At 59.0% G+C, this 113,328-nt stretch carries 113 protein-coding genes, 1 tRNA gene and 3 pseudogenes (1 of these 117 only partly in view); 71 read left to right on the top strand and 46 right to left on the bottom strand.

Annotated features, from left to right (window positions below; all coding sequences use genetic code 11):
* From KW840_RS21000 to KW840_RS28650, 4 genes and pseudogenes are all read right to left on the bottom strand, one after another.
* Positions 1–481, bottom strand: partial view of an alpha/beta fold hydrolase gene (locus tag KW840_RS21000; RefSeq protein WP_218497519.1) — the beginning only. Its footprint begins 590 nt before the window's first position; only the first 481 of its 1,071 coding nucleotides appear in the window; the start codon lies at positions 479–481; its stop codon lies beyond the left edge, outside the window.
* Between the two features lie 2 nt (positions 482–483).
* Complete coding sequence (locus KW840_RS20995) at positions 484–1,269, bottom strand: carboxymuconolactone decarboxylase family protein (protein ID WP_218497518.1); 786 nt, start codon at positions 1,267–1,269, stop codon at positions 484–486.
* 73 nt (positions 1,270–1,342) lie between these two features.
* Entirely contained in the window at positions 1,343–1,834 is a 492-nt protein-coding gene (locus KW840_RS20990) for a cupin domain-containing protein (protein WP_218497517.1), read from the bottom strand.
* Positions 1,835–1,874: 40 nt separating this feature from the next.
* Positions 1,875–1,970, bottom strand: a pseudogene (locus tag KW840_RS28650) (flavodoxin); the annotation flags it as partial.
* A gap of 518 nt (positions 1,971–2,488) precedes the next feature.
* Between KW840_RS28650 and KW840_RS20985 the strand changes: the two are divergent.
* Complete coding sequence (locus KW840_RS20985) at positions 2,489–2,833, top strand: DUF6124 family protein (protein WP_218497516.1); 345 nt, start codon at positions 2,489–2,491, stop codon at positions 2,831–2,833.
* Positions 2,834–2,994: 161 nt separating this feature from the next.
* Here the strand turns inward: KW840_RS20985 and KW840_RS20980 are convergent, their stop codons facing one another.
* The 5 genes from KW840_RS20980 to KW840_RS20960 all read right to left on the bottom strand — a co-directional run bounded on the left by KW840_RS20980 (position 2,995) and on the right by KW840_RS20960 (position 8,843).
* Complete coding sequence (locus KW840_RS20980; RefSeq protein ID WP_218497515.1) at positions 2,995–4,734, bottom strand: dipeptidase; 1,740 nt, start codon at positions 4,732–4,734, stop codon at positions 2,995–2,997.
* 160 nt (positions 4,735–4,894) lie between these two features.
* A complete protein-coding gene (locus KW840_RS20975) occupies positions 4,895–5,194 on the bottom strand; it encodes a hypothetical protein (protein ID WP_090456009.1) in 300 nt (99 codons plus the stop codon).
* Positions 5,195–5,360: 166 nt separating this feature from the next.
* Positions 5,361–6,575, bottom strand: a complete 1,215-nt coding sequence (gene gltS, locus KW840_RS20970) for a sodium/glutamate symporter (protein ID WP_150813964.1) — start codon at positions 6,573–6,575, stop codon at positions 5,361–5,363.
* Between the two features lie 223 nt (positions 6,576–6,798).
* Positions 6,799–7,359 carry a YSC84-related protein gene (locus KW840_RS20965; RefSeq protein WP_150723586.1) on the bottom strand — a complete coding sequence of 187 codons (561 nt, stop codon included), beginning with the start codon at positions 7,357–7,359 and terminating at the stop codon, positions 6,799–6,801.
* Positions 7,360–7,736: 377 nt separating this feature from the next.
* Positions 7,737–8,843: an acyltransferase gene (locus KW840_RS20960; protein ID WP_218497514.1), complete on the bottom strand. Its 1,107-nt coding sequence runs from the start codon at positions 8,841–8,843 to the stop codon at positions 7,737–7,739.
* Between the two features lie 667 nt (positions 8,844–9,510).
* Here KW840_RS20960 and nirB point away from each other — a divergent pair.
* From nirB to KW840_RS20940, 4 genes are all read left to right on the top strand, one after another.
* Positions 9,511–12,072, top strand: a complete 2,562-nt coding sequence (gene nirB, locus KW840_RS20955; protein ID WP_218497512.1) for a nitrite reductase large subunit NirB — start codon at positions 9,511–9,513, stop codon at positions 12,070–12,072.
* Entirely contained in the window at positions 12,072–12,458 is a 387-nt protein-coding gene (nirD, locus tag KW840_RS20950) for a nitrite reductase small subunit NirD (RefSeq protein WP_218497510.1), read from the top strand. The genes nirB and nirD overlap by 1 nt, the downstream gene beginning before the upstream one ends.
* Positions 12,459–12,559: 101 nt before the next feature.
* The gene (locus KW840_RS20945; RefSeq protein WP_218497508.1) at positions 12,560–13,000 is read left to right on the top strand and encodes a CBS domain-containing protein; all 441 of its coding nucleotides are present in this window, start codon (positions 12,560–12,562) and stop codon (positions 12,998–13,000) included.
* A gap of 94 nt (positions 13,001–13,094) precedes the next feature.
* Positions 13,095–14,714 (top strand): methyl-accepting chemotaxis protein, encoded by a 1,620-nt coding sequence (locus KW840_RS20940; protein ID WP_218497506.1) that lies wholly within the window; start codon positions 13,095–13,097, stop codon positions 14,712–14,714.
* Between the two features lie 66 nt (positions 14,715–14,780).
* Here KW840_RS20940 and KW840_RS20935 read toward each other — a convergent pair whose 3' ends face one another.
* Positions 14,781–18,167 (bottom strand): Ig-like domain-containing protein, encoded by a 3,387-nt coding sequence (locus tag KW840_RS20935; RefSeq protein WP_218497504.1) that lies wholly within the window; start codon positions 18,165–18,167, stop codon positions 14,781–14,783.
* A 230-nt stretch (positions 18,168–18,397) separates the two neighbouring features.
* On the opposite strand from KW840_RS20935, the pseudogene KW840_RS28645 reads away from it, so the two are divergent.
* Positions 18,398–18,607, top strand: a pseudogene (locus KW840_RS28645) (oxidoreductase); the annotation flags it as partial.
* A 17-nt stretch (positions 18,608–18,624) separates the two neighbouring features.
* Positions 18,625–19,167 carry a histidine phosphatase family protein gene (locus KW840_RS20930; RefSeq protein WP_218497494.1) on the top strand — a complete coding sequence of 181 codons (543 nt, stop codon included), beginning with the start codon at positions 18,625–18,627 and terminating at the stop codon, positions 19,165–19,167.
* Between the two features lie 93 nt (positions 19,168–19,260).
* On the opposite strand, the gene KW840_RS20925 is transcribed toward KW840_RS20930, so the two are convergent.
* On the bottom strand, positions 19,261–20,046 hold the full coding sequence (locus tag KW840_RS20925; protein WP_057716590.1) for a hypothetical protein: 786 nt from the start codon (positions 20,044–20,046) through the stop codon (positions 19,261–19,263).
* Positions 20,047–20,570: 524 nt separating this feature from the next.
* Here KW840_RS20925 and KW840_RS20920 point away from each other — a divergent pair.
* Both KW840_RS20920 and KW840_RS20915 read left to right on the top strand, forming a co-directional pair.
* The gene (locus tag KW840_RS20920) at positions 20,571–22,229 is read left to right on the top strand and encodes an arylsulfatase (protein WP_057714255.1); all 1,659 of its coding nucleotides are present in this window, start codon (positions 20,571–20,573) and stop codon (positions 22,227–22,229) included.
* Positions 22,230–22,858: 629 nt separating this feature from the next.
* Positions 22,859–23,962 carry a GlxA family transcriptional regulator gene (locus KW840_RS20915; RefSeq protein WP_218497491.1) on the top strand — a complete coding sequence of 368 codons (1,104 nt, stop codon included), beginning with the start codon at positions 22,859–22,861 and terminating at the stop codon, positions 23,960–23,962.
* Positions 23,963–24,039: 77 nt separating this feature from the next.
* Here the strand turns inward: KW840_RS20915 and KW840_RS20910 are convergent, their stop codons facing one another.
* The 8 genes from KW840_RS20910 to KW840_RS20875 all read right to left on the bottom strand — a co-directional run bounded on the left by KW840_RS20910 (position 24,040) and on the right by KW840_RS20875 (position 32,664).
* Positions 24,040–25,491 carry an NAD(P)(+) transhydrogenase (Re/Si-specific) subunit beta gene (locus KW840_RS20910; RefSeq protein WP_218497488.1) on the bottom strand — a complete coding sequence of 484 codons (1,452 nt, stop codon included), beginning with the start codon at positions 25,489–25,491 and terminating at the stop codon, positions 24,040–24,042.
* Positions 25,488–25,841, bottom strand: coding sequence for an NAD(P) transhydrogenase subunit alpha (locus KW840_RS20905; RefSeq protein ID WP_057712569.1), 354 nt, complete (start codon positions 25,839–25,841; stop codon positions 25,488–25,490). The genes KW840_RS20910 and KW840_RS20905 overlap by 4 nt, the downstream gene beginning before the upstream one ends.
* 11 nt (positions 25,842–25,852) lie before the next feature.
* Entirely contained in the window at positions 25,853–26,974 is a 1,122-nt protein-coding gene (locus KW840_RS20900; protein ID WP_102685615.1) for a Re/Si-specific NAD(P)(+) transhydrogenase subunit alpha, read from the bottom strand.
* 72 nt (positions 26,975–27,046) lie between these two features.
* Positions 27,047–28,159, bottom strand: a complete 1,113-nt coding sequence (locus tag KW840_RS20895) for a GlxA family transcriptional regulator (RefSeq protein WP_371318482.1) — start codon at positions 28,157–28,159, stop codon at positions 27,047–27,049.
* 106 nt (positions 28,160–28,265) lie between these two features.
* Positions 28,266–29,666: a GABA permease gene (gene gabP / locus KW840_RS20890; RefSeq protein ID WP_218497485.1), complete on the bottom strand. Its 1,401-nt coding sequence runs from the start codon at positions 29,664–29,666 to the stop codon at positions 28,266–28,268.
* A 795-nt stretch (positions 29,667–30,461) separates the two neighbouring features.
* Positions 30,462–31,511, bottom strand: coding sequence for a tyrosine-type recombinase/integrase (locus tag KW840_RS20885; protein WP_218497482.1), 1,050 nt, complete (start codon positions 31,509–31,511; stop codon positions 30,462–30,464).
* 1 nt (position 31,512) lies between these two features.
* Positions 31,513–31,755, bottom strand: coding sequence for a DUF4224 domain-containing protein (locus tag KW840_RS20880; RefSeq protein ID WP_150756586.1), 243 nt, complete (start codon positions 31,753–31,755; stop codon positions 31,513–31,515).
* A 129-nt stretch (positions 31,756–31,884) separates the two neighbouring features.
* Positions 31,885–32,664 carry a DUF2786 domain-containing protein gene (locus tag KW840_RS20875; RefSeq protein WP_218497480.1) on the bottom strand — a complete coding sequence of 260 codons (780 nt, stop codon included), beginning with the start codon at positions 32,662–32,664 and terminating at the stop codon, positions 31,885–31,887.
* Between the two features lie 86 nt (positions 32,665–32,750).
* Between KW840_RS20875 and KW840_RS20870 the strand changes: the two genes are divergently transcribed.
* Positions 32,751–33,011, top strand: a complete 261-nt coding sequence (locus KW840_RS20870) for a hypothetical protein (RefSeq protein ID WP_218497478.1) — start codon at positions 32,751–32,753, stop codon at positions 33,009–33,011.
* Between the two features lie 11 nt (positions 33,012–33,022).
* Here the strand turns inward: KW840_RS20870 and KW840_RS28640 are convergent.
* From KW840_RS28640 to KW840_RS20835, 7 genes and pseudogenes are all read right to left on the bottom strand, one after another.
* A pseudogene (locus KW840_RS28640) lies at positions 33,023–33,228 on the bottom strand (hypothetical protein); the annotation flags it as partial.
* 81 nt (positions 33,229–33,309) lie between these two features.
* Complete coding sequence (locus KW840_RS20860) at positions 33,310–33,771, bottom strand: hypothetical protein (RefSeq protein WP_218497473.1); 462 nt, start codon at positions 33,769–33,771, stop codon at positions 33,310–33,312.
* On the bottom strand, positions 33,768–34,040 hold the full coding sequence (locus KW840_RS20855) for a hypothetical protein (RefSeq protein WP_218497471.1): 273 nt from the start codon (positions 34,038–34,040) through the stop codon (positions 33,768–33,770). The genes KW840_RS20860 and KW840_RS20855 overlap by 4 nt, the downstream gene beginning before the upstream one ends.
* A 150-nt stretch (positions 34,041–34,190) precedes the next feature.
* Positions 34,191–34,391, bottom strand: coding sequence for a carbon storage regulator CsrA (csrA, locus tag KW840_RS20850; RefSeq protein WP_218497469.1), 201 nt, complete (start codon positions 34,389–34,391; stop codon positions 34,191–34,193).
* Between the two features lie 265 nt (positions 34,392–34,656).
* A complete protein-coding gene (locus tag KW840_RS20845) occupies positions 34,657–35,106 on the bottom strand; it encodes a tellurite resistance TerB family protein (protein ID WP_218497466.1) in 450 nt (149 codons plus the stop codon).
* Between the two features lie 407 nt (positions 35,107–35,513).
* A complete protein-coding gene (locus KW840_RS20840) occupies positions 35,514–35,762 on the bottom strand; it encodes a DUF1654 domain-containing protein (protein ID WP_218497464.1) in 249 nt (82 codons plus the stop codon).
* 322 nt (positions 35,763–36,084) lie between these two features.
* Entirely contained in the window at positions 36,085–36,741 is a 657-nt protein-coding gene (locus KW840_RS20835; protein ID WP_218497781.1) for a LexA family transcriptional regulator, read from the bottom strand.
* 88 nt (positions 36,742–36,829) lie between these two features.
* Here KW840_RS20835 and KW840_RS20830 point away from each other — a divergent pair, with 88 nt between their 5' ends.
* The 10 genes from KW840_RS20830 (at position 36,830) to KW840_RS20790 (ending at position 43,903) form a co-directional block, all read left to right on the top strand.
* Entirely contained in the window at positions 36,830–37,081 is a 252-nt protein-coding gene (locus tag KW840_RS20830) for a Cro/CI family transcriptional regulator (protein ID WP_218497454.1), read from the top strand.
* A gap of 15 nt (positions 37,082–37,096) precedes the next feature.
* Positions 37,097–37,717, top strand: a complete 621-nt coding sequence (locus KW840_RS20825; RefSeq protein WP_218497452.1) for a hypothetical protein — start codon at positions 37,097–37,099, stop codon at positions 37,715–37,717.
* Positions 37,718–37,781: 64 nt separating this feature from the next.
* The gene (locus KW840_RS20820) at positions 37,782–38,114 is read left to right on the top strand and encodes a phage antirepressor KilAC domain-containing protein (RefSeq protein ID WP_371318480.1); all 333 of its coding nucleotides are present in this window, start codon (positions 37,782–37,784) and stop codon (positions 38,112–38,114) included.
* Between the two features lie 11 nt (positions 38,115–38,125).
* Positions 38,126–38,902: a helix-turn-helix domain-containing protein gene (locus tag KW840_RS20815; protein ID WP_218497780.1), complete on the top strand. Its 777-nt coding sequence runs from the start codon at positions 38,126–38,128 to the stop codon at positions 38,900–38,902.
* Positions 38,902–39,663 carry a replication protein P gene (locus KW840_RS20810; protein WP_218497442.1) on the top strand — a complete coding sequence of 254 codons (762 nt, stop codon included), beginning with the start codon at positions 38,902–38,904 and terminating at the stop codon, positions 39,661–39,663. Before KW840_RS20815 ends, KW840_RS20810 begins: the two co-directional genes overlap by 1 nt.
* Positions 39,656–39,862, top strand: coding sequence for a hypothetical protein (locus tag KW840_RS28635; RefSeq protein WP_256353519.1), 207 nt, complete (start codon positions 39,656–39,658; stop codon positions 39,860–39,862). Before KW840_RS20810 ends, KW840_RS28635 begins: the two co-directional genes overlap by 8 nt.
* On the top strand, positions 39,862–41,139 hold the full coding sequence (locus KW840_RS20805; RefSeq protein WP_218497431.1) for a site-specific integrase: 1,278 nt from the start codon (positions 39,862–39,864) through the stop codon (positions 41,137–41,139). Before KW840_RS28635 ends, KW840_RS20805 begins: the two co-directional genes overlap by 1 nt.
* 39 nt (positions 41,140–41,178) lie before the next feature.
* Positions 41,179–41,499 carry a hypothetical protein gene (locus KW840_RS20800; RefSeq protein WP_218497429.1) on the top strand — a complete coding sequence of 107 codons (321 nt, stop codon included), beginning with the start codon at positions 41,179–41,181 and terminating at the stop codon, positions 41,497–41,499.
* Between the two features lie 4 nt (positions 41,500–41,503).
* A complete protein-coding gene (locus tag KW840_RS20795) occupies positions 41,504–41,893 on the top strand; it encodes an antiterminator Q family protein (RefSeq protein WP_218497427.1) in 390 nt (129 codons plus the stop codon).
* A 558-nt stretch (positions 41,894–42,451) separates the two neighbouring features.
* Positions 42,452–43,903, top strand: a complete 1,452-nt coding sequence (locus KW840_RS20790; protein ID WP_218497425.1) for a DUF1254 domain-containing protein — start codon at positions 42,452–42,454, stop codon at positions 43,901–43,903.
* A 193-nt stretch (positions 43,904–44,096) separates the two neighbouring features.
* Here the strand turns inward: KW840_RS20790 and KW840_RS20785 are convergent, their stop codons facing one another.
* The 4 genes from KW840_RS20785 to KW840_RS20770 all read right to left on the bottom strand — a co-directional run bounded on the left by KW840_RS20785 (position 44,097) and on the right by KW840_RS20770 (position 46,460).
* Complete coding sequence (locus KW840_RS20785) at positions 44,097–44,390, bottom strand: hypothetical protein (RefSeq protein WP_218497416.1); 294 nt, start codon at positions 44,388–44,390, stop codon at positions 44,097–44,099.
* Between the two features lie 66 nt (positions 44,391–44,456).
* Entirely contained in the window at positions 44,457–44,921 is a 465-nt protein-coding gene (locus KW840_RS20780) for a hypothetical protein (protein WP_218497415.1), read from the bottom strand.
* A 57-nt stretch (positions 44,922–44,978) separates the two neighbouring features.
* Positions 44,979–45,566: a hypothetical protein gene (locus tag KW840_RS20775; RefSeq protein WP_218497414.1), complete on the bottom strand. Its 588-nt coding sequence runs from the start codon at positions 45,564–45,566 to the stop codon at positions 44,979–44,981.
* Between the two features lie 207 nt (positions 45,567–45,773).
* Complete coding sequence (locus KW840_RS20770) at positions 45,774–46,460, bottom strand: hypothetical protein (RefSeq protein WP_218497413.1); 687 nt, start codon at positions 46,458–46,460, stop codon at positions 45,774–45,776.
* Between the two features lie 768 nt (positions 46,461–47,228).
* Here KW840_RS20770 and KW840_RS20765 point away from each other — a divergent pair.
* From KW840_RS20765 to KW840_RS20635, 27 genes are all read left to right on the top strand, one after another.
* On the top strand, positions 47,229–47,552 hold the full coding sequence (locus KW840_RS20765) for a phage holin family protein (protein ID WP_150755794.1): 324 nt from the start codon (positions 47,229–47,231) through the stop codon (positions 47,550–47,552).
* Between the two features lie 81 nt (positions 47,553–47,633).
* Entirely contained in the window at positions 47,634–48,374 is a 741-nt protein-coding gene (locus tag KW840_RS20760) for a hypothetical protein (protein ID WP_218497405.1), read from the top strand.
* A gap of 162 nt (positions 48,375–48,536) precedes the next feature.
* Positions 48,537–49,091 carry a terminase small subunit gene (locus KW840_RS20755; RefSeq protein ID WP_218497403.1) on the top strand — a complete coding sequence of 185 codons (555 nt, stop codon included), beginning with the start codon at positions 48,537–48,539 and terminating at the stop codon, positions 49,089–49,091.
* Positions 49,054–51,135 carry a phage terminase large subunit family protein gene (locus KW840_RS20750; protein ID WP_218497401.1) on the top strand — a complete coding sequence of 694 codons (2,082 nt, stop codon included), beginning with the start codon at positions 49,054–49,056 and terminating at the stop codon, positions 51,133–51,135. The genes KW840_RS20755 and KW840_RS20750 overlap by 38 nt, the downstream gene beginning before the upstream one ends.
* A complete protein-coding gene (locus KW840_RS20745) occupies positions 51,126–51,338 on the top strand; it encodes a primosomal replication protein PriB/PriC domain protein (protein ID WP_218497398.1) in 213 nt (70 codons plus the stop codon). The genes KW840_RS20750 and KW840_RS20745 overlap by 10 nt, the downstream gene beginning before the upstream one ends.
* Positions 51,335–52,879, top strand: a complete 1,545-nt coding sequence (locus KW840_RS20740; RefSeq protein ID WP_218497396.1) for a phage portal protein — start codon at positions 51,335–51,337, stop codon at positions 52,877–52,879. The genes KW840_RS20745 and KW840_RS20740 overlap by 4 nt, the downstream gene beginning before the upstream one ends.
* The gene (locus KW840_RS20735; protein ID WP_218497394.1) at positions 52,818–54,908 is read left to right on the top strand and encodes a ClpP-like prohead protease/major capsid protein fusion protein; all 2,091 of its coding nucleotides are present in this window, start codon (positions 52,818–52,820) and stop codon (positions 54,906–54,908) included. The genes KW840_RS20740 and KW840_RS20735 overlap by 62 nt, the downstream gene beginning before the upstream one ends.
* A gap of 68 nt (positions 54,909–54,976) precedes the next feature.
* A complete protein-coding gene (locus KW840_RS20730) occupies positions 54,977–55,297 on the top strand; it encodes a capsid cement protein (protein ID WP_218497392.1) in 321 nt (106 codons plus the stop codon).
* Positions 55,298–55,332: 35 nt separating this feature from the next.
* Complete coding sequence (locus KW840_RS20725; protein WP_256353549.1) at positions 55,333–55,659, top strand: hypothetical protein; 327 nt, start codon at positions 55,333–55,335, stop codon at positions 55,657–55,659.
* Positions 55,652–56,203: a hypothetical protein gene (locus KW840_RS20720; RefSeq protein ID WP_218497388.1), complete on the top strand. Its 552-nt coding sequence runs from the start codon at positions 55,652–55,654 to the stop codon at positions 56,201–56,203. The genes KW840_RS20725 and KW840_RS20720 overlap by 8 nt, the downstream gene beginning before the upstream one ends.
* Positions 56,170–56,730, top strand: a complete 561-nt coding sequence (locus KW840_RS20715; RefSeq protein ID WP_218497386.1) for a phage baseplate assembly protein V — start codon at positions 56,170–56,172, stop codon at positions 56,728–56,730. The genes KW840_RS20720 and KW840_RS20715 overlap by 34 nt, the downstream gene beginning before the upstream one ends.
* A gap of 58 nt (positions 56,731–56,788) precedes the next feature.
* Positions 56,789–57,010 (top strand): hypothetical protein, encoded by a 222-nt coding sequence (locus KW840_RS20710; protein ID WP_218497384.1) that lies wholly within the window; start codon positions 56,789–56,791, stop codon positions 57,008–57,010.
* A 13-nt stretch (positions 57,011–57,023) separates the two neighbouring features.
* On the top strand, positions 57,024–57,350 hold the full coding sequence (locus KW840_RS20705; RefSeq protein WP_043302559.1) for a GPW/gp25 family protein: 327 nt from the start codon (positions 57,024–57,026) through the stop codon (positions 57,348–57,350).
* Positions 57,347–58,225 (top strand): baseplate J/gp47 family protein, encoded by an 879-nt coding sequence (locus tag KW840_RS20700; RefSeq protein WP_218497382.1) that lies wholly within the window; start codon positions 57,347–57,349, stop codon positions 58,223–58,225. Before KW840_RS20705 ends, KW840_RS20700 begins: the two co-directional genes overlap by 4 nt.
* Before the next feature lies 1 nt (position 58,226).
* The gene (locus tag KW840_RS20695; protein WP_218497380.1) at positions 58,227–58,838 is read left to right on the top strand and encodes a phage tail protein I; all 612 of its coding nucleotides are present in this window, start codon (positions 58,227–58,229) and stop codon (positions 58,836–58,838) included.
* Complete coding sequence (locus KW840_RS29045) at positions 58,831–61,140, top strand: phage tail protein (protein ID WP_218497371.1); 2,310 nt, start codon at positions 58,831–58,833, stop codon at positions 61,138–61,140. Before KW840_RS20695 ends, KW840_RS29045 begins: the two co-directional genes overlap by 8 nt.
* Positions 61,140–61,727 (top strand): hypothetical protein, encoded by a 588-nt coding sequence (locus KW840_RS20685; RefSeq protein ID WP_218497370.1) that lies wholly within the window; start codon positions 61,140–61,142, stop codon positions 61,725–61,727. Before KW840_RS29045 ends, KW840_RS20685 begins: the two co-directional genes overlap by 1 nt.
* A gap of 102 nt (positions 61,728–61,829) precedes the next feature.
* Positions 61,830–62,993, top strand: a complete 1,164-nt coding sequence (locus KW840_RS20680; protein WP_218497367.1) for a phage tail sheath family protein — start codon at positions 61,830–61,832, stop codon at positions 62,991–62,993.
* A 12-nt stretch (positions 62,994–63,005) separates the two neighbouring features.
* Positions 63,006–63,509 carry a phage major tail tube protein gene (locus tag KW840_RS20675; RefSeq protein WP_085725766.1) on the top strand — a complete coding sequence of 168 codons (504 nt, stop codon included), beginning with the start codon at positions 63,006–63,008 and terminating at the stop codon, positions 63,507–63,509.
* Between the two features lie 11 nt (positions 63,510–63,520).
* Positions 63,521–63,829: a phage tail assembly protein gene (locus KW840_RS20670; protein WP_090455557.1), complete on the top strand. Its 309-nt coding sequence runs from the start codon at positions 63,521–63,523 to the stop codon at positions 63,827–63,829.
* Positions 63,830–63,971: 142 nt separating this feature from the next.
* Positions 63,972–66,320 (top strand): phage tail tape measure protein, encoded by a 2,349-nt coding sequence (locus KW840_RS20665; RefSeq protein ID WP_218497364.1) that lies wholly within the window; start codon positions 63,972–63,974, stop codon positions 66,318–66,320.
* A gap of 9 nt (positions 66,321–66,329) precedes the next feature.
* Entirely contained in the window at positions 66,330–67,187 is an 858-nt protein-coding gene (locus KW840_RS20660; protein WP_218497354.1) for a phage tail protein, read from the top strand.
* Positions 67,162–67,368, top strand: coding sequence for a tail protein X (locus KW840_RS20655; RefSeq protein ID WP_218497352.1), 207 nt, complete (start codon positions 67,162–67,164; stop codon positions 67,366–67,368). The genes KW840_RS20660 and KW840_RS20655 overlap by 26 nt, the downstream gene beginning before the upstream one ends.
* Positions 67,369–67,420: 52 nt before the next feature.
* On the top strand, positions 67,421–68,455 hold the full coding sequence (locus KW840_RS20650) for a phage late control D family protein (protein ID WP_218497343.1): 1,035 nt from the start codon (positions 67,421–67,423) through the stop codon (positions 68,453–68,455).
* A gap of 201 nt (positions 68,456–68,656) precedes the next feature.
* Positions 68,657–69,451, top strand: coding sequence for a DNA adenine methylase (locus tag KW840_RS20645; RefSeq protein WP_218497341.1), 795 nt, complete (start codon positions 68,657–68,659; stop codon positions 69,449–69,451).
* Between the two features lie 249 nt (positions 69,452–69,700).
* Complete coding sequence (locus KW840_RS20640) at positions 69,701–70,153, top strand: hypothetical protein (RefSeq protein WP_218497332.1); 453 nt, start codon at positions 69,701–69,703, stop codon at positions 70,151–70,153.
* Between the two features lie 294 nt (positions 70,154–70,447).
* On the top strand, positions 70,448–72,043 hold the full coding sequence (locus tag KW840_RS20635; protein ID WP_218497330.1) for a hypothetical protein: 1,596 nt from the start codon (positions 70,448–70,450) through the stop codon (positions 72,041–72,043).
* A gap of 621 nt (positions 72,044–72,664) precedes the next feature.
* Here KW840_RS20635 and KW840_RS20630 read toward each other — a convergent pair.
* The 4 genes from KW840_RS20630 to KW840_RS20615 form a co-directional block, all read right to left on the bottom strand.
* Entirely contained in the window at positions 72,665–73,519 is an 855-nt protein-coding gene (locus KW840_RS20630; RefSeq protein WP_218497328.1) for a DUF3037 domain-containing protein, read from the bottom strand.
* Complete coding sequence (locus KW840_RS20625; RefSeq protein WP_218497326.1) at positions 73,516–74,313, bottom strand: HipA family kinase; 798 nt, start codon at positions 74,311–74,313, stop codon at positions 73,516–73,518. The genes KW840_RS20630 and KW840_RS20625 overlap by 4 nt, the downstream gene beginning before the upstream one ends.
* 206 nt (positions 74,314–74,519) lie before the next feature.
* Positions 74,520–74,729 carry a hypothetical protein gene (locus KW840_RS20620; RefSeq protein WP_218497324.1) on the bottom strand — a complete coding sequence of 70 codons (210 nt, stop codon included), beginning with the start codon at positions 74,727–74,729 and terminating at the stop codon, positions 74,520–74,522.
* Between the two features lie 203 nt (positions 74,730–74,932).
* Positions 74,933–75,020, bottom strand: a tRNA-Ser gene (locus KW840_RS20615).
* A gap of 123 nt (positions 75,021–75,143) precedes the next feature.
* On the opposite strand from KW840_RS20615, the gene KW840_RS20610 reads away from it, so the two are divergent.
* On the top strand, positions 75,144–75,815 hold the full coding sequence (locus KW840_RS20610) for a Bax inhibitor-1/YccA family protein (RefSeq protein WP_218497321.1): 672 nt from the start codon (positions 75,144–75,146) through the stop codon (positions 75,813–75,815).
* 60 nt (positions 75,816–75,875) lie between these two features.
* Here the strand turns inward: KW840_RS20610 and KW840_RS20605 are convergent, their stop codons facing one another.
* Positions 75,876–76,205 (bottom strand): YceK/YidQ family lipoprotein, encoded by a 330-nt coding sequence (locus KW840_RS20605; RefSeq protein WP_218497319.1) that lies wholly within the window; start codon positions 76,203–76,205, stop codon positions 75,876–75,878.
* Positions 76,206–76,261: 56 nt separating this feature from the next.
* Positions 76,262–76,699: an Lrp/AsnC family transcriptional regulator gene (locus KW840_RS20600; RefSeq protein WP_046038550.1), complete on the bottom strand. Its 438-nt coding sequence runs from the start codon at positions 76,697–76,699 to the stop codon at positions 76,262–76,264.
* Positions 76,700–76,835: 136 nt separating this feature from the next.
* Here KW840_RS20600 and KW840_RS20595 point away from each other — a divergent pair, with 136 nt between their 5' ends.
* Positions 76,836–77,729, top strand: a complete 894-nt coding sequence (locus tag KW840_RS20595) for a DMT family transporter (protein WP_218497317.1) — start codon at positions 76,836–76,838, stop codon at positions 77,727–77,729.
* Between the two features lie 16 nt (positions 77,730–77,745).
* Here KW840_RS20595 and KW840_RS20590 read toward each other — a convergent pair whose 3' ends face one another.
* Positions 77,746–78,795, bottom strand: a complete 1,050-nt coding sequence (locus KW840_RS20590) for an FUSC family protein (RefSeq protein ID WP_256353513.1) — start codon at positions 78,793–78,795, stop codon at positions 77,746–77,748.
* Positions 78,796–78,830: 35 nt separating this feature from the next.
* On the bottom strand, positions 78,831–80,456 hold the full coding sequence (locus tag KW840_RS20585; protein ID WP_218497306.1) for an NADP-dependent glyceraldehyde-3-phosphate dehydrogenase: 1,626 nt from the start codon (positions 80,454–80,456) through the stop codon (positions 78,831–78,833).
* A gap of 262 nt (positions 80,457–80,718) precedes the next feature.
* On the opposite strand from KW840_RS20585, the gene KW840_RS20580 reads away from it, so the two are divergent.
* The 3 genes from KW840_RS20580 to KW840_RS20570 all read left to right on the top strand — a co-directional run bounded on the left by KW840_RS20580 (position 80,719) and on the right by KW840_RS20570 (position 83,805).
* Entirely contained in the window at positions 80,719–81,105 is a 387-nt protein-coding gene (locus KW840_RS20580) for a cytochrome c5 family protein (protein ID WP_218497778.1), read from the top strand.
* Positions 81,106–81,127: 22 nt separating this feature from the next.
* Complete coding sequence (locus KW840_RS20575; protein WP_371318479.1) at positions 81,128–82,522, top strand: D-arabinono-1,4-lactone oxidase; 1,395 nt, start codon at positions 81,128–81,130, stop codon at positions 82,520–82,522.
* Positions 82,523–82,596: 74 nt separating this feature from the next.
* On the top strand, positions 82,597–83,805 hold the full coding sequence (locus tag KW840_RS20570; protein ID WP_218497776.1) for a DSD1 family PLP-dependent enzyme: 1,209 nt from the start codon (positions 82,597–82,599) through the stop codon (positions 83,803–83,805).
* A gap of 125 nt (positions 83,806–83,930) precedes the next feature.
* Here the strand turns inward: KW840_RS20570 and KW840_RS20565 are convergent, their stop codons facing one another.
* Positions 83,931–84,845, bottom strand: a complete 915-nt coding sequence (locus KW840_RS20565; protein ID WP_371318481.1) for a transporter — start codon at positions 84,843–84,845, stop codon at positions 83,931–83,933.
* Positions 84,846–85,083: 238 nt separating this feature from the next.
* Between KW840_RS20565 and KW840_RS20560 the strand changes: the two genes are divergently transcribed.
* The 15 genes from KW840_RS20560 to KW840_RS20490 all read left to right on the top strand — a co-directional run bounded on the left by KW840_RS20560 (position 85,084) and on the right by KW840_RS20490 (position 101,739).
* On the top strand, positions 85,084–86,124 hold the full coding sequence (locus KW840_RS20560; RefSeq protein ID WP_154909274.1) for an AraC family transcriptional regulator: 1,041 nt from the start codon (positions 85,084–85,086) through the stop codon (positions 86,122–86,124).
* Positions 86,125–86,357: 233 nt separating this feature from the next.
* Entirely contained in the window at positions 86,358–87,245 is an 888-nt protein-coding gene (locus tag KW840_RS20555) for a Dyp-type peroxidase (protein ID WP_090455703.1), read from the top strand.
* Between the two features lie 16 nt (positions 87,246–87,261).
* Positions 87,262–88,245 (top strand): Gfo/Idh/MocA family protein, encoded by a 984-nt coding sequence (locus KW840_RS20550; protein ID WP_057714327.1) that lies wholly within the window; start codon positions 87,262–87,264, stop codon positions 88,243–88,245.
* A gap of 215 nt (positions 88,246–88,460) precedes the next feature.
* On the top strand, positions 88,461–89,213 hold the full coding sequence (locus KW840_RS20545) for a GntR family transcriptional regulator (RefSeq protein ID WP_090455699.1): 753 nt from the start codon (positions 88,461–88,463) through the stop codon (positions 89,211–89,213).
* Positions 89,210–90,940: a fumarate reductase/succinate dehydrogenase flavoprotein subunit gene (locus KW840_RS20540; protein WP_218497300.1), complete on the top strand. Its 1,731-nt coding sequence runs from the start codon at positions 89,210–89,212 to the stop codon at positions 90,938–90,940. Before KW840_RS20545 ends, KW840_RS20540 begins: the two co-directional genes overlap by 4 nt.
* A 25-nt stretch (positions 90,941–90,965) precedes the next feature.
* Positions 90,966–91,211, top strand: a complete 246-nt coding sequence (locus tag KW840_RS20535) for a ferredoxin family protein (protein WP_008050632.1) — start codon at positions 90,966–90,968, stop codon at positions 91,209–91,211.
* Between the two features lie 213 nt (positions 91,212–91,424).
* Positions 91,425–92,831 carry an ABC transporter substrate-binding protein gene (locus tag KW840_RS20530; protein ID WP_218497298.1) on the top strand — a complete coding sequence of 469 codons (1,407 nt, stop codon included), beginning with the start codon at positions 91,425–91,427 and terminating at the stop codon, positions 92,829–92,831.
* A gap of 146 nt (positions 92,832–92,977) precedes the next feature.
* The gene (locus KW840_RS20525; RefSeq protein WP_218497297.1) at positions 92,978–93,760 is read left to right on the top strand and encodes an ABC transporter permease; all 783 of its coding nucleotides are present in this window, start codon (positions 92,978–92,980) and stop codon (positions 93,758–93,760) included.
* A complete protein-coding gene (locus tag KW840_RS20520; protein ID WP_057714336.1) occupies positions 93,760–94,608 on the top strand; it encodes an ABC transporter ATP-binding protein in 849 nt (282 codons plus the stop codon). The genes KW840_RS20525 and KW840_RS20520 overlap by 1 nt, the downstream gene beginning before the upstream one ends.
* Complete coding sequence (locus tag KW840_RS20515; protein ID WP_218497295.1) at positions 94,605–95,567, top strand: HEAT repeat domain-containing protein; 963 nt, start codon at positions 94,605–94,607, stop codon at positions 95,565–95,567. Before KW840_RS20520 ends, KW840_RS20515 begins: the two co-directional genes overlap by 4 nt.
* The gene (locus tag KW840_RS20510; protein ID WP_218497292.1) at positions 95,564–95,842 is read left to right on the top strand and encodes a DUF971 domain-containing protein; all 279 of its coding nucleotides are present in this window, start codon (positions 95,564–95,566) and stop codon (positions 95,840–95,842) included. Before KW840_RS20515 ends, KW840_RS20510 begins: the two co-directional genes overlap by 4 nt.
* Before the next feature lie 165 nt (positions 95,843–96,007).
* Positions 96,008–96,625, top strand: a complete 618-nt coding sequence (gene lexA, locus KW840_RS20505; RefSeq protein ID WP_008016176.1) for a transcriptional repressor LexA — start codon at positions 96,008–96,010, stop codon at positions 96,623–96,625.
* On the top strand, positions 96,625–97,242 hold the full coding sequence (gene imuA, locus KW840_RS20500; RefSeq protein ID WP_218497289.1) for a translesion DNA synthesis-associated protein ImuA: 618 nt from the start codon (positions 96,625–96,627) through the stop codon (positions 97,240–97,242). The genes lexA and imuA overlap by 1 nt, the downstream gene beginning before the upstream one ends.
* Positions 97,243–97,249: 7 nt before the next feature.
* The gene (locus KW840_RS20495; protein WP_218497280.1) at positions 97,250–98,665 is read left to right on the top strand and encodes a DNA polymerase Y family protein; all 1,416 of its coding nucleotides are present in this window, start codon (positions 97,250–97,252) and stop codon (positions 98,663–98,665) included.
* Positions 98,641–101,739 carry an error-prone DNA polymerase gene (locus KW840_RS20490; protein WP_218497279.1) on the top strand — a complete coding sequence of 1,033 codons (3,099 nt, stop codon included), beginning with the start codon at positions 98,641–98,643 and terminating at the stop codon, positions 101,737–101,739. The genes KW840_RS20495 and KW840_RS20490 overlap by 25 nt, the downstream gene beginning before the upstream one ends.
* Before the next feature lie 186 nt (positions 101,740–101,925).
* Here the strand turns inward: KW840_RS20490 and KW840_RS20485 are convergent, their stop codons facing one another.
* From KW840_RS20485 to KW840_RS20455, 7 genes are all read right to left on the bottom strand, one after another.
* Complete coding sequence (locus KW840_RS20485; protein ID WP_007973324.1) at positions 101,926–102,588, bottom strand: flavin reductase family protein; 663 nt, start codon at positions 102,586–102,588, stop codon at positions 101,926–101,928.
* Between the two features lie 12 nt (positions 102,589–102,600).
* Positions 102,601–104,088: an amidohydrolase family protein gene (locus tag KW840_RS20480; protein WP_218497277.1), complete on the bottom strand. Its 1,488-nt coding sequence runs from the start codon at positions 104,086–104,088 to the stop codon at positions 102,601–102,603.
* The gene (locus KW840_RS20475) at positions 104,085–105,281 is read right to left on the bottom strand and encodes an amidohydrolase family protein (protein ID WP_218497275.1); all 1,197 of its coding nucleotides are present in this window, start codon (positions 105,279–105,281) and stop codon (positions 104,085–104,087) included. The genes KW840_RS20480 and KW840_RS20475 overlap by 4 nt, the downstream gene beginning before the upstream one ends.
* Positions 105,282–105,417: 136 nt before the next feature.
* Positions 105,418–106,485: an extracellular solute-binding protein gene (locus KW840_RS20470; RefSeq protein WP_090455671.1), complete on the bottom strand. Its 1,068-nt coding sequence runs from the start codon at positions 106,483–106,485 to the stop codon at positions 105,418–105,420.
* A 16-nt stretch (positions 106,486–106,501) separates the two neighbouring features.
* On the bottom strand, positions 106,502–107,290 hold the full coding sequence (locus KW840_RS20465) for an ABC transporter permease (RefSeq protein ID WP_057714357.1): 789 nt from the start codon (positions 107,288–107,290) through the stop codon (positions 106,502–106,504).
* Positions 107,287–108,204, bottom strand: coding sequence for an ABC transporter permease (locus tag KW840_RS20460; RefSeq protein ID WP_090455669.1), 918 nt, complete (start codon positions 108,202–108,204; stop codon positions 107,287–107,289). The genes KW840_RS20465 and KW840_RS20460 overlap by 4 nt, the downstream gene beginning before the upstream one ends.
* Position 108,205: 1 nt before the next feature.
* On the bottom strand, positions 108,206–109,291 hold the full coding sequence (locus KW840_RS20455; RefSeq protein ID WP_154909259.1) for an ABC transporter ATP-binding protein: 1,086 nt from the start codon (positions 109,289–109,291) through the stop codon (positions 108,206–108,208).
* Between the two features lie 140 nt (positions 109,292–109,431).
* Here KW840_RS20455 and KW840_RS20450 point away from each other — a divergent pair, with 140 nt between their 5' ends.
* The 4 genes from KW840_RS20450 (at position 109,432) to KW840_RS20435 (ending at position 113,186) form a co-directional block, all read left to right on the top strand.
* Positions 109,432–110,121 carry a GntR family transcriptional regulator gene (locus tag KW840_RS20450; RefSeq protein ID WP_007973313.1) on the top strand — a complete coding sequence of 230 codons (690 nt, stop codon included), beginning with the start codon at positions 109,432–109,434 and terminating at the stop codon, positions 110,119–110,121.
* A 226-nt stretch (positions 110,122–110,347) separates the two neighbouring features.
* Entirely contained in the window at positions 110,348–112,459 is a 2,112-nt protein-coding gene (locus tag KW840_RS20445) for a PAS domain-containing sensor histidine kinase (protein WP_218497273.1), read from the top strand.
* 224 nt (positions 112,460–112,683) lie between these two features.
* Positions 112,684–112,917 (top strand): DUF465 domain-containing protein, encoded by a 234-nt coding sequence (locus KW840_RS20440; RefSeq protein WP_057714363.1) that lies wholly within the window; start codon positions 112,684–112,686, stop codon positions 112,915–112,917.
* A 107-nt stretch (positions 112,918–113,024) separates the two neighbouring features.
* The gene (locus KW840_RS20435) at positions 113,025–113,186 is read left to right on the top strand and encodes a hypothetical protein (protein ID WP_173677945.1); all 162 of its coding nucleotides are present in this window, start codon (positions 113,025–113,027) and stop codon (positions 113,184–113,186) included.
* Positions 113,187–113,328 lie beyond the last annotated feature (142 nt).

Below are 113,328 nucleotides of genomic sequence, written 5' to 3'. Positions count from 1 at the left end.
CTTCGAAATAGTTGGGCCACAGACCTATACGGAACTGGTTGAACCAGAGCTGCTCGTCCGGGACAGGCTTGACCGTTGCTTCGACCATGCTGCGGCCGGCATCGCCACGACGCGGCTGGTCGATCAAATACACGCCGAACTGGCGCCGCAGAAAAATATTCTGGAAGCCTTCGCGGCCATCCGCGGTGGTTTCCCAGGTCTTGGAAAACTGGCCTGCGCCGTGCCACATGACGATGGGCAGTTTTCGCGCATCGACCGGGATTTGGTAGAAGGTGTAGGCATGGTCGCCGTGGTAAGTCTGGCCATCAGGGGTCATGGGTTTGCGCGGATTGAACGAGCCCGGTGCGGTGATCATCGTCCCGCCAGCGGCGAAGCTGCCTTGCTCCTGAATCATCAAGGGGGCGGCGGCATTGGCATGGTTTGCATAGGCGGCAAGCACGCTCAGCAGGGTGATGTTCAGCAGGTTTTTTCCAGTCTTCATGTTCAACCTCCCGAGGCAGCAAGTGCCTGTGTCAGGGCTGTGCCTGCACGTTTGGCGGATTGTCCATCGCCGTGCTCGGCCAGTACCTCGATGACTTGGCGCAATTGCTCCACGCTCAACCCCACCCGCAGGCTCGCCCGCATGTGCGAGCGCAACTGCGACTCCACACCCGGCGTTGCGGCCAGAGCGCCGACGGTCGCCAGCTCGCGGCTTTGCCAGTCGAGGTTGTCGCGCTCGAAGATGTCGCCGAACAGGTGGGTTTGCAGAAACCGGTTGATGACCGGGGCGAAATCGAACACCGGCCCCTTGACCGGGCCACCGGAAATTCGGGTTTGATTGGCCGTTCCTGCCGCGAGCAATGCCTCACCGGTTGCAATGGCGCGGCTGGGTTCGCGTCCAGGCGCATCCTGGATGCCGCGTTGTTGGCGCGCTTGCACCACCGTCATCAGTTCATTCAACGCATTGAGGCTGCGGGGGAAGCCGACATAGGCGTAGAGCTGCACCAGGATTTCCTTGGTCTCGCTGACCGTCAGGCCGGCATCCAGGCCTTGGTTCAAGGCAGCGTTGAGCCTGGGCATGTCACTGGTCGCCATGAACGCTGCGATCAGTGGAATGGCCTGTTGCCTGGCCGACAGCGTTTGTGCCGCAGGTTGTGTGCTGGTCATGGGTTGCGATGCCTCGGCGTTCTGAGTGGCCACACCCGACATCAAGCCAAGGCCCAGACACAGGGCTATCAGCGCGGGGAGGGGACCGGTCTTGCGATGTGCAATCGGTGTGTCAGTGGTCATCGTGAAAGCTCCATCCATTGCTCATCACTGCCTGGCAGGCGGTGCTCGAGTGAGGTTGATTTACAACAAACAGCTACAAGCCCTGCGCGGGCGATTGACCTTCGTACTGCGCATCCGAGACTTTTTCCGCCCAAGTGACAGCCTTGCCGTCCTCGGCTTCGGCGATGGCGATGTGAGTCATTCCGTTGGTGGCCGTCGCGCCATGCCAGTGACGTGTTTGCGGCGGGATCCAGACAATGTCGCCCGGACGGATTTCCTGACGTGGGCCGCCCTCTTGCTGCACGTAGCCGACTCCGGCGGTGACGATCAGCGTTTGCCCCAGCGGATGGGTATGCCAGGCCGTGCGGGCGGCGGGTTCGAAGGTCACCGTGCCACCGCCGATGCGGGCAGGGGAGTCCCCCTTGAACAGGCCATCAACCCGAACCGTGCCGGTGAAGTTTTCCGCAGCGCCCTTGACGGAGGGCTGGGAGCCGGCGTGGGTGATGCGGATCTCGTTGGAGGACTGGGCGCAGGCTTCCCCGGCCATGAGCGATAAGGCCACCAATGGGGCGATCAAGGGATTCATCAATGTTGCTCCTAAAGGCGGGTCAGCCAACTGCGAGGCAGCCGCCGTGGGTGTTGAATGGGATGATGGTTTTCCCTCTCAGGTCGTGGGCCGTCAGGAACGAGCGCACAACGGGCGGGGTGGTTTCACCCCAAATTCCCGCTTTTGATGGTCAGGCTGCACGTCAGTGGTATCGGCTGGGTGCAGGACCGCTGGGGAAACAGTAAGCGAGCTAACGGATGAGCACTAGACGGGTAAATCGGCAAGGGTTCATGAGGTTTATTCATCAATCCGGGCAAGTGCACCATGTCACTCAACATCGCCGGAGAGTGTTTGTTTAAAGGTGTTTAAGGTTACTTCATGCAAGCTACAAGACCTTGCGCCGTTGCCTACGGTTACGCCAGAATCCGCCGGCTTGTGCGCCTTGGGGGCCATCGGTAACTTGATTCGCGTCACTGCCCATCAGTGATCGGGTTTAGTCGCCTGGTGGTTTCACGAAGCGTATTTCCATTCAGACAGTCAGGTCATTGCATGCCTGCACTTCATGGTAGCTGTGCGCAGGGCGCCTTCGGGCGCGCCGGTTTCGTGTCTCCCCGGTCGACTAACCTGCGTACAGCTGCCACCCCCTTGTTTAGTCGCAAGTCGGTGATGGCTCCATTTTTTGGAGACAGAAATATGTTCAAGGTAACGCCAAACCCACCGGAGGCCGATCCGGTCTCCCCAAATGAACCCGACTCAACCAGGCTCAACGAAGCCGCCCCCGATTTTCACATCCCCTCGATTGCCGATATCAAAGCCACACCGCGCACACCCGGTACCTTGTTCACCGTGGACCCACAGGCGAGTCCCGAAACCTTGATGGTTTATCTGGTCGAAACCCTCGCGTCGGTCGATGTGATGGTCCACCAGTTGGTGGATCACCTGGACGGTGGGGCGCGCAATGCGTTGCTGGGCATTTCCAACAGCGTGATGCTGGCGGAGATCACGGCGAACCGGGTGCTGGATCAAATCGACCCGTAGGAGCGAGCTTGCTCGCGATGGGGGGTAACGATGACGCGGGAAACCAGACGGACCGTGGCGCCCTTGGGTTTTTCGCGAGCAGGCTCGCTCCTACAGGGGGCAGCATGTGATTTGGAAGTGAAAGCAATGGACCCGCCAGGGTGGCGGGTCCGAAGGGGGGATCAAAGCTTCGGCAATTGCCCGATGCGGCCCATCATTTCGGTCACGATCTGCAAGTCCAGCAGGAACTGCTCGGTGGTCTTGAACTCGTTATCGTTGTGACCGGTGTATTTGACGTCCGGCATGGCCAGGCCGAATTGCACGCCGTTGGGCAGTTCATGCACGGAGGTGGCGCCGGCGGAGGTGCCGAACTTGTGTTCCATGCCGAGGTTTTCGCTGGTCACTGCGAGCAAGGCCTTGACCCATTCACCCTCGGGGTTGCGGTACATCGGTTCGGCGATCGACAGGTCGAAGGTTGGTGCGATGCTGGTCTTCTTGCTCCAGGCGTCCAGCTTTGCGGCGATTTCGGACTTGAGCACATCCGGCGTCTTGCCCTTCGGCACGCGCAGGTTGACCGCGAGTTTGAAGGCTTTGTCATCCATCCCGACATAGGTCAGGGAGGTGGTCAGCGGGCCCATGAATTCATCGGAAAAACCGACTCCCAACTTGCCACCCAGGTAGTCCAGCCCCCAGTTATCGGCAGCGTAGCGCGCGGCGTCGGTGATCTGGTTGTGCTTGAGCGCGACCTTGCCGTCGAGACCATTGATGAAGTCGAGCATCCTGGCCACCGGGTTGACGCCGGACTCGGGCTCGGAGGAGTGGGCGGACACACCGGTGACCGTCAGTTTGACGTCCTTGCCGTCGACCTTGGCGGCGACCGCGAAGTTGCCGCCGTTGCGCTTGGCATACTCGGTGCCGGCCTTTTGCAGGCTGGCGGCCAGTTCGGCGGGCTTGTCGGTCACCAGGGTCGCAACCGATGTCGATGGAATCTGGTTGGTGGCCAGGCCGCCGGTCATCGAGGTGATCTCTGCGCCCTTGCCTTGCGCGGTGCGCTTGGCGAAGCTGGCCATGACCGTGCCGTAGCCTTTCTCGGCGATCACCACCGGGTAGCCGCCATCCAGCGCCAGGTTGTAGTTGGGTGTGGGGTTGCGTTCGAAGTAGTAGGGGATGGCGTCGCCCGTGGTCTCTTCGGTGGTATCCACCAGCAGCTTGAAGTTGCGGGCCAGCGGCAGCTTCTCCTCCTTGATGATCTTCATGGCGTAGAGCGCCACCACGATGCCGTTCTTGTCATCCTCGGTGCCGCGGCCATACATGCGATCGCCGATCAGGGTGACCTTGAACGGATCAAGGCGGGTGCCGTCCTGCAGCACCCAGTTTTCCGGCGTCACCGGCACCACATCGGCATGGGCGTGAATGCCCACGACTTCATCGCCAGTGCCTTCCAGGGAGATCTCGTAGACGCGGTTGTCGATGTTGCGAAAGTTCAGGTTGAACGCCTGGGCCAGGCCCTTGATCTTCTCGGCAATCTTGAGGAATTCGGGATTGTCGTGCTGGTCGACACCGTCCACGCGCACGGTCGGAATGGCCACCAGTTCCTTCAGGGTTTCGGTGGCCGCGCTGCCGTATTTCACCCGGGCATAGAGGCCGAGCAAACGATGGATTTCGTTTTGTTGCCCGGCGGTAAGCGTCTTGTTGTCGAGGAAGGCACGGATGGCCGGGCCGAGGTCGTCGGTCTTGGCGATATCGCTCTTGGCCAGGCTTCCCAGGAACTGCCTGAAATCCTTGACCGATGCATCACTGAAGGTCTTGAGGATGATCGCGTTCTGTTGCGGGGTGATGTTGGCGTGGGCAGCGGTGGTGAACGACGAAAGGCTGGCGAGCATGAGGGTGGTCGCAGCCAGGTGCTTGAGGGAGAAATCCATTGCTGGGGGCATTCCTTTGCAGGCGGTTCGTAGGAAGTATCTGATCGACTGATCAGAAACATCTCAAAGCTAACACCGCGAGCGTGTGAAACGGGAGACCCTGAAGTGGGATCTGTCGCACAGAAATGCAAAAGCGGCGCAGAAATGAAAAACCGCTCTATCAATGCTTACATTCCGCCATCACCACTTTGCAGGTACTTGGCGTGCCGCCGGACCGGCCGGAATAGCGTATGCAATTACTCAGGGATTTCTGGCGAGCCATGTCCAGGGTGTCGCCCCAGGCGAGGCCTCCTTCGCCGACAGTGGGGAGGGCTTTTGCATAGCAGGTCGAGCCGACGCTGGGGGCTGAATATTGAGCCGTACTGGCTTTGCCTGAACAGCCGGCTATCAGCGCCAGATCGACGGCGAGCAGGGATAGCAGGATCCATGACGAGCATTGGCGCACAGTGTGTCCCGTCATCCCGGTTCCCCTGTAGCAAGAGGCGCATTTGAGATCGTACCTGGCCGGATCAGGGCTGGGGCACTCTCTTACTTGAGCCTATCCTTGCGGCATCGATCCTGCTGCTCCTTTCGTCCGCTTTCCCAAGTTCGGTGTGTCCGGCCGTCCGAGAGCCGGGCCGAGGTCGCTACAGACCACTGAACATGCTGATGATCACGGCATTGACCAGGTCAATGAAAAAACCACACACCAGCGGCACGATCAGGAAGGCCTGGTGCGCCGCGCCGTACTTTTGCGTCACGGTCGACATGTTGACGATGGCCGTTGCCGTGGAACCGAGGGCAATCCCGCCGAACCCGGAAGCGATCACGCTGGCTTCGTAATTGCGCCCCATAAAACGGAAGACCACAAAATACGTATAGGCGACCGTCAGCAGGATTTGCAGGGTCAATGCGCAAAGAATGAACATCAACGCGCCGCTGAGTTGCCATAGCTGAAGCCCCATCAGGGCCATGGTCAAAAACATGCCCAGACAGATATCGGAGATCAGCGACAGGCCCAGACTGGCACCGCTCCAGGTTTTCAGTCGCTGGTCACCGACAAAGGCCAGAACGAGGTGGTGAATGACGATGCCGGCGAACAGGCAGCTGACAAACTTGGGCAGGGTGATGCCGGCATCGACCAGCAACAGGTTGAGTCCATAGCCGAGCATCAGGGTCAGGTTGAGCCACATCCAGGCCCAGAGCACGTCGTAGTAGTCCAGCGCCTTGCTCGGTTGTTGCTCGAGAATGCCGACTTCCAGCTCCGCATCCCTGGACGGCGTCAGTTGATAACGGCGTATCAGCTGGTTGGCGATAGGGCCGCCGATGACGCAAGCAGCAATCAGGCCGACAGTGTTGCTGGCGATGCCCAGTTCGTGGGCGTTGCTGATGCCCAGTTTTTCGACGAAGAGCGGTGCCCAGGCCAGGGTCGTGCCCACCCCACCCGTGAGGGAAATGGAGCCCACCATCAAGCCCGCCTTGGGATCAAGCCCAAAAGCCTCGGCCACGCCCATGCCCAGCGAGTTCTGCAGCAGAATGAACACAGCGGCGAGTAACAGCAGGATCAGCAGCGGGCGCCCGCCCTTGAGCAGTTGGCGCATGTCCGACTTCAAGCCGATGCCGGCAAAGAAATAGAGCAGCAGGGTGTCGCGAATTTGCAGATCGAATTCGATCTGGATATTCAGGCCAAAGTAAAGCAAGGACGTAACCGCCGCACAGACGAAGCCGCCGACGACCGATTCGGGGATACAGTATTGACGGAGAAAGGCGTTGTGCTGGACGAGGGTTTTGCCAAGGAAAAGCAGGAGGATGGCAAGGGTAAAACTCACGAGGCCGTGAACCTGGAAGAGCTGTGAAGTCATTTAAGGCCTACCTAAAACTGAAAAGTCATTATCAGGATTCGGTCATTCAATGTTTAGACCTGGATCAATGAACGGTCGAAACAGCCTTGCTCGTCCAGATGGCTTCCCAATCATCAGGTGCGTCTGTGCGCCAGGAGTGAGGACAGCCTAGCCTAAAGGGGAACCCCCATCCGGGTTGGCATAGGCCGCCATCACGCTCCCGATGACCAGTCAGACGGTGACTTCAGCGCTTGATCAGAGAAATCTTCGTTCCCTCGATACTGACCCCCGCCATTAACCCTTGCTGGTCGAAGATAAACGCGTAGGCGTCGTCTTTGAGCGTCGAGCTGGACAGGTTCTTCGCAACTCCTTCATCCACAAACACAACTGTTGGCCCTACACCGATTTCCCAGCCCTTGGTTTTGGCTACATAGTCCACGGCTTTATCGGTCATCAGGAAAACCACATAGCCGTACGACTGGGCACCGGCCTGCAGTCCCCATGAACCGCTGACGGAGTTGTAGTAGTTCTCGACTTTCGTGCCCTTCATTAAAACGCCTTCGCCATAACTGCCGCCGAATACAAGTCCCGCCTTGATGATGTTCGGGAAGACCAGCACAGCCTTGGCTTGGTGCGAGATGGTTTCGGAGAATGGATTGGTCTTGTAGAGCGTCTGCAACGCTTGTCGAGCGTCGGCATTCAGATCCTCGGCGGTGGCCGCTGCGGCATTGTTCAGGAAACCGGCCGATGCCAATGTTGCAATCGCGAGGAAGAACGACAGGAAGAACCGCATTGATTGAGTCATTTGCGTACTCCGCTGAGGGAGCAGGGGGATGAGAGCAGCGGCAAGTGCCTGCGTCATGCAGGAACCGAATCCACTGAGGTTATCCGGCGCGCCCTGAAATGTGTGAATTGCAGGCCTCGCTCGTGAATGAAGCCGGCCCGGGGGCCACTGATCATTTGCGCTGCCATCAGCTGTTATGACCGTTGCGTATCGGCCGGGTTCGCTGTCAGTTCTGCTTCTGGCCGATTGTTTCCCGTTGCCAGGGTTTATCCAGGCCAGGGTGTGGGCTGAAGTTGGGGGGGGGAGGGTTTTCCAGACCCCGAAAACGACAAAGCCCCGAATAATCAGGGCTTTGTTGAATAAGGAAGGCCAATGCATCCTTGATGGGCCTTCTTCTACTACGCCAGCGTTGGGCGCTCTTTCTGCGGTTCCGGCTCCGATGCTGGAGTTGGCAATGCGAAGCTATCGGCGAAGTTTTTCTGGGGACGCTCGCGGTGACCACCTTCGGACACCATCCGGATAACTTTCCGCGCAGGCTCTTCAATGCAGTGGTACAGGAACATCGAGAAGGCCACGATGATGGGAATCTCAAACTTCAGATCCATCATGCCAAACAGCTTGCGCTCAACAAACAGCACCATGATGTGACACATGTAGAGGCTGAAACTGATCTTCCCGAAGTACACCGACACCGGGTTGGAATAAGCCCAAATCGGTCCTGCACGGAACAGACTTGCAATCATCACGACCACGAGGAACGGGAAAACCATGTTGAAGTAATACTGGATGCTGGTTGCCCAGAGCATCAGCAGGATCAGTGGGGCCATTGCGATTGCGATGACTCTCCAGAGTTTGGAGTCCGGCAGGTCATGGCATACCTGGTATGTGCAGTACCCGGCTACGAAGTAGACGATGCACTTGATGGTCCAAGTGCCATTGGCAAGCAACTTCGGTTGCAGGTAGGGCGCATAGAGTGCCAGACCGATCAATAGGAGTGAGAACGAAATCTTTCCCCACTTTCTTGTGAAGTAGGCGATGAATGGAAAGGTCAGGTATGCCGCCCACTCGCAACTGATTGACCATGAAGGCTGATTGAATGTCAGGTCGGGAGTTATGCCCCACGCATGCACCAGAAACAGGTTCGCGTAGAAGGTGTAGGCGCTATCGACTGGGGACCACTCATAGAGTCGGTGCATCGGCAGAATGAACGCGGTTATAACCAGCATAAACAAGTGCACAGGATAGATCCGTGCAAGCCTGGCCACCCAGAACTTGATAGCCCCACTTGGACGAACTCCGTCTGCAAAGTCTTTCCCGTGGACGTAGGCCAGAATGAATCCAGACAGGATAAAAAATATATCTACTCCGAGGCCTCTCGTCTGGAAGAGAAATGCCAGGCTACCGTAGGCATTGGCGAGATCACCGTATCGAATGTGAAGCAGCAGGACCGACAAGGCAGCGAATCCCCGTAGCCCAGTCAGGTTTTGTATGTGTGCGGCGCGCATCAAGCACTCCAATGCGATTGTCTGGCAGGTCGAGCCTGTCGGGAGGGCGGCGATTAAATCACAGCTTTGATACAAAGCATACAATTGGCCATCACTTTGATTTCCGCAGATTACTGAAAATCATCATGACGTTGGAGGGTGGTGAGGTCGGGTGGTGAAAAGTGAGGAGGTGCCCGTTTCCATTGGTTCTCGTGCTGTTTCTTATCTCTTTGAAATCGCGGTGTAATTCTGCCATGAAGGACTTTCACGGTTGGCAGACCACGTGGAGTGAGAAGCCAGTGCATGCACTTTTATAAAGCGCCATGCCTAACAACGTGCACCAGTCGGAAGCGCCGCAAAGCGCTATCGCCTGCGGTAGCTCCAGCGTCGTGACAATCCCCTCAGGCTCAAAAGTCAGTGTTTCCAGATAGTTGAAGTCTCTGTGTCGCTGGCTGGCACAAAGGCTGCAAGGCTGACTTCAGGTCCACCTGGAACGCATTCGTGTGGACAGCCCCCTCGGTCAACGACGATCGATTGGCCGAACAGGTCGTGGGCAGCATCGGTGGATCAGGCATAGATGCCTGGTTTGAACACCGCAAAAGAACAGGCAAAGACGCCTGGAACCGAAAGGTTTCAGGCGTTTTTTTTTGCTTTTAAAACCGTGATTGGCTCGGGCTGGGTGCTTTCTATGAATTCCAATGTTGCCACGTTGAACAAGATGCAAACGCTGATCGTGATCGGTAATGGCATGGTCGGACATCATTGTGTCGAACAGCTGATCGAGCGGGGAGCGCTTGACCATTACCGGCTGCACGTCTTCAGTGAGGAGCCGATGCGCGCCTATGACCGTGTGCATCTTTCCGAGTACTTCTCCGGTCGTGATGCCGAGTCGCTGGCGCTGTCCGATGCGTCGCTTTACCAGACGCCCGGCGTTACGCTGCATTTGGGTGTGCCGGTATTGGAAATCGACCGCGTCCGTCGCCAGGTGGTCACCTCGCAAGGTTGCGTCTCGTATGACAAATTGGTTCTGGCCACCGGTTCTTATCCGTTCGTTCCGCCAATCGAAGGCGCCGAAGGTGAATCGCGCCTGGTCTATCGCACCCTGGAAGACCTCGATGCCATTCGGGCTGCGGCGGCCAATGCCCGGCGCGGCGTGGTGGTCGGCGGTGGCTTGCTGGGGCTGGAAGCCGCGAACGCGTTGAAGAGCCTGGGCCTTGAAGCCCACGTGGTGGAATTCGCGCCGCGCTTGATGCCGGTACAGCTGGATGACCTCGGTGGCCAGGCGCTCAAGGCGCAGATCGAACGATTGGGCGTCGGTGTACACCTGTCCCGCGCCACGCAATCGATCAGTGCGGGCGAGCAGTACCGCTATCGCATGAATTTCGCCAATGACGAGTTCCTCGAAACCGACCTGATCGTGTTTTCCGCCGGTATCCGCGCTCAAGACGCGCTGGCTCGTCGATGCGCGCTGGAGATCGGTCCGCGCGGTGGTGTGGTGATCGACGACACGTGCCTAAGTTGCGACCCGAACATCTACGCCATCGGTGAATGCGCTTCATGGAACGGCAGCCTGTTCGGCCTGGTCGCACCGGGCTACCAGATGGCGCGCAGCGTCGCGGCCCGTCTGTGCAACGAAGTCGCCGAGTCGTTCACCGGTGCTGACATGTCGACCAAGCTCAAGCTGCTGGGGGTGGATGTCGGCTCCATCGGCGACGCCCACGGCAACACCCCGGGCGCGCGCAGCTATCAATTCATCGACGAAACCAGCGCCAGCTATCGCCGCCTGGTGGTGGATGCGAGTGGCAAACACGTCCTCGGTGCAGTGCTGGTCGGTGACAACAGCTATTACGACACCCTGCTGCAATACATGCAGAACGCCATCGCCTTGCCGTCGGAACCGGCCAGCCTGATTCTGCCGTCCTCCGAAGGCGCGCCGACCCTGGGCCCGGGTGCGCTGCCCGAGTCGGCCACGGTGTGCTCATGTCATAACGTCACCAAGGGCTCCATTTGTTCGGCCATCGACGGCGGCTGTACGGACCTGGGCCACCTCAAGTCGCAGACCAAGGCTTGCACCGGCTGCGGCGGTTGCGCCGGCCTGCTCAAGCAAGTGTTCGAGCATGAGCTGATTGCCCGCGGCGTCAGTGTCGACAAGAGCCTGTGCGAACACTTCGCCTATACCCGTCAGGAGCTTTATGCGCTGGTACGGGTAGAGGGAGTGATCACCTTCGAAGAACTGTTGGCCAAACATGGCCGTGGCCACACCGGTTGCGACGTCTGCAAACCGGCGGTGGGCTCGATCCTCGCCTCGTGCTGGAACCAGCCGATCATGGACACGTCGCTGGTGCCGTTGCAGGACACCAACGACACCTTCATGGCCAACATGCAGAAAAACGGTACGTACTCGGTGGTGCCGCGTATTCCCGGCGGCGAGATCACCGCCGACAAGCTGATAGCGATTGGCGTGGTGGCGAAGAAATACGACCTCTACACCAAAATCACCGGCGGGCAGCGCATCGATCTGTTCGGCGCTCAGTTGCATCAGTTGCCGGACATCTGGGCCGAGCTGATTGAAGCGGGTTTTGAGACCGGGCACGCCTATGGCAAATCGACCCGGACGGTGAAGTCCTGTGTCGGCAGTACCTGGTGCCGTTATGGCGTACAGGACAGCGTACAAATGGCCCTGACCATCGAAGACCGCTACAAGGGCCTGCGCTCGCCGCACAAGCTCAAGTTCGCCGTCTCCGGATGCACCCGTGAATGTGCCGAGGCGCAGAGCAAGGACGTGGGCGTAATCGCCACCGAGAAAGGCTGGAACCTCTACGTGGCCGGTAACGGCGGCATGCGTCCGCGCCACGCCGAGCTGTTTGCCACCGACCTCGATGACGCGACCCTGATTCGTTACATCGACCGCTTCCTGATGTTCTACATCCGCACCGCCGACAAGTTGCAGCGTACCTCGGTCTGGCGCGAGAGCCTGGAAGGCGGCCTCGACTACCTCAAGGACGTGATCATCAACGACAGCCTCGGGCTGGGTGAGGAGCTCGAGTCGCAGATGCAGCTGGTGGTCAACCGCTACGAGTGCGAATGGGCCAATGCCCTTAAAGACCCGGAAAAGCTCAAGCGCTTCCGCACCTTCGTCAACGATCAACGCCCGGACCCGGACATCCATTTTGTCCAGGAACGCGGTCAGCGCCGGCCGATCATGGCCGCTGAACTCCACCTTATCCCTGTCATTGAGGAGATTGTCTGATGAGCCAGTCCGATACCCAGCGAGCCTATTCCAGTTCCTCCCTGGTCCATCCCGATGTCTGGCAAGCGGTGTGCAGCCAGGATGATCTGGTGAGTAACTCCGGCGTCGTCGTCTGGCTGGACGGTGCACAAGTGGCGCTGTTCTACCTGCCGGCTGCCGAAGGCAAGACCCTCTATGCCATCGATAATCATGACCCGCAATCCGGGGCGAATGTCATCGGTCGCGGGCTGATCGGCAGCATCAAGGGCGATCTGGTAATTGCCTCGCCACTCTACAAACAGCATTTCCGCCTTGAGGACGGCAGTTGTCTGGAGTACCCGCAGCAGCGCTTGCGGGTCTGGCCTGTGCGCCTCAACGGAGGCCAGGTGGAGGTCGCGGTGGCCTGACCACATGGATTTCGACGCGGTCTGAACGCTCACTCAATTAATGATTCATGCCTGGCTCCGGCGGAGTCGATGATCAATGACAAACAGTATCGGAGGCTCGTATGAAAACAGCCGCACAACTGCTCAAGCTCAAGGCCGTGCAGAACCGACGGGTGCATAGCATCGCGCCAGACCAGACGGTGCTTGAAGCGTTGAAGATGATGGCCGAAAAAAATGTCGGTGCGTTACCTGTCATGGAGCAGGGGCAGGTGGTCGGCGTTATCAGCGAACGCGACTATGCGCGCAAGGTCGTTCTGCAGGGGCGCTCTTCGGTCGGTACGCCGGTCCGGGCCATCATGAGCGCGCCCGTGGTGACAGCAGACAGTCAGCAGAGTATTGAGCGTTGCATGGCGGTCATGACCGACAGTCACCTGCGCCATCTACCGGTGGTGGAGGGCGACCAACTGATTGGCCTGTTGTCGATTGGTGATCTGGTTAAAGAAGCCATCGTCGAGCAGGCCGAACTGATCCGGCAACTGGAACACTATATTCGCGGACATTAAAGCGACCGGGGCAGGGTGAATCGAAGGCTTGTGAGTACATGCTGTTTTCAGATGTGCCGGGGGTCGGGCGGGAATTAATCAGGGAGCATATGACATGGCCAGGTTGAGCACGGCACAACGTATCGTCATCGGCTTTGCAATTGCGCCGTTGGTACTGACAGGTTTGGTGTTGTATGCGTTGCACGATCTGGCAACGCTAAAGGAACAGGCCATGCTGATCGTCAAACGGGACTGGCCGAAAATCGATCCGATCATGGTCATTGCCACAGGTGTACGGGACAACGCCAGGAACACCCGGGACTTGCTGATCGACAAGGACAATCAGCAAGTGCAAGAGGCCATCGATGCCACCAAAAAGCGTATCAGCCTGGCACTGAAAACCCTCGAGCCGCTGTTCGATCTGCCGGAAGGCAAGACCGCCTATGCTGCCCTGAAAAAGAATCGCGAGGCTTACGTCGACGCATTCACCCAGGTGCAGGTGTTGATCCGGCAAGGCGCTTTTGATGCCGCGATGGCGCAGTTGAAACAGCACGTCGTTCCCGCCGAACAGCAGGTTTATAAAAGCCTGGACGCCTTGATGGCGCTGCAGGGGCAGATCTTCGCCGATCGTGAAAGATCGGCGCAGGCCCTGTACGAAGAAGCGTATCTGAACATGTTGGGGCTGCTTGTATTCTGCCTGGCCTCGGTCATCGCCGCGGCGGTCATCGTGACGCGCAGTGTCACCCGGCCCTTGGGTGGCGAGCCCGATGATGCCGCGCGGGTCTTGAGTCAAATCGCGCAGGGCGACCTGACGATTCAAGTGCCGGTGAATGCAAATGCCGACGGTAGCGTGATGATGAACATGCACCAGATGCAGCAAAGCTTGAACGCGATGGTCAAGCACATCGCCGTGTCGGTCGATCAGGTGGCCAGTTCGTCCGAAGAGCTGAGCACGGTCAGCAGTCAGACCAGCAGCAGTTTGCAACTTCAGGGCCTGGAGATCGAACAGGCTGCGGCGGCGGTCAATCAGATGACGGCGGCCGTCGACGAGGTCGCACGCAATGCCGTCAGCACCAGCGAGGCGTCCCGGGTTTGCGAGCAAACGGCACAACGCGGCCGTGAGCAAGTTCAGGAAACGGTGGCCTCGATAGGTGCGCTGGCGGACGGCATGATGGATACCTCCGAACGTGTTCAGCAATTGGCCGGACGTGTGCAAGACATTAGTGCGGTGCTGGACGTGATTCGCAGCATTGCCGAGCAAACCAATTTGCTGGCCCTCAACGCAGCGATTGAAGCGGCTCGTGCCGGTGATGCCGGGCGTGGTTTTGCGGTAGTCGCCGATGAGGTGCGGGCGCTGGCTCATCGCACTCATGTGTCGACCCAGGAAGTCGAGCAGATGATTGGCAATATTCGGCTCGATACCGGGCACGCGGTGACCGCAATGCAAAGCAGCGGTCACCTGGTGCAGACGACCCTGGAAGTCGCGCAACGCTCCGGCGAGGCACTGGAGGAGATCACCCGGTCGATTTCGCAGATCAATGAACGCAACCTGCTGATCGCCAGTGCCACGGAGGAGCAGGCCCTGGTGGCGCGTGAGGTGGACCGCAACCTGGTGGGCATTCGTGACTTGTCCGAGCAGATCGTACTGGGTGCCCGACATACCCACGCAGCCGGTCAGGAGCTGGCGCAGATGGCTGGAGCGCTGCACCAGACGGTGGCGCGCTTTAAAATCTAGGCAGATTCGTTTTGCTTGTAGCAAGAGGGCCTCAAGGAGGCCCTCATCGCTAAAGCCAGGTTGTACTCAGTTCGCTTTTATCGGCACCGTCACGGTTTTGCCGAAGGCCGATTTGATGGTCGCCGTCGGGCTAGGCGAGGGGCCACTGCCGGCGGTGGTCACCGCTATGTTCCAGCGCGCGCCTGTCGGTGTCTGCGTCAGGACGGCGGCGCCAAGGTTCACCGTACCGGTCGTGGTCGTGGCCGTTGCCGTGATGGTATTGCCCGTGCCACGGGAGGTGGTGCCGGACAGGACCCAATACCAGCGGCTGTTGCTGCGGGCGGTGACGGTCGCGCTGGTGACGATCAGGTTCTCGTTGATCGCTGCCGAGACCGCCACGGACACCATCGCCGGTTCCGACTCCGCGTTCCTGGCATCGCTGGCGCTATAGGAAAAGGTCGCGGTGAACGGCGCGGGGACCGTGGCCGGTGGTGTATAGGTCACACGCAGGCCATCGGTGCTGACCACGCCCTTGCCGGAGTCCGGTTGCTCCAGACCTACCACTTTAAGTGGCACGTTACCGTCAGGGTCGCTGTCGTTGGCCAGCACGTTGATGATCACCGGTTGGCCGGTGTTACTGATGGCGCTGTCGGGGTTGGCAATCGGTTTTTGGTTATCGCCGTCCTCTTCACGTCTATCGCCAGTGCGGAAGGTCGGCAGCGCGGCGGAATTGACGTAGGTGACGCCGTCCCAGCCGGGCAGGGGGGTTGGCATCAACTGGAACTGGCCGGGGTGCTCGACATCCCAGCGCAGCAGCATGGAGGTGTCCTCGTGCTGGGTGTTGTGGCAATGCTCCAGGTAGGTCCCGGCAAACTCGCGGAAGCGGATCGCAATGTCCACGTCCTGCGAGCTGTCGATGCCTTCGCCGATGTTATAGACGTCTTTGCGTGCCCATTTTTCCCATTCCGGCGGCGCCTTGCCGTCACGGTTGAGGACGATGCCTTCTTCGAAATGCACGTGCACCGGGTGGCTCCAGCCGTTGCCGCCGTTCCTGATTTTCCACACTTCCAGGGTGCCGTCGCCGGAGAACCCGGCAGGGGTCGGGCCGGTGGCCAGTTGCGGAGCGGCGCTGATGATTCGAGGGTCCATCTGGAAGCCGAAACCGCCGTCGGTCTTGATGGTCCAGGGTTCTTCGTCGGTGCCGTCGGAGCGGCCGAAGATGAACTCGCGATGCCGCGCCGCGTTGAGCTTGGCCTGCACCGCCGGGTCGTCACGGTTGAGGGGCAGCGTGATCATGCTTTTACCCACCGGCTTGCCCGGCTTGGCGGGTTCGAAGTCGGCGGGGTTCATGCTCACGTCCTGGCCGGCATAAGGCTGGACCACCATCTGCATGAACTTGCCCACCACCGGATCGCCGGCGTCCCACTCCAGCCCTTTGCTGCCCAGCTTGAGCACCGCCTTGTACCTGCCGGACAGGACATCGGCCAGACTCAGCGGTAATGCCTCCGGCCCCTTGCCGTCGTGGTGCTCCATCAGGTTGACGAAGTACAGCTTGTCGCCGGTCCTGATCCCGTGTTTCGAGAAATTGATGATGATGTCGAAACGTTCGGCGATGCCCATGCTGGGCAGGATGGCGTTGTGGTCCTGCACATCGCCGTCGGCGTCCAGGTCCATGCTGCCGTCGAATGGCACGGCGTGTTCCATTATGTTGCCGTCGTTGGCGATCAAGTGGAACGGCACGCGGGTATAGGACAGGCCGGAACCTGTCGGGCCGGGGAATTCGCCACCGGTGCCGACGATTTCACGCACCAGCGCGATCCTGAAGAAGCGCGACACCGAGCCGTTGAGGATGCGGAAACGATAGCTGCGCGCCCGCACGTTCAGGCGCGGTTGGTACTGCCAGTTGACCAGGATCTGGTCGCCGAGAAAACCATCGGTGTTGAACGGGTTGAACCACAGCTGGCCATTGGTATCCCAGGCCTTGTCGGCCACCGTCAGGTTCACATCGTAGTCGCGGTTGCCCCAGGGCAATGCCGAACCGCTGGGCAGGCGCAGGTTGACGCCGTCTACAAACGCTTCGTTACCGCGATCCAGGGCGCTGTAGTAGTTCATCATCGTCGCGTTGCCCTTGTAGACGTTCTGCGCGGTGAAATCGAGCATGTGGTCATGGAACCAGTGGGTGCTCATGGTTTCGCGCCAGTCGCCACGGATCTTGATGCTGCCGTTGTTGCAAGTCTTGAGGCCCGGCGTGGCATCGTTGACGAACAGGGTTTCACCCGGCGCGCAGGGGAACGCCGCGCGCGGATCCTGAGCGCTGGTGTTGATGCTGTCGTAACCGGCCAGCTGGATCGGCCAGCGATAGTCGTAGTACTGCCCCGGAAAGAAAAACGCATTGGCAAAGCCATCGCTTTCGGCCGGGGAGTGGCCATTGTGTTCGTGGGTGCTGAGGGTGTGCAGGCCGAACCCCATGTTGGCCGACGGATCGATCGGCAGGGCGTTGTAGTGGCGCATCAGCACGGGTTGGCCGTACCGCACCATCAGCAGTTTTGGTGGAAAGGTGCCGTCGAAAGTCCAGAGCGCCTTGTGGTTCTGAATCGGCATGTTGGGGTGAAAGCGGGTGTCGATGCCTTTGGTGGTGCCCGCGATGATCGGGTTGTCCGAGGTCTGGTTGTAGAGCCCGCCCGGCCCGAACTCACCGACGGCGTAGTTGTGCAACTGGCGGCGGTCGCGCATGCCGCCGTTGAGCTTGGCGCCGGCTTGAGCGGTCTTGAAGGCGACCTGTGGGTAGAACTCGTTCCAGCGCTGGTGCGACCAGCCTTTTCCTGGCGGACGACCTTCGGCCGGCGAGCCGACCGGATGGCGGTTGAGGAAGGCTTCGATCTGCGCTTTCCACGGGTTGCGGTCCAGCACGTTGGAAAACTGCGACGGAAACGGGTACAGCCCCGGCTGGCGCATGAAGGCTTCCAGCGCCGCGGCCGAAGGGCCGCTGCGGGCGATGTTGTTCGGGTCCTGCGTGGGCGCCGGGCCGACGATCGGAACCGGGAAGGTCAGGGGCGGTGCCGGCAGTGTCGGGTCGAGTTTTTCCGTGCCGAATTCTTCGAACAGCAGCAGTTGCTGAGTGTACGGTTGGGCCCCGAACAACGGGCTGGGCTTGCCGTTGGTGGGGATTTTGAAGGAAGTTTGCAAGTTTGGCGGCAGCACGTTGTCGACCGTTGGCGTGGTGCGAGTGCCGAACACGCCGTTGGGCAGGGCGTAGGCGCCCTTGTTGGCGGGTGGCATGGCCTCTATGGCATCCAGCGCAGCCTTGGGGTCGGCCGGCGGATTGGTAAACGCCGAGGGGTCCGTCGGTGGTGGCGGGCCGAAATCATCCAGCGGCGCGGCTTCTGCCGTGGCCAAGGTAAGGAACATCGCACAATGCAGGCTTGATTTGCGCAGCAAGCCGAAAGAGTCGCAAGATGGAGTAGTGCGTTTCATTTTTCACCCCACGCGTGATGCCCCGTCGTCTCCAAATCCGGGGCGACAGCTGTTACGGGTACCAAGGGGTGTGCAACTAATGAGCCACTACCACGAGACGAAGAAAAAGTTCAATCTAATTAACAAGCTGTTTCTGAGTGTTTTAAGCCAGAGAAGGGGGAAGTGGGGAATATTCCTCAAGTTTGGTGGTAAACACCCGGTTGAGTGGGTGTAGTCCCCCATTTATGGCGATAGTAGGGGAGAAGGACCGCACCTGCTTCAACCACAGCAAAAGTGAACAAGAGCTTGGCCTGAGATTCCGGGCGCTAAGGCTGGCAATCACCGACACGGTGGCGTGGTACCGCGATCACGATTGGTTCGAGAGTCAAACCTTAAGTTCCCGGAACCGCACTTCTTCCACATTGACCGCACACCTGAACAAGGACGTAAACATACTGTGAGTAGGGAAATAATCCTGATGCGTCACGGCCAGCCAAAGCTGGTCGCAACCGACAAGATGTCAGCGCTCGATATGAAAGACTGGATCGAGCAATACAACCAGTCCGAAATAACCGACCAACCCGTTCCGGATGCCAGCATGCAGCTCGCCGCAACCGCCACGGTGATTGTCTCAAGCAGCGCGCCTCGTGCGCTGACCTCCGTCCAGGCTCTTGGCCTGAAGCCCGCCCTTGTCGACGCGCTTTTCTGTGAAGCGCAACTGCCTTATGGTCACTGGAAACTGCCACGGCTATCGCCGTTTACATGGGCATTTATCCTTCGAGTCTTATGGTTGTGCGGTTACTCACGCAGAGTCGAATCCGCCGGCACTGCGAGGATGCGCGCCAGCACGGCAGCTCGACGACTTCAGTCCCTTGCCAGCGAAGGACCGGTTCTGCTGCTCGGTCATGGCTTTATGAATCGAATGATCGCCAAACAACTGGTGGCAGATGGATGGGTTCGCCAAAAACGTAACGGCAGCCAGTATTGGAGTGCGACGGTGTATCAATATGGCGGTGTGTAAAAGGTGCCTGGACAGATACCTGTTGCTGCGGGCGGCGACAGGCAGAAACCGGCCAAAAGCAGACGCTTAACATGCTCCATTGAGCTTTGGCACTCACTTGGGAAACAACAGTGTAAACGCCACCCGGAATCCCCAACCCTCGGCACCATCTTTCGGACTGTCTGCCCAATAGCGTGGTCCTGCTTGCAGGGTCATGGGTTGATGCCCCACTTTGAACAACTGGGTGACGAACAGGTTGATTGGCACTGACCATTCGCGGGTCTGCCAGTCATAGGTGGATTCGGTGTTGATGCCGAAGGTGGTGTAGGTGTGAGTGGTGTAGCTGAAGAAAGGTTGCAGGAAAGTCGCGTTGACCTTGTCCTTGTCATCGGGCGGGCTGTTTTCCAGCGACCAGATGTGATTGGCCAGAATGCCGCGGGTCCAACCATTGCTCTGTTTGAGGGCCACCACTGTGGGCCCCAACCCCCATTGCTCACTGCTCAAAAGCTCATCGCTGCCGGTCGGAACCAGAATGGCCGGTCCTGCCCCCCAAATCCAGCCACTGGAAGTCGGCTGCTTGGGTGAAAAAAAGAAGCTCTGGGTCACATCTCCCATACCGGATTTGTCCGCCTGCCCGCCAGGTACCAGACCATGCTGATCAATGATCGGCAGGATGGTTCGGGAGATCAGGTTCCACTCGTCATTAATACTGAATGGCAGCACTGGCTGGATGTTGGTGACACTTTGGTAGCCCTCACCGCTCGGGCCGAGTTTTTGGTTCCAGTTGTACTGAATAGGTACGCTGTAGAGTGCGGCGACGGGATTCAGCGTTTGCTTGGCCAGCTCGGCCTGACTATCGGCAGCGAGGCTAATTTCGGGCCATGCCACCGCAAAGGTAATGAAAGGAACAAGTCGAACGCCATTGTTCACTACCAACTCCTTTCTCGAAATTGAGAGCTTGGGTTGTTGTGTCGCGGTTACAAGGCTGAGGATGACCCTGCCGCCAATGAGCTTAGATCAGGTATCTGAACTATGTTCGACGGGGAAAAATACTGTCTCCGGCCAGTCGGATTAACTCGTATCAACTAATGTTCCCTTGAGCCATCGATCAGTCGTCCCCCTCTACAACGGGGCGAAACATTCTCCATTGAAAGGAGTGTCCCTAAACTTTATTAGACCGAAACAGAAGAAGGTTTCTTCAGAAAACTTCTATTGATACAGCCAGAGCACTCATCACGTACATCTGAAAAACCGCACTAAACTCTATCCTGCGCCTTAACTTGTGCATGGTCATGTAGCAAGGGGGAAATGATTCTGTACTCAATACCTAGGCTAATTACTCGGTGGTCAACGCACCAAGTGTCAATGTAGTTGTGCACTCATCACCAGGTTGCCAACACAATGAAACAACGAGGATTGCTGGTATGGACAAGCTATCGGATCGTTTCAAGCTGTCTGTCGTGTTTGCTGCACTATTGTCATTGAACGGGCTTGCTCACGCCGCTCAAACGGAAAAAACCAATATCCTGTTTATCGTCTCCGACGACACCGGCTATGGCGACTTGGGTCCCTACGGCGGTGGGGTTGGTCGCGGCATGCCTACGCCCAGTATTGATGAGCTGGCGGCAGAAGGTGTTACTTTTTACTCTTTTTATGCGCAACCAAGCTGCACGCCTGGTCGGGCGGCCATGCAAACCGGGCGCATCCCCAATCGTAGCGGCATGACCACCGTGGCCTTCCAGGGCCAGGGCGGTGGCTTGCCCGCCGCCGAATGGACGCTGGCATCGGTGCTGAAAACCGGTGGCTACGACACTTATTTCACTGGCAAATGGCATTTGGGTGAAGCCGACTATGCCCTTCCCAATGCTCAAGGTTATGACGTGATGAAATACGTCGGCCTGTATCACCTCAATGCCTACACCTACGCAGACCCGACATGGTTCCCCGACATGGATCCGGAAACCCGTGCGATGTTTGAAAAGGTCACCAAAGGCGCGTTGTCCGGCAAGGCAGGTGAAAAGCCGGTCGAAGAGTTCAAGGTCAATGGTCAGTACGTGGACACACCTGTGGTGGACGGCAAACCTGGCGTGGTCGGCATACCGTTCTTTGACAACTATGTCGAAAAAGCTGCGTTGGAGTTTCTAGACACCGCGGCCAAATCGGACAAGCCGTTTTTCATCAACGTCAACTTCATGAAAGTGCACCAGCCGAACATGCCAGCACCGGAGTTCATTCATAAGTCCATGTCCAAGTCCAAGTACGCCGACTCTGTCGTCGAACTCGATACTCACATCGGCCGCATCATGGACAAGCTCAAGGCACTCGGCCTGGATAAAAACACGCTGGTGGTTTACACCACTGACAACGGGGCCTGGCAGGATGTTTATCCGGATGCCGGCTACACCCCATTTCGCGGGACCAAGGGTACAGTGCGTGAGGGGGGTAATCGGGTACCAGCCATTGCCGTCTGGCCAGACAAGATCAAGCCGGACACGAAAAACCACGAGATTCTCGGTGGCCTGGATTTGATGGCGACGTTCGCCTCTGTGGCTGGCGTGAAGTTGCCCGAGAAAGATCGCGAGGGTCAGCCAATCCTCTTCGACAGCTATGATATGACGCCAGTACTCACTGGCAACGGCCCTTCACCGCGCAAGGAGTGGTTCTATTTCACTGAGAACGAATTGTCCCCGGGGGCGGCCCGTGTCGGAAACTATAAGGCCGTATTCAACCTGCGCGGCGATGATGGCGCGGCAACCGGTGGTCTGGCCGTGGACACTAATCTAGGATGGAAAGGCGCAATAAAATACGTGGCCACCGTGCCGCAAGTCTTTGATTTGTGGCAAGACCCGCAAGAGCGCTATGACCTCTTCATGAACAACTTTACTGAGCGTACCTGGACTATGGTGCCGATCTCGGCGGCGATCATGAAGCTAATGAAAACCTACGTCGATTACCCGCCACGCAAATTGCAAAGCATGGGTTATGACGGGCCGATCGAGCTGTCGCAGTACCAGAAATTCCAAACCGTGCGTGATGCCCTGAAAAAAGAAGGCATCAACTTGTCGATGCCAAACGGCAACTGATCAAATCAGCTGAAAAATGGCGGCCTCATCAGAGGTCGCCATTTGACGTTAGTGAGTAGTCGTGAGTTCCTAACGGAAATCGACGCAAAATCAGTGGTCTTCGAAATCGACGATGATGTGCTAATCCACTTGCTTACCCGGCAATCGGGCAGGTAAGGCTTGCCGGCTTATCTGCAAGGCTGAACGGTCATCCTGATGGCCGAACTTCAACCACTTTTGAAAGGCAGCTATGGGTTGTGGATTCAACCGGTCGCAGATCACTTTTATAGCGCATGACGCTTGTGCCAGCCCAAAATCGGGCATTGGTCATTATTGTTTTCAAAAACCGACATGTGAGTGTCGGTGACAAATAAGTCGTCGTTTATAGGCATCTCTCGCGTATGTGCTACGAATGTGCACAAGGTTGATAAGCGCGGGCTCAAAATCAAGCGTTTTCCTTATGGCTCCCGCCCTGCAAACCCTCAGCGTAGAGACATTGGGTGATGTCGTTTTTGGATCCGTTCAAACATAGGTAATTGGGTATGACCTTTGCAGGTTGAATAGGGACAAACCCACCCACTTTTGGATGGGGGTATAAAAAGAGCCTTTGCCTGAGGCCAATCACCCGCTTTGTGTGAGGAGATACCGCGATGACGACGTTCAACTCCGGGGCCCAACCCCAGAACCGTGCGCCTCAATCCATCGGCTTTCTGTTGCTGGACAATTTCACGCTGATTTCTCTGGCGTCCGCTGTAGAACCGCTGCGGATGGCCAACCAGTTGTCCGGTCGCGAGCTCTATCGCTGGACCACCCTCACCGTCGATGGCGGCCAGGTCTGGGCCAGTGATGGCCTGCAAATCACCCCTGACGCCTCCATGCACAAAGCCCCGCCGATGGACACCGTCATCGTTTGCGGTGGTATCGGCATCCAGCGCACCGTTACCCGTGAACACGTATCCTGGCTGCAAGGCCAGGCCCGCAAGGCCTGCCGACTCGGTGCGGTCTGCACCGGCAGTTGGGCCCTGGCTTGCGCCGGACTGCTCGATGGTTTCGATTGCAGTGTGCACTGGGAGTGCCTGGCGGCGATGCAGGAAGCTTTCCCGCGGATAGTAATGAGTACTCGTTTGTTCACCCTCGACCGTAACCGCTTCACCAGCTCCGGCGGTACTGCGCCGCTGGACATGATGCTGCACCTGATCAGCCGTGATCACGGGCGTGAACTGTCCGCCGCGATCTCGGAAATGTTTGTCTACGAGCGCATCCGCAACGAACAGGATCACCAGCGCGTGCCGCTCAAGCACATGCTCGGTACCAATCAACCGAAGTTGCAGGAAATCGTCGCGTTGATGGAGGCCAACCTCGAAGAACCGATCGACCTGGACGAACTGGCGGTGTATGTCGCGGTGTCCCGTCGCCAGCTGGAGCGGCTGTTCCAGAAGTACCTGCACTGCTCGCCGTCGCGTTACTACCTGAAACTGCGCCTGGTCCGTGCGCGCCAGTTGCTCAAGCAAACGCCGATGTCGATCATCGAAGTGGCGTCGATCTGTGGCTTTGTGTCCACGCCGCACTTCTCCAAGTGCTACCGCGAGTACTTCGGCATTCCGCCGCGTGACGAGCGCGTCGGCTCCAATACCACGCAGCAGGTGGCGATGATACCGCTGCCGCAAGCATTGGTGCTGTCGCCGCTGGCCGGTTCGATGTCAGCGTTGAGCCAGGCACGTAACGAGTCAACCTTTGCCAGCGTTCGTCTATAAATCTTCACCCCTGTCCTGCGAAAGCATAACGTTCGCAGGATAGGGGAGGGCGCGTCATTTCAGTGTTGCGCAGAGGGTTACTCGACGGCTTTGACCATGTCTTCGATGACCTTTTTAGCGTCGCCGAACACCATCATGGTCTTGTCCAGGTAGAACAGTTCGTTGTCCAGGCCGGCGTAGCCGCTGGCCATCGAGCGCTTGTTGACGATGATGGTCTTGGCCTTGAACGCTTCGAGGATCGGCATGCCGGCAATCGGCGATTTCGGATCGTTCTTCGCGGCCGGGTTGACCACGTCGTTGGCGCCCAGCACCAGTACCACGTCGGCCTGGCCGAACTCGGAGTTGATGTCGTCCATCTCGAACACCTGGTCGTAAGGCACTTCGGCCTCGGCCAGCAACACGTTCATGTGGCCGGGCATACGGCCGGCAACCGGGTGGATCGCATACTTCACGGTCACGCCGCGATGGGTCAGCTTCTCGGTCAGCTCTTTCAGCGCGTGCTGCGCACGTGCCACCGCCAGACCGTAGCCCGGCACGATGATCACGGTATCGGCGTTGGTCAGCAGGAAGGTCGCGTCGTCGGCCGAGCCGGACTTCACCGGACGGGCTTCTTTCGAACCCGCCGGGCCGGCCGCGTCCGCCGTATTGCCGAAGCCCCCGAGCAGCACATTAAAGAAGGAGCGGTTCATCGCCTTGCACATGATGTACGAGAGGATTGCACCGGACGAACCTACCAGCGAGCCCGCGATGATCAGCATCGAGTTGTTCAGCGAGAAGCCGATGCCTGCCGCTGCCCAGCCGGAGTAGCTGTTGAGCATCGACACGACCACGGGCATGTCCGCGCCGCCGATCGGGATGATGATCAGCACGCCGAGCACGAAGGCCAACGCCAGCATCACGCCGAAAGCGGTGTAGTCGCCGGTGAGCATGAACGTCACGCCCAGGCCCAGTGTGGCCAGGCCCAGCAGCAGGTTCAGCTTGTGCTGGCCACTGAACTGTACCGGTGCGCCCTGGAACAGGCGGAACTTGTACTTGCCCGACAGCTTGCCGAAGGCGATCACCGAGCCGGAGAAGGTGATTGCACCGATGGCGGCACCGAGGAACAGTTCCAGGCGGTTACCGGCCGGGATCGCGTCACCGAGTTGCTTGACGATGCCCAGCGACTGCGGCTCGACCACGGCAGCCACGGCGATGAACACCGCGGCCAGACCGATCATGCTGTGCATGAAGGCGACCAGCTCCGGCATCTTGGTCATTTCAACGCGTTTGGCCATGATCGAACCGGCGGTGCCGCCGATCAGCAGGCCGACGATCACGTAGACGATACCGGCCTGGGCCCCGCCTTGTTCAAAAGAGAGCGCAGCCAGCTTGTAGATCAGGCCGACCGTGGTGAGGATCGCCAGGCCCATGCCGAGCATGCCGAACAGGTTGCCACGGCGCGACGTGGTGGGGTGCGAGAGGCCCTTGAGCGCCTGGATGAAGCAGACCGAGGCGATCAAATACAGGGACGTAACCAGGTTCATGCTCATGCTTGCTGCACCTCAGCCTTGACTGCTTCAGCTTTGGCGGCCGGAGCTTTTGCCGGCGCTTTCTTCTTGAACATTTCCAGCATGCGGCGGGTGACCAAAAAGCCACCGAATACGTTGACCGCGGCCAGGGCCACGGCCAGGGTGCCCATGGTCTTGCCCAGTGGCGTCACGGTCAAAGCCGCTGCCAGCATGGCGCCGACGATCACGATCGCCGAGATCGCGTTGGTCACCGCCATCAACGGGGTGTGCAGCGCAGGCGTGACGTTCCAGACCACGTGGTAACCGACATAGATCGCCAGCACGAAGATGATCAGGTTGTAGATACCGTCAGAGATCAGCATGTCTTCCATTGTTTTTATCCTCAGCCGTTCTTGCGCACGATCTGGCCGTCGCGGCACATCAGGCACGCGGCGACGATATCGTCTTCAAGGTTGATCACCAGTTGTCCTTCTTTATCGAACAACAGTTTCATGAAGTCCAGCAGGTTGCGGGCGTACAGCGCCGAAGCGTCAGCCGCCACGGCGCTGGCCAGGTTGGTCGGGCCCACGATGGTCACGCCATTTTCGACGACCACCTGGTCGGCCACGGTCAGCGGGCAGTTGCCGCCCTGGGCGGCCGCGAGATCGATGACCACCGAACCCGGTTTCATCTGGGCCACGGTTTGCGCGCTGAGCAGCGTCGGCGCCTTGCGGCCCGGAATCAGCGCGGTGGTGATAACGATGTCCGCCTGCTTGGCGCGTTCGTGCACGGCCGCGGCCTGGCGCTGCATCCAGCTGGCCGGCATCGGGCGGGCGTAACCGCCGACACCGACGGCGCATTCGCGCTCTTCATCGGTCTCGTAAGGCACGTCGACGAACTTGGCGCCGAGGGATTCGATCTGTTCTTTTACCGCAGGACGCACGTCAGACGCTTCGATCACCGCCCCCAGGCGCTTGGCGGTAGCGATGGCCTGCAAGCCGGCCACGCCGGCACCGAGGATCAGCACGCGGGCCGCTTTCACGGTGCCCGCAGCGGTCATCAGCATTGGCATGAAACGCGGGTAGTAGTGAGCGGCCAGCAACACAGCCTTGTAGCCGGCGATGTTGGCTTGCGACGACAGTACGTCCAGGCTCTGGGCGCGGGAGGTGCGCGGCGCGGCTTCCAGGGCAAAGGCGGTAATGCCGCATTCGGCCATTTTGGCGATGGTTTCATTGCTGAACGGATTGAGCATGCCCACCACTACGGTGCCGCTCTTGATCAGGGCGAGCTCGCTGTCGCTGGGGGCGACGACTTTGAGAATCAGCTCGGCAGCAAACGCATCGTTGGCGCTGCCAATGCTTGCGCCTGCCGCTTCATAGGCACTGTCGACAACGCTGGCATTAATGCCGGCGCCGCTTTGTACAGTGACCTTATGGCCCTGGCCGATCAGCTTCTTGATGGTTTCCGGGGTTGCAGCAACCCGTGTTTCACCGGTCTGGGTTTCGAGAGGAACACCAATGTGCACGTCAAATCTCCTGCGTGATCTTATTGAGTAAACCCATGCACTACGGATGAATGGGGTGGCAGGGACGTCCTGTCAGCACGATTGCGCCAAGTCGAAACGATCAATCATTCGAACACTGGCAAAAGTCGATTCGTTTCGTGCCTGGTCGAGCGCTGTCAGTGGTTTAGTTGATGACTGCTGTGTAGTCGCGAGCGTTGCCGGTTTTCGACGAATTTCAGAGCCGGAACGCTCGTCGCTAGGTGGAACACCAAAGTACTCGCGATAGCACTTGGAAAAGTGTGGTGTGGACACGAAACCGCATACATACGCCAGCTCAATGATCGACAATGATGTTTGCTTAAGCAGTTGTCGCGCTCGAATAAGACGTAACCTTAAGTAGTAGCGTGACGGCGTACAGTGAAGGTATTTCTGAAATAGCCGTTCCAGCTGTCGACGTGACAGATCAACGTATTCTGCAAGGTTATCCAGGTCGATCGGTTCCTCGAGATTGGCTTCCATCAACGCGACGATCTCCTGCAGCTTAGGCTGATGAGTTCCCAGCACATGCCTGAGCGGAACCCGCTGATGGTCCTGTTCGTTGCGTATGCGCTCGTAAACAAACATCTCAGAGATGGCTGCGGATAATTCACGACCATGATCGCGACCAATCAGGTGCAGCATCATGTCCAGCGGCGCGGTGCCGCCCGAGCTGGTGAAACGGTTTCGGTCCAGGGTGAAGAGACTCGCGCTGATGCTGACTCGCGGGAAAGCTTCCTGCATGGCGGCCAAGAATTCCCAATGCACGCTGCACTCGTAGCCGTCGAGCAGCCCGGCTTTGGCGAGCGCCCAGCTGCCGGTGCACACACCTCCCAACCGTCTGGATTGACGCGCCAAGGCTTGCAGCCAGGTAATGTGCTCGCGGGTAATCACGTTCTGGATTCCAACACCACCGCACACGATTACAGTGTCCGCCACTAATGGATTGTTCCACGAAGCATCCGGAGTGATCGGCACGCCGTCACTGGCCCAGACAGGCTCTCCATCGGGGCTGAACGTATGCCAGCGATATAGCTCTCGTCCCGACAACTGATTGGCCATGCGCAGTGGCTCTACTGCGGACGCCAGGGAAATAAGTGTGAATTTATCCAGCAGCAGAAAACCAACGGATTGAGTCGTACCGTCGGACACGGTGGAGTTCGATGACATCGTGGTCATGTCCTCACAGAGAGCGATTACGGCCTGAGACGCAGGAGCTGGTAATACTCCCCAGCCTTGGCGCAGGGAGTAGGTTTGGCGCAAATGCCTCCTTGGTTTATCCCACTGACGTCACCCTGGCAGCCTGCGCAGGGTGACGGGACGTAACAAGGCCGATAAAGGAAATCGCCAGCGCCAGGCCAATGGTTGTGCTGACTTCGGTACGGTGCTCCGGGGTGATCATCATGACTGCCAGCGCTGCGCAAATGAACGCAATCACCAGCCACGTCAGCCATGGAAACAGCCACATGCGAAAGGTCAGCTCAACGTTCTGCCGACGCAACATCCGGCGCATGCGCAGTTGCGACACCGCAATGGCCAGGTACACCAGCAAGGCAATCGCGCCGGAGCTGGCCAGCAGGAAGTTAAACAGCCCGGCGGGCATGAAGTAGCTCCACACGGTGATCGCCGCGCCCAGCACGGTGCTGGCGATGACTGCTGCACGCGGCACGCCCTCGGAGGAGGTCGCCTTCAGCGACTTCGGCGCATCGCCACGACGACCTAGCGAGTACAGCATGCGCGAAGCAATGTAGATCGAGGAGTTCATGCAACTGGCCACGGCGATCAGCACCACCACGTCCACCATGAACTTGGCGTGGGGAATGTTCATGATTTCCAGTGCACGCTGGTAGGAGCCTACCTGGGCGAGCAGCGGATCGTTCCAGGGCACCACGGAGATGACCACGAAAATCGACAACAGGTAGAACACGCCGATGCGCCAAATCACCGAACGCGTGGCCTTGGCAATGTTCTGCGAGGGATTGTCGGATTCGGCGGCGGCGATGGTGACCGCTTCAGTACCAATGAAGCTGAACATGATGGTGATGAAAGCACCGACTACCGCCGACAGGCCGTTGGGGGCAAATCCGCCATGCTCGGCCATCAGTCCACTCAATCCGCTGACTTCCCGATCGGGAATCCAGCCCATCAGCACGGCAAAACCCACGCCGATGAAACCGATGATCGCCACCACCTTGGCCATGGCGAACCAGAATTCGAATTCGCCGTACTTGGAGACACTGAACAGATTGGTGATCACCAACGCAATGATCGATACCAGGGCGAACAGCCAGGCATCGATCTGGGGAAACCACTGGTTCAACACATGGCCGGCGGCCAGTGCTTCGATAGGGATCACCAGTACCCAGAACCACCAGTACAGCCAACCGATGGTGAAGCCTGCCCAACGACCTATTGCCTGGTCGGCATAGGTGGAGAACGAGCCTGTGTCCGGGTTGGCCACCGCCATTTCACCGAGCATGCGCATGACCAGAACGACAAGCAGGCCTGAGAATAGGTAGGCCAGCAGGACGGCCGGGCCAGCAGCTGCAATGGCATGTCCTGAGCCAACGAATAAACCGGCGCCGATAATCCCGGCGATTGACAGCATTGTTACGTGACGAGGCTTGAAGCCCTGTGCCAATTGGCCATTCGAATCCTTGGAGCTCGGGCTAATCATCGGGTTTTTTTCTCTGCTGATCGACATTTAAGCGAATTGATGGGGGCAACGGATCATCATCGTTTCCTGCTGCCGCTTCCTGAAAGTGGCACCCTTCAAACGCTGCCGTACTTATCAAACCCATCGTCGCGATGTGGTTTTTTCCATGAAAAGAGGCGCCACCTTACCCGGCTTGTTCGATAATTCAGTTACCTGTTCACGCCACCTCCTTGCCTGATATCGACACGTGCCAACTTAGCGTTCACAGCGAATACCAATCGGTCACGAATTGGCCAGGTGGAATCGTTTTGTTTTTTTGAGGATTCTGCTAAAGCAGCAACGAATGGGGATTGCCTGGAAGGTTTAAGCGGCCGAGAAGGTTTCGGGCCGAGGGCCGCGAGATCTCTGCGGGAAGAGCGGATCGGATGATTACTGCCTGTCGCGACCGGCTGAATCCACAGCCGTTTACTGCCGGTCAAGAAGGTCAGCTGGCGACCTTTTCCCTATAGCGGCGCTTTCAGCTTGGTCGAGGGGTTACCAAATGGTTTTGTAACGGCTCTGAAAAGCAGCACCGATTCCCAAACCCCAGAAACGACAAAGCCCTGAATAATCAGGGCTTTGTCGGTACAAATATGGCGGAGGCGATGGGATTCGAACTCATGGACCTGTTACAGTCGACGGTTTTCAAGTCCGATATGCAAGTCCCTTTATTCTGCGGTGTGCAGCTCATTTTCGTTCTAATACGATTTTTTTTTGCCACCTCTACAGGCCGCATTCTACAAGGGGTGGTATTAGGGTTTTGTAACACTTTTTTGGCTATTTTGACGGCTTAGCAATGGCGCCGACACGACGGTAAACGCGCTCGGTAATGTCGCCTTTGGTATGTCCTAGCAGCAAGCTGGCCTCACCAATATCCGTGATCTCTGATGCCGCTTTAGGACGGATGTCTCGGAATTGAAACTCTGCAATCCGGCTCGCCAAGATCGTGTCACTATTATCAAGTGCCGCCTGCTTCGCCTTCTCTCTTGCCTCATCCCATCGTTTACGCAGCATCGTAGCCGTCATCCGTTTTCCTCTTTGACTAACTATCAGATAACTCGACAGATGCTGCGCATTACGCTTGGCGATCTGGGCGATCAGCAAGCCCAGGCTGTTTGCAGAGCCGTCAGTGGTCGTCTGTATTCGAAGTTTTTTGCTGGTTTTGTTTTGCTGAACCATCAGGAATCCTCCCTCGATGTCATCCTTGCGCATTACTAGTACGTCCGCTGGCCGTTGACCGGTCAGGTAAGCCAGGTCCATGGCATCTTTCAGCTCTTGACCTGCCTTCTGGTACACCGCATTCCAGACCGCATCGTTTGCGTAGTAATCGCGTGGGGTTTCCTTGTTTTTACGGACTCCTTGGCACGGGTTTTCCTTTGTGGTTAGACCCCATTCTCGTGCCATGTTGAATACGTGGGAGAGGGTGGCGATTTCGCGATTTGCCCGCACTTTTGCCGAGCGTGCATCCCTGTAACCGGCAATTGCTGCAGGTGTTATGGCATCGATAGGTGCGCTATCGAACATTGGTCGCAGTTGCTTAATCTCTGACAGGTTGTCCTTCTGGGTGCGTGCTGCTTTTTTGGGGACAATATCGCGAATATACCTATCAAAGATGCCCTTCATGGTTCGAAGATCGAGAGGCGCCTCCTTGGCTTCGAGTTCAGCCCATTTGACCCTGGCCTTGTCCAAGTCTTTGCCTAGCGGTATCGCCTTTCCCGACATATCCAAGTAGTAGTAAGCAATCCATGTTTTTCCGCTTTTTCGGGGACGTGTCCACTGATACATCCTTGGCGGTAAGTTGCGTGTTTCGGCATTGCGGGGACGCATATCAGTTCACTCGTGAGAAGTCTGGCGTCCATGCTGGCGCCGCGGGAGTGGAGGGCGGGTTGAGAGCGGTAGGTGACACCATGCCCAACTTCATGCGGACATAGTGCCGACCAACCAACGGGCGCTTGCCTCGGCTTTCGATGAAGACCCATTGGTGGTCGATCAGCCAGCGTCGCTGGGAAGCCCTGGCCTTGTAGCCGGTGATAATCGCCAATTCTTCGTCCGAAAGAATTTCGGATTCCATGTGATGCTCCATGCTGCGCGTGGCGGCAGAAGGTGGTTAAACTTGCTCGCGTTTTAAACGGAGGCAGTGAGGCGAGGATTGGTATGTATGCCGGGGCTCCCCGGGAGGTGGAGGGTGGTGAATCGGTGGTCAGGCAATCGCACATAGCGCGAGAACGGCATCGCCGCCGTGCGCAATACCGGCGTGCAGGTCTACATCTCGTCCCGCGAGCATGCCCGCAATTTGGGCGTTCAAATCGAGCTCGGTCTCACGCGCCTTACGGGCTTTACCCACGCGGTTTTTAGCTAGGTACTCGGCGATCAGCGCCTTGTCCTGTGATTGCAGAGCCACTAGATCACGACCATCGCTTGACGTGGCGATACTGTCGTCCTCGCCTTGCGGGATCAAAGCCCGAAGCTTTCCATGGACCTGACCGACCCAAGCAAGGGCGAAGTGGTCACCAGCCGTTTCGGCAGAATACGAACTGCGATGTTTGCCCGACCGAACACCAGCGGCGTACTCCTTGCGCGCCATGGATAGCTTGGTCAGGAGTGTCTCGTAGGCATATAGCGCAATATTCTGGACCGGTGTAACTCCGACGAATGATGCGCACTCAACTACTCTCTGCTTGGTTTTGCACCATTGTCTGTTGCGCAGTGCGGTGCAACTGAACACTTCGGCAACAGCCCCGCTCAACTGCTGATCCCACATAGGCCTGCGCTCGTTGCGCGAGAATTGAGATTCGATCTCTCCTACGTCACTGAGCTTCACGTCCATTTCGGTCAATCGATGTTCACGCATCAGCGCTTGTGCTTGCCGAAGTGCCGTGGCCGCTTCGTTCTCATTGGCACTCGTGGATAGGGCCAAGCAGTGCTTGATTTTACGGAGCGCCCGCTCAAGTTTCTTTTCGTCGATGTGATTCTCGGGCATAGGTGATCCTCGCCGGCTAACATGATTCGTTGTAGTGGGGGTATATGTATTCGGCCCGGCATGGAGCCGGATCAAGGAGGGGGTTTGTGATAACTGTGATCAAAGAAGATCAAATTGCTAGTGCCGAAATTTGGCAGTACGACGAGGTGTTTGCCGTTCGTGTGGGTGAGTACAGTGAAGACGTAGAGATTTGGCACGCTCGGGAAATCGCCACTATGTACTCATCATTGATCCCGGCCGAGCTTAAGGTTCATCGACAGCTACTCGTTGAGGTCGATGAACCCTATGATCCTGAAGTTGTAGATCGGCTCCGTGTCGCTTGCTCAGATGCGTGGGCCAATCGATAGTCAAGGAGCACGGGCGGTGTCAACATCGGGGCGGACTTTTGAGGCCCTAACGCATGAAGATGATGAATCATCAGTGTCATTTCCTCGCCCTGTTCCTCGATGCCGTACCAGGCCATCAAGTCAGCCAGCGCTTGTTGGGTGTCGGCTATATGGCATGCATTCGCAACTCTTCCTCGCCGCCGCTCTTCGTTGAGCGGGCCTTCTGATCTGCTGCCATGGCCTACCTCTTCAATTCCGTGGGCTGGTAGATCCAGCCATATCTGTCGTCGGCGCTGGCGCACTTGGTTGTTGATGCGCCTCATGCTGCCCCCTGCTGATTCCAGACACCTACGGCGTCGAACACTCGGGCCGCCTGCTCTTCAGTCAGCAATATTGCAGCGGGAATGGCGATCCAGCCCGACGCGACCCGATGATTCGGATTGCTCTCGGCGACCAGGGTTTTGTAAGTGTCCTCTATCACGTCTTCGAGGTGCGCGGCCAGATAGTTGCCTTGAGGGGCGACCTCTACCGATTTCGTGTAGCGGTGCCCGTGCTGATCTCGACACTGGACGCTGACATAGATCGTCCAACGATGAGCAACGTCGCAGACTGCTTCGGCCATGCGCTGTCCTGGCGGGATGTTCTTGCAGCTCTTCCTGTTGATCATCCCTTGCCGTCCGCTGGGGTCGATGTGGACCACCGCGACGTAATTGGCGCTGAGCAGGGCTCGGCTCGATCGCTCTATCCGGGTACGCATGTTGTTGGGCTTTCGCTTTTTCATAGCGCCACCGTAATCTGGCGATTGGCCTTGGCTTCAAACTGCATGGCAAGGTCGTGAGCGGCCTTGTAGTCGTTACGGAAGGCGCGAGTCTTGTCGGTGGTGAGGTCTTTAATCTGATACATGCCGAAGCTTCCGCCGGCGACTTGGTAGCGCACCGGTTTGGCTGGGGCTCGTCGATCAATACGACTGTAGAACCCGGAGCGGGCGGCCTTTGTTCGTTGCAGCAGTTCACCGACTTCATCGGCGCGCGCTTGAAATGATGGATGCATTGTTGATCCCTCGGGGTAGGTTAGGTGTATTCATCAGCACTCCGACCACCTGCTGGTGGCCATTTGGCCGGGAAGGGAGCTGATTGATAAATTGCAGGCGTAAAAAAGCCCGATTGGAGCCGGGCCATTGTTTGTGTCAAAAAGACCTGCTTAAGTGATCGCAAGTGTTCCCATCGCGGGCTTCGACGAGCCCGCCTGAATGCGCTGCGTGATTTCTTCTCGATGCACCGGGACATCCTTGGGTGCGCTAGTTCCGATACGTACCTGTTTGCCGCTCACACCCAGCACGGTGATCGTGATGTTGTTGCCTATGTTGATGCTTTCGCCTTCTTTGCGAGTCAAAATCAGCATTGTCCATTTCCTTGCGTGAGTGGGTTTCCCAATGCCGCCTTGCAAGAAGCGGCATCAGTGAAACATCACTGCATTACGCGGATTTCATTACGAGGGAACCACGCACCGTCGAGCTTCACCATGCAGCCAACAAAGGCGGCGTAGCGAGTCTCTCGATCTGTCTGGAAGCCGTAGTAAGAGCAAGTGGCCCGCGAGGCAAGACCGCTCAGCAACATGCAGCCCACGATCAGTGTCAGCAGGATTAGCAGAACCTTTGTCGCGTACTTCACGCCTCGATACCGTAGTCAGCCAAGCGTAAACCGAAGTGCATGCCTATTTCCTTCAACACTACCAACTCTGCTGGCTCGATCTGGCCGTCAGCCTGGGCAACGGCAAGAATGTTGACGAAGGCTTCCTCCGCGTCGGCCGGAAAGTTTTTGATGTCGGCCAGTTCCCGCTTGATCGCCAATCGACCTACTTGAAAGTTGGCGTTCAACTGGCCTGTAAAACGATTGATGGTTTCGGTGATCTCGCTGCCGAAGTGCGTCAAATTCGGGTTGGAGCGAATCAGCTCATCCAGCTTGGAAACCTCGCTGGCTTCAATCTCACCATCAGCCGCAGCGACCAATAGGCCGCCACCGACAATGGCCTGCATCAAGTCGAGGTTAACGACCTTCTTCATTTCGGCCTGGGCGTTGCCGACTTGTTTTCCGAAGAGTTTTTTCATTCCGAACATGGTGTTTCCTTTGGTGGGATTACATCCCGATGCACCCTGTCGCCAAGGTGCAGCAGTGATGCTGTCCGTCCTATTGCCGCCGGAGGAGCGGGGTACATTGCTTGCCAGGTCATTCGTGCCTATTGGGCTTACACGGTTCTGGCATTTCACCATCGAGCAGCCTCCAAGTTGTTCCTGTCGTGGGCAGGCTTTCGGGCCTGTCTGCTCGCCGGTCGCCGGTCGCCGGTAGAGGCAATGCGGTCTGTTGTTTGTTTCGCTAACTGTTAAAGAGCGGGAGCGGCTTTCGCTGCTGGGCCAACAAGGTGTTGGTGTGGGCATGAATATAAGGTGACTTATTTTTATAGTCAATAAGCATGCTTATATATTTTTGTGGGGACGTGAAAAACCCGCTCAAAGGCGGGCTCACATCACGCTTCGCAGTACTCTCGCCACCCGACCCTGATGGACCCATTCTCAAGCCGATCCATACGAATCCCATCAGTTTCTTCAATCTCAAGGAGGACTTGCAGCCACGCATCATCGGCTTCTTCCTCTGACTTGGTGAGGACTACAGATTGTATTTTCTGCGCATGCGGTGCAGAAATCAGGCGTTGGATTCGTCGGCGAATAAGCTCGCATGAGGTCTCAGCTGAGCTCAGTGGAGGACGGCGTGGCATGCAATGATCCTTAGTTTTATCGTTTGGGAGCTATACCATATGCTGTCAAATAATTGACGAATTAAGATAGGTCATCTCATGCTGACAAGAAAAAATTTCTAAGTTTTTATGTGGAAAAAAAGTGAGTGCGCGCGCGGGCTTAAGGAGGCGAGAAAGGACTGGCGCTAGATACGAAAAAGCCCGCGCATGGCGGGCTCTCTATACAAGGGGACAAATCCCTTTTGCTGACAGCATTGTGCTTGGTGGCTGTGACCATCTCATGAGCGTAAGCAGTCAGTCGATCAGCTTGCTTATGCAGCTTTCGATCGTAGGCAACATTGGTCTACAGCTTCTGTAGCGCCCTTACCACTACACCGACAATCCGGCAGTTCTCTGCGCACATCTCTGTAGGGTAGGCGGGGTTCAAGGGCTTCAAGTACCGTCTACCACCATCATCTACGAGTTTTTTGAACGTGGCTTGGTCACTGTCAGCCAGTTTTGCCACTACCAACTTTCCTGACTGAGCATCTGCCTCGGTATCAACCAGAATCAATGTTCCTTCAGTGATACTCATCCCTACTGGCGATGTCATCGAGTCGCCCTTTACCTCAAGCCAGAACGCCGGACCTTTTGAGTTGTAGTCTGAAAGCTCGTACCGATCTGAGAATCCAGGCGGGAAGGGCTCGATTGCTTCGGCCCATGCACCTGCTGCAACCCAACTGATTACTGGGTAACGGAAGGATTCGATGGGTTGGCGAGTGGAGCCGACGTTGGATTGGCTTAAAAGTGCGCCCGTCATAGGGCCAATGTTTTCAGATAACCAAATAGCATTCACACCGCACACATGCGCAATTTTTGGCAAGTGAGCGCTTTGAAGGTTTTTTCCTGTCTCCAGCTGAGATATCACCGGCTGTTCTACTCCCACCTTAAGGGCGAGAGCCTTCTGCGTCAGCTTGGCGTGATTTCGGGCGGATTTGATTCGTTCGGCGAGTGTGTTCATACGCTTGAATTTATAAGTTCCCTTATCAGCTTGCAAATAAGCGTACTTCTTCTTAAAGTATAAGCATGCTTATTGACAGGGCTTTCATGTGACCCCAATCGAAAAACTCGTCGATTACTTCGGCGGGCAAACCAAAACAGCTTTAGCTCTCGACGTTTCTCAAGCCGCAGTTTCGTACTGGGTAGCGGGGATCCACCCAATGGGCGCCGAAAAGGCATTCAAAGCGGAGGAGCTGACCGGTGGGAAGGTGACGGCCCGCGAGCTTTGCATGCGCCCAAAGCGCGCTGAATCGGCTGAGGAATTGTCATGCCGGTACGTCGATCCATTCAAACCAGATTAGAGGAGAGCAGTTCCCATGGAAACGTCCAATTCAAGACATGGCGTACAAACCCGTGATCAGGTGCTGGTAGCGCATGCGGCAAATCAGATCGCCCGCACTAACTTGAGCCAGGACGACTTTGCTCAGGCGCTGAGCCGGGAAGTTTACCTAATAGTTCCTGCTGCGAAGATCGAGCTGGCGAAGGTTCCTGATTTTGATGAGTTGGCGCGGCTGAACGATGTCAGCGAGTTCGTGAAGGCAACCGGTCGCTGGCTCAAGCGCGTTCAACGCTGGCTGTCGGGCGAACAGGAGATGCCATCTTGGCTGGAAGAGTCGTGGGTGAATGCACTCGAGCCGGAGTTCCGTGATCACTGCGTCAATGAACTGGCCTGCCGTCACGGTTTGATTGGTGCCCGCCAGATTGCGACCGAACAATGCGGGAGCAAAAGCTTCAGTGCGTTGATCCGCGCCCTGGGTGATGTGATTGACACCGGAAGCGAGGTGTTCGACGACCAAGTGATGAGCGAAAAGGACATGCCGCACCTACCGGCGTTCGCCAAGGAATGTCGGCAAGTTGAAGCAAGGGCAGGGGAGCTTGGCCGGAAAGCCGAAGAGATGATCGAAAAGTCTCGCCCAGTGCTGAAGTCGATCGCCTGAGTCGCAGACACAAAAAAGCCGACGGAGAAGGTCGGCTGATTCGCAAAACTAGAGAGCGTTGATTATGCACAGCCATATTGCCCCGAGCAATACCCTCGATGTCGTGACACGTCTTGGTCAATCGCAAAACGCGTCATGTCACACCGCCAAACAGTTGCAGATCCAGCCCGCGAAGTTGTTCGCCTGGCTTGAACAGCATCGCTGGATATTCCGTCGCAAGGGATCCAAACGTTGGGTTGCCAATCAGCCACGCATTACCGCCGGCTACATGACCCATAAGGTTACGGCTTTGAAGCCCGACCCAGAGACCGGCATCGAGCGCGCAGCATTTGATCCAGTGGTCACTCCCAAAGGCCTTGCCCGTTTGGCTGAATTTAATATCGGAGCCTCGCAGTGAGTGTTCAAGCAATGTCCTGGGCGCTCTCTTTGCCCATCGATTCCCTGAAAGATTCAAGCGCGCGGCATGTGCTGCTGTGCCTGGCCAACTATGCCGGCTCGAACGGTGCGGGTGCCTTTCCATCGGCCGCCACTCTGGCTCAGGACACCGGTTTGTCTGAGCGTACCGTCCGCTACAAGCTGGACGACCTGGAGGAGGCCGGGCTGATCCAGGAGGGCAACCAAGCCATCGCCGCCGTACACATTGATCGCCACGACCGCCGTCCAGTAGTTTATGACCTTCAATTATCGCGGGGTGCAAATCCTGCACCCCGTACAAAACGGGGTGCAAATGAAACCACGGGGTGCAAATCACAACAGAACGGGGTGCAGCCGGAGGCAGAACGGGGTGCAGAATCTGCACCCAATACGTCACTTAACCATCAAGTAACCGAACAGCAGCTGCAGCGCGAGATTTCCGATGAGATGGCCGAGCAGGACGAGGCGGCCATCACTTCACCGGATGACCGTCAGCGCTTTGCCATGTTCGCCAACTGGGTGCCGAGCGAGAAGGCGCTGGCTGAGCAGCTCACGATTGCGGGTCTGCCCGTTGACTCGCTCACCAGTGACCTGCTTGCTGGCTTCAAGGGCTTTTTCGTCGCCAAACCCGCGACCGTCGACAGCGCATCCGGTTGGTGTTTTCGCCTGATTCGTTGGATCAAGCGTGAGCAGGTCAAGTTGGCTACCAGCCCATCGGTGTCCCCTGATTTCGATGACTCCAGCTGGGCTGATGATCTGGGGGATTTGTGATGGAGCTGAAAGCACCGCGTAGCGCCACTCAGCTGCTGAGCAAGATGGGCAACCTGCCGCCCGTTACCCTGGTTCAACCGAAACAGCTGCCGCCTGGTACCACCGATGTCGTCAACGCACTGTTCAAAGAGTTGCAGGCGATCTTCCCCGCGTGGAAACAGGCTTGGCCCGATGATGAAGCCCTACGGGCTGCGAAGCGCAGCTGGATCAAGGCTTTCATCGTCGCCAGGATCAATACCCTCGAGCAGATTCGGTACGGCTTGAGAAACTGCCGACAACACGGCGGCGATTTCGCACCGAGCGTCGGCAAGTTTGTGAAGTGGTGTCAGCCAACGCCTGAAATGCTGGGCATTCCTTCCCACGATAAGGCCTTCCGTGAAGCGCTGGTCAATTTGGCCCCGAGCCGAGCATTTTCCCGCGTGTGGTCGCACCCGGCGGTACGTCATGCTGCGCTTCAATGTGAGATGCATAACCTGACCGGTCTGGTGTCGGAGAAGGCCAGCAAGGTCTTTGATCGCGCCTATGACATCACCATCCGGATGTTGGTCAGCGGACTGCCGCTTGAAGAAATCGCGCTGGGCATCGGCCACGACTCGCAAAAGCCCGAAACACAACTGGCGGAAGAGTACGGCGATGCGCGGCTACTGAAAACAATGGCTCACCAGGCTATTCCGGCAGATGGCCAAACTGCTCGTGCACAACTCCTTTCACGGCTTGGCCTTTGCAAGCCAACTCCTACCGAGGGTTTCACCCATGGTTGATCGCCGGCTGGCTGTTCCTGATGCTGCGAGCTATCGATTCGCCGTGTTTTGCTGCTCCTTCAAATGGGACATGGGCAGCACCCCCGATCACGCGTTGGCGCTGTTCGTTGACCAGGCAATGGCCGAGCGTTACGGCGCTTGGATGTGGCCTTCGACATTTGAAGTGGTCGACTTGCGTAGCAAAAGGGGCGATGAGTAATGACCGCTCCTTTGAAAACCCTGACAGTGAAACTGTCTGATGCTGTTATCAAACAGCATGCCAACGACCTGACCGTTACCGAGCTGAAGGATCCGCGGCACCCGCTACGCTTTCGTTACCGTCACGACCGCAGTAAAGGTAGTTGGCACCTGGTGCGTTTCGACAAGGGCGCCAAATGGAAAAAGGCTGCCAACTGGCCCGACGTGCCAGCGCGGGTAATGCTCGACAGCTTGCCGGTAGTGCAGGCCCGGTTGTTGGCCGATCCATCGGCTGCTGCCACGGTGGATGGTTGGGAGCGGGTCGGGCAGGTGTTGGAGTGGTATGCCGCGCGCCTGAACACCGATAACAGTTTGTCCAAAAGCCGCCGAGGATCGTCGTTGTCGGCGATCCGCTGCCAGTTGTTTCCCGCTCTAGGGGATTTGCCCTTGTGCAAACTCAATGCCGATACCTTGGATCGACACTTGGTCTGGCACATGCAGGCCGAGTACAGCCTGTCCTACGTCAAGTCGGTTTTGGACGTTCTGAAGGTGGTCTTCGGCGCCGCCTTGACGCTGAAAAAAATCACCGTGAATCCACTGCTCGGGGTGTCGTTCAGTCACTTCACCAAGGCCAAAATCAAGCCCAAGGGTGCGCGCTTGCGACACGTCGCCGTGGTGGACCTGCTGGCCGAGTGGAGTGAAGCGTTCACCACGGAACCGACGGCCGTGACGCTGCTGGTGTTGATGCTGACCCATGCCACGCGAATCACCGAAACCCGTCTGGCCAAGTGGAAAAACATCCACCTGGATGCGGGGGAGTGGTTCATCCCGGCTGATGACACTAAATCCAAGCGCGACCACCTGTTGCCGTTGACCACGCAGGCTGTGGCTTTTCTGGAACGTTACCGTGCGCAGCAGCGGGCCCAGGGTTACGACGGGGCGTACCTGTTTCCGGCGACTTCACGTGCGGGGCGCCCGATGTCACGCAGCCAGGCCTTTGCCATTTTTGCCCGATTGGGAGCGGGCGAGTGGACCAGTCACGACCTGCGCAAACTGGCGCCTTCCATCTGGGCCAACCTCGGTGTCGATTCACTGGTGGGAAAACTACTACTCAACCACGCCCTGACCGAACTGGAGCGCACCTACTTTCAGGCGATGGGCGAGGTGGTAAAGCGCAACGCCCTGGAGCGGTGGCACGGCTGGCTGGACGCACAGGGTTTTGATGCATTGCAGGACAAGACAGGAGCAAGACGCGCGAGTAAGCCGGTTGCCCTGGACCCCTCGGGCTGGTTGGCCTGAAGCCGAAAACAGAAATTAATCTTACAAGAGGATTTAAACATGCAGAAAGGGCAGGGGCTTGGCATTAAGAGGGAGCGGATCGAGCTGGAGCCTTGCTCGATCTGCAAGGGCAAAGCGGTAGTAGAAGGGGTGTGTTATGAGCGGATTTGTACTGCTTGCAACGGCTCAGGTTGGGTTGTTCTGGGTAGTAGGTTGGTGCTTTCTTCCGACGAATTAGTTACCCAGCTGAGCTTCAAATTGCAGCAGGCGCAGCGCGAAATTGAAGTGCTCCAGCAGGGCTCGTCGATAACTGGCCCGGCCGCGTACTACCAACAGAACAACCGTCGCGGTGCCGGCGGAACGAATTACACAGGGGATTGAGAACATGATGATTCGAAAGCCGGCAGGCCGACCTTTGGGCGATACCGAATACCTGCTGGAGCAGTGGGGCTGGTGGCGGATGGATGGGGCTGGCGTCCCCATCTACATCTCACCGACTTTGGCGCTAATGCGCCAGGCAATGCCGCAAGTGTCGGCGAGCAAAAGCTATTGCATTACTGATGAATGGGCTGGAGCTATTGATAGCGCAGTTGCGCGGCTCTCACACCGTGATCGACAAATGGGCGATATTATTTGGCTTTACTACGGTGCTAAATGGCCCATGGTTCGGGTTGGTAAGCACTACGGCATAAGTGAAGGGAAGGCGCGGGAATTGGCGAGAGCAGGCATCGCGTGGATCGATTGTGCTGTCGATGCAATGCGGCAAGCTGCTTAATCTATTAGCCGATTGCTGCCTGTCGCGAAAGGCAGCAATCGACTGTGGATTCAACCGGTCGATGCAACAGATTGGCTGTTCTCGAAGCCAAATGGTCCTTAACGGCGGCGAGTGAATGTTACGGAACTGAATCTGAGCTGCATCTCGTATTCATCGTGGCGATCAGACGTACAAATAACGGGGAGCTGGTGTCCGGTTTTGTAGGGGTAAGTCCATTTATTGTGATCTACACTCCCTGGGCGTGTGAGTTGGCGCTTCGCCACAGGATTTACTCAGTCGCTAAGTAAAGAGACAGACCTGAATTTCAGTGGGTCGCGGTCTGGGTGGGGGGCATGCCAGTCGAACAGCAAAAAACCTTGTCTGGCAATCGAGTATCAGGCGAGTTCGACAACGCCTGGATTGAAGCCCTGATCGCCCACATGACCTGGCACTACTGAAAAAAGTCGGGAGGGTTTCAAGCATTCGAATTATTTCACCGTGGCCATGAAGGCTCACGGTGCCAGCTTGCTCAAAACTAACGAGGTAGAAATGAACAGGAAGTCTAACCGGGGCTGGACAATGGCTGCGGCACTCGTCGTAGTGGGTTCAACGCTTTTTGCAGGGTGTGCGAGCAAGAACGATCCGATCACGCAGGCAGACAAGACGGATGTGACCAAGGGCGTACCCGCGCCGAGTCTCGAGCAGACCAAGGCGATCGCCGAGGAAGGCTTTATTTACGGCTTACCGCTGGTCATGAACTACGCCGTTATGCACGAATATGCTGTGGACAAGGGTGGCCCGCAATACAAGGCGCCGTTCAACCAGATCAAGAACGAGCCTCGCGTCTTCACCTACCAAGACACGGCCATCATCACTCCGAACAGCGACACCCCGTATTCGTTTGTCTGGCTGGACCTGCGCGCGGAGCCGATGGTGATCTCGGTGCCGGCAGTGGACAAGCAGCGTTACTACTCGGTGCAGATGATCGACGGCAACACTTACAACTACGGTTACATCGGCAGCCGTGCTACCGGCAACGAGCCAGGCCACTACATGGTGGTCGGTCCCGATTGGAAAGGCGCGCCCCCTCCCGGTATCAAAAAAGTCTTCACCTCGACCACTCCCTTCGCCGTGAGTGCCATTCGGACTCAGCTCTACAATGCCAAGGACATGCCGAATGTCGAGAAGGTGCAAGCAGGCTACAAGGTCCAGCCGCTGTCCGCCTTCCTCCATCAACCCGCGCCGCCCACTGCGCCGAAGATTGATTTCGTGCCCGCTACGACGGAAGGCATCAAGGCCAACTTCTTCGAGTACTTGTCGGCCGCGATGGAGTATGTGCCGCCATCGGCTGACGACCAGGAGATCCGGGCCAAGCTGGCCAGCATCGGCGTAGGCCCTGGTCGCACCTTCGAATTTAAGGACCTCTCGCTCGAGCACAAGGCCGCGGTCCTGCTCGGGATGAAGGCCGGTGACGAGAAGGTCGACAAGTTCCTCGCGAGCGGGACGAAGATAATCAACGGCTGGAACGTCGGCGCGTACTTCGGCGACCAAACGTTCTACAAGGCCGACTGGCTAAAGCGTGCTGGTGCCGCGAAAGGCGGCCTCTACGGCAACGACGCCGTCGAGGCGATGTATCCCAACACGCGCACCGACGGCACCGGCCAGACTCTCGATACCAGCAAGCGCAAGTACACGCTGACTTTCCCAGCCGGCAAACTGCCGCCAGTCAATGCCTTCTGGTCGGTGACCATGTACGACGGCAAGAGCCAACTGCTGGTCAAGAATCCGCTCAACCGTTACCTGATCAATTCGCCGATGCTGTCGGCAATGAAGAAAAACACGGATGGTTCACTGACGCTGTACATCCAGAAAGACTCCCCCGGTAAGGCTAAGGAGGCAAACTGGTTGCCCGCGCCTGACGACACGGTCTTTCTGGTAATGCGCCTCTACTGGCCGAAGACCGCACCGCCTTCGATTCTTCCCGCTGGCGACGGCAGCTGGCAGCCACCGGCGCTGGTGGTCACGAAGTAAATCTTGCGGCCCATTGCTGACACTCGCCGTAGGTCGGTGTCGGCTTGTGGTGCCTTTTTTGCCAATAGCAGCCAATCATCAAGGGCTGCTATTGGCCGATTTCTGCCTGTCGCGACGGGCTGAAGTCGACCCGTTGCAGACATTCAGGCGGCGCGCGGAGCGCGTCCGCCTTGAACGAGTTGTTAGGGGCGGATCATTTGCGCTTTTCTTTGCAAACCAGCAACCCACCAAGGTTTTCTCTGTGGCTACATTCATAGCCACACATGTAATCACCACTCTTCCCGCTTTGTGCATCATTTCTTCGCAAGCGATCAATGGCTGCAACATGACATTCCTCAAAGGAGCTGTATTTTCCTATGGTGTAATTCTGGGCTTGGTCAGGGCCAGGAATGCTTTCTATATCGGGGTATACGAAGGCGGTCCAGTCCGAGCTCGAGCCTGAACACCCACAAAGCACAATTGTGAAAACAGCCAGCAGCTTTCTCATGAAATCCCCTAGCGCCTTTGATAACCGGAGGCCGGTGCGTTTTGCGCACGAAGTGCGAAAAGCAGCCTACTCACCCTCATCCGTGTATCGGATTGCTGTGCCGCTAAAGGTAATCTTTTCCCAGCCTATAGCAGAGCTGACAGTTGTGGCATAAGCGTTGGCGTTGGAGCCAGTAGCCGTTGCGGAACCGTACGCCGAGCCAGTGCTGTTCCCAACCGTTACTTGGCCATAAGGCTGGGTGCCTTTACCGGTTAGCACAATGGCGTTTGCGCCAATCCTTGCGGCTTCTTCCTTCATGGCCGTGATCGCAGCGGCTTCAGTCTTTGCTTTCGTGAAGTAATCGTCTGTTGCCGCGACTCCCTCAACCAGGGCAACTACCGTGTGCTTTTTCTGCGGTGGCTCCAAGAGCAGTGAGATCGAGCTTGGGTCTGTGGGTGGAAGCGCACCACCCTCACCGATCAAAATGGATGTTCCTGACGTAGAGCATCCAGCGATCAGAGTCGCGAGCATTAAAATCAACACTTTTTTCATGAAGTCTCCCTTGGCCAACTCGAAATAGACCCCAGTAACCGCTCCGCTCCCGAGAATTCACACAATGAGGTGTGAAAAGTAGTTGTTTTCTTGAAGGCGAAGCAGCGTCGATTCTGGCATTAGCTGCCGCGTTGTGTCCTTCGGCCTCAATACCTGTCCATGCTCTGGAGCCAACTTTCGAGAGTAATAGTGGACGGTAAGTACGAGCAAGGCACCAAGAGCATTCAGCGAGTTTTTGAGTGTTGCTTCGTTAAAGTACGCGTCTCGCTCATGTTTCACGTTGTTGTAACTTCGCCACCAGGCTGGATTTTTATCGCCCTCCCAGTTAGACCATGGACGGTATGACAACCCATAACGAGGGACAAAAACTTCGGTATTAGGAAGGTCTGGTAGCACCTGCAAGAGAACGGCCTTGTAGTCGTTGATGTTTGCTCTTGGTGCTCCAGGGGACACCTGTTCGCAGATTAGCTTACACACAACGTCGACTTCGGAAGCAGCTGCGAAAAGAAGATGAGCGAGCTCCACTGAATAAACTGCAAAATTTTCTTCGCAGAACTCGACATAGCGTGAGAGCACATCCATGTCACGCTCCAAAGCCAAGAAATAATTCCAATGAAGTTTCGCTTGGGTGGCTGCGATAGTCACGACGACATCCCTGTGTTGACCTAAATCGTTAAAATGCCTGCGACCGTAACCCAGACACCAATGGGGGCCGTTCGGGCATTATTCTTTGGCTGAGCAGGCTAACACACATCTCGAAACGCATCGGATAGGAGGATGTGCAAAGCATCGGTAGCGAGTGACTGCTTGTGGCCGATAGTTGCCCATCGCTGGGCCAGCGCGAGAAGCTCTTTATTGGCAATTCAGTAGTGTTCCATCGTGGAAAAAGTGCACGGATCGAGAGCCTGCAGAATAAGAGCCGGAGCTTGTTTGTCGTAACTCTCCGTGTCTTGATAGGCGTTTGAGCCGTTCTGCTTGCGATATGTTGGGAGCGCAGTGATCAAGGCGACTCTGATCTTCCTTTACATCGAGGGCAAGATCTGGCGGTACCTTGGTTTCCAGGGTCCATTCGACCTGAAGATGCTGAAACCTCTTGTAGTCCTCGATTGAGACATATTCTTGCAGTTGGGTTCGAAGGCCAATTTTCTCGCCCTTCGCGCCTAAGATGCCACTAAATTCGGAAAGCTCAATTGGTTTGCTGAAGACTCTGAAGCCATCCTGGTCGACGAAGTAGATGATGAGTTGTGCTTTCTGGTTTCGTTCAGCCAGGCGAGGGTCCGATAGGTAGGCCGGATATCCGACGACATCTACGGATAACAAGAGCTTCCCGGACACAACCTTTGTCTTAGCCTGAAGTTGTAAACCGAGATTCGTGCTGAGGTCTGCTGACCACTCCTTAATGGTCTCGTACTGCTTGGCCTGGCTACTCCTGTAGCTATCGGTTGCCCAAGAGAAAAGCGCAATCGAAATCGCGAGAGCCAAACCTGCAAAGAAGAGGCCTGTGGCGAGTTTCGCTGCAGCGAGAAGAAAGCTCTTCATAATGACGCCTAACTACTATTGGGCGACATTACTGTCGCATTGAGACACGACAGTAATGTCGTATACGTTCCTTGTCGTCCCGTAAACCTTGGCTTAGCTGGGAGGGAGTCGCAGCAAACGCGACATAGCCCAAAGAGAAAAGCGACATGGATGACGGCGAGTTCGGCCGCGGTAAAGATTCAGCGCAGCAACGAGACGCTACCAATTTGCCACTAGCCTGTCTACCGACTGCTTATGGCCGAGACTGTGTAAAAACGTTTTTGAGCGCGACAGGTACTCAAAATCGGACTGGAAATCGCGTTTCTACGCGAAATTCACATATGCTGACGTGCCGATAAATTTTAGATTTAACGTAGATGCGCATACTTCAATTTTGGTGAAGCGTTTTTACACACTCTGGGCCGATTGCCGCCTGTCGCACAGGACTAACGTGCGTTGTTTTCTGTCCATCATGGTTAAAACATGATGGGCAAATTCCATGCATCTGATGGTTAGGTCGAATGCAAACGTGTGGTCAAGTTGGGTGCAATTTCGCATACGCTGCGGAAAAACCTTTTCCGCGCGGAATAGACCTGCTTTTATAGCAGCGTGTGTTGCTGTGAACGCAGCGAGACGCCTTTCAAGAGCCCGACCATTGAGTCGGGTTTTTTGTACCCTTTTATAAGCCCTGCCATCGAGCGGGGCTTTTTCGTTTTCGGCCCTATGCCTGGCTCTTTGCTCCGAGCGGATGACAGTGACATGGAGGCCGGACCTATTCGAGGACTACAGATGAACACAGAGCATCAGGCTCTCGCCGACGTGCCTCTTTGGCTGTTGGTATTGTTAAGCATGGCCGGTTTATCTGGGGAGATGTTGAGAGCATCAGGTACTGACCTTGGTCTTCGGCAGATCCTCCAGCGTGTAGCGCTGCGTTTTCTTGCGTCTGGCCTGTTGGGCATGGCCACGCTGCTGCTCGCGATGGCGCTGTGGAGCAACTTTTATCTTGCCGCCGGCCTGGGCATCGTAATCGCGGTCATCGGTGCTGATGTAACCGGCGGTTTGTACACCCAGTTTCTGGCCAGGAAAGCTGGTATCAACTCCCGTAATTCATAGCGAGGTAAAGCAGTGATGGCCTGCTATGACTCGCTCAACGGGCAGCCAGACAGCTACGGCTCGGCTATCGCGGAAAACTAAATGGTCAAAGTCAAAATCACACCCGACTTGCTGCCCGTGTCCGAGGCGCTGCTGGAGCTGGAGAAAAAGCACATTCCGCATGTGCTTGCCCTGACCGCGACCCGCTTGGCCCAGCGGGTCAAGAAGGGCGAACTGACTGTCATGGCGCAGCGTCTGGATCGGCCAACTCGGACTACGATGAACAGCTTGTTTGTCAGAATGGCCACCAAAAGTAAGCCGGCCGAAGTCTTTTTCAAGGACTCTTGGACCTCGGGCATTCCCGCTGATACCTACCTTCAGCAGACTGTCAGGGGCGGGCCACGACCGCATAAGCGCTTTGAAAAAGCCCTGATCGTGCGCGGCTTTATGAAGTCCAGCCAGTTCGCAATCCCTAATCCCAACGTGCTCGACAAGCATGGCAACGTTTCCCGAGGAACGATGACTCGGATCTTGTCGGGCTTGGGGGCTGCCGAAACCTCGCGTGGCTATCAGGCCAACGCCTCCAACAGCAAGCGCAGTCAGCGCAAGGGCAATGCCAGGAGTTATTTCTCGGGCGTTGTCGGGGGAACGGCTGGTGTGTGGGAGCGCAAAGAGACGGCGTTCGGCGATGTTGTCAGGCCGATGTTTGTCTTCAGCCGGAGCGCGCCGATGTACCGCACGATCTTCCCGTTCTTCAAGATCGCGAACAACATCGTCAAGGCTAACTACAGCGCGGAGTTCCGCGGTGCATTTGCCGATGCTATGACCACCGCCAAGCTCTGACAGACAGCAGGAAAAAGCTGTTTCTGTACCGTTATTACTTGACCTGCTGAGTTTGGCGTGAATTCAACGGGTCCTCCCGAGGGGGGAGGCCTAGGGGGTAATTCGGGCCCCGCTGCTTCGCTATATATGACCCATTTTTGAATCGAGGTTGTTGTTTAGTCCATGGCCAATCCGACCATCTCCCGCGAGCCTCATTGGCTGAACAAGTCGCGCATGGCTACGAGCCTCGGCATCACGACTCAGGCCTTTGATAAATGGGGCGTGCAGCCTGTTGCGAAGATCGGCCGCGACGTCTTCTACGACGTCCGGTCGGTGCTGGATAACCGGCTCAAGCATCAGATGACAAAAGACCAACCTGTCGACGACAACGGTGATCCGATTGATCCGCTCATTGAATACAAACAGGCGCAGCAAAAATTGCGGCTGACAACTGAGCAGGCGGACGCTCAGGAAATGCGCAACAAGGTGAAGGCCAAGAAGCTGGTACCGGTTGATTTTTGCTTGTTCGCATTGTCGCGTCTGAGCGCAAAGCTCGGGTCAACCCTCGACACCGTGCATTTGAAAGTTAAACGCAAGTGCCCCGACATCGAGGTGCGCCACCTTGAGGCGATCCAGCGCGAAGTCGCCGTGACGCGCAATGATGCGGTCGGCTTGGCTGATCTTTTGCCGGAGTTGCTTGATGAGTTTGTCGACACCTTGGATGAGGGCGCTGGTTGAGGGTGTCCGCAAGGGACTCGCCGGGCTTTACAAAGAGCCGCCGCGCACGGCGGTTGAGTGGGCTGATGAGCATTTCTATCTGTCGTCCGAGTCGTCCTATCAAGAGGGCGATTGGACGACGGCGCCTTTTCAGGTCGCGATTCTCAACGCGATGGGCAACGACCTGATCCGTGAAGTGAACGTGCTGAAATCGGCGCGGGTTGGCTACACCAAAATGCTGGTAGCCAACATGGGCTACAAGGTCCAGCACAAGAAACGCAACGTCATCGTCTGGTGCCCAACCGATGGCGACGCTGACGGGATGATGAAGCGGCACATCGAAACGATGATTCGTGACAGTCCTGTGGTGCGCGCTTTGGCGCCTTGGTATGGGGTGAAGCATCGCGATAACACGCTGGATGAAAAGCGCTTCGATAACGCCAAGATGCTGTGGTGCCTGGGTGGTACGGCGGCAAAAAACTACCGGGAGAAAAGCCCGGATGAAGTGATCTATGACGAGCTGTCGAAGTTCAATGCGGACATCGAGGGCGAGGGGGCTCCGACCATTCTTGGCGACAAACGCCTGGAAGGTGCCACGTTCAAAAAGTCCATACGCGGATCGACCCCGACGACAGTGGTTGTCGCTGACGACAATGAGGAAACCTCGGGGGAAGGTTGCCAGATCACGCGGGCGGCCAATGATTCCCCGCACTTTCTACGCTTCAACATCAAGTGCCCGTGCTGTGGGACCGAGCAGCACCTGAAGTGGGGCGACCCGGCTACGCCGTTCGGTATCAAGTGGGCCGTGGATGAGCTGGGGCAGGTGATCAAGGCCTGGTATCTGTGCGAGTCCGGCCATGGCTGCACCTTCGAATACCACGAAATGGTCGCGGCATCGGTGAACGGTCGTTACATCTGCGAGCGGACTGGTATCTGGACGCGTGACGGCATGGACTGGTTCACCGATGTGGACACTTCAATACCGTCGCCGCGTTCGGTGACTTTCCATATCTGGACGGTGTATTCGGAGTTTGTGACCTGGGCCGAAGTAGTCACGGAATGGCTCAAGATCAAGAAGGATCGGGGCAAGCTCAAGACCTTCGTCAACACCACCTTGGGCGAAGCGTGGGAAGAGGACCAAGGCGAGCAGTTGGAATGGCAGCAGTTGCATGCGCGTCGGGAGATTTACCCGCAAGTGCCGGCTAAAGCGGTTGCCCTGTTCGGCGGTATTGATACCCAAGATGACCGCTACGAAGGCCGGGTCTGGGCGTTTGGCGCAGGTGAGGAAGCATGGCTGGTCCATAAGTTCGTGCTGCAAGGTGACCCGGGCAGCATTGAGTTACGGGCCAAGGTCGGTATCGAGATCCACAAGACCTACACCCGAGCGGATGGCACGGTGATTGGCGTCGAGCGTTGGTGTTGGGACCAAGGTGGTCACTACTGCGATGAAGTGCGTGAGGAATGCATCAAGCACGGCACCCAGTGGGTAATCCCTGTGTTCGGTGCCTCGACCTACGGTAAGCCAATAGCGACTTGGCCGCGTAAGAAAACCAAGGTCAAAGGCGGACGTGCGTATCTGGTCGAAGTGGGTACCGACAATGCCAAAGAGCTGATCTATGGCCGGCTCAAGATGCAGCCGGACGGTTCGGGTGCGCCTGTGCCTGGCTGTATCCACCTGCCTGCCAACGAGATGATTTGCGGCGAAGACGAGTTGCGGCAACTGACTGCCGAGCGCCGCAAATGGGTGATCGTCAAACACCAGCGCGTCCAGCGCTGGGACGCCGGCGGACGTAGAAACGAAGCGCTCGATTGTCTGGTGTACGCCTTGGCGGCGCTACGCATAACGCAACAGCGTTTTGGCATGAATCTCGACCTGCTCGCACAGCAGTTGCCGTCAGGCACTTGGGCGGTGCCGATGAGTCACGAGCAGGAAAGCAAACGGGCCACCGTTGCCGCACCGAAACCGGCCACGGTGTCGGTGTCTGAGGTAGTACCTGAACAATCATCCGACCAGCCCGCCGAGTCGGGTGGCTGGCTTAATACAGGACAAGGCGCATGGCTATAACCGCTCAAGACATGGTGGACCGTTATCTGGAGGCCGAGCTGGCCATCCTGCAGGGCAAGGAAATCCTCTTTAACGGTCGCAAGCTGATCATGGATGACCTGGAGGAAATCCGTGCCGGCCGACTGGAATGGGAGCGTCGGGCGCGAGCGCAACAGGCTGCGGCGGCGGGGCAGCCGCCGTACGCTCTGGCGACATTCCGATGAACCTGCTGGATCGCGTGCTGGCCCCGGTTTTTCCGGGGCTGGTGGCTGAACGTCTGCATGCCCGTCACAAGATCATGGCCTTTGAAGCCGCGCAGATGACTCGCACGCATCAGGCCAAGAAACAATCTGCTAGCGCGGACCGCTCGCTGCAGCGTTCGGCGCGTTCCCTGCGCGAGCAATGCCGCAAGTTGGACGAAGACCACGACATCGTTACTGGTTTGTTCGATCGCCTGGAAGAGCGCGTGGTGGGCGGCATGGGCATCGCTGTCGAGCCTTTTCCCTTGAGCTACGCCGGGGAAGTGCATCTGGAGTTTGCGGCGCAGATTAAGGCCCGCTGGGCCGAATGGTCGTTGCGCCCGGAAACGTCGGGCGAGCTGTCCCGCCCGCAGATGGAGCGGCAAGTGTGCCGAACCTGGCTGCGCGACGGCGAAGCCTTGGCGCAGAAGCTCAAGGGGCGGGTGCCCAGCTATGAACATTTGAGCGTGGTGCCCTTCGCTTTGGAGTTGCTGGAGCCGGATTACCTGCCGTGGGAATACAACGATGAAGCCAAGGGCATTGTGCAGGGGATCGAGCGCAATCAGTGGCGCCGGGTCCGTGCCTATCACCTGGTCAAGCATCACCCCGGGCACGCCGCCGGTTACCAGCTGACCCTGGCCACCAAGCGTGTGCCAGCCGAGCAGATGATTCACATCGCGCACCGAAAACGCATCGGTCAGAACCGCGGGCAGCCGCTGCTACATGCCGTGCTAGTCCGCCTGGCGGACATCAAGGATTACGAGGAAAGCGAACGAGTCGCCGCCCGCATCAGCGCGGCGCTGGCCATGTACATCAAGAAAGGGACGCCGGACGACTACACCGCACCGTCTGCCGTGAATGGTCAGAGCGTCAGCGCCCGCAGCATTCCCATCGGTCCGGGCATGGTGTTCGACGGCCTGCTGCCCGGCGAAGACGTCGGCATGATCGAAAGTAATCGGCCCAACCCCTTTCTGGAAGGCTTTCGCAACGGTCAGCTCAAGGCCGTGGCCGCTGGCACCCGGGGCACCTACTCCAGTGTGGCGCGCAGTTACGACGGCACCTATTCCGCACAGCGTCAGGAGCTCGTCGAGGGGCAGGCGGGTTATGACCTGCTGCAGCACGAATTTATCGACTACTGGAGTCGCCCGGTCTATCGCGAATGGCTGCACATGGCGATCGCCAGTGGGGTGATCCAAGTGCCGGTCGACGTCGATCCGGACACGGTGTTTGGCGCGATTTACCAAGGGCCGGTAATGCCTTGGATCAACCCGATCCATGAGGCCAATGCCTGGAAGATCCTGGTCGAGGCCGGCTTTGCCGATGAGTCGGAAGTGGCGCGGGCGCGGCAGCGCAATCCGCAGGAACTCAAGCGTTCCCGGGCTTCGGAAATCAAAACCAACCGGGAGCAGGGACTGGTCTTCAGTTCGGACTTCTATCACGAGATTTATGGAAAAACGCAAACCGATGAACAGCCAAAAAAACCTGTCGTTGATGAGGCCGAGAGCCTCGATAACCCCGACGAATAAGCCCGGCGAAAGCTGGTACTCACTGAGCGCCGCGCTGCAACGTGGGGTGGTTGAGGTGATGCTGTATGACGAAATTGGCGCGTGGGGCATTACGGCCAAACAGTTCGCCCGCGATCTGGCCGCCATGGGCGATGTGTCTCAGATCAACCTGCACATCCACTCGCCGGGTGGTGACGTGTTTGAAGGGACCACCATGTACAACCTGCTGCGCGGCCATTCGGCCCGGGTCGTGGTGTACATCGACGGTCTCGCCGCTTCGATGGCCAGCGTGGTCGCCATGGCCGGCGATGAAATCAACATGCCGGCCAACGCAATGATGATGATTCACAAGCCGTGGGGTGGTCAGGTCGGTGATGCCGATGCCATGCGCGAGTACGCCGATTTACTCGACAAAGTCGAGAGCACGCTGATTCAGGCGTACATGCGCAAGTCAGGCAAATCGATCGAGGACATCCAGGTACTGCTCAAGGCTGAAACCTGGATGGATGGCAACGAAGCGGTGGCCGCCGGTTTCGCTGACAAGGTGCTTGATCCGTTCAAGGCGGCTGCTCAACTCACTTCAAAACGAATGCAGGAGTTCACCAATATGCCTACCTCGGCAAAAAATCTGTTCGATCCGCGGGCTTCCGCTCCAACCCCAGCACCGACCCCAACCCCAGCGCCAACTCCGGCACCGGCGGTCGATCCAGCGCCGGTCGCGCTGACCCTGGATCAAATGCGCGCCCAGGTCATGGCGGCGGACGGTGCTCGCCGTACGGCGATCAATGCCGCGTTCTGTGGCTCGCTGGTCACCAGCCACACCGAGCTGCTCAATACCTGCCTCAATGACCTGAGCTGTACGGCTGAGATGGCGCGGGAAAAACTGCTGGTTGCGCTGGGCTCGACCACCACCCCAACGGGAGGACCTCACCACCATGGCCACATTAGCAACGGCAACTTGGTTGGCGATTCGGTGCGCGCCTCGCTGGCCGGTCGTTTGGGGCAGGCGGAAAACCAGAAAGACAACGCCTATAACCACATGAGCCTGCGTGAATTGGCCCGCGCCTCGTTGCATGATCGCGGCATTCTGGTGGCCACCCTTGATCCGATGGCCATGGTCGGCTTGGCGTTCACCCATGACTCCAGCGACTTCGGCAACATCCTGGTGGACAGCGCCGCCAAGTCGGTCCTGCTCGGCTGGGACGAGGCGCCGGAGACCTATCACCTGTGGACCAAAAAGGGCCGCTTGAGTGACTTCAAGGTGGCATCCCGGGTCGGCATGGGTGCGTTCCCGAGTCTGCGTGAAGTTCGCCCAGGGGCTGAATACAAGTACATCACCACCAATGACCGTGGCGAAAAAATCCGCCTGGCCACCTACGGTGAGATGTTCAGCATCACCCGGCAGGCGATCATCAACGATGACCTCGACCAGTTGAGCACAGTGCCTTACAACATGGGTCTGGCCGCGCGCGGCACCATCGGCGATCTGGTCTATGACACGCTGATCCATTCGCCGGTGATGAGCGATGGCAAAGCTCTGTTCGATGTCGAGCGCAACAACCTGTTCTCCGGTACCGGCGCCAATATGTCGATTGAGGCGCTGAGCAAGGCCAAGACCGCCATGGCCTTGCAGAAAACCGAGGTCGAGGGTGGCAAGGCCCGCACCCTAAACATTCGCCCGGCGTTTGTCCTGGTACCGGTGGCGCTGGAAGACAAGACCAACCAACTGATCCGCTCGGCGTCGGTGCCTGGCGTCGACACCAATGCCGGCATCGATAACCCGATCCGCAATTTCGCCACGGTGATCGCCGAGCCACGCCTGGACGATGATTCGCCGGTCACCTGGTATGAGGCCGCCCGCCAAGGTGCTGACACCATCGAAGTCGCTTACCTGGACGGCGTTGAACAGCCCTACATGGAGCAGCAGCAGGGTTTCACCATTGATGGCGTGACGAGCAAGGTGCGGATCGATGCCGGGGTCGCGGCGCTGGATTATCGCGGTCTGAACAAGTCAGTCGGTGTGGTGCCACCTGCGAAAGCCAGCCGTTAACGGTTGAATAGTTCCCTAAGCACCCCGCCGCGAGCGGGGTTTGTTGTTTCTGTACAGGAGAAATTCGCATGTCAAAGAATTATTCGGGTCCCGGCAGCACGCTGACTTTTGTGGCGCCAGACGGTGGCGCGACGGCGGGGGTGCCGTTGGTGCTGGTTGATACGGTGGTCATCCCGATCGCCAGTGGCGTGGCGGGTGACGTCTTGGTCGGCCATCTCGACGGCGTCTGGCGTCTGCCTGCCGATGCAGCGCTGCTGCAGGGGCAAAAGGTGGCTCTGCAAGCAGGCGTGCTGGTTGATCCGCTCACGGCCACCGGCGATTTGGTGTCATTCGGCAAGCTGATGAGCGCTCCGGTTGGCGGTATTGCCGAAGCGTTGTTGATCCAGTGACAACGCTGGGCCGCTTTCGTGACGTCACGGCTCGAATGGATGCAGTGCTGGTCGATCGCTTAGGCGATCGCGCCATCAAGCCGGACGGCCTGCCGCTGTCCGGTGCGTTCTTCTCGCCCTTTGTCGGTGCGGATGTGGGCGGCAAATCGAAGAGCGTGCGCCTGAGCAATGCCATCGTGACGGATAACGTCCTGGCGCCGACCTTCGCCGCCCGTGTGGTGGATGCGGTGGGCATCGAGAAAGACACCTTTCTTACCATCGATCTACCGGTGGAGCAGGGTGGTGGTCGTTACAAGGTCAGCAAGCGCGAGCCGGACGGCGCCGGCATGGTCACTTTCATACTGAGTTTGAACAATGGATGAGCTGACGACCTTACACAATGCGATCGAGGCGACGTTCCGTGCTGGCTTGCCGTCGGTGGTGAGCGTCGAGGCGTTTCCCGAACTGAACGCTGAAGTCGGTCTGCCGGCAGTGCTGTTCGCCCTGACGGAAATCGGCGAAGCCGTCGACAATGGCAGCGGCAAAACCTCCCTGAGCGGCCGCTTTCAGGTGTGCATCATGGTCGATTCCACCATCAGCAAAGCGGCCTTGCAGGCCGCCATTCTGGCCGCCGAGATCAGCAAGATTTTGCGCGGGCAGTATTGGGGTCTGGATTTTGTCGAAGAGGTGCAGGAGGTACGTGCATTCCCGGACGACTCGATGCCGGAGCTGGCGCAGTTTGTGGTGTGGATCGTTGAGTGGAAACAGGTGTTCCAGATCGGCGAAACCGAATGGTTATGGCCAGTCGAGCCGCCGGGTTCCCTGTACCTGAACGTCGATGGCTGCACCGGTACCGGCAACGAAGACCACTACTTTCAGCCGGAGGATCTGGCATGGGGTACGCCAGCGCCGAACACGACCGGATGATTGCCGCGATGCTGATGCCCTGCGTGGTGGTCGGCGTCGATCTAAGTGCCGGCCGGGTGCGGGTCAAGGCCGGTACCTGGGTCAGTGCCTGGGTGCGCTGGCACAGCCTGGCGGCTGGCAAAGCCCGTCATTGGCGCGCGCCGAGCCTTAATGAGCAGGGCGCGCTGTTCAGTCCCAGCGGTGATCCGGCCATGGGCACCTTCATCCCGGGGCTGTATGGCAACGCCGGGGTACCCCCGGATAACCGCGATCACGTCGAGGCCTGGTACTTCGACGATGGCGGCTCGCTGGTTTATGACTGGCAAGCTGGCAGCTACAGCATCGATTTGCCCAACGGCAGTAGCGCGACGATCACGGTCGGTGACTCGCAGCTTGACGTGACGCCGGAGCAAGTCCGGGTGACGGCCAGCCAGATCACCCTGGCGGGTGAGGTGAGCATCGACGGTGCGCTGAGTGTATCCGGCGACATCACCGGCGCCGGCACGATCATGGACGCCCGGGGCAACAGCAGCAACCACTCGCATTGAGTGAAACATTCACCTTCAGCCCGCCGCGTGCGGGTTTTTTTATACCAGGAGTAAATCCATGACAAGCAAAACCAAGGAAGTATCAGCCGCCAGTGAGGCGCCCGCGCCGGCCACGCTGAGCCTCTTTCGCGACACGCTGTACACCTCGCGGGTGCTGGTCCTGCTGGACGCTGAGCGCACCTTGAAAGTGGAAAAGGGGCAGGTTGCGGTGGCCTCGGATGACACGGTCGCGCTCGAGTATTTGCACGGTCGCAAGGATTTTGTCGCGGTCGAGGGCTGATCGAATGATCGGGATGATCGGACTGGATCGCCGCACCGGCCAGCTCATTTCCGGCCTCGATCACCTGCGCCAGTCCATCGAGGACATCTTGTCCACGCCCTTGGGCAGCCGGCGCATGCGCCCGGAATACGGCAGCAAGCTGCGGCGCTTTGTCGACCTTCCGGTCAATGACGGCTGGAAGAGTGCCGTGCAGGCCGAGGTGGCCAGCACGTTGGGCCGTTGGGAGCCACGCCTGAAGCTGGGCCGGGTGCGCGCGGTGGCCATCCTCGACGGACGTATCACATTTGAGCTGACTGGGCAGTACCTGGGCAGCGACGTGACCTTGGAGGTGTCCGCATGACCATGGAACTGGCGGCCCTGCCGCCGCCGCAAGTGCTGGAGGACCTCGACTTTGAGGCGGTCTACCAGGAGAAACTGGAAGCCTTCCGCCTGAGCATGGGCGACAACTGGAGCGCGGAGCTGGAAAGTGACCCGGTACTCAAGTTGATCGAGCAGGCCGCATACGGCGCCTTGCAGAACCGGGCGCGGGTTAACGATGCGGGCAAGGCCTTGCTGTTGGCCCATGCTGAGCGTGCCGACCTCGATCATCTGGCCGCCAACGTCAACCTGCAGCGCCTGGTGATTCAGGCCGGAGACCCGAGCACGGTGCCGCCTACGCCGCAGGTGCTTGAGGAAGACGATGCCCTGCGCGAGCGAGTGCAGCTGTCGTACGAGGGGCTGACCACGGCGGGACCGCGCAACAGCTACATCCTCCATGCACGCAACGCCTCGGGCCTGGTGGCCGATGCTACGGCGGAAAGTCCGTCACCCGCCGTGGTGGTGGTCACCGTGCTCAGCCTGGAAGGCAGCGGCGCCGCCTCGCCGGAACTGCTGGAAGAGGTCCGGCTGCACCTCAACGACGAAGACGTGCGGCCGGTGGCCGACCGCCTCACGGTGCAGAGCGCGGTGGTCATCGACTACCACATTGAAGCGGTGCTGTACCCGCAGGCACCGGGGCCCGAAAACGAAGCTTACCTGGCCGAAAGCCAGAAACGCCTTAGCGAGTGGATCAACCCGCGCCGCCGCCTGGGACTGGAAGTGGCGCGCTCGGGGATCGATGCGCAATTGCACGTTCCCGGGATAGCCCGTGTCGAGCTGCTGGGCTGGACTGACATCAAACCGAGCAAGGCCGAGGCGGCGTATTGCACGGGCTACAGCGTGATCCTGGGGGCCTGACATGAGTACTCAGCTGCCGCTCAATAGCACGCCGCTGGAGCTGGCTGTGGAAGCGGCCAACTATGAAAGCACACTGATTCCGCTGCGCAGTTTGTACAACGCCGATACCTGCCCTGAACACCTGTTGCCGTATCTGGCGTCGGCCTGGTCGGTGGACCGCTGGAACAATAACTGGACCCAGGAGGCCAAGCGCACGGCGATCCGTTCGGCGTACGACGTGCATGCACGCAAAGGCACCATCGGTGCGCTGCGTCGGGTGGTCGAGCCTTTGGGCTACCTGATCGACGTGGTCGAGTGGTTCGACACCGTGCCGGAAGGCGAGCCCGGCACCTTCGCCCTGGAGGTCGGCTTGAATGACGCCGGCATCACCGAGGAACTGTACGAGGAACTGGCGTGGTTGATCGACGACGCCCGCCCGGTCAGCCGGCACATGACCAACCTGGCGCTCAGTTTGCAGACCGAGGGCGTGCTGGGCATTGCCGTGTGCGTGCAAGAGGGCGAAGAGATCGACGTGTACCCCCCGGCTCCGAAAGACATCGACGTGACCGGCACCTTTGGCCCGGCGCTCTGCGTCGATGAAACCGACACTTTGGACGTTTATCCCTATGATTGATAAGACCAGTCAGTTTTTTGCCATTCTCACGGCGGTCGGTGAAGCCAAACACGCCAATGCCATCGCCATGGGCTTGGACTGGATGTTCACCGAGATGGGCTTGGGCGATGCCAACGGCACCGACCCGATTCCCGATCGCCTGCAGACTCAGTTGATCAACGAATGGCGCCGGGCGCCGATCAACCAGATCCGGGTCGATCCGGCCAATCCCAATACGGTGATCACCGAGCAGATCATCCCGCCAGAAGTCGGCGGTGAGTGGATTCGCGAGATCGGCCTTTACGATGTCGACGGCGACCTGGTGGCGGTGGCCAACTGCGCGCCGAGCTATAAACCGTTGTTGGACCAGGGCAGTGGCAAGACCCAAGTGGTGCGGATGAACTTCATCGTCAGCAGCTCGGCGAACATCGTGCTGAAGATCGACCCGGCCGTTGTGCTGGCGACGCGTGAATACGTGGACCTCAAGATTCAGGAGGAACTGGCCAAACTGGATCACAAACAGTCAGCGCGGGTGGCGGCCACCGTCACCATTGCCCTGAGCAATGTGCAGACCATCGATGACGTAGCCGTGGTCGTTGGTGACCGGGTGCTGGTGACCGCCCAGGCAGAGGCCAAGGACAACGGTCTCTATGTCGTCAGCGCCGAAGGCTGGACGCGGGCCGCCGATGCCGACAACAGCCTGGAAGTGACACCGGGGTTGTTTATCCACGTCGAGCAGGGCACGACCAACGGCGACAGCCTCTGGCAGTTGGTCACCGACGCGCCGATCACCCTCGGCACCACCGGTTTGCAGTTTGAAATGATCGCGGGCGGCAGTGGGGGCGGTGTGGGCACGTTTCGCAGTGTCACCATCGATGCCCTTGGGCGTGTGATCGCTGGCACCAACCCGACCACCCTGGCCGGCTACGGCATCACCGATGCCATGGCAGTCAGCGAAAACTTGGGCGATGTCGCGGATGTGGTCGAGGCTCGGAATAACCTCGGGCTGGGCACCGCCGCGACCGCTGCTGTGCAGGTCCATCTGCACGATGAAACGCCTGATGCGCTGATGAAGGTCGGAGCGTTCGGCTGGGGCGGGCCCGCCTATGCGGTCAGTGATGTTGACATCGGTGGCTTGAACGCGGAGACGGCCCTCTATTTCATCAGCAATGGCATAGGAGGGCCAGGTGGCGGGATCTATGAGGGTTGGGTTCGCGTCTCGGCGATTACACCAGGTCAATACGCCTTTCAGGAGGTTTACGGGAATGCCGACCACACCCTACACCGCCGGGCCTTGACTGCCGGTGTTTGGGGCGAATGGGAAAGCATCTGGGACTCAACCAATCTGGTTCAACAAACCTCTCCCCAAGATGACACCCCAGGTCATGTATTGCTCACGGGTGCTTATGGCATCGGTCACGGGGGGATTGTCCTTCCCGATGGCACTGATCTAAACACAATCACCACCGTGGGCATTTACCGGGTGAACACCAGCCTGAACATGCCTGCCGGCGGTCAATTCTCCCCCATGCTGGTTGCAGTCAGTCAAGACACCCTCTGGCAACAAATCACCAGCTATAACTCCGGTACAACCTATACCCGAGGCGCAGTTCAGACCCCAGAGGGATATGAATTCAGTGAGTGGGTAACGGGTTGGAACACGAGTAACTTCAACCCTGGTGCGTACCAACCTGCGTTGGGTTTCACTCCCGTTCAGCAAGGCGGTGGTGCGGGTCAGGAATCGAACAAGGTCTACATTGGTTATCGACCCGCCTCGAGCGACGTGGGTTTACAGGTTGATGCTTCCGACTTCGGGAGGATCTGGACCGAAAGCAATTTTGATCCTGCTTCCATATTTGCCGTCCCTGTCGGCGTGCCGTTTCCATGGCCAACCGCTACGCCACCCGACAAATGCGTTTTGATGGGGGGGCAGCCGTTCGACGTGACGGCCTTCCCGGCGTTGGCCGCCGTGTATCCCACTGGAATGCTGCCAGACATGCGTGCCGAGTCGATTCGTGGTCTGGATGGCGGGCGCGGAATCGATCCCGACTATGGGCGCCCTGTGTTGAGCCTTCAACTCGACGCGCTACAAAACATGACGGGTGAACTCAGGCTGCAAGATGACGATTCAATGTTGCTGGTGAATACCGCGACCGGCGTATTTACGGCTACGGGTTACATGACGAGTGATATACCCGCTGCACCACGAGTCAGTACAACGGGCAACATGTCGGTAACTTTCAATCCTTCAGCCGTCGTCCGTGTGAGTCCAGAAACCCGAATGCGCAACGTCGCTTACAACTACATCTGCAGGATGTATTGATGACTACTTTAGTGAATGGCTTTTTTGATGAGAGTGGCTGGATCGAGGTTTACACGTTCAGTGAAACCACCGGTGAGTACCTCGGACAGCACGACATCTATGTGAGTCGCGGCTGCGGTCTACCGGCTGGCGCAACGCTGGAAGTGCCGCCTGAAGCCCCGGAGCAGCAGGTGGTCGTCAGGCAACAGAATGCGTGGGGCGTGGTGCCTGATTATCGTGGCGTGGCTTTCCGCACTACCGATGGTGCCGAAGTCACGCATTCGATGCCGGGCGAGTTACCGGCCGAACTGACGGCGTTGCCGCGACCGAGTGCGGCCCATCTCTGGGACGGTCTCGATTGGGTGCTCGATGCCGCGCTCGATCTGACGATGCAAAACCGTCGCGAACGATCGTGGATCGAAAATGAACTGCACTGGGCTGGCCGAGAGATCGACAAGCATCTGGATGCTGATCCGGCTGCGCTGAACACCGAACTCGCCTGGCGCACCTACCGCAATGAACTGCGGGCCTGGCCTCTTTCGCCAGACTTTCCAGCCAGTGATAAACGGCCTTTAAAGCCGGACGGACTGACCAGCACCGCGTCCTGACGCCCCGCATTGCCGGGGCGTTTTCTTTTCCATGCTGCACGTCACCGCACATCCCCACGGCCTCGCTTATGCGGGGCTTTTTCGTTTCTGGAGCATCACTCTATGAGTTTTTTTCACGGCGTCACCGTGACCTTGGTGGACACCGGCGCCCGGCATATCGCTACCCCGTCCGCGTCGATCATCGGCCTGTGCAACACCTTCACCGTGGGGCCGCCGGCAACCGCAGCGGCCAACGAATTGCTGCTGATCACCCGCGAAAGCGAAGCGGTGGCCGCCTGGGGTCCGGACGCGGCCATCACCCAGGACTGCAAGGCCATTTTCAAGCGGTCGAAGGCAGTGATTGTCGCTGTCGGTGTGCCGCTGCTGGACGACCCGGCCGAGCAGTTGTCCGCGATCATCGGTGGCGTTTGGGCCGACGGCAGCCGTACTGGCATGCAGGCGTTGCTCAACGGCAAAAGCAAGTTCAACGCCCAGCCACGGTTGTTGGTGACTCCGGGGTACTCGTCGACGCTGGCAGTGGGCACGGAGCTGGTGGCGCTGGGCGACAAGATGCGGGCCATGGCCATCCTCGACGGGCCGAACACCACCGACGAAGCCGCCATTGAGTACGCCGGCAACTTCGGTAGCAAACATGCCTACATGGTCGATCCGGGCGTGCAGTTCTGGGACACCGGAATCAGTGCCACGGTCAACGCGCCGGCGTCGGCCTGGACCGCCGGCCTGTTTGCCTGGACCGATGCCACCTACGGTTTCTGGGCCTCGCCGTCGAACAAGGAGTTTGTCGGCATCACCGGCACCACGCGGCCAATTGAGTTTCTTGATGGTGACCCCTCCTGCCGGGCCAACGTGCTGAACAACGCGAACATCACCACGATCATTCGTGATGACGGCTATCGGCTGTGGGGCAACCGCACACTGTCCAGTGACCCGAAATGGAAGTTCGTCACCCGCGTGCGCACGTTGGATATCGTCATGGACGCCATCCTCTACGCGCACAAGTGGGCCGTCGACCGCTCGATCACTGCGACCTACGTCAAGGACGTGACCGAAGGCCTACAGGCGTTCATGCGCGACCTGAAGAATCAGGGCGCGATCATCAACTTTGAGGTCTATGCCGACGAAGAGCTGAACACCTCCAGCGAACTCAGCGACGGCAAGGTGTACTGGAACATCCGGTTCACCGATGTGCCGCCGGCCGAAAACCCGAACTTCCGCGTGGAGGTGACCGATCAGTGGATCACTGAAGTGCTGGACACCGCAGCCTAAGGAGGCCGTTTTATGATTCCTGAAGTGCTCTACAACACCAACCTGTTCGTGGACGGCATCAGCCTGCAAGGCGACGTGCCGAGCCTGACCCTGCCCAAGTTGACCCTCAAGACTGACGAATACCGCGCGGGCGGCATGGATGCGGCGGTCGAACTCGACATGGGTATGGAGAAGCTGGAAGCCAGCTTCCTCACCAATGGGGTGCGCCGCGAGGTGCTGAAGTTCTTCGGCCAGTCCGACTTGACCGGGTTCAACGCCTCGTTCCGCGGTGCCTTTAAGGGCCAGAAAGGTGTGGTCAAGTCGGTGGTCGCCACCCTGCGTGGCAGCCTCAAGGAAGTCGACCCGGGGGACTGGAAACCGGGCGAAAAGGGCGAGTTCAAGTACGCCGTTGCGGTGACCTATTACAAGCTAGAGATCGACGGCAGCGTGATGTTTGAAATCGATCCCCTCAACTCGATCCGCGTCATCGATGGTACCGATCAACTGGCCGCTGTGCGGTCCGCCCTGGGCATGTAAGGAGCAACACCATGAGCAACGCGAAAGACAACGTCCTGCCGAAATGGCTGCAACTGGGCAGCGGCATCGCCACCGTAACCCTGTCCCGGCCGAGCGAGGCTAACGGCATTCAGGTCGACAAGCTGACCCTGCGTGAACCGACGGTGCGTGAGATGCGCGCCGCCACCTTGCAGGGCGGTAGCAACGAAGAAGAGCAGGAAATGGTTTTGTTCTGCAGTCTGGCGAGCATCGGCCGCGCGGATCTGGAGGGGCTGCTGATGCGTGATTATCGTCGTCTGCAGACCGCCTATTTTCGTGTGGGAGCAGATGACGGGGTTTAACCCCAAGCTGCAAAAAGCCCTGGCTAAACGCTTGGCCGTCGAGCTGAACTTTTCGGCGGCCGAGATTCAGGGGCTGTCGTTTTCCGAGATGGTCTGGTGGCTCACGGATTGAGCCCATCCCCTTTGCACACAGGTACCCTGCATGGCGAACAAACTCTCGCTCGGGCTGGTGATTGGCGGCGCCGTCGATTCATCCCTGGGCGCCGCCTTCAAGAATGTCAGCGGCGAAATGAAAAAGCTCGAGGCGCAAACCACACGCGCCAAGGGCTTGCAGAAAGTCATCGGCGAGACCATGCGTCTACGCGAGGAATGGAAAAAAGCCCACGACAGCGGCGCGGCCAATGCCGGCGCGCTGCTCAAAAAGCTGGAGGCCAACAACGCCAGTCTGCGTAAGCAGGGTATTGAGGTCGGGCGCTTGCGTCAGGAGTACCTGGCACTGGGCAAGGTGGTGCGCAGTGCCGAGTTCAAGGCCAAAGGGATGGGGCAGGTGGAAGAGGGGCGAGAGAGCCTACGCAGTGGGTTCGGCACGGCGGTGGCCGGTACCACCCTGGCCGCCGTGCCGACCAAGGTCAGCGCGGATTTTCAGGCGATTATTCGTGACATCGCGATCAAGTCCGGTACCGCCAACACCCAGCAGGAAGTGAACACCGCCCGCGACATCGTCCAGACCTCAAAAGACACCGGCATGGCCAACACCCAGGTGGCCGAGTTGGTGAACCAGCTGGTTGGTGGCGGCATGGATCTGACCGAAGCGCTGAAGTATGCGCCGGTGGCGGCCAAGTTTGCGGTCGGGCAGGGCGCGTCGGGTACCGATACGGCGAAGATGATTCTGGCGATGCAGAACAACGCCAAGATCACCGACCCGAAAAAAATGGAACAGGCCCTGGCGTCGGTCGCGTTGCTGGGCCAGCAAGGCAGCTTCGAAGCGGCCGACATGGCCAAGTGGTTTCCGGAACTGTTGGCGCAGATGGCCAGCAGCGGCATCACCGGTCAGGATGCGGTGACCCAGCTGGGCGCCATGCTGCAGGTGCAGATCAAGAGCGCCGGCAGTGCCGATGAGGCGGCGAACAACCTGAAAAACTGGGTCGCGAAAATTGGCTCGGGGGAAACCGTTAAAGGCTATGCCGATGCCGGGATTGACTATCAGGGTTCGATGAACGCGGCCATTGGCAAGGGCCTGTCGACCTTTGAAGCCAGTTTCGAACTGGCGCGTCGGTACGTGGAAAAGACCGATCCGAAAAAGGCCAAGCAGCTGAATCAGGGGCTGACCCAGATCAGCCAAGAGACGGACCCGGCCAAGGCGCAAGCGATGGCCGATGCCTTGGCCGCCACTTTGCGTACCGGAGATTTGTTTGCCGACATGCAGGTCAAGACGGCCCTGATGGCGTACACCCAGAACAAAAAATTCTACGCGGACCTGAAAAAAGGTGCCTCGGATCCCAACGGCCCGCGAAAGGACATTCTCGACAAAAACCTGAATGAACGGCGTGAAACGTCAGCGCAACGCTGGGCCGAAACCGGTCAGGCATTCAACGATTCGTTGCGAGCAATCGGGGATGCCCTGCGCCCGGCGACGGATGCGCTGGCCACCGGTATCAGCGGCGCGGCGCGGGGCTTGACCGCGTTGTCCGAGCAAGCGCCCCAAGTGGTGCTGGGCCTGGCGGCAGTGAGTGCCGGAGCGCTGGTGTTGGGCAAGGCGTTGGCCATGCTCAAGATCGGCCGGGGTCTGGCCAACATCGCGCGCGGTTCGGCCGGCGACCGGTCCAATATCGTGCAGCGGGTGTTCGTGACCAACGCGAATGACGGCGATGACGACAGGCTGGATCACGGCAAAGAAGGGAAGGGCGGAAAGGGCAAAAGCCCTGCAAGTCGGATGTCCCGTGGCATGAAAGTGGGCGGGGCGCTGGCGGTGGTCGGTGCCGGCGTTCAGATGCTGGACACTTACCAGAACGCCACCACCCGTGATGAAAAGGCCGAAGGCTACGGTGGCGCGGTAGGTGGGCTCATGGGGGGCGTACTCGGCGGCGCGGCAGCCGGTGCGGCTTTAGGCTCGATCGTCCCCGTGGTCGGTACCGCCATTGGCGGGATTATCGGCGGCATGCTCGGGGCGTGGGGCGGGGGCGAGATAGGGGCGACCATGGGCAAGGCGTTATTTGGCGGGCCGGACACGCCTGCCAAAGCACCGATCGGCATCGTTCCCATGGCCGCCGGCCAGGGGGTGGGCGCGGTCGTGCGCTCGATGGAAAACGCCCCCGCCGCGCCGGTCACGGCGGCGGCATTAATGTCGAGCACGGCAGCGAAGACTCCCGAGTGGCCGAAGGTCGATCAGCAATTTACCTTCGCCCCGGCCCCGGTTTTTCAGGTGCAGGGTGATGTGAAAGACCCGGCGCAGTTCGTCCAGGAAATGATGCCGTACCTGCGGCGCCAGTTTGACGACTTCGCTCGGGAAGCGCGCGACCGCCAGTTGTTTGATGCGCCCCATGTGGGCTAAGGAAGTGTTATGGCGGATGAAAAGACCTACCTGCAGCACTTGCAGGGCGGGCTCAAGTACATGGTCGATGCCGGTGAAGCCGGGCGCACTGACATCGAGTCGATGACCGGGCCCATGAATGGTGCACTCAATGAAATCAGCGGGGCGGCGGATGCGCTGGAAGGGTTGCCCTTTATTAGCGAAGACCTGAGCGACAAGACCCGGCGTCTGCAGGATGCAATCAACTCGGCGCAGGCCAAGATCGGCAAGGTCGCCAGCTACTACAACCAGACTCAGCGCGCGTTGGCGCAGTTCGATGAACACTTTTCCGCGTTGACTGAGCAGATCGGCCGGTTTGGCGCGGCATTCAACAAGGTCGCCGGCAAGGCCAATGCCGCGTTGGGCAACATCCTGCCCACGGAATGGTTTGCTGGCGACATGACGCCGATCCCGGACGCGGTGAAGCCGTTCCCGCATCTGCTGATCCTCTATCCGCTCAAGGCCAACGAGCGGCCGTATTACTTCAACCTGGACACGGCGGCGTTTGACGAGCTGCGCCGGCAGACTTCGTTTCGCTGGGCGGCGCAGGAACGCCTGACCCGGCGCCCGGCGCAGCAGGCCGTGGGGCAGGGCGAGGAGAAAATCACGATCAAGGGTGCGATCTACCCCAGCTACAAAGGCGGATTGAAGCAACTGGATACGCTGCGCAGCATCGGCGCCAAGTTGCTGCCGCTGAACTTGACCACCGGTTACGGCGAGGTGCTGGGCAACTGGTGCCTGACCAACATCGACGAAGAGCAAAGCGCTTTGCTGCCAGGCGCCATTCCGCGCAAGCAAGGCTTTTCATTGGAGTTTGTCCGTTATGGCGATGACCTGCAGAACGGCTGACGGGGATCTGCTTGATACCCTGTGCCACCACTATTACGGCCACCTGAACCTCTGCGTCGAGGCGGTGCTGGCGGCCAATCAGGGACTGGCCGATGAGCCGCAACCGTTCCGGGCGGGTGTATTGATCACGCTGCCGGATCTGGTGATCGAGCCCGACAGCGTGATTTCACTGTGGGATTGATCCCATTACCCAGCCCGCTCAGCGCGGGCTTTTTCTTGCCTGGAGTACCACGATGCAACCGCTGTTTCGTATCGTCGCCGACGGCGCCGACATCACCACATTGATCAACGATCGGCTGGTGTCGCTGCAACTGGCCGACCGGCCCGGGATGGCCTCCGATTCGTTTGAGTTGCGCATCGACGATCGTGACGGCGCGGTGGCGCTGCCCGTGCGTGGCGCGAGCATCGAAGTCTACCTGGGTTATGCCGGCGCCGACCTGACGCGCATGGGCCGCTACACCGTGGACGAGGTGGCGGTTTCCGGCCCACCGGACACGCTGGTGATCAGCGGCAAGGCCAGCGACATGCGTGGCAGTGGCAAAACCACGCGCAGCGGCAGTTGGGAGGGCGTCAGCCTGGCGCAGATCGTCGGCGACGTGGCCGCGCGCAATGGCTGGCAGCCGTCGTGCCCGGTCGACACCCGGGTGCCGCGCATGGACCAGCTCAATGAATCCGACTTCAACTTCATCACCCGGGTGGCCAAGAAGCACGACTGCACGGCCAAGGTGGCCGACGGAAAGCTGCTGGTCTTGCCGCGACAAGGCGGGCAGAGCGCCAGTGGTCAGGCCTTGGGTGTGATCACCTTGCAACGCAATGACGTGACCCGCTGGCAGTTTCGCTTGAGCGACCGCAGCGCCCACCAGGGCGTCAGCACCCAGTACCAAGACCCGGCGAGCGGCGAGCTGCTGATCTCGCACCTGGACAATCCCAACGTGCCCGAAGGCCTGCCGCCGGTGCATACCGATCGCCACATCTATCCGGACCGCACGGCGGCCGACGAAGCGGCCAAGGCGCGCCTGGCGGCGTTCAATCGTTCGACCGCCTCGGTGCGCCTCGACCTGCCGGGTCGGACTGACCTGTTTGCCGAAGTCATGATCCAGGCGCAAGGCTTCAAGCGCGGCCTCGATGGCGAATACCTTGTGGAGTCGGTGGATCACACCTTCACCCCGTCCGGGTGGACGGTGTCGGTAGAGTGCAATGGCGGCAAGGAGGGCAAGGCCAAGGCCTCCGGCAAGCCGCAGAAAGTCGTGCTTGAAGTGGCCGATTGATCGCCCGGGCGCATGAGTCGTCCCGAGTCAAAGGTTTCAAAAATTAAAGTAAAAGGAGCGGCCAGTCTGGATGCGTCAACATCCAGCCTGGCCACCGTCCCCGCAGATTGTCCCTGCAAGTCCCGCCAAGGCTCCTGCTCTGTGCACAAAGCAGCGCCAGCCTAGCACCTGTTTATTTATACAGTAAAGGTCTTGCTATCCATGTCTACCCCTATCATCCCTTGGATGGGCGGCAAACGCCGCCTGGCCGATCGCCTTATTCCGCTATTTCCACCTCACGAATGCTACGTCGAAGTCTTTGCCGGCGGCGCCGCGTTGTATTTTATGCGGCCCCAGGCGGCACCCGTTGAAGTGCTCAACGACATCAATGGCGACCTGGTGACGCTGTACCGCGTGGTGCAGAACCACCTCGAAGAGTTCGTGCGCCAATTCAAATGGGCGCTCAGCTCGCGGCAGGTGTTCGAGTGGCAGAAAATGACCCGCGTCGAAACCCTTACCGACATCCAGCGTGCCGCCCGATTCTTTTACCTGCAACACCATGCCTTCGCTGGCAAGGTCTCCGGGCAGACGTTCGGCACCGCCACCACCACCCCGTCAATCAACCTGATGCGAATCGAGGAAAACCTCTCAGCCGCGTGGCAGCGTCTGTCGGGTACCTACGTTGAAAACCTGCCCTGGCTTGAATGCGCTGAACGCTACGACCGAGCCCATACCTTTCACTACATGGATCCTCCGTACTGGCAGACCGCAGGGTACGGTGTGGACTTTCCGTTTGAGAACTACGAGCGAATGGCTGACTTCATGCGCCGTTGCAAAGGCAAGGTAATGGTCAGCATCAACGACCACCCGGACATTCGCCGGGTCTTTGAAGGCTTTCACTTCGAGACGCTGGATATCCGCTACACCACGACCAATCAACGCCAGGGCAAGGCCGAAGTCAGCGGTGAACTGGTGATCATGAACTGGGAACCAGCAGCACTTGGAGGACTGTTTTAAGGTGACTGATTTCAATCACATAGCTGCCCGTCAGCAACGGCAGAGTTCGGCCAGAAACGGACGGTGGATCGTCATCTGTGTCGTGTTAATCCATAGGCTATGTTGCGTTTACCGCGATCACCTCTAAGCTAAGCAAAGATTTATAGGGCAACAAGGAGCGTTATATGACATGCCCCCGCGACAGAAAACGCAGCGTGCTATGTCGCTTAATAAATAGTTGTGCATTCTTTCTAGTCTCAGGGGAATACTATGATAAATGAAGATTTTAAATTAATTTTTCAAAAAATTGACTCTTATGATTTTTTTAAGGTCACTACTAAGTATCAGTCTGCTCACAAAGCGTCATCAGAGCAGGTCAGTCAAGTATTGTGTGAGCTAAAAAAGTGGCTCGCACTTTGCGCAGCCAATCCAGGGAAGAAATATCATATTGGCTCTCATGTTGATGATATGTGGCATGTATTCATTCTCTTTACAAAAGACTATTCCGATTTCTGCGACAAGTGCATAGGTTTTTTCTTGCATCACGAACCAAATATTAGCGAAGAAACAACACCAATAAACGAAAATAATGACGAGTTGTTCAGTGATTACGAGAAGCATTTTCTGAAAAAACCACCGACCACCATATGGCCTCGGTATCACGCAATGCCAGGCGAAGGTGGAAATCCTCGTCCTTGTCACTGCATTTACATGCCACGCTGAAGCTCGCCCATGCCTAACAAGTCGTTCAAGGAGCGACGCACAATCGCTCCGCGGTTGCGTCGCGGCCTTAACGCCAACGTTTGGCCGCTCCAGACAAACGTTCATCGGCTAAAAGTGTTCATTATCGTACAGGGTCGCTTCGCACCAAAAGCGGAGAATATTCAAAGTGTTATGAGTGTCTACATAGTCGAATGTGCGGAATGCGAGGGCGCATCTGCGGAGTCGGGCAGCCTCACTTAAAACCTAGCCATATCTCCTAGTGGCGGCGGAGCCCCTGCTGAAAAGATGAAAAATATGACCACTAAAAAATATCATGAAAAAATAACAAAGATTAGGCGTAAGCTGAGCGTGTATCGGCCCGACTCATTTCTAAAACATGTAATTGACCACCTTCACTGGTCACAAATACAGGACGTTCCAGCCAGTGGAATGCCATGGATTAGTCTTTTCCTACTTAAGCTAGCCATGCAAGAAAGTAACGAGGCTGGGCGGGATATGGCCAAAGCGGAGTTCGGCATCCTGGCTAACAAGTTATACCGTGTACAGCATTTAGCGTGTCCTATCGAACATGGAAATCTTCAATTGATGTTGCGTCCAATGATCCTGCAACAAGCATGGTATCAGGGCGAAGTTGTTTCAGATGTTAAGACTATGACGCGCCAAATGATCTGGTATTCCGCCGAAGATAGCCCATATGCTGAAAGATTTATTAAAGCATACGGTCTATCACTCAAAGAGTTTTACCTAATTAGCTTATATCTAGATATTCTCGTCGCAGACAAGGCCCACGGAATCGTTGGCATTAATTTATACCAGTTGATATTTAATCTAACACCATCCATTCCACTAAATCAAATTATTCGTTATTTTTTATTAGTTGCCGTGCGAAGCCAGGATCTACCCGCATTTTTCAATGCGTACAGGGTAAAAGGCGAAGATAAACTACATCAGCAAAGCGAATATTTTCAAACAACTCCACTTAGAAATAAGCCCGTATTACTGGATGGCGAAAATCTTCTTATCTATAATGCAAAGCTATTCTCTCGCGGGGTTAGCACGTTAATTCCTGATCTTTTAAAAAAAATTCCCGACTGGAATTTCAAGGACGATTTTGGCCCGGCCATGGAAAAATATATTGGGTCGCTGCTCGCTGCCTCTTCGATAGAACATTTGTCTGAGGATGATTTAAAAGAGTGTTGTCGAAAGAGCAATGTACCAAGAGGGAAAATGGCTGATTATTTGATTCCGGGCAATGTTAATATTATCCTTGAATCTAAAGCGATTGAGCCTGGCGATATCGTATCTTCTGTTTTCAATCCGAAAATTCTTCGAAGTCATTTACAAAAAAATTTCATCAAAGGTATCGAGCAGTGTCAAGAGAGCATAAAGAGACTTCGTTTGACAAAGGAGTATTCGCACGCCAACTTCGCATGTGTAGTGGTAACTCATGAAGACTTTTGGTTCGCATCAGCGGATGAAATCTCTAAATATGTTGATCCAGAGCTCGAGGCTAGAGTGCAAGAGGCCCATGGCTGTATACCACTCCCTTTTTCCAATATTTTATTCATAACTATTGATGCAGTAGAAAGTATTTTTGAAGCTGTATCGAAAGGCGACATCGACTTAGGAAGTTTCCTTGAGGATTGTATTGAGACTCTTGCGACTCCTGAAGGCAAACGTTTCACAATGAGTCATTTAATTCAGGATAAACTCGCAGGAAAAATGAGCGGCCATTCCATCATCAAACAGAAAGCTGATGAATGGCACGACTACTTCCAATCTGATATGGATGCGAACAGGGTTGCTTGGCAGGGACAACCTGCCGAGCTGATCCGGCAACGCATGGTGGTATTGGAAGTGCTGCACCGCCAGTTCAATCGGCTAGGGTAGGGGGAGGACCATCTGGTAGGGGCATGGCCGCTTCTCCTTTGTCTAAGAAAAGCGTAACAGACAACAAAAAGCCTGCTCGTTGGCAGCCTATCTGCGATTTTGCGCTGATCCATCAGCCGAGGTCGCGTAAACCGGGTAGGGCGGTGCCGATCTTACTTGCGCATTGCATCATGTCGGCCGGATGCATTACTCCACCAGTGCTTGCCATCCTTCTGCATCAGCCAAGGGCTGGAGAATTCGTGAAAGTGGCGAGGCTCGCTTCCTGAGTCGGATTGCAGGCGCTGATTTTCTGCTCGGCGAAAGGCCCGGTGCCAGGTTGCTTTGTCGAAGGCTTCAGAGGTGGCACTGGTGATGGGGAATATCGGGGTCTTGCGGCGGCTTCTGCTCATAGCGGTACCAGGGCAGATGGAGCGCACCATTCGTGTGCTCGCCCTGAACTTTGCAGAGCCGTTCAGATTATCAGCGAAGGACAGATACGAAAAGCTCGGCACATAGGCCGGGCTCTCTGTAGATGGGCCAAATCCCTTTGGCTGAATGCATTGTGCTCGACAGGTGTGACCACCGCGTGACAGGGCAGATACGAAATGCCCGGCGCTGGGCTGGGCTGGGCTGTTGTAGTTGTCAGTGCATTGACTGATTGTGAATGTCCATTTTTTTCTGGATTTCTTCCGCAAGCCTAGGTGCATCGTTTTCCAGATAGATTTCACTTTCCACAGGTATTTTTCTGAGTATGCTGAGTGCTTTATTAAAAGCAGGTTGCAACTCGCTCTCAGTAGGTGGGCTGACTAAGAGATATACTTTGAATTTGTCGGCGGAGTCTTGAATGCTAGATAGTTGCCCAAGCCAGCGATGCGCCTTATCCTTAAAATAGTCACTGTCAGAGAGATCGAAAGATATTGGCTCGATGCAGTGCCAAATACCGTTCTTCCACGAGTGTAGGAACTCGATTTCATCGTCTTTAACTGCTATTTTCTTTGGTTGAAATTCTTCCGTGAGCGAGAAACTCTCAAGAGTCTTCTTAAAGTCTTTCCACATGTCTTGTTCTGTACGTCTATCACGGCCTGCTTTGATGTCATAGTGAGAGACGTAGCGCTCGAACAATAATGTCAACTCAGAATCGAGGTCCATAGACAGGCCGGCAGATATTGGGGCCCATTGCAAAGAGCTATCATCTTTTGGTAGTACTCGATGCAGCAGTGTCTGAAGAGATTTTATATCAGAAAACTGTAGTTCAGTATTTAGAGAATCATTAGCTCTGGAAAATTCGGATTGCACGAATTTCATCATCTTTCGAAAATGTGAGCTATTGAGATTAGGGAATACGGCTGAAACCCGAGCGTAAGTGTTTCTGCATTGCGCCGAAATCCATTTTTCTTTTTCGCAATATATAACAACACCAACGTTTACGAATTCTCCGGTCAGAGTGTCATGTACATATCTCAAAACCGAAAATTCATAATTTTGGAAGTTGATCATGAAAGCACCCTCACAACTTCATTAAAAGCCTCAGTGCTATTGGTTCTGAGGTCTCGTATATAAGAGACTATCTCATTGGCAATAACGTTCCCTTGTCCAGCCATCCACTCATCCGGGAGTGCTGCTATGTATGAATCTAGCCTAGCATCATCGATGTTCTCAAGGCAGGTTTTCATGTTCGCTAAGTCAATGTTCTGCTTTCGAACATGGATCCAAAACACATGCCTGTCGACTGCGCTTAGCGACTCCCCACCGCCGGCTTTCCAAGGGCTTTTCCAGAAAAGAATGGATCCCATCAAAAATGCGAGCTCATGATCAATGATTGAGACAAAATCGCCTTGGGTGAGGCAGTTCGGATTCTGTGGGCCACGATCATAATTGGCGGTAAACGTGTCAAAAACAAAAATCTCTGCTGCTTTTTGAATCATTGGACCTTGGACAGGATGGGCGGGCGATACGATTTGATAGCCTGCCGCAAGCTTTGTTGATCCAAATGCGAATTTTGAGCTCGTAGAAATGAAGGCGCTGTATTCTGGAAATGAGGTACCTGCCGTGAATTGATCAGGTATTTCAACGAGAAGAGGCTCCGGAATATGGAGGCCAAGATCAGCTGCGAAAAATGCGGATAGGGCCTCACGAATCAATGCACCAACACCGCTCTCGCACCCAGAGCTGAATTTCACAATGGCTTCCGAGCGTTCACCAGCAGCATTTGCACAGGTGACAAAACAGGCTCGATTTCTACCGTTACCTGCCGGCTTATCAAACCTGATGGCATAAACTTTCCGAAACATTCCCAATCCTTAGGCGCCGCAGCCCCAGCCGGGCCATTACAGCTAGCTAAATTTCGCGCGATCATACTGAATGAAACGGCATAAAGCCATCAACTCACGTTCGATATGTCCAGCAAGCTTACGACTGATTTGTGGTTCCTCTGTTGCTGTCTACTCAGCCGCCCCTCGCACAATCCTTCCCACCTTCACCTCATCAGCGATTGCAGTCACTCTGGGGCCATCAACACCGCGAGCGTCATTTTGATGAATTCCTCGTTCTTGTCGATGGCTTCTAGGGCGCAACGAACGTTGTCGGCAACATCGGCTGATCCACGCTGCTCGACCCAGTTCGACAGTTCCAGGATGGCGGCCTCCAAGGCAATCTGGTTTTCGTTGATCTTGAACAGCAGGGAAGGGAGCAGGTCTGAGTTTGGCATCGAAAATCCTCGGTTATGAGGTCAGCGTAGCACTGCGTTTCATGAAGGATTTTTAACCGTTGGCAGGACGCCGGGAGAGGGAAAATCAGGAAAGTTTTGTAACGGTTGCCAAATAGTTTTGTAACGACCTCCAGAGGCTGCACCGATTCACAGGCTCCAGAAACGACAAAGCCCTGAAAAATCAGGGCTTTGTCGTATAAAGATGGCGGAGGCGATGGGATTCGAACTCATGGACCTGTTACAGTCGACGGTTTTCAAGACCGTTGCCTTAAACCACTCGGCCACACCTCCGTTTGCGTTGCGGGCGCCATAATACCTGAATGAAACACACTGTCAAACTCTCTGCATAGCTTGTTACAGAGCGTCTGTTATGATCTTTGCGACTGAACGTTTCAAACCAACAGGAGTGTCGCCATGCGCGAACAGGATTACGCAGTTAATAACAGCGTGCAGGCTGAGCAGCTAGAGGTTAGCCGCGTCCTGCGCAACACATACGGCTTGCTCGCCCTGACCCTGGCTTTCAGCGGTGTGACAGCCTACGTTGCCCAGCAGATGCATGTTGGCTACCCGAACATTTTCGTGGTGCTGATCGGCTTCTACGGTCTTTTCTTCCTCACCAACAAACTCCGTGATTCGGCCTGGGGCCTGATGTCGGCATTTGCCCTGACCGGTTTCATGGGTTTCCTGCTTGGCCCGATCCTCAACCGTTACCTGGGTATGCAGGGCGGCGCTGAAGTGGTCAGCTCGGCTTTCGCGATGACGGCGCTGGTGTTCGGCGGTCTGTCGGCGTATGTGCTGATTACCCGCAAGGACATGAGCTTCCTCGGCGGTTTCATCACGGCAGGCTTCTTTGTGCTGCTGGGTGCGACGCTGGCGAGCCTGTTCTTCCAGATCAGCGGCCTGCAACTGGCGATCAGCGCAGGTTTTGTGCTGTTCTCCTCGGTCTGCATTCTGTTCCAGACCAGCGCCATCATTCATGGCGGCGAGCGTAACTACATCATGGCCACCATCAGCCTGTATGTATCGATCTACAACCTGTTCGTCAGCTTGTTGCAGCTGTTCGGCATCATGAGCCGCGATGACTGATCCTCGGCCTTGAACTAAAAAACCCGCTCAGGCGGGTTTTTTATTACCACAAATCCAGGCCTACTCTGTAATGACGATGCTGCCGTCGGCTTGTTGGCGGTAGATGGTGTAGGGCAACAGCAGTGTGTCCATCGCCCCGGACACGACCACGTCGAGCAGCACGATAGCGGGGGCGGGACCATGTACCTGCGCATCCCGGCCGTCTTCGAGGGGCGCGTTCAGGTAGCAGAAGTCGTAGGTCACGCCGCTGTAGATTCGCGGTACCGCGCCGCAGTAACTCTTTTGCTCCTTGAGACTTTTCGAGGCCACTTCGTCACTGCGCACAACCGTCTGAATCGTGCCGCAACCCGCCAACATCATAGCCACCAGTAGTATTGCCTGAGTTTTCATGCCGTCAATCCTTCGCCGGAAACCCTCAATCTACTTCAGTCTGAAACAAATATCACTCACGCCATGGGCGGCAACCGGCGCTTGACCGGGGTTTTCTTGACGATCGCCGTATTGGTTTCAGCGTGGGTGTTGAGTCGGTCGAGCAGGGTGTCCAGTTGTTCCATCGAGCGCACATGCAGGCGCGCGATGAAACAGTCGTCGCCGGTGACCTTGTCGCACTCGGTGAATTCGGGAATGGCCATGATTTGCCTCTCCACTTCCTGCAATTGCCCCGGCAACGGGCGAATACGCACGATGGCCTGGAGTTGATAGCCGAAGCATTTCGGGTCGATTTCAACGGTGTAGCCCTTGAGCACGCCTCGCTCTTCCAGGCGGCGCAGACGCTCGGCAACACTGGGGGAAGACAGGCCGCTGATTTGCGCCAGGGCCTTGAGCGAGCGTCGCGAGTCCTCCATCAGCGCCGTGATCAGCAGCTGGTCGATGTCGTCGGTCATGGCGAAACCCTCTGTTAGGCATTTTTTAAAAAAGGCCTTGATAAAAAAGGCAGATCCCGAGTTTAGCCTGCTTTTTGCTCTGGAGTAGCCCCTGGGTGCATTGGCATACTTTGGCCACAAACACAGGAGTCTGATGATGGACAAAACCCTACGCCGCGGTTCGTTCGAAATGACGGCCGCCATGCTGATCTCCGGCACCATCGGCTGGTTCGTGCTGGTGTCCGGGCAACCGGTGCTGGATGTGGTGTTCTGGCGCTGCCTGTTCGGTGCTGGCACCTTGCTGCTCATTTGCGCGGCTTTCGGCTTTCTGCGCCCCGGCATTCTGACCCGCACCACGTTCCTGCTCGCAGTGCTCAGCGGTGTGGCGATCGTCGGCAACTGGGTGCTGTTGTTCGCGTCCTATTCCCGGGCGTCAATTGCCATCGGCACCGCCGTCTATAACGTCCAGCCGTTCATGCTGGTCGGGCTGGCGGCGTTGTTCCTCAACGAAAAGATCACCGCGCAGAAACTGACCTGGCTGGGTGTTTCGTTTCTCGGGATGCTGGCGATTGTCAGTGCCCATGGCAGCCAGGGCGAAAGCGGCAGCGATTACCTGATGGGCATTGCCTTGGCGTTGGGCGCGGCGTTTCTCTACGCAATTGCCGCGTTGATCATCAAGCGCCTGACTGGAACCCCACCGCATTTGATCGCGCTGATCCAGGTCAGCACAGGCGTGCTGTTGCTCGCGCCCTTCGCGAATCTTTCCGTATTGCCCCAGGCGCCAAGCGCGTGGGCCAGCCTGGTGACGCTGGGTATGGTCCACACCGGCGTGATGTATGTGTTGTTGTACGGCGCGATTCAAAAACTGCCGACGGCGTTGACGGGCGCGCTGTCCTTCATCTACCCGATCGCGGCGATTTTCGTCGACTGGTTTGCCTTCGGTCATCGCCTGGAGCCACTGCAATGGATTGGAGTCGCGGCGATTCTGTTGGCCGCTGCCGGCATGCAACAAGGCTGGACGCTGAAGTTTCGGCGCACGGTGACGCCTTGAGTGCCAACCAGGGGCGTCAGATGTTCCAGCGCGGTGCGCTCTTGGCCAAGCGCTGGCGCATCTCCCCGACGTTGGCGGCCAGTTGTTGGGTCAGCAAACGATACCCGTCCAGCGTGTTGTAGACCGGCGCATCAAGGCTGACAAGCGGCACATCCACGGGGCGATTGAGCCGCTGGGCGGCGCCTGATTTCAACGCCCGGGCCATGCCGATCAATTGCACGCGAATCTGTCGATGCTCGGCTTTCAATGCCGTTTGCATCAGCGACATCGCCTCGAGGTCATTGGCATCCGGTCGGGTATTGCCGAGGATTTCCAGGGTGCTGACGCACATGCGCAGGTTGCGCTGAAGGGCATCGAGTTCGGTCATGGAAATCTTCACTTCCTTGGACACCGAGGGCATCAGTGAGCGAAGTTGCACCATCGCCGCGTTCAGGCGAGTCATGAGCTTGAGGTGTTCGTCGGCGGTGATGGCCTGGCCGTCAATGATGCGCCCGTAGACTTTCGCGCAATCACGCAGCGCATCGGCCAGGTTGTAGCGCCAGGAGTAAACCGCGTACAGCGGCAGGGCAAAGGAAAACGCCAGGGCCAGGGCAATGCCGATCAGGATATCCACCCCGCGCCACAAGCCATCGGTGACCGGATTGTCGCCGTGCCCCGCGACGATGAACACGGTAATCGCCGACAGCAGCGCCGTGTAACCACCCTTGCCGATGGCGTGATACGAGAAAAACCCGCAGACCACCGACATCGCGAAATAGGTCAGCCAGGGCATCCCCAGCCAGGCCTGTTGTGCCACCAACACCAGGCCGACACCGGCGCCGATCAAGGTGCCAATGGCGCGCTCGGCGGCTTTCTTGCCGATGTTGCCGTGGTGCTGCAAGCCGCCTATCACCACCAGCATGGTCACCGACGCCCACTCACCGTGGGGCAGATGGATGCCGGTGGTCAGCAGGATCGTCGCCAGCAACCCGAGCGACACCCGCACCGCATGGATCACCCGGGCATGGCGGTAGCGCCGGTACGGGTCCAGTAATGGACGCAGCAATCGGCGCAACAGCGGTGGCAATCGTTGGGCTCTGGATGTACTCAGGCTGGCTCTCCTCAGAAGATGTAGTCGGTGGTCAGGAAGCTCGAACTGCGGCCGCTGATGATCTCGCTGATCAGGTCTTTGTTGGTCTCCTGGAACTTGGTGGCCACCAGGGTGCGGATCGAAAACACCCGCAGTGCGTCATGGACCGACAAGGTGCCTTCGGCCGAGTTCTTGCGACCATTGAAGGGATAGGTGTCCGGGCCGCGCTGGCACTGGGCATTGAGGTTGATGCGCCCGACCTGATTGGCGAAGGTGTCCACCAACCGGCCAACCGCCACCGGGTTGGTGCCGAAGATGCTCAATTGCTGGCCAAAGTCCGACTCCAGCACGTAGTCGATCACGGTATCCAGATGACGATAGGGCACGATGGGGATGACGGGACCGAACTGTTCTTCCTGATAAACCCGCATCTGCGGCGTGACCGGGTACAGCACCGCCGGGTAGAAGAATGACGCACGAGCCTCGCCACCGTTGGGGTTGACTACCTTGGCGCCTTTGCTTTCGGCATCCGCCACCAGTGCATGCAGATAGTCGACCTTGCCCGATTCCGGCAGCGGTGTCAGGGCTACGCCACTTTCCCAGGGCATGCCGGGTTTGAGGTTGGCGAGCCTGGCATTGAATTTGTCGATGAAGGACTCGACCACGTCTTCATGGACAAACAGGATCTTCAGGGCGGTGCAGCGCTGGCCGTTGAATGACAGCGAACCGGTCACCGCTTCACTGACCGCGTTGTCCAGATCCACTTCCGGCAGGACGATGCCCGGGTTTTTCGCATCCAGGCCCAGCGCCGCGCGCAAGCGGTGGGGTCTCGGATGGAGTTTTTTCAGGTCACTGGCGGCCTTGTTGGTGCCAATGAAGGCAAAGATGTCGATCTTGCCGCTGGCCATCAGCGCACTGACCGTCTCGCGGCCGCTGCCGTAGATGACGTTGATCACCCCGGTCGGAAAGCTGTCGCGGAAGGCTTCCAGCAGCGGGCGAATCAGCAGCACGCCGAGCTTGGCCGGCTTGAACACCACGGTGTTGCCCATGATCAGCGCCGGGATCAGCGTGGTGAAGGTTTCGTTCAACGGATAGTTGTAAGGCCCCATGCACAGGGCCACGCCCATCGGCACGCGACGGATCTGGCCGAGGGTGTCCTGTTCCAGTTCGAAACGGCTGGAGCGGCGGTCGAGTTCCTTCAGGGCGTTGACGGTGTCGACGATGTAGTCGCAGGTGCGGTCGAACTCCTTTTCCGAGTCCTTGAGGTTCTTGCCGATTTCCCACATCAGCAACTTGACCACGGCGTCGCGCTGCTCGCGCATGCGCCCGAGGAAGGTTTCGACGTGCTGGATGCGTTCGGCCACGCGCATGGTCGGCCACAGGCCCTGGCCACGGTCGTAGGCACGGACTGCGGCGTCGAGGGCGGTCAAGGCGGTGTCGGCATCCAGCAGCGGCGTGCTGCCGAGGATCACCTGTTCATCGCCATTCGGGCCTGCCAGGTACACCGGGCTGCGGACCAGGGCCAGCGGCCCGTTCCAGGTTCTGAGTTGGCCATCGACCAGGTACTCGCGCTGCTCGGTCTGGCCGTCAAGGCGGTACTTTTCCGGGATCTCGGCGGGGCTAGGGAACAGGTTCTGGAGATTATTGGCTGTGGTCATGTCGCTACCCCTCTGGATTGGCTGATGCACTGATGAATCGTTTTAGCAGACCTCAGCAACGCTTGTCATGACTCATCTCAGGGTTTTACCGAACAGCATGATGTCGGGGACTTGTCGGTGCCTTGCGTCATGGCCTCAGAAGCGCCCCTTGTTGGCCCCCAATGCCCTCAACCTGCCCGCGCGGGGTGCCTTAATGTTGACTCTCCTTGATCACAACAAAAAAGTGCACCCGGCTGGCCGGGCAGCCATTGAGAGGACAGCCATGCGGGCAAGCCGATTAACTGAAAAGCCTAGCCTTTGTTTGGTCTTGGTGGGCTGTGTCTTTGCGGCGTTGCTTGCAGGGTGCGGCAAAGAACCAAACAACCCGCCGACCCGCAGCGAAGCAGGTGCCGCGAGGCCCGCCGACGCGGAACTCGCGCAGGTCTACGACAACAGCTGCAAGCTTTGCCATGCCAATCCGGCGGCCGGGGCGCCGCTGACCGGCGATATCAAGGCCTGGCAACCACGGGTATTACAGGGCGCCGACACGCTGCTCGATCACGCGATCAACGGTTACAACGGCATGCCGCCGATGGGGATGTGCATGCAGTGTTCGCAAGAACAGTTCCTGGCGCTGATTGCCTTTATGTCCGGCCAGCAAATCCAATAACAAGAACGGCAGGGTGCGATTCATGACGATGGACCTGACACGGCGTCAGTTGTTGCAACGTGCGAGCGTCATTGGCGCCTTTACCGCGCTCGGCTCAACGCCGGCACTGGCCGAGCTGCTGCGCGCGCCACGCCTGATTCCCTGGCGCAACTGGTCGGGAGGCCAGAGTTGCCTGCCGGCGGCGCGGTTGGCGCCCAAGAACCTGGATGAGTTGACGCAAGTGGTGCGCCAGGCCCCCGGCAAGATTCGTCCGGTGGGCTCGGCGCATTCCTTCAGTGCGCTGGTGCCCACCGACGGCACCTTACTGTCGCTGAGCTATTTCACGGGTTTGCTCGATCACGATCGGCAAACGCTGCAGGCCGAGTTCGCCGCCGGCACGCCGATGTCACGCATGGGCACGCCGCTCAAGGACATCGGCCAGGCCCTGCAAAACATGGCTGACATCGATTACCAGACCCTGGCCGGCGCGATCTCGACCTCGACCCACGGTACCGGCAAAGACTTTCAATCGTATTCGGCGCATGTCTGCGGCTTGCAGTTGGTGGCCGCCAACGGCGACGTGCTCGACTGCGATGCCAGCCGCCATCCTGAGGTGTTCAGTGCCGCGAGGGTGTCCTTGGGCGCGTTGGGCGTGGCCACCAGGGTACGCCTGCAAAACCGCCCGGCGTATCGATTGCGGGAGCGCCAATGGATCGCTAAAACCGAAGAGCTGCTGGAAGACCTGGACAAGAACACCCGGGAAAACCAGCACTGGGAAATGCTCGTGGTGACGCATTCCGACTACGCCTTGTCGATCGCCCTGAACGAAACCAGCGACCCGGCGACACCACCGGTCCCGGCGGATGAGGAGGGCGGCAACGAGTTTGTCACGCTGATCGAGAAGATCGACAAATACGCCAGCGACTTCCCGGACCTGCGTCGCACGATGCTCAATAACTTGCGCCATCTGGCCAGTTTCGATGACCGGGTGGGTGACTCGTTCGACATCTATGCCAACGTGCGCACGGTACGTTTCAATGAAATGGAATACTCCGTGCCGGCCGAATACGGCCCAGCCTGTTTGCGCGAGATCCTCAAACTGATCCAGGACAAGGACCTGCGCACCTGGTTTCCGATCGAGTACCGTTACGTCAAGGCCGACGACATTCCCCTGAGCATGTTCGAAGGCCGCGACAGCTGTTCGATCTCGGTCCACCAGCATTACCAGATGGATCATCACAACTTCTTCGCCGCCATCGAGCCGATTTTCTGGAAGTACAACGGCCGGCCGCACTGGGGCAAGTTGCACACGCTGAATGCGAAAAACCTGCAGTCGCTGTACCCGCGCTGGCAGGAATTCATCCAGGTGCGACAGGCGCTCGACCCCAGCGGCAAATTTCTCAACGCGCACTTGTCATCGATTCTGGGGGTGAGCTGATGGCCGTCAATCGCCGCAATTTCTTGCTCGGCACCGCCGGTGTCGGCGCCTTGTTGGTGGGTGTCGGGGCGTGGCTGCGACCGGGTGACCGAGGTGCGCCGTACAGCGATTACTTCCTTGCGCTGAATCGCGAACTCAAGGACCACGGCCCGATGCGACCGGTGATGCTGATCGACCTTGATCGGCTGGATCACAACATCGATGTGGTGATGCAATCGGTCAAGCGCGCCGGCAAGCACCTGCGGCTGGTGGAAAAATCGCTGCCGGCACCGGGACTATTGGCCTACATCGCCCAGCGCGCCGGTACGCAACGGCTGATGTCGTTTCACCAACCGTTTCTCAATCATGACGCGGTGCAGTTTGCCGAGGCCGATATTCTGCTGGGCAAGCCGCTGCCGGTGCGTTCGGCCGAGTTGTTCTATCAGTCGCACAAGGGACCTTTCGACCCTTCGAAGCAATTGCAATGGTTGCTTGATACGCCGCAACGCCTGCAGCAATACCTCGCCCTGGCTCAAGGGCTGGGCACGCGAGTACGGGTGAACATCGAACTGGATGTCGGGCTGCATCGCGGTGGCGTCAGTGACCTTGGCGTACTCGGGCAGATGCTGGCGCTGATCAGCCAGCACCCGCAGCACCTGGAATTCGCCGGGTACATGGGTTACGACCCGTTCGTGGGCATGGGCGTACCGGGGATCCTGGGCTCGCCCGAGGAGCTGTTCGCCAAGGTAATGGTGGTTTACAACCGCTGCGTCGATTTCACCCGTCAGCAATACCCCGGTCTGTGGCGCGAAGGGCTGACCCTCAATACGGCCGGCAGCCCGAGCTATCGCATGCATGAACACGAACAGCTCAGCAGCGAAGTGTCGGTGGGGACGGGGCTGCTCAAGCCCACTCATTATGATTTGCCGTCACTGGCGGAGCATGTGCCGGCCGCTTTTATCGCCACGCCGGTGCTGAAAAGCACCGGGGCTGTAAACATCCCGGCGCTGGATGGCAAGTCCAGGCTGTTTTCCTGGTGGGACACCAATCAGCGCGAGACGTATTTCATCTATGGCGGTAACTGGATGGCGGAGTTCGAATCGCCAGCGGGGTTGCAGAGCAATGGCGTGTATGGCCGCAGCTCGAACCAGGAAATGGTCAATGGTTCGGCGGCGGTGGGGCTGACGGTGGAGGACCAGGTGTTCTTGCGGCCTGCCCAGACGGAGTCGGTGTTGTTGCAGTTCGGGGATTTGCTGGCGGTTCGGGGTGGGCGGATTGTGGATAGCTGGCCTGTGTATTCCTGAAGTTTTTCAGTGTTTGTTCCGCCGTCATCGCGAGCAAGCTCGCTCCCACAATTTGGAATGCATTTCCCAGTTGGAATGCATCCCCCCCTGTGGGAGCGAGCTTGCTCGCGATGGCGTCAGTTCAGTCAAAACGCATACGGAATGCTGACCTTGGCCCAAAGCATTTCCCCTTCAGGCCGGTTTTCCACGTCGAACTCCTTGGCCCAGCGAATCTCCGCGCTGGCGTATTCGAGAAAGGTCCAGTGCAGTGCCGGACCAATGGCAAACACCTGGCCGCGTACCCCGTCGTTCACGTCCTGGCCATTGAACTGCACGGTGTGGCCGAACTGTTTGTCGTCGGTGGTTTGCTTGAGGTAGTAGCCGTTCAACCCGAGCATCAGGTCGTCGGTGATCTTGAAACTGGCGGAATAATCGAAGTGGAAAATCTGCCCCGACTTGTAGTCGGTGTCCTTGTTTTTCTCGTTGAAACTGTAGGTGGTCTTCATCGACACCTCGGTTCTGTCCGTCGGCAGCCAGGTGAAGGAGAACAACGGTTTGTAGGTGTAGAAGTTGTTGCTGGTGTTGGCCAGGCGGTCAACGCTGTACTCGCCGGTCGGCACGGTGATTTCGATGGCGGCGCCGAGGGTCAGGTTTGGACCCATGTCCCAGAGGATGATCGGCGCGACCGTGGTGTCGCCCATGCCTTCGCGGGTGTCCTGCAAGCCGAACACCGAGACTTCCTGCTTGAGCCAGGGCTGCGCGATGTAGCCGGCCAGCCGGCCGCCAAACACGCGCACCGGGCTGAGGTAATCCAGGCGCGGAATGACCGCCGTGGACTCGATCTCGACGTTCGGCACCTTGCCGCCGAGCGAGCTGATATTGAGCTTCGTGGCTTTGTAGTGGTTGTAGTAGAGGTTGAACGCAACCATGTTGTCCGGAAGGCTGTCGGGCGAAAGCGGCAACATGAAAAAACCGTCGGTGCCGGTGCCGATGTTGTCCACGCCAGTCTCGGTGGCCAGTGCCGGTTGCAGGGCGCAGACGCCGGCCAGGCCAATGACCATCAGGGGGAATGTCGTGCGGGTCGGGATCATGGGTGTACTCATTATTATTGTTGTCGGGCTGTCCGGCATCCATACGAGGGCCGCAACATAGAAATAAGCTGTCTGCGCCCTGCAAGGCAGGGTATTGGCGGCCATTTAGGGGGACTTCTGCGGACAGTCTTTGAGCCCTGTGCTAACTTCCTTCGACATAACCGGTTACAAAAATAAGAATGCAGCTCGACCCGGAATGTATAGCCCCATGCAAATGAAAGTGATCGATCCCACCTTTGAACTGGCGCTGGTGTCGCCGTTTCTCCTGCAGACCCTGGCCGAAGTCGCCGAGCAAAAAGGCATCCACCCCGAGAGCCTGTGCCGAGGGCTGGGCTTTACCTTTGAAGACCTGCAGGACCCGGCGCAGCGTATTTCCCATCGCCAGGCCGTGGCCATGATTCAACGCGCGCTCAAGGCCTTGCCCAATCAGGGGCTGGGCTTGTGGGTCGGCGCGCAGAATGTGCTCGGCACGCTGGGGTTGTTGGGGCATGTGTTGTCGCTGTGCAAGACCCTGCGCGATGCCTTCGAACTGGGCATTCGCCATCAACACACCTCTGGCGGCATTGTCGTGTCGAGTGTGGAGGAGGCGGGGGATCGGGTGTTTATCGACGTTGAATGCCGCTTGCCGTTCGCCGACGTGCAGTTGTTCGCGGTCGAGGAGTTTTTCGCCAGCCTGCTGGTGTACGGCCGGGCGCTGGTCGGGGCGGATTTCAAGCCGACGGCCGTGGAGTTCGTGCATGCCGCGCCGGACTATCTCGGCGAATATTCGCGCCTGCTGGGGCCGGACGTGCGTTTCGGTTGCCTGCAAAACCGCATGGTGATCGATGCGCATTGGCTGGACGTTCAGTTGCCCAATCACCATTCCCTGGCCCTGCGCCAGGCCGTGAAATTGCTCGAACTGGAAGCCGCGCAGGTGCACCAGAAAATGGATTTGATCCAGGCCGTGGAACGGGCGATTGCCCGGGACCTGACCGAGGGCAGCCACATCGAGAAAATCGCCGGCGACCTGAACATGAGCAGCCGCACCTTGCGCCGCCGTCTCACCGAACATGCGCTGACGTTCGAAACGCTGCTGGAACAAGTGCGCCAGGCCCGCACCATGAGCCTGCTGGCCAACCCGGACATGTCCATCGAACGCATCACCGAGGAAGTCGGCTACAGCGACGTGCGCAGCTTTCGCCGGGCTTTCAGGCGCTGGACCGGCAAGAGCCCGAGTGCGTTCCGCAACGAAAGCCCCAGCGTGGTTTGATCTTCTGTGGCGAGCGGGCTTCTGTGGCGAGGGGGCTTGCCCCCGTTGGGTTGCGAAGCAGCCCCAAAACCTGGCGACTCGGTATGACTGAAAATATAGGGGAGCGCTACGCGCTCCAACGGGGGCAAGCCCCCTCGCCACACAAGCCCCCTTTGCCACAGGTTCCTGGCCTCTGACGGCACACAAACCCTCGTACTCCGGTTAAACTCCATGCTCTTTTTCAAGGAGTTCATATGAGTCATTACCAGCCGGGCATTCTCGCCACCCCCGTTCCGCCTCAAGCTCGCCATATGTTCTTCGCCCTCGAATCCGTTGCGGCACTGCCGGCCGCGCTCGACAACTTGATGCAACTGGTGGACGGGAAATCGGCTGTCGTCGGCTTCGGCGAGTCCCTGGTCAAGGCGCTGGATGGGCAGATCGAAGGCCTGCGCACTTTCCCGGCACTGACTGGCGTCGGCGTCGACAATCCGTCGACCCAACACGCGCTCTGGTGCTGGCTGCACGGTGAAGACCGTGGCGAATTGCTCAACCGCAGCAACGCCATCTCGGCGGCACTGGCCCCGGCGTTGCGCCTGGTGCAGATGAACGAAACCTTTCGCCACATGACCGGCCATGACCTGACCGGCTACGAAGATGGCACCGAGAACCCCCACGACGCAGCCGCCGTGACCGCCGCCCTGGTGGGTGAGGGCGCGGACGGCACGGTGGGTGGCAGCTTCGCCGCGATCCAGCAGTGGCAGCATGACTTGAAAGGTTTCCATGGGCTGTCGGCGGATGAAAAAGACAACATCATGGGTCGCCGCTTGAGCGATAACGAAGAGATCGACGACGCGCCGGTTTCCGCCCACGTCAAACGCACCGCCCAGGAAAGCTTTGCGCCTGAAGCCTTCGTGGTGCGCCGCTCGATGCCGTGGATCGAAGGTGACCGTGCTGGCCTGATGTTCCTGGCCTTCGGTTTTTCCCTCGACGCCTTCGAAGCCCAACTGCGCCGCATGAGTGGCCTGGAAGACGGCATCACCGACGGTCTGTACCGCATCAGCCGTCCGATCACCGGTGGCTACTACTGGTGCCCGCCGCTCAAGGACGGTCGACTGGACCTGCGCGCATTGCGCGTCGGCTGAGCCGCAAGGAGTGCCTATGAACCTGGTGCGCTGGGGCATGATCGGTTGTGGCAGTGTCGCTGAACGCAAAAGCGGGCCGGCCTTCTACAAGGCGCCCGGATCGGCGTTGGTCGCGGTGATGGGCAGGCGCCTGGAAGCCGTCACCGACTACGCCACGCGCCACGGCATCGCTCGGGTCTACACCGATGCGCAGGCGCTGATCAACGATCCCGAGGTCGACGCGGTGTACATCGCCACGCCGCCCGACAGCCATCACGCCTATGCTTTGCAGGTGGCCGCGGCCGGCAAGCATTGCTGCGTGGAAAAACCGATGGCGCTGAATGCCGGACAAAGCCGTGAAATGCAGCAGGTGTTTGCCGATGCCGGGTTGCACCTGTTCGTGTCCTATTACCGACGTTCGTTGCCACGCTTCCGGCAAGTGCGGCAATGGCTGGAAGAGGGGCGGATCGGCGAGGTCCGGCACCTGAGCTGGACCCTCACCAAAGCCCCGTCGGCAGCGGACCGGAGCGGCACCGATAACTGGCGCACCGACCCGGCAATTGCCGGTGGAGGTTACTTCGCCGATCTGGCCAGCCATGGCCTGGACCTGTTTCAGTACCTGTTCGGCGATATCGTCGAAGTCGCCGGGCTCACCGCGCGGCAGGCCGGTTTGTACGCGGCCGAAGATGCCGTCAGCGCCACTTGGCGGTTTGCCAGCGGGGCACTGGGGATGGGCTGCTGGAACTTCGTTGCAGACCGTCGCGAAGACCGGGTCGAAGTGATTGGCAGCAAAGGCCGGATCACCTTTTCAGTGTTCGATGAACACCCGGTCGAACTGCACGCCGACGAGTTGCACGCTGGCGAGCACCTCAGCCTGACCATCGAGCATCACGCACACATTCAGTGGCACCACGTATTGGGCATGAATGCGCATATTCGTGGCGAGACGCAGCACCCCGCCGTGGCCGAACAGGCGCTGAAGACCGATTGGGTCATGGACCAGATTCTCAAGCGGCACTGATTTCTCAGATCACACACAACCCCCTGTGGGAGCGAGCTTGCTCGCGATAGCGGTTGCACATTCAACATTGAAGTCGACTGACCCGCCGCCATCGCGAGCAAGCTCGCTCCCACAGGGACGGTGGTGGATCTAACCTTATTCTCAAACAGTATTTCTCAATCCTCACTCTGCCTCTCTAAGATCACGTCATAACTCGTTATAACAAGTGATCTGCCATGACCGATAACGTTCTATCCCTGAGCAGCGTCCCGTTGCACACCCAGCTGCGAGATGTGCTGCGCGCCCGCATCCTCGACGGCGAATACCCGCAAGACAGCCAGATGCCTTCAGAAAGCGAGCTTGGCGCGTTGTTCAAGGTCAGCCGCATCACCGTGCGTCAGGCTTTGGGTGACCTGCAAAAGGAAGGGCTGATCTTCAAGATCCACGGCAAGGGCACTTTCGTCGCCAAGCCGAAAACTTTCCAGAACGTCAGCACCCTGCAAGGCCTGGCTGAGTCCATGACCGATCGCGGCTATGAGGTGATCAACCGCCTGCGCAGCTTCAAATTCATTGCCGCCGACAAGCTCGTGGCCGAGCGTTTGCAGGTCGCCGAAGGCGAGGTTGTGGCGCAGATCAAACGTGTGCGCCTGATCAATCGCGAGCCGGTTTCCCTGGAAATCACTTACCTGCCCAAGGCCATTGGCGAGCGCCTGGAAAAAGCCGACCTGGTCACCCGCGATATTTTCCTGATCCTGGAAAACGACTGCGGCTTGACCCTGGGGCACGCCGACCTGGCCATCGATGCGGTACTGGCCGACAGCGACCTGACCCACGCGCTAAACGTTGAACCCGGCTCGCCGATCATGCACATCGAACGCCTGACCCACGATGTCGACGGTCGGCCGCTGGACTTCGAACACCTTTACTACCGTGGCGATGCCTTCCAGTACCGCCTGCGGATCGACCGGGAAAAAGGGGATCAGGCATGACCCGAAGCACATTGGAGCAGGAATACGACATCGTCGTGATCGGCGGCGGCACCGCCGGCCCCATGGCGGCGATCAAGGCCAAGGAACGCAACCGCGACCTGCGGGTGTTGTTGATCGACAAGGCCAACGTCAAGCGCAGCGGCGCGATCAGCATGGGCATGGACGGCCTGAACAACGCGATCATTCCCGGCCACTCGACGCCGGAGCAGTACACCAAGGAAATCACCATCGCCAACGACGGCATCGTCAATCAGGCCGCGGTGTACGCCTATGCCACCCACAGTTTCGAAACGATCGAACAACTGGACCGCTGGGGCGTGAAATTCGAGAAGGACGAAACCGGCGACTACGCGGTGAAAAAGGTCCACCACATGGGCGCTTATGTGTTGCCGATGCCGGAAGGGCACGACATCAAGAAAGTCCTCTATCGGCAGTTGAAGCGCGCGCGGGTGAGTATCACCAATCGCCTGGTCTGCACCCGATTGCTGACGGATGAAGAGGGCGCGGTCAACGGCGTGATGGGCTTCGACTGCCGCACGGCGGACTTCCACGTGATCAAGGCCAAGGCGGTGATCCTCGCTTGCGGTGCCGCCGGACGCCTGGGGTTGCCGTCTTCGGGCTACCTGATGGGCACCTACGAAAACCCGACCAATGCCGGCGACGGCTACTCGATGGCCTACCATGCCGGGGCCGAACTGGCGAACCTGGAATGCTTCCAGATCAACCCGCTGATCAAGGATTACAACGGCCCGGCCTGCGCCTACGTCACCGGCCCCTTGGGCGGCTACACCGCCAACAACAAGGGCGAACGCTTCATCGAGTGCGACTACTGGAGCGGGCAGATGATGTGGGAGTTCCATCAGGAACTGGAAAGCGGCAATGGCCCGGTGTTCCTCAAGCTCGATCATCTGGCCGAGGAAACCATCCAGAACATCGAAGAGATCCTGCACAGCAACGAGCGTCCGAGTCGCGGCCAGTTCCACGCCAATCGCGGCACCGACTACCGCACGCAGATGGTCGAGATGCACATCTCGGAAATCGGTTTTTGCAGCGGGCATTCGGCGTCGGGGGTGTGGGTCAACGAGAAGGCCGAGACCTCGGTCAAGGGCTTGTACTCGGCGGGAGACATGGCTGCGGTGCCGCACAACTACATGCTCGGTGCGTTTACCTATGGGTGGTTCGCTGGCCAGAACGCGGCGGATTTTGTCGCCGGGCGCGAGTTTTCAGCGCTGGATGCCCGGCAGATCGAAACCGAAAAACAACGGGTCTACGCACCGCTGGAGCGTGAGCACGGCCTGCCGCCAGCCCAGGTCGAATACAAGCTGCGGCGCTTGGTCAACGACTACCTGCAACCGCCGAAAGTGACCAGGAAGATGCAGATCGGCCTGCAGCGCTTCAGCGACATCCAGCGCGATCTCGACCAGATCAAGGCGCACAACGCCCACGAGCTGATGCGCGCCATGGAAGTCAGCATGATCCGCGACTGCGCCGAAATGGCCGCCCGCGCTTCATTGTTCCGCGCCGAAAGCCGCTGGGGGCTTTACCACCATCGCGTCGATCACCCGCAACGCAACGACCGCGACTGGTTCTGCCATTGCCACCTGAAGAAAGACGAAAACGGTTTGATGAGCAGTTTCAAGAAAGCCGTCGAGCCTTACATCATCCCGCTCGATGCCGACGAGATGCAGGCCTACGACCGGCTGCGGGTCGGCGCGGATGCCGCCTGAGCATCACCCCAAGAGAGACCGTGAAATGGCCTATCAAGCCCAGGAAATTTTCTTCCGCTCCAACGCCCCCGTCACCGTCGACGAGGACAAATGCATCGCCCACAAAGGCTGCACCGTGTGCGTAGACGTCTGCCCGATGGACCTGCTGGCGATCAACCCGGCCACGCAAAAGGCCTACATGGCGTTCGACGAATGCTGGTACTGCATGCCCTGTGAAAAGGACTGTCCGACGGGTGCGGTGAAAGTCGAAATCCCGTACCTGCTGCGCTGAAATACTGTCCCTGTGGGATCGAGGCCAGTCGCAAGTCCTGCATACACCAGAAAAACCTGTGGGAGCGAGCTTTCTCGCGATGAGGCCAGCTCGAACAACCCAAAACGCCATCCGGCACCACCGGACGCCTGATTCAAGACACCCCTCGTTTCCCACCGCGCCCTGATCGTGGCGGAGACGAACATCCTATAAATGATTCGAGGGGAAACACTCATGATGTTGCGTGCAGCTTTGGCCGGTCTGGTACTGGCTTCATTCACCCTGTCGGCCTCGGCCGAAACCATCCGCATTGCCATCGGTACCCAGGACACCACCATCAACTGCGCCGCCGGCGGATTGTTGATTCGCGAACTCGGGCTGCTGGACAAATACCTGCCCCACGATGGCCCCTACAAGGACGCCCAATACGAGGTGCAGTGGAAAAACTTCACCAGCGGCGCACCCCTGACCAACGAAATGGTGGCCGGCAAACTCGACTTCGGCGCCATGGCCGACTTCCCCGGCGCGTTCAACGGCGTAGCGTTCGAAACGGCGGGCAAGCACAGCCTGTTTATCAGCGTGCTGTCGGGCAGCATCAAGGGCAGCGGCAACGGCATCGTGGTGCCAAGCGCATCGGGTGTGCAGTCGCTGGCAGAGCTGAAGGGCAAGACCATTTCCGTGCCGTTCGCTTCCACCGCCCATGGCATGCTGTTGCGCGCCGTCGCGGCCCAGGGCTGGGACCCGCTCAAGGACGTGAACATCATCGCCCAGCCGCCGGAAGTCGCCGGCTCCGCATTGCAGGCCGGCAAGATCGATGCTCACGCTGACTTCGTGCCCTTCGCCGAACTGTTCCCCAGCCGTGGTTTCGCCCGCAAGATTTATGACGGAGCCCAGGCCAACGCGCCGACCTTCCACGGTGCGCTGGTCGATCAGGCCTATGCGAAGAAGTACCCGGAAATCGTCGTCGCTTACCTGCGGGCGAGTATTGAAGCCAACCAGCTGCTGGCGGCTGAGCCGGAGAAATACAGCGAGTTGATCGCCAAGGTCACCGGGGTCGATGCCGAGGTCAATTATCTGTTCCATGGCCCACTCGGTGTGCAGACCCGCGACCTGAGCTGGAAGCCGGAATACCGTCAGGCCGTGGGCACCGCCATCGATACCCTCAAGTTGTTGAAGAAGGCCGATCGCGGTCTGGATCTCAACACCTTCATTGACGACCAATACATCCGCGCCGCCTTCAAGGCCTCGAACCTGGACTACAGCGCGCAACTGGCCAGTTACGGGCAGGCGCCGCTCAAGGCCGTCGATGCCGCCAGCGGTCAAGCCATCACCGACTTCAGCCACGTGGCGGAAATCTGGGTGCGCGGCGAGCCTAAAGTCCGCCAGTACGCCTCGGCGCAAGCGGCGTTTGCCGCGCTGGCCAGCCTCAAGCAGGAAGGCAGGAGCATCCGCGCGGTGTACGCCCAGGCCAGTGACAGCGGGATCAAGCTGCTGGCGGATCAGGCGTGGTTTGCCACCGACGGGAAAGGGCAGCTGAGCGCGTTCCTGCTCAAAGGCCAGGCCCAACAGTTCGCCACGGCGCAGGGCGGGAAAGTTTACGACTTCACCGATGCTACCGCACAGGCCGTGGCCGTTCGCTAACCGGCAAAACACCACAGCCCCCTGTAGGAGCGAGCCTGCTCGCGAAAAACGTCCGGACAACGCGATCCGTCAGACAGAGCGCGTAATCGTTGGCGTTCTTCGCGAGCAAGCTCGCTCCTACAGGAGGTGGGTTGAGAGGAATAATTGTGTACCGATCATATTCACGCTGGATCCCCAGAGCCACGTCCTTGCTGCTCTGCCTGCTGTTCTGGCAACTCGCCGCCAGCCACCACTGGAACCTCGGCCTGGTGACCTTCGCCAACGTCCCGACACCCTTGGCGGTCATTGAAGCCGCCCTCGGCCTCGGCGACTCGGGCAAGCTCGCCCAGCACCTGGGCAGCAGCCTCGGCCGGGTGTTCGCCGGTTACCTCGCGGCGCTGATCATTGGTGTGGCTCTGGGCCTGGCCATCGGTCGCTCGAAATGGGCCGAAGATCTCTTGCTGCCGCCCCTGGAAGTGCTGCGCCCGATCCCGGCAGTGGCGTGGATTCCCCTGGCGATCCTGATGTTTCCCTCGTCGGAACTGTCGATGGTGTTCATCACCTTCACCGGCGCATTGTTCCCGATCCTGCTCAACACCGTGCACGGCGTCGAAGGCGTCGATCCACGGCTGATCGCCTCGGCGAAAAGCCTCGGGGCAGGGCGCCGGGCAATCCTGCTGGAGGTCGTTCTTCCGGGCGCTGCGCCTAGCATCATCACCGGCCTGGCCATCGGCATGGGCACCTCGTGGTTCTGCCTGGTGACGGCGGAAATGATCTCCGGCCAATTCGGCATCGGCTATTACACCTGGGAGTCCTACACCATCCAGAACTACGCCGACATCGTCGTCGGCATGCTGCTGATCGGCGTGCTCGGGATGGGCAGCAGCCTGTCGATCAAGCGTCTGGGCGGGCTTTTCACGCCTTGGCATCGACCACGAGGAAAAGCCTGATGAGCGTTTTTCAACACCTGGAAGGGCGTATCGACATTCGCGGGCTGTCAATCAGCCTGGGCGAGGGGGACGCGGCTTTCGAAGCGGTACAGGGCCTCGACTGCCAGATCGAGCCAGGGCAGTTCGTGTGCATACTCGGGCCGTCCGGTTGCGGCAAGTCCACCTTGCTCGGCGCCCTGGCCGGCCACCTGCAACCGCGCACCGGCACGCTGAATGTCGATGGCGCAGCGGTGTCGGGCCCATCGCCCCAGCGCGGCATGGTGTTCCAGCAGCACACACTGTTTCCTTGGCGCACGGTGCGTGACAACGTCGCCTTCGGCCTGAAAATGCGTGGCGTCGGCAAGGCCGAACGGCACAAGGCGGCGGATGAAATCCTCGCCCTGGTGGGCCTCGAAGGTTTTGCCGGGCGCTGGCCCGACCAGCTCTCCGGCGGCATGCAGCAACGGGTGGAAATCGCCCGGGTGCTGGTCAACCGTCCGCGCCTGTTGTTGATGGACGAACCCTTTGGCGCCCTCGATGCCCTGACCCGGTTGAACATGCAGGAACTGCTGCTGGACATCTGGACGCGCATCCGCACCACCGTGGTGTTTGTCACCCATGACATCGACGAAGCGCTGTTCCTCGCTGATCGCCTGTTGGTCATGAGCTCGCGCCCCGGGCGAATCATCGAAGACCTGCGCCTGGACTTCCCCAGGCCGCGCAGCACGGAACTGATGACCCGCCCTGAATTCTCGCACCTCAAGCGCCATTGCCTCGAACTCCTGCGCCACGAAGACGGTCGGCAACTGCCACGCTTGAATCCGCTCGGTCTTCCCCCTGAAAACAAACTGCCGCGATTTGCCCTATGACCTCACTATTCGATGTAACCGATAACGACGACATTCTTGCCCTGCAACCGCGCCTGACCGATGACGACCCCGGTGTACGCCGGATCGCGCTGATCGAACTGGCCGATCTCGAGGAGCCGGATGGCCTGCAGTGGTTGATCAATCGACTGGCCGAAGACCCGATTGCAGACGTTCGCGCCGAAGCCGCGCGGTTGCTGGAAGCCTGGGAGGATGAGCCCGTGGTCGAGGCGTTGTGCCAGGCGCTGACGGATCCATCCCCGGCGGTGCAGGCGGCCGCAGCGCAGAGCCTTAGCCTGCTCAAGAGTGAAGCGGCGGGCCGGGTCATTCTGCCGTGGACCGGGCATGCCGACAGCGGCGTACGCATCGCCGCGTTCAGGGCGTTGCGCGAGTTGCGTTGCCCCGATGCCGCCGATGCGGCTGCCCGGGCATTGGACGATGAAAGCGCCAGCGTGCGCCGCGAGGCGGTGGGCGTGCTCGGCTGGCTCAAGCAACTCGATGCCTTGCCGGCCCTGGCGCAGTTGGCCAGCGCTGACCCGGACACTGAAGTTCGGCGTGCCGCCACCGGGGCGTTGGGCCTGGCGTCTGACGCGCAGGTGCTGCCGGCCCTGCGCCAGGCCTTGCGCGACGCTGCCTGGCAAGTCCGCGAAGAAGCCGCCACCACCCTGGGCAAGGTCGGCCACCTAGACGCCGGCCCGGCCCTGATCGACGCCTTGGGCGACGATTACTGGCAAGTGCGTCTGCGCGCCACCCGCAGCCTCGGTCGCTTGCGTTATGGACCGGCGCTCGATGCGTTGATCGACACCCTCGGCCACCGCATCAGCAACCTGCGCAAGGAAGCCGCCCTGGCCCTCGGCGAATTGAACGACCCACGGGCCATAGCGGCATTGCAGGCCGCGCAGGACGACGGCGACCCGGAAGTGCGCAAGGCCGTGCGCATTGCCTTGAGTCAACTGCAATGAATCCGCTGGCGGTGGGTAATTCACGGAGCAGACAACAACTGCGCCTGAGTTGGCCGGATGGCCGCGAACAGTGGCTGGACCACGCCGAACTGCGCCGGCATTGCCCGTGTTCGCAGTGCCGGGCGTTTCGTATGCGGGGGCTGACGCCGATGGTTGATGGGCGGGTTCGGGTTATCGAATTGCACTCGCAGGGGTATGGACTGCAACTGGTCTTCAGCGATGGCCATGAGCGCGGGATTTATCCGTGGGCGTATCTGGCGCAACTCACCTCTTGAGTCACTGAAATCCAATGTGGGAGCGAGCTTGCTCGCGATGCGGCCCGGTCAGTCGACACATATGTTGAATGAAAGACCATCGCGAGCAAGCTCGCTCCCACAGGTCACTGGTCCTGCCACCAGATGATTGACGGTCCTTGCCAGGCAAAAGCCAAAAGAGTACAAATGTACTCCATGACGACTCTGACTCCCCGCCGTACCGCCATCCTGACCTTTATCCGCGATCGCATCGCCGAGCACGGTCAGCCTCCGAGCCTCGCTGAAATCAGCGAGGCGTTCGGTTTTGCCTCCCGCAGCGTGGCGCGCAAGCATGTGCTGGCGCTGACCGAAGCCGGGTTTATCGAGGTCAACCCGCATCAGGCCCGGGGCATTCGCCTGCTCGGGCAGCCGCCGCGTCCCGAGTTGCTGGACATCCCGGTACTCGGCCGGGTGGCGGCCGGTGCGCCGATTGGGGCCGATGCGGAGGTCCATAGCCGCTTGCTGCTCGATCCGTCGATCTTTTCGCGGGTGCCGGACTACATGTTGCGGGTCCGGGGTGACTCGATGATCGAGGACGGCATTCTCGATGGCGATCTGGTGGGCGTGCACCGCAACCCCGAGGCGCTCAACGGCCAGATCGTCGTGGCGCGACTCGACGGCGAAGTCACCATCAAGCGCTTCGAGCGGGTCGGCGATGTGGTTCGCCTGCTGCCACGCAACCCGGCCTACCGGCCGATCATTGTCGAAGCCGACCGGGACCTGGCCATCGAAGGCGTGTTCTGTGGCCTGGTGAGGCAAGGCTGATGGGTGCCGTCGTTGCGCTGGATACGCTGTTCAATGGCGGCCAGGTCTGGAAGGGCCGGCCTGCGCCACCGGCCGCCAGCCCGCAACCCACCGGGCATGCCGCGCTGGACGCTGCATTGCCCAGCGGAGGCTGGCCGGAGGCGGCGCTGACGGAAATCCTCTTGGCCGGGCAGGGCGTGGGCGAGTTGCAACTGGTGTGGCCGACGCTGGCACGGCTGTCGGCGGCGGGCGAGCGCATCGTGCTGGTGGCGCCGCCTTATGTGCCGTATCCCCAGGCGTGGCAGGGTGCCGGGGTCGATCTGCGTCAGCTGTCGATCATCCAGGCCAGCGAGCGCGATGCGCTGTGGGCCGCGGAACAATGCCTGCGTTCTGGCAGTTGCGGCGCGGTGCTGTGCTGGCCGCACAAGGCCGATGACCGCGCCTTGCGCCGCTTGCAGGTGGCGGCGGAAACCGGCCAGACCCTGGCCTTCGCCTATCGCCCCCTCAGTGAAGCGATCAACCCTTCGCCGGCGGCCCTGCGCATTGCCATCGATGCCCGACCGGTACAACTGCGCGTGCTCAAGTGCCGCGGCGGCCTGGTCCGTTCGGCGCCGATTGCCTTCGCCGTAGGGCATTGAGGTTGCCATGCGCTGGGTCTGCATTGTTTTCCCGCAATTGGCGCTGGACGCGGTATTGCGTCAGCGCGCCGATCCCGATGAGCCCCTGGCGTTGTTGACCGGCCCGGCTCAGCGCCGGGTGCTGCAGGCGGTTAACGACGCGGCGCGGGCGCTGGGGTTGCGTCCCGGTCAGTCCATGAGTGCGGCACAGGCCTTGAGCAAAGGCTTTGCCACGGCTGAATACGACGCCGCCGACATCGAACACTGGCAGCAGTTTCTCGCCGCCTGGGCCTATCGCTTCAGCTCCCAGGTCAGCGTGCATTACCCCCGGGCCGTGGTATTCGAGATCGAATCCAGCCTCGGTTTGTTCGGCGCCTGGCCGCAATTCGAAGCGCTTTTGCGCCGTGAGCTCGACGAACTGGGATTTCGGCACCGCATCGTGGCCGCGCCCAACCCGGTGGCGGCGCGGGTGCTGGCCAACGCCTATGACGGTCTGGTGGTGCCGGACGATCAAGCCTTGCAGCATCACCTGGGGCAAATGCCTGTCGACCGGATCGGTCTCGAAACCTCGGTCGCCACGGCCTTGTCGCGCATGGGCTTGCGCACCTTGAGCCAGGTGCAGGCGCTGCCCCGGCATAGCCTGGCCCGGCGTTTCGAGGCTCAGGTGCTCAAGCATCTGGATGCCCTGTCGGGTTTGCGGCGGCTGGCGCTGGCGTTTTACCTGCCGCCGGACCGCTTCGATGTGCGGATCGAGCTCAATTTCGATGTGCAGTCCCATCAAGCCTTGCTGTTTCCGTTGCGCCGGTTGACCGGCGACCTGTCGGCGTTCCTCTGTGGTCGCGACAGCGGCGTACAGCGTTTCGACCTGCATCTGGAACACGCCGGGTTGCCGGATACGCTCATCAAGGTCGGCCTGCTCAGCGCCGAGCGCGATCCGGCGATGCTCTTCGAACTGGCCCGGGGGCGGCTGGAGCAAGTCCAGGTCGAGGCGCCGGTGCGCGGCTTTCGTTTGCGCGCCGAGGATTTGCCGACCTTCGTGCCCCAGCATCAGGAACTGTTTGACGATCGCCCGCAGCAGTCCTTGCCCTGGGAGCAACTGCGCGAACGCCTGCGTGCACGGCTGGGGGATGACGCGGTACATGGCCTGCGCTTCCAGGCCGATCACCGGCCCGAGTGTGCATGGCAGGCCAGTGCCGACAGCCAGCCCTGCGCGGTGCCGGCCGCGGTGAAACGGCCGGGCTGGCTGCTGACTGAACCGCTGGCCGTGCATCAGGGCTCGGCGCGCATCCTCATGGGGCCGGAACGCATCGAGTCCGGTTGGTGGGACGGTGACGACGTACGCCGTGACTATTACCTGATCGAAACCCGTGCAGGCCAACAGGGCTGGGCCTACCGGGCGGTCGGTGAGGACGGCCCGCTGTGGTTGCAGGGCTGGTTCGCATGAGCATCGACTATGCCGAACTGCACTGCCTGTCGAACTTCAGCTTCCAGCGCGGTGCCTCCAGTGCCCTCGAGCTGTTCCAGCGCGCGAAAAAACAGGGTTATCAAGCCCTGGCGATCACCGACGAATGTACCCTGGCGGGCATCGTTCGCGCCTGGCAAGCGGCGAAGTCCGTGGAGTTGCCGCTGATCATCGGCAGTGAAATACGCATCGAGAACGGTCCGAAACTGGTGCTGCTGGTGGAGAGCCTCGAGGGTTATCAGGCGCTGTGCCGATTGATCACCTGCGCCCGGCGCCGCACGCAGAAAGGTCAGTATCAAGTGCTGCGCGAAGACTTCAGCGAACCGTTGCCGGGCCTGTTGGCGTTGTGGGTGCCGGACGCTGTCGATGCCTTTGAACAGGGGCGCTGGCTCAAACAGGTCTTCGCCGAGCGCGTGTGGCTGGCGGTGCAGTTGCACCGCGGTCAGGACGATGCCCGGCGCCTGAACGATCTGCTGAGCCTGGCCAGGGAGTTGCGTATTGCGGCCGTGGCCAGTGGCGATGTGCACATGCATGCTCGCGGCCGGCGCGCCTTGCAGGACACCATGACCGCGATCCGTCATCACCTGCCGGTGGCCGATGCCGGGCTGCGCCTGCATCCCAACGGCGAACGCCATCTGCGCAGCCTGGACGTGCTGGGGGAACTTTATCCGCCCGGCTTGCTGGCAGAAACGCTGAACATCGCCCGGCGCTGCACCTTTGATCTTGGCCAGTTGCGTTATCAATATCCTCGCGAACTGGTGCCAGAAGGGCACAGCGCAGAGTCCTGGCTGCGGGCGTTGACCGAGCGCGGCATGCGCGAGCGATGGCCCGACGGTGCAAGCGAAAAGGTTCGCGGGCTGATCGACAAGGAGCTCGGGCTGATCGCCGAGCTGGGTTATGAAAGCTATTTCCTGACCGTTCAGGACATCGTCGCCTTCGCCCGGCGCGAGAAGATTCTCTGCCAGGGCCGAGGCTCTGCGGCCAACTCGGCGGTGTGTTTCGCCTTGGGCATCACCGAGATCGACCCCGAGCGAATGAACATGCTGTTTGAGCGCTTTCTCTCCAGGGAGCGCAACGAGCCACCGGATATCGATGTGGACTTCGAGCACGAACGCCGCGAAGAAGTCTTGCAGTACGTGTTCCAGCGCTATGGTCGGACCCGCGCGGCACTGACAGCCGTGGTCAGCACTTATCATGCGGCCGGTGCGGTGCGCGATGTGGCCAAGGCGTTGGGTTTGCCGCCAGACCAGATCAATGCCCTGGCCGATTGCTGTGGTCACTGGAGTGATGAAACGCCGCCCGTGGAGCGCCTGCGTGAAGGCGGTTTCGACCCTGAAAGCCCGGTGTTGCGCCGGGTGTTGAGTTTGACGCAGCAACTGATCGGCTTCCCCCGGCACCTGTCCCAGCACCCCGGTGGCTTCGTCATTTCCGAGCAGCCGCTGGATCACCTCGTGCCGGTGGAAAACGCCGCGATGGCCGAGCGCACCATCATCCAGTGGGACAAGGACGATCTCGATGCGGTCGGGCTGCTCAAGGTGGATATCCTGGCCCTGGGCATGCTCAGCGCGATTCGTCGCTGTTTCGACTTGCTGCGCCGTCATCGCAACCGGGACTTGAGCCTGGCAACGGTGCCCTCCGAGGATTCGCAGACCTACGACATGATCGGTCGTGCCGACACCATCGGCGTGTTCCAGATCGAGTCCCGGGCGCAAATGTCGATGCTGCCCAGGCTCAAGCCCCGCAAGTTCTATGACCTGGTGATCGAGGTGGCCATCGTTCGCCCCGGACCTATCCAGGGCGGCATGGTGCATCCGTACCTGCGTCGTCGAAACAAGGAAGAGCTTGAAACCTACCCCTCCGAAGAGTTGCGGGAGGTGTTGAAACGCACCCTTGGCGTTCCTCTGTTTCAGGAACAGGTGATGCAGATCGCCATCGTCGCCGCCGACTACAGCCCCGGCGAGGCCGACCAGCTACGCCGCTCCATGGCTGCCTGGAAACGCCACGGCGGGCTCGAACCGCACAAGGATCGACTGGCCGCCGGCATGAAGAAAAAAGGCTACACGCCGGAGTTTGCCGCGCAGATCTTCGAGCAGATCAAGGGCTTTGGCAGCTACGGTTTTCCCGAGTCTCACGCGGCCAGTTTTGCCTTGCTGACTTACGCCAGTTGCTGGTTGAAATGCCACGAGCCGACGGCCTTCGCTTGTGCGCTGATCAACAGTTGGCCGATGGGGTTCTACAGCCCGGACCAGATTCTGCAGGACGTCAGGCGCCATCATTTGCAGGTTCGCCCGGTGGACGTGCGCACCAGCGACTGGGATTGCAGTCTGGAACCGATCAGCGGTGCGCAACCGGCGATTCGCTTGGGGCTACGCATGATCAAGGGCTTTCGCGAGGACGATGCCCGACGCATCGAGGCGGCACGCTCCAAAGGGGCGTTTGCCGACATTGCCGACCTCGGCGAACGGGCGCGACTCGATGCCCGCGCCCAGGAGCAACTGGCCGATGCCGGCGCGTTGCGTGGCCTGGCCGGCGACCGGCATCGGGCACGTTGGGAAGTGGCCGGGGTACAAAAGCAGCTGGGTTTGTTTGCCGGCCTGCCGAGCCGGGAGGAGGACGCGGTGTCGTTGCCAAAGCCCACTGTGGGCGAGGACCTGCAAGCCGATTACGCCAGTGTCGGCACCACCCTCGGGCCGCATCCGTTGGCCCTGTTACGCGGTGAGTTGAAGGCGCGGCGCTGCCGCAGTTCGAAGGAGTTGCTGGACGTCGAGCACGGTCGGCCAGTCAGCGTTGCCGGGCTGGTCACCGGCCGACAACGCCCGGCCACCGCCAGCGGCGTGACATTCGTCACCCTTGAGGACGAGTTCGGCAACGTCAACGTGGTGGTGTGGCGCGACCTGGCCGAGCGTCAGCGCCAGGTGCTGGTCGGCTCGCAGTTGCTCAAGGTCGATGGGCGCTGGGAGAAAGAGGGTGAGGTCCGGCATCTGATAGCCGGACGCTTGAGTGACCTGAGCCCGTTGCTCGATGGCATTACTGTGCGCAGTCGGGATTTTCATTGATCTGCTGCGGGAGCTTTTGTGGCGAGGGGGCTTGCCCCCGTTCGGCGGCGAAGCCGTCGTAAAACCGTTGAATGCGGTGTGCCTGAAATTATTGCGGTGATTGGTTTGGGGGCTGCTTCGCAGCCCAACGGGGGCAAGCCCCCTCGCCACAAAAGCCGCTCCCCCCAGGGTTTGTGTCAATGCCTGTTATTTGGCCAGCGGCCAAAACCGCTCGCCACCCCCCGGCGCATCCGTCCAGGCCTGCAACGAGCGTGTCGGTAAGTCGAAGTAATCCCGCGTACGCGCATAGCCATGCCCGCCCATGCGTCCGATCGCATCCAGCCCCAACTGGTCGATGTACAGGGTTTTCGGATCGATCAGTTCGTCACGCACATGGGCCATCAGCACCTCACCAAAGATAATCTCCCGGGATTGGCCGATGGACAGGGCCATCATCCGCCGACACTCCAGCGCCACCGGAGCTTCGCCGATGCGCGGGCATTTGACCGTGGTGCCGGGGATGGCGGTGAGGCCGGCGGCGGTCAGTTCATCGAAGCCGGGGGCGAAGGGCACGGCGCAGACGTTCATGGCTTCCACCAAGGCATCGCTGACGATGTTCACGGTGAATTCCTGGTTGAGCTGGATATTGCGAGTGGTGTCCTTGGGGCTTTGGTCGCCGTAGTTTTCCACGCCCAGGGCGAGGATCGGTGGATCGGCGGAAAGCGCATTGAAGAAGCTGAACGGCGCCGCGTTGATCCGGCCTTCGCCGTCGACGGTGGTGACCAGGGCTATCGGCCGTGGCACGACGCTGCCGATCAGGATCTTGTATTTGTCCCGTGGGCTCAATGTGCTGAAGTCGAAGCTTTGCATGGGCAGAAATCTCTAGAGAAGTGGATCAATCGCGCTCAGTGGCGCCTGTGCGCTGTAGTCGTCGGCGAACGGGATGGCGGGCTGGAACAGGCTTTTCCAGTCCGGTTGGTCAAAGGCTCGGTCGCTGTGGCTGCGCATCAATTTTTCGAATTGGCGTTGGGCCTGGCGTTGTATGGCGGGGTAGTCGAGGCCCTCGACCTGGCCGTCCCGCATCACGCAGCGGCCGTCGATGTAGCTGGCGATACAGTCGTCACCGCGACCGGCCAGAACAAGATTTTTCAGTGGATCGAATAGCGGCCCCAGGTGCATCCCGCGCAGGTTGAACACGGTGATGTCGGCCTTGGCCCCGGGTGCCAGGCGTCCGAGATCGTCGCGGCCCAGTGCCTTGGCACCGCCGAGGGTCGCGGCGTTGTACAGGTCCAGGGTGCTGGTCAGATCGTTACCGCCTTCCATAAGGCGAGCGATGTTCAGGCCCTGGCGCATGTTGTCCAGCAAGTCCGCCGGCCAGGTGTCGGTGCCCAGGGCGAAGTTGATGCCTTTGGCCCGATAGCGTCCGAACGAATTCAGCGCCTCGCCATCCCGGGCGAACACCACCGGGCAATGCACCAGGCTTGCGCCACCGTCCACCACCCGTTGCAGGTCGTCATCGCCTCGGGTGTAGATGCCGTGGGGCAGCAGGCTGCGCGGGGTCAAAAGCCCAAGCTGCTGCAGCCAGCCCAGTGGCGAGGTGCCGCGCAGTTGCTCGACCATCGCTACTTCACCGAGGCCCTGGCAGCAGTGCAAACGCATCGGTGCGTTGAGTTCCCGGCTCAGCGCGGCGGTGCGTTGCAGCAGCACCGGGGTGCAGGTCTGGATGCGATCGGGCAGCAGCGCACCGCGAATCAGGCCGTTGTGCGCGCCGTCGAAATCCCGGAAAAACCGCTCGGCGGCGTCGAGCCCGGTCATCCCCCGGGCTTCGTCCCAGTGGTGCGCCAGGGTTCCATCGGCCTGCCAGTAACTCATGCCGCTCATGTAGCAGGGACCGAGGTAAGTGCGTAGCCCCAGTTCGGCGGCCACACCTGCGACCGCCGCAAATTCGTCGTAGGTCTCGGCCCACTCGCGGTAATACATCGAGGTGATCGGCATGGCCGTGGTGATGCCGTTGCGGATCAGTTGGGTGAAGGCGTAGCGGTATTTGAAGACTTCTTCTTCGGGGCTGTAGCTTTCCCGCGATCCACGCGCCAGATACTGCGCCGACCACATCCGGCCCATGTCGCGCTCGTCGCCGTTGTCCAGGGTCAGCACCGTGGAATCGAGATCGCCCAAGGCATCCAGATCGATGAAGCCGGGACCGATCAGCGCATTGCCGTAATCAACCCACTGATCCACCGGCCCCGCATAACCACGCCCGACAAACTCGATGCGCGCGCCTTCGAACACCACTTCGCCATCGCGCCACAACACATGCCGCGTGCCGTCGAAACCGACCACGCAACTGGCCCGCAAGCCGATGCGCTTCACAGACGGCTTTCCAGCAAGCGACCACCCGCAGCAATCAACTGACCCGCGCGATAGACCTGACGCAGCGGCCGCGAAACCACCGCCTCACCCAGTGTTCGTACCGGCATCAACAGGAAGTCCGCCGGCTGGCCAATCTCCAGGCGATTGGCTTGGCAACCCAGCGCCTGGGCGCCGTTGACGGTCGCCGCCTCGAACGCTGCCGCCAGTTCTTCGTCCTTGTTCAAGTCGAAGCGGAACGCCAGCAACATCGCCCGCTCCAGCATGTCGCCGTTGCCCATGGGCGACCAGGCATCACGAATACCGTCCGAGCCCAGGCACACATTCACGCCGGTTTCGCGCAGGGCCAGGAACGGCGGCACCGCGCAATCGGCCGGGGCCGAACTCATCAGCGAAATACCCAGCGTCGCCAGGCGCTCGGCCACCGGTTTGACCTGGCTCCATGGCAACATCCCCAGGCAATACGCGTGGCTGATCATCACCCGGCCTTGGCGGCCGAAGCGCTCGGTGTAGTCGGCGATCAGGGCGATCTGCCACAGGCCCAGCTCACCCTTGTCGTGCAGGTGAATATCGATGCCACGGTCGAATTCGCTGGCCAGCTTGAACACGAAGTCCAGTTGTGCGACAGGGTCGTTATCGATACCGCACGGGTCCAGCCCGCCGACATTCTCCACGCCCAGGGCCATGGCTTCGCGCATCAGTTCGGCGGTGCCGGGGCGGCTGATCAAGCCAGTCTGCGGGAACACCACCAGTTGCAGGTCGATCAGGTCGCGGTAGTTTTCACGCAGTTGCTGCATGGCCTCGACATGCCGCAGGCCGAATTCCGGGTCGATGTCGACGTGGCAACGCATGGTCAGCGAGCCGCGGGCGATGCAGTTTTCCAGCAGGGCGCCGGCCCGTTGCGCAATCGGTGTGGTGACTTCACGCAGGATGCGCCGTTCGTTGGCGATGTAGTCCTTGAGGGTCGGGCCGGCACTGTTGGGGCGCCAGGGCTGGCCCCAGAGGGTTTTGTCCAGGTGCACGTGGCTTTCCACCAGAGCGGGGGTGAGCAACTGGTCCTGGCCGTCGATGTCGGTGGCCGACAGGGCTTCGTTCGAAGCGGGGCGGCGTTGGCTGAAGCGGCCGTTTTCGATCAGCAGGTCTTCGGCGGTGGCGCCGTAGGGGCGCACGTTGCGCAGCCAGCGGGGTTGATTCATTGCAAACCTCAAATTCAATGGTGTCTTGGCGGGCCTCATCGCGAGCAAGCTCGCTCCCACAGTAGATCTTTGACGTTCACAAAATCCCTGTGGGAGCGAGCTTGCTCGCGATGGGCGCGACTCGGTCGAAAGGCAATCAGCCCTTGAGCTTGGCCCAAATGCGGTCCTGCAGCTCCCGCGCCTTGTTGCTGCATTCCTTTTCCGGGCGCAGGCGCGCGGCGAATTCGTCGGGCATGTTGATGGCGTCCATCACCCGCCATTTGGCGTCGATCAGCTTGTCGCTCTGGATGCCGTTGGCGTAGGCGATGGCGTTGGACACGGCGGCGGCGTTCTCCGGTTTCATCATCCAGTCGATGAAGATCTTCGCGTTGCCGGGGTGCGGTGCGCTTTTCGGTACGGCGAAGTTGTCCTGGAACATCGCCAGGCCTTCACGGGGGTAGACGTACTTGATGGTGCTCTTCTGCAGGGTGGCCCGCGCTGTAGAACCGTTCCAGTTCTGCATCATGATCACTTCACCGCTGGCCATGCGGTCGACGGTGTTGTCCGAGCTGTACATCTTCAGGAAGGGTTTCTGTTTTTGCAGCAGTTCGAGGATGCGCTTGGCGTCCTGCGGGTTTTCGCTGCACTCGTCGACATTCAGGTAGTGACTGGCGGCGTTGATCACGCTGCTGGAGGTGTCGAGGGCGGCGAGCTGACCTTGCAGTTCCTTGCGCGGCTCGAAGAACTCTTTCCACGAGTCGTCGAGCTTGCCGCCGGGCACCCGGGCGCTGTCATAGGAGAACCCGGTGGTGCCCCACAGGTACGGTGCCGAGAACTTGCGGCCCGGGTCGAAGCTCGGGTCGCGGAACGCCGGTTTGACGTACTGGAAGTTGGGCAGGGCCGAGGCGTCGATTTCCAGCAGCAGGTCCTGGTTGATCAGGGTGCGCATGATCGATTGCGACGGCACGATCACGTCGTACGCCGCGCCGCCGGCCTGCAACTTGGCCAACAGGGTTTCGTTGCTGTCGTAGCCGTCCATGGTGACCTTGATCCCGGTCTCCTTTTCGAACTTGGCCAACAGTTCCACCGGGTAGTAGTCGGTCCAGTTGTAGAAGAACAGTTCTTTGGGCTCGGCGGCCTGGGCGCTGAACGCCGTGAACGCGGTGAAGCAACTCAAGGCCAGACCGGCAACGGCGAAACGCATGCTTTTCACTTTCTTGCTCATATAGAAGTCTCCAGGCTTATTGTTGTTTGCCGCGCTGTCCCAGCCAGAAGGCCAGCACTACCAGCACGATGGAAATCACCAGCATCAGGGTCGAAATCGCGTTGATCTCTGGCGTCACGCCGGCCTTGATCGCCGAGAAGATGTACACCGGCAGGGTTGTGGAGCCGGGACCTGCGACGAAGAAGGTCATGATGAAATCGTCGAGGCTGACCACGAACGCCAGCACCGAACCGGACAGCACCGCCGGCCACAGCAGCGGCAAGGTCACCCGGCGGAACACCTGCCAGGGGTTGGCGTACAGGTCGTTCGCCGCTTCCAGCAGGCTCTTGTCCAGGTCGTTGAGCCGCGCGCGGATCGGCAGGTAGGCGAAGGGAATGCAGAAGCCGATGTGGGCGACGATCACCGTCAGCAGACCGAGCTTGATCCCCAGTGCCATGAACAGCAGCAGGGTGGCCACGGCGGTGACGATCTCCGGCAGGATCAACGGCAGGTTGATCCCGCCCTCGACCATTTTCTGTCCGTAGAACGGCCGGTAGGTCGCCAGTGCCGCGAGCAGGGCAATCGCGGTGGCGCACACCGTGGCGATGCTGGCGACGATGATCGAGTTGAGCGCCGCGGTCTGGATCGACGGGTTGGCCAGGATTCGCCCGTACCAGTCGAACGAGAACTCGGTCCACACCGTCGCCGAGCGGTTGGCGTTGAAGCTGTAGGCGATCAATACAAAGATCGGCAGGTACAGGTAGGCCAGCATCAACAGGCTGACTTCACGGGTCAGGGGCAGTTTCTTCAGGTGCAGGGCGATCATGCTTGTGCTCCCGGGCGTTGGGTCTTGGCGGCTTTGCGGCTATAGAGGGCGTAGAGCACCAGGGACAGCAACATGATCCCCAGCAACAGGAACGACAGCGAACTGCCCAGCGGCCAGTTGCGCGCGGTACCGAACTGCTGCTGGATCAGGTTGCCGATCATCAGCGTCTTGCCGCCGCCAAGGATCGCCGGGGTAATGAAGGCGCCCAGGCTTGGCACGAACACCAGCAAGGCACCTGCGATCACCCCCGGCATCGACAGTGGCAGGATGATCCGCCGCAACGCGTGCCAGCGATTGGCACCCAGGTCATAGGCGGCTTCCACCAGACGCCAGTCGAGTTTTTCCAGGGTCGAGTAGATTGGCAGGATCATGAACGGCAGGAAGCTGTAGACCAGGCCGACGCTGACCGCGAAGTCGTTGTAGAGCAGGGTGATGCCACCGGCCTGGGGGAACAGCGCGTTGAGGCTCTGGGCGACCCAGCCGTGCTCGCGCAGGATGATCAGCCAGGCGTAGTTGCGGATCAGCAGGTTGGTCCAGAACGGGATGGTGATCAGCAACACCATCAGGTTGCGCCGACGGGGTGTCAGGCTCGACATCCACAACGCCACGGGGAAGCCGAACAGGAAACACAGGACCGTGGTGCCACCGGCCTGGAACACCGAGCGCAGCAATGCTTGGGCGTAGACCCAGTTCAGCTCCAGTTCGCCATCGAAACCTTCCTGGAAAAACAGTTGCACGTAGCTTTGCAATTGCCAGTCGGCCTGCCAGTCGACGCCGCCATAGACGTTGCGCGGCAGCAGGCTGATGTAGCCCATGATGCCCAGCGGAATGGCGATCAGGGCCAGCAGGGTCAGGACCACCGGGCTGAGCAACAGCGCGCGGTTGAGGGCTGGGGAAGTGCTGCTGACGCTCATCTCAGGCCTCCATCAACAGGCATGCGTGGGGCGGCAGGTTGACCGCGACGCGATCACCCACCACCCGCCCGTGGTTCAGGCCTTCGTTGTTCTCGCGCAGCATGACCTTGATGTCGTTGTTCAGGCGGCATTGATAGAGCGTGGCCGTGCCGACATACAGCACGGCCTCGATCACACCGCGCAGGTGATGCGGTTGGGTCGGCTCGACCAGTTGCGAGCGCTCGGGGCGGAACGCCAGTTGCACCTTGCTGCCGTCAAAGCCCTGGGCCGGGCAGGGGATTTCCACGGGCATGCCGTTGGGCACGAAGAGCTTTTCGTTCTGCTGGCCGCGCTTGAGGTGGCCGGGGAGAAAGTTGATGTCGCCGATGAATTGCGCGACGAACTGGTGTTGCGGCCGTTCGTAGATTTCATTGGGCGAGCCGATTTGCAGGATCTTGCCGGCGGACATCACGGCGATGCGATCGGACAGGGTCAGCGCTTCTTCCTGATCGTGGGTGACGAAAATGAAGGTGATCCCGGCTTCTTTCTGTACGCGCTTGAGTTCGACCTGCATTTCCTTGCGCAGCTTGAGGTCCAGGGCCGACAGCGGTTCGTCCAGCAACAGCACTTTGGGCTTTGGCGCCAGGGCCCGGGCCAGAGCCACCCGTTGCTGTTGGCCACCGGACAGTTCGGCCGGTTTACGCTTGGCCAGGTGCTGCATTTGCACCAGCGCGAGCATCTCATCGACCCGCTGCGGAATCAGTTTGCGATCAAGGCCCTGCATCTCGAGGCCGAAGGCGATATTCTGCGCAACACTCATGTGCGGAAACAGCGCGTAACTCTGGAACACCGTGTTGACCCGACGCTTGAACGGCGGCAAATCGTTGACCGGCTCGCCCGCGAGGCGGATCTCACCGTCGCTGACATGCTCGAAGCCGGCGATGGTGCGCAGCAGGGTGGTTTTGCCGCAGCCGGAGGGGCCGAGCAGGGTGAAGAATTCGTTGTCGGCAATGTCCACCGAGACGTTATCGAGGGCTGGTGCCAGCCCCGGATCGTCGGAATATCGCTTTGAGACGTTTCGCACTTCGATTGCTGTTGGATGACCCATTATGGTGCATTCCTCTAATTATTGTATGCAAAATCTGGATGCAATTTAGAAATACCCGGATTAATCTGTCCGTGCAAGCCCCTTTTTCAATGGCTGTTCATTCGCCAGGGTCGTTTGCACAGGGCGCAAGGAGTTGATGAATGACGGAAAAGAAACTGGAAACTACGGTCGACCGCGTCTACCAAGGGGTTTACGAGGCGATCAGCAAGCGTTCGTTGCGTCCGGGCATGAAGCTCGGCGAAGCCTCTTTGGCCGAGCTGTTCAATGTCAGCCGCACGTCTGTCCGGGCCGCGCTCAAGCAATTGGAAGCCGACGGGCTGGTCACCACCGAGCCCAATAAAGGTGCGTCGGTGTCGCTGCCCAGTGACGAAGAGATCCGTTCGCTGTTCGAAACCCGTCGCCTGGTCGAGATCGGCATCGTCAGCGAACTGTGCCGTCGGCGTGATACGGCGGTGACCCAGGACCTGCGCGATCACTTGCTGTTGGAGGATGAAGCGCATCAAAGCGGTGATCACGAGCGGTTGATTCACCTGCTCGGCGAGTTCCACATCAAACTGGCCCGCAGCCTGAACAACCCGGTGTTGCTCGACTGGTTCCAGAAGCTGATTTCACGGGCGTCGCTGTATGCCGCCGCTCTGGATGACGACAGCCACGAAGCCTGTCGCGACGACGAACACCTGCGGCTGATCGAATACATCGAAGCAGGCAACCAGAGTGCGGCCATCGAACTGACCTGCATGCATTTGAATGGCATCGAGAAGGCCATTCTGGATGTCGCGGCCACCCTGAAAAGCAGTTACAACCCGCTAAAGCACTTGATCGAGGTGTAGTGCACGGACTCTCGGTTACCGAGGACCAAATTGTGGGAGCGGGCTTGCTCGCGAAAGCGGTGTATCAGCAGATGAATATGTTGAATGACACACCGCCTTCGCGAGCAAGCCCGCTCCCACAAGGGATCTCCAGTGGCCCGCGAGAATCAGCTATACCTCTATGAAACGAATAGCGTGCAGGATGCTCGAAACAAACGGGTGCAACTTACCGGGATAGAGCCAGCCGATGCAGTTTCTAGAGGAAAGCCACGGGTGCTCCGGGTGGAACGGCGAAATGGCCGGACGCATTCGTGCGTTCGACTGGAGCCTGACCGAACTTGGCCCGCTCGATTCATGGTCCAGGAGCCTGAGCAGCGCGGTGCAGTTGATGCTCGCGTCCCCACTGCCGATGGTGATGCTCTGGGGCCAGTCCGGGTACATGATCTATAACGACGCTTATTCCAAGTTTGCCGGTGGGCGTCATCCGTATCTGCTCGGCTCTGCCGTGGAACTGGGTTGGCCGGAAGTTGCCGAATTCAATCGCCACGTGGTCGACACCTGCCTGGCGGGCGGCACCTTGTCCTATCGCAACAAAGAACTGGTGCTGCTGCGTGACGGGGTTCCGGAAGATGTCTGGATGGACCTCTACTACAGCCCGGTGGCCGACGATGACGGGCGCCCGGCCGGGGTCATGGCCATGGTGGTGGAAACCACGGATCGGGTGATCTCCGAACACCGGCGACAGGCGGCTGAAGACGCCTACCGCGCCGACAACGAACGGGTACGCCTGGCGCTCAACGCCGGCGCCTTGCTCGGTTCCTTTGTCTGGGACATCAAGGCCAACGTGATGTCGGGTGACGAGCGCTTCGCTCGCGCGTTCTCTTATCCACCCGGGCAAGACCTGCAAAACCTGTCTCAGGAAATCGCTGAAAGCCGGATCCATCCGGATGACCGCAGTTGGGTTCAGGAACGAGTCAGACTGTCGGTGGAGACGGGCGAGCCCTACAACGTCGAATACCGGATCCGGCGCCCGGATGGCAGCTACCTCTGGGTACTCGCCAGTGGTTGTTGCGAGTTCAATGAGCAGGGCGAGGCGTTTCGTTTCCCCGGCGTGCTGATCGACATCCACGAACGCAAGACCGCCGAAGAGTCCCTGCTCAAGTTCACCCGCAACCTGGAACAGCGGGTGGCCGATGAGGTCGAGGCGCGGCTGGCGGCGGAAGAACAACTGCGCCAGTCACAGAAGCTCGAAGCCATCGGCGGTCTCACCGGTGGTGTGGCCCATGACTTCAACAACCTGTTGCAAGTGATCGCCGGCAACCTGCACCTGCTCGCGCGCCATGAGCCGGATAACGCCAATGTGCAGCGCCGGGTCTCGGCGTCGATTGCCGCCGTCGAGCGCGGTGCCAAGCTGTCTTCGCAATTGCTTGCATTTGCCCGCCGCCAACCGTTGTCACCCGCGGTCTTCACCTTGCGGCAGATTTTCGATGGCCTGGCGGAGCTGTTGCTGCGTGCCCTGGGTGAAACCCTTCAGGTCCACATGACGGCACCCGAAGATTCCTGGAATGTGTTTGTCGATCGCAACCAACTGGAAAACGCCATTCTCAATCTGGCGATCAATGCCCGTGACGCCCTTCAAGGCGAGGGCAGGATTGACCTGTGCGCGGAAAACATCGTCCTCGATCGCAAATTTTGCGCCGCAAAGGGCATTGCCCCCGGGGACTATGTACGGGTGTCCGTGACGGATACCGGCGTCGGCATGCCGCCGCAGGTGCTGGCCCAGGCGTTCGAGCCATTCTTCACCACCAAGGCCGACGGGCAGGGCACCGGCTTGGGCTTGAGTATGGTGTTTGGCTTCGTCAAGCAGAGTGGCGGTCATATCGAAATCGCCAGCGACGTGGGGCGGGGGACTCGGGTGCAGCTGTACTTCCCGCGCACCTTGCGCGCGGCCCCCAGCGAAACGCCGGGCCCTGATGTGCCGCAACGGGGCGGGCACGAACGCATCCTGGTGGTCGAGGACAATGAGGCCGTGAGGGTATCGGCGGTGGAGTTGTTGCGCGAGGAGGGCTATCAGGTCCTCACGGCCACCAACGGTGACATCGCCATGAAAATGTTGCTGGAAGGGCTGGCGGTGGACCTGATTTTCACCGACGTGGTCATGCCCGGCCTGATCAAGAGTTCGGACCTGGCGGCCTGGGCGAAAGTGCAGGAGCCACCGGTGGCTGTGTTGTTCACCTCGGGGCATACCCGCGACATCATCTCGCGCAATCACCAGCTCAGCCCCGACACCCACCTGCTGAGCAAACCCTACAACCCCGAAGCACTGACGCAGATGGTGCGCACGGTGCTTAACGGCTGACAAAAACAGGTGATTCTCCACGCAGGTTTTCAAAGGTGACCGAGTGATCGTCAACCGGTGGAAGCGTCGGCGCAGGCAAGGTTTTATCCCATTGGCGACCGGACGACGAACGGACACCGCTGGTCTGACAGGTGGTCGACAGAACAGGCTAACCGAGGCCATTCTGATAGTTGGTGAACGCAATTGATCGCGTTTCGCTGCCGATCAACAAACGGAGGTGTTCCATGCCGGTGCCCCATGACCTTTATCAGGATCTGAAACGCTCAAAGGAAGAAGTCCAGCAGAAACGCACCAAGGATCCGTTACTGGATTCACTGCTTAACAAGTATTCCCAGGCGGATGCCGAAGTGGTGAAAGCAGAGGAGGCCAAGTCCAACGATGACACCGTAAGGAAGCTCAAGGAGGCACGTCTGCTGGTCAAGGACAAGATCGTCAAGCAACTTGGCTCGTCGTCCTGACCCAGCGAGCTGCCACCGACGACTGGTGGCGGGAAAGTTGGAACGGCATCACAACCGGCACCTCGAATGTTCAGAGACCGCTGTTATGGCTCTCAACGAGGTGCCTCATGACCCAGCCCAAATACCCCAGTGAACAACAGGGTGGCTACGACCCGATCCCCACTCATCCCGAACCCCTGAGCCCCGAACACACCACGGTCAATCCCGAGGAAGAGCCGGGCATCGATGAGTGGCCGGATGATGAAGGTGTCGACATCGATCCAGAGTGAACACCGCCCTCTGTAGGAGCGAGCTTGAACTGGTCAAGTAATCCCGGACACCGGTTACGGTGTTTATGCCGCTTTTTGCTCCATGGCTATTGGCGACAGATAGTTGTTGTAGCTGTGGAGCCTGGTGCGGTTGTAGTACATG

This window comes from Pseudomonas sp. PDM30, assembly GCF_019218985.1.
Taxonomy (GTDB): Bacteria; Pseudomonadota; Gammaproteobacteria; order Pseudomonadales; family Pseudomonadaceae; genus Aquipseudomonas; species Aquipseudomonas jessenii.
The sequence above is the reverse complement of the archived record's forward strand: the minus strand, read 5'-3'. Positions and strand labels throughout refer to the sequence as shown.

Excerpts from the sequence above, each read along its gene's own strand:
- KW840_RS20975 (WP_090456009.1), bottom strand. The coding sequence starts at position 5,194 with ATGACGGGACACACTGTGCGCCAATGCTCGTCATGGATCCTGCTATCC.
- KW840_RS20630 (WP_218497328.1), bottom strand. The coding sequence starts at position 73,519 with ATGATCAACTTCCAAAATTATGAATTTTCGGTTTTGAGATATGTACAT.
- KW840_RS20665 (WP_218497364.1), top strand. The coding sequence starts at position 63,972 with ATGGCGAACAAACTCTCGCTCGGGCTGGTGATTGGCGGCGCCGTCGAT.
- KW840_RS20790 (WP_218497425.1), top strand. The coding sequence starts at position 42,452 with ATGGCTGCGGCACTCGTCGTAGTGGGTTCAACGCTTTTTGCAGGGTGT.
- KW840_RS20910 (WP_218497488.1), bottom strand. The coding sequence starts at position 25,491 with ATGAGCATGAACCTGGTTACGTCCCTGTATTTGATCGCCTCGGTCTGC.
- KW840_RS20985 (WP_218497516.1), top strand. The coding sequence starts at position 2,489 with ATGTTCAAGGTAACGCCAAACCCACCGGAGGCCGATCCGGTCTCCCCA.
- KW840_RS20640 (WP_218497332.1), top strand. The coding sequence starts at position 69,701 with ATGATAAATGAAGATTTTAAATTAATTTTTCAAAAAATTGACTCTTAT.
- KW840_RS20460 (WP_090455669.1), bottom strand. The coding sequence starts at position 108,204 with ATGAGCGTCAGCAGCACTTCCCCAGCCCTCAACCGCGCGCTGTTGCTC.
- KW840_RS20600 (WP_046038550.1), bottom strand. The coding sequence starts at position 76,699 with ATGACCGACGACATCGACCAGCTGCTGATCACGGCGCTGATGGAGGAC.
- KW840_RS20815 (WP_218497780.1), top strand. The coding sequence starts at position 38,126 with ATGTCCTGGGCGCTCTCTTTGCCCATCGATTCCCTGAAAGATTCAAGC.
- KW840_RS20715 (WP_218497386.1), top strand. The coding sequence starts at position 56,170 with ATGGGGTACGCCAGCGCCGAACACGACCGGATGATTGCCGCGATGCTG.
- KW840_RS20805 (WP_218497431.1), top strand. The coding sequence starts at position 39,862 with ATGACCGCTCCTTTGAAAACCCTGACAGTGAAACTGTCTGATGCTGTT.
- KW840_RS20515 (WP_218497295.1), top strand. The coding sequence starts at position 94,605 with ATGACCTCACTATTCGATGTAACCGATAACGACGACATTCTTGCCCTG.
- KW840_RS20720 (WP_218497388.1), top strand. The coding sequence starts at position 55,652 with ATGGATGAGCTGACGACCTTACACAATGCGATCGAGGCGACGTTCCGT.
- KW840_RS20860 (WP_218497473.1), bottom strand. The coding sequence starts at position 33,771 with ATGAAAAAGCGAAAGCCCAACAACATGCGTACCCGGATAGAGCGATCG.
- KW840_RS20845 (WP_218497466.1), bottom strand. The coding sequence starts at position 35,106 with ATGTTCGGAATGAAAAAACTCTTCGGAAAACAAGTCGGCAACGCCCAG.
- KW840_RS20645 (WP_218497341.1), top strand. The coding sequence starts at position 68,657 with ATGTCTACCCCTATCATCCCTTGGATGGGCGGCAAACGCCGCCTGGCC.
- KW840_RS20470 (WP_090455671.1), bottom strand. The coding sequence starts at position 106,485 with ATGAGCAAGAAAGTGAAAAGCATGCGTTTCGCCGTTGCCGGTCTGGCC.
- KW840_RS20520 (WP_057714336.1), top strand. The coding sequence starts at position 93,760 with ATGAGCGTTTTTCAACACCTGGAAGGGCGTATCGACATTCGCGGGCTG.
- KW840_RS20880 (WP_150756586.1), bottom strand. The coding sequence starts at position 31,755 with ATGGAATCCGAAATTCTTTCGGACGAAGAATTGGCGATTATCACCGGC.
- KW840_RS20700 (WP_218497382.1), top strand. The coding sequence starts at position 57,347 with ATGACCATGGAACTGGCGGCCCTGCCGCCGCCGCAAGTGCTGGAGGAC.
- KW840_RS29045 (WP_218497371.1), top strand. The coding sequence starts at position 58,831 with ATGATTGATAAGACCAGTCAGTTTTTTGCCATTCTCACGGCGGTCGGT.
- KW840_RS20675 (WP_085725766.1), top strand. The coding sequence starts at position 63,006 with ATGATTCCTGAAGTGCTCTACAACACCAACCTGTTCGTGGACGGCATC.
- KW840_RS20765 (WP_150755794.1), top strand. The coding sequence starts at position 47,229 with ATGAACACAGAGCATCAGGCTCTCGCCGACGTGCCTCTTTGGCTGTTG.
- KW840_RS20540 (WP_218497300.1), top strand. The coding sequence starts at position 89,210 with ATGACCCGAAGCACATTGGAGCAGGAATACGACATCGTCGTGATCGGC.
- KW840_RS20760 (WP_218497405.1), top strand. The coding sequence starts at position 47,634 with ATGGTCAAAGTCAAAATCACACCCGACTTGCTGCCCGTGTCCGAGGCG.
- KW840_RS20440 (WP_057714363.1), top strand. The coding sequence starts at position 112,684 with ATGCCGGTGCCCCATGACCTTTATCAGGATCTGAAACGCTCAAAGGAA.
- KW840_RS20625 (WP_218497326.1), bottom strand. The coding sequence starts at position 74,313 with ATGTTTCGGAAAGTTTATGCCATCAGGTTTGATAAGCCGGCAGGTAAC.
- KW840_RS20545 (WP_090455699.1), top strand. The coding sequence starts at position 88,461 with ATGACCGATAACGTTCTATCCCTGAGCAGCGTCCCGTTGCACACCCAG.
- KW840_RS20555 (WP_090455703.1), top strand. The coding sequence starts at position 86,358 with ATGAGTCATTACCAGCCGGGCATTCTCGCCACCCCCGTTCCGCCTCAA.
- KW840_RS20820 (WP_371318480.1), top strand. The coding sequence starts at position 37,782 with ATGCACAGCCATATTGCCCCGAGCAATACCCTCGATGTCGTGACACGT.
- KW840_RS20755 (WP_218497403.1), top strand. The coding sequence starts at position 48,537 with ATGGCCAATCCGACCATCTCCCGCGAGCCTCATTGGCTGAACAAGTCG.
- KW840_RS20730 (WP_218497392.1), top strand. The coding sequence starts at position 54,977 with ATGTCAAAGAATTATTCGGGTCCCGGCAGCACGCTGACTTTTGTGGCG.
- KW840_RS20535 (WP_008050632.1), top strand. The coding sequence starts at position 90,966 with ATGGCCTATCAAGCCCAGGAAATTTTCTTCCGCTCCAACGCCCCCGTC.
- KW840_RS20725 (WP_256353549.1), top strand. The coding sequence starts at position 55,333 with ATGGATGCAGTGCTGGTCGATCGCTTAGGCGATCGCGCCATCAAGCCG.
- KW840_RS20580 (WP_218497778.1), top strand. The coding sequence starts at position 80,719 with ATGCGGGCAAGCCGATTAACTGAAAAGCCTAGCCTTTGTTTGGTCTTG.
- KW840_RS20740 (WP_218497396.1), top strand. The coding sequence starts at position 51,335 with ATGAACCTGCTGGATCGCGTGCTGGCCCCGGTTTTTCCGGGGCTGGTG.
- KW840_RS20475 (WP_218497275.1), bottom strand. The coding sequence starts at position 105,281 with ATGAATCAACCCCGCTGGCTGCGCAACGTGCGCCCCTACGGCGCCACC.
- KW840_RS20550 (WP_057714327.1), top strand. The coding sequence starts at position 87,262 with ATGAACCTGGTGCGCTGGGGCATGATCGGTTGTGGCAGTGTCGCTGAA.
- KW840_RS20840 (WP_218497464.1), bottom strand. The coding sequence starts at position 35,762 with ATGCCACGCCGTCCTCCACTGAGCTCAGCTGAGACCTCATGCGAGCTT.
- KW840_RS28635 (WP_256353519.1), top strand. The coding sequence starts at position 39,656 with ATGGTTGATCGCCGGCTGGCTGTTCCTGATGCTGCGAGCTATCGATTC.
- KW840_RS20655 (WP_218497352.1), top strand. The coding sequence starts at position 67,162 with ATGGCGATGACCTGCAGAACGGCTGACGGGGATCTGCTTGATACCCTG.
- KW840_RS20660 (WP_218497354.1), top strand. The coding sequence starts at position 66,330 with ATGGCGGATGAAAAGACCTACCTGCAGCACTTGCAGGGCGGGCTCAAG.
- KW840_RS20825 (WP_218497452.1), top strand. The coding sequence starts at position 37,097 with ATGGAAACGTCCAATTCAAGACATGGCGTACAAACCCGTGATCAGGTG.
- KW840_RS20575 (WP_371318479.1), top strand. The coding sequence starts at position 81,128 with ATGACGATGGACCTGACACGGCGTCAGTTGTTGCAACGTGCGAGCGTC.
- KW840_RS20710 (WP_218497384.1), top strand. The coding sequence starts at position 56,789 with ATGACAAGCAAAACCAAGGAAGTATCAGCCGCCAGTGAGGCGCCCGCG.
- KW840_RS20595 (WP_218497317.1), top strand. The coding sequence starts at position 76,836 with ATGGACAAAACCCTACGCCGCGGTTCGTTCGAAATGACGGCCGCCATG.
- KW840_RS20650 (WP_218497343.1), top strand. The coding sequence starts at position 67,421 with ATGCAACCGCTGTTTCGTATCGTCGCCGACGGCGCCGACATCACCACA.
- KW840_RS20780 (WP_218497415.1), bottom strand. The coding sequence starts at position 44,921 with ATGAAAAAAGTGTTGATTTTAATGCTCGCGACTCTGATCGCTGGATGC.
- KW840_RS20885 (WP_218497482.1), bottom strand. The coding sequence starts at position 31,511 with ATGCGTCCCCGCAATGCCGAAACACGCAACTTACCGCCAAGGATGTAT.
- KW840_RS20905 (WP_057712569.1), bottom strand. The coding sequence starts at position 25,841 with ATGGAAGACATGCTGATCTCTGACGGTATCTACAACCTGATCATCTTC.
- KW840_RS20980 (WP_218497515.1), bottom strand. The coding sequence starts at position 4,734 with ATGGATTTCTCCCTCAAGCACCTGGCTGCGACCACCCTCATGCTCGCC.
- KW840_RS20920 (WP_057714255.1), top strand. The coding sequence starts at position 20,571 with ATGGACAAGCTATCGGATCGTTTCAAGCTGTCTGTCGTGTTTGCTGCA.
- KW840_RS20445 (WP_218497273.1), top strand. The coding sequence starts at position 110,348 with ATGCAGTTTCTAGAGGAAAGCCACGGGTGCTCCGGGTGGAACGGCGAA.
- KW840_RS20750 (WP_218497401.1), top strand. The coding sequence starts at position 49,054 with ATGAGTTTGTCGACACCTTGGATGAGGGCGCTGGTTGAGGGTGTCCGC.
- KW840_RS20485 (WP_007973324.1), bottom strand. The coding sequence starts at position 102,588 with ATGCAAAGCTTCGACTTCAGCACATTGAGCCCACGGGACAAATACAAG.
- nirB (WP_218497512.1), top strand. The coding sequence starts at position 9,511 with ATGAATTCCAATGTTGCCACGTTGAACAAGATGCAAACGCTGATCGTG.
- KW840_RS20895 (WP_371318482.1), bottom strand. The coding sequence starts at position 28,159 with ATGTCATCGAACTCCACCGTGTCCGACGGTACGACTCAATCCGTTGGT.
- KW840_RS20510 (WP_218497292.1), top strand. The coding sequence starts at position 95,564 with ATGAATCCGCTGGCGGTGGGTAATTCACGGAGCAGACAACAACTGCGC.
- KW840_RS20680 (WP_218497367.1), top strand. The coding sequence starts at position 61,830 with ATGAGTTTTTTTCACGGCGTCACCGTGACCTTGGTGGACACCGGCGCC.
- KW840_RS20610 (WP_218497321.1), top strand. The coding sequence starts at position 75,144 with ATGCGCGAACAGGATTACGCAGTTAATAACAGCGTGCAGGCTGAGCAG.
- KW840_RS20435 (WP_173677945.1), top strand. The coding sequence starts at position 113,025 with ATGACCCAGCCCAAATACCCCAGTGAACAACAGGGTGGCTACGACCCG.
- KW840_RS20495 (WP_218497280.1), top strand. The coding sequence starts at position 97,250 with ATGCGCTGGGTCTGCATTGTTTTCCCGCAATTGGCGCTGGACGCGGTA.
- KW840_RS20585 (WP_218497306.1), bottom strand. The coding sequence starts at position 80,456 with ATGACCACAGCCAATAATCTCCAGAACCTGTTCCCTAGCCCCGCCGAG.
- gabP (WP_218497485.1), bottom strand. The coding sequence starts at position 29,666 with ATGATTAGCCCGAGCTCCAAGGATTCGAATGGCCAATTGGCACAGGGC.
- KW840_RS20735 (WP_218497394.1), top strand. The coding sequence starts at position 52,818 with ATGAACAGCCAAAAAAACCTGTCGTTGATGAGGCCGAGAGCCTCGATA.
- imuA (WP_218497289.1), top strand. The coding sequence starts at position 96,625 with ATGGGTGCCGTCGTTGCGCTGGATACGCTGTTCAATGGCGGCCAGGTC.
- KW840_RS20465 (WP_057714357.1), bottom strand. The coding sequence starts at position 107,290 with ATGATCGCCCTGCACCTGAAGAAACTGCCCCTGACCCGTGAAGTCAGC.
- KW840_RS20800 (WP_218497429.1), top strand. The coding sequence starts at position 41,179 with ATGCAGAAAGGGCAGGGGCTTGGCATTAAGAGGGAGCGGATCGAGCTG.
- KW840_RS20705 (WP_043302559.1), top strand. The coding sequence starts at position 57,024 with ATGATCGGACTGGATCGCCGCACCGGCCAGCTCATTTCCGGCCTCGAT.
- csrA (WP_218497469.1), bottom strand. The coding sequence starts at position 34,391 with ATGCTGATTTTGACTCGCAAAGAAGGCGAAAGCATCAACATAGGCAAC.
- KW840_RS20835 (WP_218497781.1), bottom strand. The coding sequence starts at position 36,741 with ATGAACACACTCGCCGAACGAATCAAATCCGCCCGAAATCACGCCAAG.
- KW840_RS20565 (WP_371318481.1), bottom strand. The coding sequence starts at position 84,845 with ATGGTCATTGGCCTGGCCGGCGTCTGCGCCCTGCAACCGGCACTGGCC.
- nirD (WP_218497510.1), top strand. The coding sequence starts at position 12,072 with ATGAGCCAGTCCGATACCCAGCGAGCCTATTCCAGTTCCTCCCTGGTC.
- KW840_RS20530 (WP_218497298.1), top strand. The coding sequence starts at position 91,425 with ATGATGTTGCGTGCAGCTTTGGCCGGTCTGGTACTGGCTTCATTCACC.
- KW840_RS20620 (WP_218497324.1), bottom strand. The coding sequence starts at position 74,729 with ATGCCAAACTCAGACCTGCTCCCTTCCCTGCTGTTCAAGATCAACGAA.
- KW840_RS20785 (WP_218497416.1), bottom strand. The coding sequence starts at position 44,390 with ATGAGAAAGCTGCTGGCTGTTTTCACAATTGTGCTTTGTGGGTGTTCA.
- KW840_RS20915 (WP_218497491.1), top strand. The coding sequence starts at position 22,859 with ATGACGACGTTCAACTCCGGGGCCCAACCCCAGAACCGTGCGCCTCAA.
- KW840_RS20935 (WP_218497504.1), bottom strand. The coding sequence starts at position 18,167 with ATGAAACGCACTACTCCATCTTGCGACTCTTTCGGCTTGCTGCGCAAA.
- KW840_RS20945 (WP_218497508.1), top strand. The coding sequence starts at position 12,560 with ATGAAAACAGCCGCACAACTGCTCAAGCTCAAGGCCGTGCAGAACCGA.
- KW840_RS20745 (WP_218497398.1), top strand. The coding sequence starts at position 51,126 with ATGGCTATAACCGCTCAAGACATGGTGGACCGTTATCTGGAGGCCGAG.
- KW840_RS20695 (WP_218497380.1), top strand. The coding sequence starts at position 58,227 with ATGAGTACTCAGCTGCCGCTCAATAGCACGCCGCTGGAGCTGGCTGTG.
- KW840_RS20605 (WP_218497319.1), bottom strand. The coding sequence starts at position 76,205 with ATGAAAACTCAGGCAATACTACTGGTGGCTATGATGTTGGCGGGTTGC.
- KW840_RS20990 (WP_218497517.1), bottom strand. The coding sequence starts at position 1,834 with ATGAATCCCTTGATCGCCCCATTGGTGGCCTTATCGCTCATGGCCGGG.
- KW840_RS20685 (WP_218497370.1), top strand. The coding sequence starts at position 61,140 with ATGACTACTTTAGTGAATGGCTTTTTTGATGAGAGTGGCTGGATCGAG.
- KW840_RS20455 (WP_154909259.1), bottom strand. The coding sequence starts at position 109,291 with ATGGGTCATCCAACAGCAATCGAAGTGCGAAACGTCTCAAAGCGATAT.
- KW840_RS20940 (WP_218497506.1), top strand. The coding sequence starts at position 13,095 with ATGGCCAGGTTGAGCACGGCACAACGTATCGTCATCGGCTTTGCAATT.
- KW840_RS20810 (WP_218497442.1), top strand. The coding sequence starts at position 38,902 with ATGGAGCTGAAAGCACCGCGTAGCGCCACTCAGCTGCTGAGCAAGATG.
- KW840_RS20960 (WP_218497514.1), bottom strand. The coding sequence starts at position 8,843 with ATGCGCGCCGCACACATACAAAACCTGACTGGGCTACGGGGATTCGCT.
- lexA (WP_008016176.1), top strand. The coding sequence starts at position 96,008 with ATGTACTCCATGACGACTCTGACTCCCCGCCGTACCGCCATCCTGACC.
- gltS (WP_150813964.1), bottom strand. The coding sequence starts at position 6,575 with ATGACTTCACAGCTCTTCCAGGTTCACGGCCTCGTGAGTTTTACCCTT.
- KW840_RS20795 (WP_218497427.1), top strand. The coding sequence starts at position 41,504 with ATGATGATTCGAAAGCCGGCAGGCCGACCTTTGGGCGATACCGAATAC.
- KW840_RS20770 (WP_218497413.1), bottom strand. The coding sequence starts at position 46,460 with ATGAAGAGCTTTCTTCTCGCTGCAGCGAAACTCGCCACAGGCCTCTTC.
- KW840_RS20930 (WP_218497494.1), top strand. The coding sequence starts at position 18,625 with ATGCGTCACGGCCAGCCAAAGCTGGTCGCAACCGACAAGATGTCAGCG.
- KW840_RS20560 (WP_154909274.1), top strand. The coding sequence starts at position 85,084 with ATGCAAATGAAAGTGATCGATCCCACCTTTGAACTGGCGCTGGTGTCG.
- KW840_RS20670 (WP_090455557.1), top strand. The coding sequence starts at position 63,521 with ATGAGCAACGCGAAAGACAACGTCCTGCCGAAATGGCTGCAACTGGGC.
- KW840_RS20875 (WP_218497480.1), bottom strand. The coding sequence starts at position 32,664 with ATGCCCGAGAATCACATCGACGAAAAGAAACTTGAGCGGGCGCTCCGT.
- KW840_RS20855 (WP_218497471.1), bottom strand. The coding sequence starts at position 34,040 with ATGCATCCATCATTTCAAGCGCGCGCCGATGAAGTCGGTGAACTGCTG.
- KW840_RS20635 (WP_218497330.1), top strand. The coding sequence starts at position 70,448 with ATGACCACTAAAAAATATCATGAAAAAATAACAAAGATTAGGCGTAAG.
- KW840_RS20965 (WP_150723586.1), bottom strand. The coding sequence starts at position 7,359 with ATGACTCAATCAATGCGGTTCTTCCTGTCGTTCTTCCTCGCGATTGCA.
- KW840_RS20995 (WP_218497518.1), bottom strand. The coding sequence starts at position 1,269 with ATGACCACTGACACACCGATTGCACATCGCAAGACCGGTCCCCTCCCC.
- KW840_RS20450 (WP_007973313.1), top strand. The coding sequence starts at position 109,432 with ATGACGGAAAAGAAACTGGAAACTACGGTCGACCGCGTCTACCAAGGG.